This window comes from Mycobacterium sp. DL99 (assembly GCF_004762045.1).
Classification (GTDB): Bacteria; Actinomycetota; Actinomycetes; order Mycobacteriales; family Mycobacteriaceae; genus Mycobacterium.
Genome location: NZ_SJOM01000007.1, coordinates 6,121,442 through 6,235,633, shown reverse-complemented (window position 1 = coordinate 6,235,633; position 114,192 = coordinate 6,121,442). Strand labels below are relative to the sequence as shown.

General features: G+C 67.0%; 106 protein-coding genes and 4 tRNA genes (2 of these 110 only partly in view). 67 read left to right on the top strand and 43 right to left on the bottom strand.

Translation table 11 applies throughout. The features are described from left to right. The 3 genes in view from EYZ64_RS30280 to EYZ64_RS30270 are tightly spaced (at most 8 nt apart) and all read left to right on the top strand, a layout consistent with a single transcriptional unit that may run on beyond the window. Positions 1–467: the 3' portion of a lysophospholipid acyltransferase family protein gene (locus EYZ64_RS30280; protein ID WP_135459442.1), read on the top strand. The gene continues 313 nt to the left of window position 1, outside the view; the window shows 467 of its 780 coding nt (coding positions 314–780); its start codon lies off the left edge, out of view; it ends in the stop codon at positions 465–467. A gap of 8 nt (positions 468–475) precedes the next feature. Beyond that, positions 476–1,237 carry a lysophospholipid acyltransferase family protein gene (locus tag EYZ64_RS30275; RefSeq protein WP_135459441.1) on the top strand — a complete coding sequence of 254 codons (762 nt, stop codon included), beginning with the start codon at positions 476–478 and terminating at the stop codon, positions 1,235–1,237. Next, complete coding sequence (locus EYZ64_RS30270; protein ID WP_135459440.1) at positions 1,234–2,061, top strand: HAD family hydrolase; 828 nt, start codon at positions 1,234–1,236, stop codon at positions 2,059–2,061. Before EYZ64_RS30275 ends, EYZ64_RS30270 begins: the two co-directional genes overlap by 4 nt. A 12-nt stretch (positions 2,062–2,073) precedes the next feature. Here the strand turns inward: EYZ64_RS30270 and EYZ64_RS30265 are convergent, their stop codons facing one another. Then, positions 2,074–3,681 (bottom strand): N-acetylmuramoyl-L-alanine amidase, encoded by a 1,608-nt coding sequence (locus tag EYZ64_RS30265; RefSeq protein ID WP_135459439.1) that lies wholly within the window; start codon positions 3,679–3,681, stop codon positions 2,074–2,076. A gap of 125 nt (positions 3,682–3,806) precedes the next feature. Then, entirely contained in the window at positions 3,807–4,760 is a 954-nt protein-coding gene (locus EYZ64_RS30260) for a hypothetical protein (protein WP_135459438.1), read from the bottom strand. Between the two features lie 239 nt (positions 4,761–4,999). Between EYZ64_RS30260 and glf the strand changes: the two genes are divergently transcribed. The 13 genes from glf to EYZ64_RS30195 all read left to right on the top strand — a co-directional run bounded on the left by glf (position 5,000) and on the right by EYZ64_RS30195 (position 25,782). Next, positions 5,000–6,238 (top strand): UDP-galactopyranose mutase, encoded by a 1,239-nt coding sequence (gene glf, locus EYZ64_RS30255; protein WP_135459437.1) that lies wholly within the window; start codon positions 5,000–5,002, stop codon positions 6,236–6,238. Then, on the top strand, positions 6,235–8,190 hold the full coding sequence (locus EYZ64_RS30250; RefSeq protein ID WP_135459436.1) for a glycosyltransferase: 1,956 nt from the start codon (positions 6,235–6,237) through the stop codon (positions 8,188–8,190). Before glf ends, EYZ64_RS30250 begins: the two co-directional genes overlap by 4 nt. A gap of 1 nt (position 8,191) precedes the next feature. Then, positions 8,192–8,725: a phosphatase PAP2 family protein gene (locus tag EYZ64_RS30245; protein WP_135459435.1), complete on the top strand. Its 534-nt coding sequence runs from the start codon at positions 8,192–8,194 to the stop codon at positions 8,723–8,725. Then, on the top strand, positions 8,722–9,663 hold the full coding sequence (locus EYZ64_RS30240; protein WP_135459434.1) for a decaprenyl-phosphate phosphoribosyltransferase: 942 nt from the start codon (positions 8,722–8,724) through the stop codon (positions 9,661–9,663). The genes EYZ64_RS30245 and EYZ64_RS30240 overlap by 4 nt, the downstream gene beginning before the upstream one ends. Then, positions 9,641–11,686: a terminal beta-(1->2)-arabinofuranosyltransferase gene (gene aftB, locus EYZ64_RS30235; RefSeq protein ID WP_502702996.1), complete on the top strand. Its 2,046-nt coding sequence runs from the start codon at positions 9,641–9,643 to the stop codon at positions 11,684–11,686. Before EYZ64_RS30240 ends, aftB begins: the two co-directional genes overlap by 23 nt. Before the next feature lie 104 nt (positions 11,687–11,790). Next, positions 11,791–12,849 carry an esterase family protein gene (locus EYZ64_RS30230; protein ID WP_135459433.1) on the top strand — a complete coding sequence of 353 codons (1,059 nt, stop codon included), beginning with the start codon at positions 11,791–11,793 and terminating at the stop codon, positions 12,847–12,849. Between the two features lie 137 nt (positions 12,850–12,986). Continuing rightward, a complete protein-coding gene (locus EYZ64_RS30225) occupies positions 12,987–13,982 on the top strand; it encodes an esterase family protein (RefSeq protein WP_135459432.1) in 996 nt (331 codons plus the stop codon). Positions 13,983–14,138: 156 nt separating this feature from the next. Beyond that, entirely contained in the window at positions 14,139–15,050 is a 912-nt protein-coding gene (locus EYZ64_RS30220) for an alpha/beta hydrolase-fold protein (RefSeq protein WP_135459431.1), read from the top strand. Between the two features lie 64 nt (positions 15,051–15,114). Next, positions 15,115–15,564 carry a hypothetical protein gene (locus EYZ64_RS30215; protein ID WP_135459430.1) on the top strand — a complete coding sequence of 150 codons (450 nt, stop codon included), beginning with the start codon at positions 15,115–15,117 and terminating at the stop codon, positions 15,562–15,564. A 42-nt stretch (positions 15,565–15,606) separates the two neighbouring features. Then, positions 15,607–16,620 (top strand): carboxylesterase Culp6, encoded by a 1,014-nt coding sequence (gene culp6 / locus EYZ64_RS30210; protein WP_135459429.1) that lies wholly within the window; start codon positions 15,607–15,609, stop codon positions 16,618–16,620. Positions 16,621–16,874: 254 nt separating this feature from the next. Then, positions 16,875–18,764 (top strand): long-chain-fatty-acid--AMP ligase FadD32, encoded by a 1,890-nt coding sequence (gene fadD32, locus EYZ64_RS30205; protein WP_135459428.1) that lies wholly within the window; start codon positions 16,875–16,877, stop codon positions 18,762–18,764. 62 nt (positions 18,765–18,826) lie between these two features. After that, a complete protein-coding gene (gene pks13 / locus EYZ64_RS30200) occupies positions 18,827–24,232 on the top strand; it encodes a polyketide synthase Pks13 (protein WP_167858035.1) in 5,406 nt (1,801 codons plus the stop codon). Then, positions 24,229–25,782: an acyl-CoA carboxylase subunit beta gene (locus EYZ64_RS30195; RefSeq protein ID WP_135459427.1), complete on the top strand. Its 1,554-nt coding sequence runs from the start codon at positions 24,229–24,231 to the stop codon at positions 25,780–25,782. Before pks13 ends, EYZ64_RS30195 begins: the two co-directional genes overlap by 4 nt. Positions 25,783–25,795: 13 nt before the next feature. On the opposite strand, the gene EYZ64_RS30190 is transcribed toward EYZ64_RS30195, so the two are convergent. Next, the gene (locus EYZ64_RS30190) at positions 25,796–27,061 is read right to left on the bottom strand and encodes a PucR family transcriptional regulator (RefSeq protein ID WP_135459426.1); all 1,266 of its coding nucleotides are present in this window, start codon (positions 27,059–27,061) and stop codon (positions 25,796–25,798) included. 106 nt (positions 27,062–27,167) lie between these two features. On the opposite strand from EYZ64_RS30190, the gene EYZ64_RS30185 reads away from it, so the two are divergent. From EYZ64_RS30185 to EYZ64_RS30170, 4 genes are all read left to right on the top strand, one after another. Further along, positions 27,168–28,631, top strand: coding sequence for a class I adenylate-forming enzyme family protein (locus EYZ64_RS30185; RefSeq protein ID WP_135459425.1), 1,464 nt, complete (start codon positions 27,168–27,170; stop codon positions 28,629–28,631). A 24-nt stretch (positions 28,632–28,655) separates the two neighbouring features. Continuing rightward, positions 28,656–30,422 carry a DUF3556 domain-containing protein gene (locus EYZ64_RS30180; RefSeq protein WP_135459424.1) on the top strand — a complete coding sequence of 589 codons (1,767 nt, stop codon included), beginning with the start codon at positions 28,656–28,658 and terminating at the stop codon, positions 30,420–30,422. Next, complete coding sequence (locus EYZ64_RS30175) at positions 30,419–31,849, top strand: phytoene desaturase family protein (protein ID WP_135459423.1); 1,431 nt, start codon at positions 30,419–30,421, stop codon at positions 31,847–31,849. Before EYZ64_RS30180 ends, EYZ64_RS30175 begins: the two co-directional genes overlap by 4 nt. Positions 31,850–32,113: 264 nt before the next feature. Continuing rightward, positions 32,114–33,115: a DUF4331 family protein gene (locus EYZ64_RS30170; RefSeq protein ID WP_135459422.1), complete on the top strand. Its 1,002-nt coding sequence runs from the start codon at positions 32,114–32,116 to the stop codon at positions 33,113–33,115. A gap of 25 nt (positions 33,116–33,140) precedes the next feature. Here the strand turns inward: EYZ64_RS30170 and EYZ64_RS30165 are convergent, their stop codons facing one another. Next, complete coding sequence (locus EYZ64_RS30165) at positions 33,141–33,749, bottom strand: TetR/AcrR family transcriptional regulator (protein WP_135459421.1); 609 nt, start codon at positions 33,747–33,749, stop codon at positions 33,141–33,143. 40 nt (positions 33,750–33,789) lie between these two features. Here EYZ64_RS30165 and EYZ64_RS30160 point away from each other — a divergent pair, with 40 nt between their 5' ends. Next, positions 33,790–34,239 (top strand): SRPBCC family protein, encoded by a 450-nt coding sequence (locus EYZ64_RS30160; protein WP_135459420.1) that lies wholly within the window; start codon positions 33,790–33,792, stop codon positions 34,237–34,239. Positions 34,240–34,319: 80 nt separating this feature from the next. On the opposite strand, the gene EYZ64_RS30155 is transcribed toward EYZ64_RS30160, so the two are convergent. The 5 genes from EYZ64_RS30155 to dprE2 all read right to left on the bottom strand — a co-directional run bounded on the left by EYZ64_RS30155 (position 34,320) and on the right by dprE2 (position 46,819). Further along, positions 34,320–37,532: an arabinosyltransferase domain-containing protein gene (locus EYZ64_RS30155; RefSeq protein WP_135459419.1), complete on the bottom strand. Its 3,213-nt coding sequence runs from the start codon at positions 37,530–37,532 to the stop codon at positions 34,320–34,322. Further along, positions 37,529–40,795: an arabinosyltransferase domain-containing protein gene (locus tag EYZ64_RS30150; protein ID WP_286175197.1), complete on the bottom strand. Its 3,267-nt coding sequence runs from the start codon at positions 40,793–40,795 to the stop codon at positions 37,529–37,531. Before EYZ64_RS30150 ends, EYZ64_RS30155 begins: the two co-directional genes overlap by 4 nt. Positions 40,796–40,915: 120 nt before the next feature. Then, on the bottom strand, positions 40,916–44,182 hold the full coding sequence (locus EYZ64_RS30145) for an arabinosyltransferase domain-containing protein (protein ID WP_167858034.1): 3,267 nt from the start codon (positions 44,180–44,182) through the stop codon (positions 40,916–40,918). Next, entirely contained in the window at positions 44,172–46,055 is a 1,884-nt protein-coding gene (locus EYZ64_RS30140) for a galactan 5-O-arabinofuranosyltransferase (RefSeq protein ID WP_135459417.1), read from the bottom strand. Before EYZ64_RS30140 ends, EYZ64_RS30145 begins: the two co-directional genes overlap by 11 nt. Then, entirely contained in the window at positions 46,055–46,819 is a 765-nt protein-coding gene (gene dprE2 / locus EYZ64_RS30135; RefSeq protein ID WP_135459416.1) for a decaprenylphospho-beta-D-erythro-pentofuranosid-2-ulose 2-reductase, read from the bottom strand. Before dprE2 ends, EYZ64_RS30140 begins: the two co-directional genes overlap by 1 nt. 148 nt (positions 46,820–46,967) lie before the next feature. Here dprE2 and EYZ64_RS30130 point away from each other — a divergent pair, with 148 nt between their 5' ends. From EYZ64_RS30130 to EYZ64_RS30120, 3 genes are read left to right on the top strand one after another with little or no spacing between them, the layout of a single operon-like run. Further along, positions 46,968–48,038, top strand: a complete 1,071-nt coding sequence (locus tag EYZ64_RS30130; protein WP_135459415.1) for an oxygenase MpaB family protein — start codon at positions 46,968–46,970, stop codon at positions 48,036–48,038. A 3-nt stretch (positions 48,039–48,041) separates the two neighbouring features. Continuing rightward, the gene (locus EYZ64_RS30125) at positions 48,042–48,257 is read left to right on the top strand and encodes a hypothetical protein (protein WP_167858033.1); all 216 of its coding nucleotides are present in this window, start codon (positions 48,042–48,044) and stop codon (positions 48,255–48,257) included. Positions 48,258–48,267: 10 nt separating this feature from the next. Continuing rightward, complete coding sequence (locus EYZ64_RS30120; protein WP_135459414.1) at positions 48,268–48,888, top strand: TetR/AcrR family transcriptional regulator; 621 nt, start codon at positions 48,268–48,270, stop codon at positions 48,886–48,888. A gap of 56 nt (positions 48,889–48,944) precedes the next feature. Here the strand turns inward: EYZ64_RS30120 and katG are convergent, their stop codons facing one another. From katG to EYZ64_RS30100, 4 genes are all read right to left on the bottom strand, one after another. Further along, positions 48,945–51,137: a catalase/peroxidase HPI gene (gene katG, locus EYZ64_RS30115; RefSeq protein ID WP_135459413.1), complete on the bottom strand. Its 2,193-nt coding sequence runs from the start codon at positions 51,135–51,137 to the stop codon at positions 48,945–48,947. Positions 51,138–51,171: 34 nt separating this feature from the next. After that, positions 51,172–51,576, bottom strand: coding sequence for a Fur family transcriptional regulator (locus EYZ64_RS30110; RefSeq protein ID WP_167858212.1), 405 nt, complete (start codon positions 51,574–51,576; stop codon positions 51,172–51,174). Between the two features lie 208 nt (positions 51,577–51,784). Beyond that, positions 51,785–53,167, bottom strand: coding sequence for a decaprenylphosphoryl-beta-D-ribose oxidase (dprE1, locus tag EYZ64_RS30105; RefSeq protein WP_167858032.1), 1,383 nt, complete (start codon positions 53,165–53,167; stop codon positions 51,785–51,787). A 176-nt stretch (positions 53,168–53,343) separates the two neighbouring features. Further along, positions 53,344–53,739, bottom strand: coding sequence for a GtrA family protein (locus tag EYZ64_RS30100; RefSeq protein WP_167858211.1), 396 nt, complete (start codon positions 53,737–53,739; stop codon positions 53,344–53,346). Between the two features lie 48 nt (positions 53,740–53,787). On the opposite strand from EYZ64_RS30100, the gene EYZ64_RS30095 reads away from it, so the two are divergent. Then, the gene (locus tag EYZ64_RS30095) at positions 53,788–54,414 is read left to right on the top strand and encodes a trimeric intracellular cation channel family protein (protein WP_135459409.1); all 627 of its coding nucleotides are present in this window, start codon (positions 53,788–53,790) and stop codon (positions 54,412–54,414) included. Here EYZ64_RS30095 and pdxR (EYZ64_RS30090) read toward each other — a convergent pair. Beyond that, complete coding sequence (pdxR, locus tag EYZ64_RS30090; protein ID WP_135459408.1) at positions 54,411–55,823, bottom strand: MocR-like pyridoxine biosynthesis transcription factor PdxR; 1,413 nt, start codon at positions 55,821–55,823, stop codon at positions 54,411–54,413. The two genes, EYZ64_RS30095 and pdxR (EYZ64_RS30090), sit on opposite strands and share 4 nt — an antisense overlap. A 49-nt stretch (positions 55,824–55,872) precedes the next feature. Here pdxR (EYZ64_RS30090) and EYZ64_RS30085 point away from each other — a divergent pair, with 49 nt between their 5' ends. From EYZ64_RS30085 to EYZ64_RS30070, 3 genes are all read left to right on the top strand, one after another. After that, complete coding sequence (locus EYZ64_RS30085; RefSeq protein ID WP_135459407.1) at positions 55,873–56,343, top strand: carboxymuconolactone decarboxylase family protein; 471 nt, start codon at positions 55,873–55,875, stop codon at positions 56,341–56,343. A 602-nt stretch (positions 56,344–56,945) separates the two neighbouring features. Then, a complete protein-coding gene (gene mspA / locus EYZ64_RS30075; protein WP_135459406.1) occupies positions 56,946–57,593 on the top strand; it encodes a porin MspA in 648 nt (215 codons plus the stop codon). 83 nt (positions 57,594–57,676) lie between these two features. Further along, the gene (locus EYZ64_RS30070; protein WP_135459405.1) at positions 57,677–58,096 is read left to right on the top strand and encodes a pyridoxamine 5'-phosphate oxidase family protein; all 420 of its coding nucleotides are present in this window, start codon (positions 57,677–57,679) and stop codon (positions 58,094–58,096) included. Between the two features lie 4 nt (positions 58,097–58,100). On the opposite strand, the gene wzm is transcribed toward EYZ64_RS30070, so the two are convergent. From wzm to EYZ64_RS30045, 5 genes are read right to left on the bottom strand one after another with little or no spacing between them, the layout of a single operon-like run. Beyond that, a complete protein-coding gene (wzm, locus tag EYZ64_RS30065; protein WP_135459404.1) occupies positions 58,101–58,931 on the bottom strand; it encodes a galactan export ABC transporter permease subunit Wzm/RfbD in 831 nt (276 codons plus the stop codon). Beyond that, a complete protein-coding gene (gene glfT1 / locus EYZ64_RS30060) occupies positions 58,928–59,824 on the bottom strand; it encodes a galactofuranosyltransferase GlfT1 (RefSeq protein WP_502702995.1) in 897 nt (298 codons plus the stop codon). The genes wzm and glfT1 overlap by 4 nt, the downstream gene beginning before the upstream one ends. Further along, positions 59,814–60,611 carry a galactan export ABC transporter ATP-binding subunit Wzt/RfbE gene (gene wzt, locus EYZ64_RS30055; protein WP_135459402.1) on the bottom strand — a complete coding sequence of 266 codons (798 nt, stop codon included), beginning with the start codon at positions 60,609–60,611 and terminating at the stop codon, positions 59,814–59,816. The genes glfT1 and wzt overlap by 11 nt, the downstream gene beginning before the upstream one ends. Positions 60,612–60,617: 6 nt before the next feature. Continuing rightward, positions 60,618–61,133, bottom strand: a complete 516-nt coding sequence (locus tag EYZ64_RS30050) for a bacterial proteasome activator family protein (RefSeq protein ID WP_135459401.1) — start codon at positions 61,131–61,133, stop codon at positions 60,618–60,620. Between the two features lie 35 nt (positions 61,134–61,168). Beyond that, positions 61,169–63,130 (bottom strand): DUF6541 family protein, encoded by a 1,962-nt coding sequence (locus tag EYZ64_RS30045; protein ID WP_135459400.1) that lies wholly within the window; start codon positions 63,128–63,130, stop codon positions 61,169–61,171. A 124-nt stretch (positions 63,131–63,254) separates the two neighbouring features. Here EYZ64_RS30045 and EYZ64_RS30040 point away from each other — a divergent pair, with 124 nt between their 5' ends. Then, complete coding sequence (locus tag EYZ64_RS30040) at positions 63,255–64,451, top strand: cysteine desulfurase-like protein (RefSeq protein ID WP_135459399.1); 1,197 nt, start codon at positions 63,255–63,257, stop codon at positions 64,449–64,451. Here the strand turns inward: EYZ64_RS30040 and EYZ64_RS30035 are convergent. Beyond that, positions 64,448–65,425 carry an NAD(P)H-quinone oxidoreductase gene (locus tag EYZ64_RS30035; RefSeq protein ID WP_135459398.1) on the bottom strand — a complete coding sequence of 326 codons (978 nt, stop codon included), beginning with the start codon at positions 65,423–65,425 and terminating at the stop codon, positions 64,448–64,450. The genes EYZ64_RS30040 and EYZ64_RS30035 overlap by 4 nt on opposite strands. A 67-nt stretch (positions 65,426–65,492) precedes the next feature. Here EYZ64_RS30035 and EYZ64_RS30030 point away from each other — a divergent pair, with 67 nt between their 5' ends. Both EYZ64_RS30030 and EYZ64_RS30025 read left to right on the top strand, forming a co-directional pair. Further along, positions 65,493–66,005, top strand: coding sequence for a MarR family winged helix-turn-helix transcriptional regulator (locus EYZ64_RS30030; RefSeq protein WP_135459397.1), 513 nt, complete (start codon positions 65,493–65,495; stop codon positions 66,003–66,005). 19 nt (positions 66,006–66,024) lie between these two features. Beyond that, positions 66,025–66,114 (top strand) — tRNA-Ser (locus EYZ64_RS30025). 96 nt (positions 66,115–66,210) lie between these two features. On the opposite strand, the gene EYZ64_RS30020 is transcribed toward EYZ64_RS30025, so the two are convergent. Further along, positions 66,211–66,732: a DUF1990 domain-containing protein gene (locus EYZ64_RS30020; protein ID WP_135459396.1), complete on the bottom strand. Its 522-nt coding sequence runs from the start codon at positions 66,730–66,732 to the stop codon at positions 66,211–66,213. Positions 66,733–66,828: 96 nt separating this feature from the next. Further along, positions 66,829–67,632, bottom strand: a complete 804-nt coding sequence (locus EYZ64_RS32555; RefSeq protein WP_286175193.1) for a hypothetical protein — start codon at positions 67,630–67,632, stop codon at positions 66,829–66,831. Positions 67,633–67,881: 249 nt separating this feature from the next. Between EYZ64_RS32555 and EYZ64_RS30010 the strand changes: the two genes are divergently transcribed. The 3 genes from EYZ64_RS30010 (at position 67,882) to EYZ64_RS30000 (ending at position 71,010) form a co-directional block, all read left to right on the top strand. Continuing rightward, the gene (locus tag EYZ64_RS30010; protein WP_135459395.1) at positions 67,882–69,144 is read left to right on the top strand and encodes an SPFH domain-containing protein; all 1,263 of its coding nucleotides are present in this window, start codon (positions 67,882–67,884) and stop codon (positions 69,142–69,144) included. Between the two features lie 231 nt (positions 69,145–69,375). After that, entirely contained in the window at positions 69,376–70,701 is a 1,326-nt protein-coding gene (locus EYZ64_RS30005) for a TFIIB-type zinc ribbon-containing protein (RefSeq protein ID WP_286175192.1), read from the top strand. A gap of 21 nt (positions 70,702–70,722) precedes the next feature. After that, on the top strand, positions 70,723–71,010 hold the full coding sequence (locus EYZ64_RS30000) for a growth/differentiation factor (protein WP_286175191.1): 288 nt from the start codon (positions 70,723–70,725) through the stop codon (positions 71,008–71,010). A gap of 24 nt (positions 71,011–71,034) precedes the next feature. On the opposite strand, the gene EYZ64_RS29995 is transcribed toward EYZ64_RS30000, so the two are convergent. Then, the gene (locus EYZ64_RS29995; RefSeq protein ID WP_135459393.1) at positions 71,035–71,343 is read right to left on the bottom strand and encodes a hypothetical protein; all 309 of its coding nucleotides are present in this window, start codon (positions 71,341–71,343) and stop codon (positions 71,035–71,037) included. Here EYZ64_RS29995 and EYZ64_RS32150 point away from each other — a divergent pair. The 6 genes from EYZ64_RS32150 (at position 71,342) to EYZ64_RS29975 (ending at position 75,522) form a co-directional block, all read left to right on the top strand. Further along, positions 71,342–71,503, top strand: coding sequence for a hypothetical protein (locus EYZ64_RS32150; RefSeq protein WP_167858030.1), 162 nt, complete (start codon positions 71,342–71,344; stop codon positions 71,501–71,503). The genes EYZ64_RS29995 and EYZ64_RS32150 overlap by 2 nt on opposite strands. A gap of 271 nt (positions 71,504–71,774) precedes the next feature. Then, positions 71,775–72,800: a linear amide C-N hydrolase gene (locus tag EYZ64_RS29990; protein WP_135459392.1), complete on the top strand. Its 1,026-nt coding sequence runs from the start codon at positions 71,775–71,777 to the stop codon at positions 72,798–72,800. Positions 72,801–72,918: 118 nt separating this feature from the next. Next, positions 72,919–73,836 carry an acyl-ACP desaturase gene (locus tag EYZ64_RS29985; protein ID WP_135459391.1) on the top strand — a complete coding sequence of 306 codons (918 nt, stop codon included), beginning with the start codon at positions 72,919–72,921 and terminating at the stop codon, positions 73,834–73,836. A gap of 137 nt (positions 73,837–73,973) precedes the next feature. Next, positions 73,974–74,699: a cutinase family protein gene (locus EYZ64_RS29980; RefSeq protein ID WP_135459390.1), complete on the top strand. Its 726-nt coding sequence runs from the start codon at positions 73,974–73,976 to the stop codon at positions 74,697–74,699. 60 nt (positions 74,700–74,759) lie between these two features. After that, positions 74,760–74,909: a hypothetical protein gene (locus EYZ64_RS32145; protein WP_167858029.1), complete on the top strand. Its 150-nt coding sequence runs from the start codon at positions 74,760–74,762 to the stop codon at positions 74,907–74,909. A 124-nt stretch (positions 74,910–75,033) separates the two neighbouring features. Continuing rightward, complete coding sequence (locus EYZ64_RS29975; protein ID WP_135459389.1) at positions 75,034–75,522, top strand: DUF1877 family protein; 489 nt, start codon at positions 75,034–75,036, stop codon at positions 75,520–75,522. A 39-nt stretch (positions 75,523–75,561) separates the two neighbouring features. Here the strand turns inward: EYZ64_RS29975 and pdxR (EYZ64_RS29970) are convergent, their stop codons facing one another. Beyond that, positions 75,562–76,944: a MocR-like pyridoxine biosynthesis transcription factor PdxR gene (pdxR, locus tag EYZ64_RS29970; protein WP_135459388.1), complete on the bottom strand. Its 1,383-nt coding sequence runs from the start codon at positions 76,942–76,944 to the stop codon at positions 75,562–75,564. A 46-nt stretch (positions 76,945–76,990) separates the two neighbouring features. On the opposite strand from pdxR (EYZ64_RS29970), the gene EYZ64_RS29965 reads away from it, so the two are divergent. Beyond that, entirely contained in the window at positions 76,991–77,413 is a 423-nt protein-coding gene (locus EYZ64_RS29965) for a hypothetical protein (RefSeq protein WP_135459387.1), read from the top strand. Then, entirely contained in the window at positions 77,414–78,322 is a 909-nt protein-coding gene (locus EYZ64_RS29960) for an NAD-dependent epimerase/dehydratase family protein (RefSeq protein ID WP_135459386.1), read from the top strand. On the opposite strand, the gene EYZ64_RS29955 is transcribed toward EYZ64_RS29960, so the two are convergent. Beyond that, entirely contained in the window at positions 78,309–79,124 is an 816-nt protein-coding gene (locus tag EYZ64_RS29955) for a crotonase/enoyl-CoA hydratase family protein (protein ID WP_135459385.1), read from the bottom strand. The two genes, EYZ64_RS29960 and EYZ64_RS29955, sit on opposite strands and share 14 nt — an antisense overlap. A gap of 19 nt (positions 79,125–79,143) precedes the next feature. On the opposite strand from EYZ64_RS29955, the gene EYZ64_RS29950 reads away from it, so the two are divergent. Beyond that, positions 79,144–79,689, top strand: coding sequence for a TIGR03086 family metal-binding protein (locus tag EYZ64_RS29950; RefSeq protein WP_135459384.1), 546 nt, complete (start codon positions 79,144–79,146; stop codon positions 79,687–79,689). On the opposite strand, the gene EYZ64_RS29945 is transcribed toward EYZ64_RS29950, so the two are convergent. Both EYZ64_RS29945 and hisC read right to left on the bottom strand, forming a co-directional pair. Beyond that, positions 79,686–80,147 carry a DUF4334 domain-containing protein gene (locus EYZ64_RS29945; protein ID WP_135459383.1) on the bottom strand — a complete coding sequence of 154 codons (462 nt, stop codon included), beginning with the start codon at positions 80,145–80,147 and terminating at the stop codon, positions 79,686–79,688. The two genes, EYZ64_RS29950 and EYZ64_RS29945, sit on opposite strands and share 4 nt — an antisense overlap. Further along, entirely contained in the window at positions 80,144–81,229 is a 1,086-nt protein-coding gene (gene hisC, locus EYZ64_RS29940; RefSeq protein ID WP_135459382.1) for a histidinol-phosphate transaminase, read from the bottom strand. The genes EYZ64_RS29945 and hisC overlap by 4 nt, the downstream gene beginning before the upstream one ends. An 88-nt stretch (positions 81,230–81,317) precedes the next feature. Between hisC and EYZ64_RS29935 the strand changes: the two genes are divergently transcribed. Next, positions 81,318–81,409: transfer RNA gene (locus EYZ64_RS29935), tRNA-Ser, on the top strand. 37 nt (positions 81,410–81,446) lie between these two features. Beyond that, a tRNA-Arg gene (locus EYZ64_RS29930) sits at positions 81,447–81,519 on the top strand. Between the two features lie 128 nt (positions 81,520–81,647). Here the strand turns inward: EYZ64_RS29930 and EYZ64_RS29925 are convergent. Both EYZ64_RS29925 and EYZ64_RS29920 read right to left on the bottom strand, forming a co-directional pair. Then, on the bottom strand, positions 81,648–82,061 hold the full coding sequence (locus tag EYZ64_RS29925; protein ID WP_135459381.1) for a hypothetical protein: 414 nt from the start codon (positions 82,059–82,061) through the stop codon (positions 81,648–81,650). 101 nt (positions 82,062–82,162) lie between these two features. Continuing rightward, on the bottom strand, positions 82,163–82,519 hold the full coding sequence (locus EYZ64_RS29920; RefSeq protein ID WP_135459380.1) for a Fe-S protein: 357 nt from the start codon (positions 82,517–82,519) through the stop codon (positions 82,163–82,165). 93 nt (positions 82,520–82,612) lie between these two features. Between EYZ64_RS29920 and EYZ64_RS29915 the strand changes: the two genes are divergently transcribed. Continuing rightward, complete coding sequence (locus EYZ64_RS29915) at positions 82,613–83,113, top strand: metallophosphoesterase family protein (RefSeq protein WP_135459379.1); 501 nt, start codon at positions 82,613–82,615, stop codon at positions 83,111–83,113. 13 nt (positions 83,114–83,126) lie between these two features. Here EYZ64_RS29915 and EYZ64_RS29910 read toward each other — a convergent pair whose 3' ends face one another. Beyond that, positions 83,127–83,465: a winged helix-turn-helix transcriptional regulator gene (locus EYZ64_RS29910; protein WP_167858027.1), complete on the bottom strand. Its 339-nt coding sequence runs from the start codon at positions 83,463–83,465 to the stop codon at positions 83,127–83,129. A gap of 103 nt (positions 83,466–83,568) precedes the next feature. On the opposite strand from EYZ64_RS29910, the gene EYZ64_RS29905 reads away from it, so the two are divergent. The 6 genes from EYZ64_RS29905 (at position 83,569) to EYZ64_RS29880 (ending at position 90,668) form a co-directional block, all read left to right on the top strand. After that, complete coding sequence (locus EYZ64_RS29905; RefSeq protein ID WP_135459378.1) at positions 83,569–84,444, top strand: NAD(P)-dependent oxidoreductase; 876 nt, start codon at positions 83,569–83,571, stop codon at positions 84,442–84,444. Continuing rightward, positions 84,441–85,313 carry an NAD(P)-dependent oxidoreductase gene (locus tag EYZ64_RS29900; protein ID WP_135459377.1) on the top strand — a complete coding sequence of 291 codons (873 nt, stop codon included), beginning with the start codon at positions 84,441–84,443 and terminating at the stop codon, positions 85,311–85,313. The genes EYZ64_RS29905 and EYZ64_RS29900 overlap by 4 nt, the downstream gene beginning before the upstream one ends. A gap of 18 nt (positions 85,314–85,331) precedes the next feature. Then, entirely contained in the window at positions 85,332–87,209 is a 1,878-nt protein-coding gene (locus EYZ64_RS29895) for an alkyl/aryl-sulfatase (protein ID WP_135459376.1), read from the top strand. Positions 87,210–87,297: 88 nt separating this feature from the next. Beyond that, positions 87,298–88,434, top strand: a complete 1,137-nt coding sequence (locus EYZ64_RS29890; protein WP_135459375.1) for a TIGR03364 family FAD-dependent oxidoreductase — start codon at positions 87,298–87,300, stop codon at positions 88,432–88,434. 25 nt (positions 88,435–88,459) lie between these two features. Then, the gene (locus tag EYZ64_RS29885) at positions 88,460–89,158 is read left to right on the top strand and encodes a phosphonatase-like hydrolase (RefSeq protein WP_135459374.1); all 699 of its coding nucleotides are present in this window, start codon (positions 88,460–88,462) and stop codon (positions 89,156–89,158) included. A 184-nt stretch (positions 89,159–89,342) separates the two neighbouring features. Beyond that, a complete protein-coding gene (locus EYZ64_RS29880; protein WP_135459373.1) occupies positions 89,343–90,668 on the top strand; it encodes an MFS transporter in 1,326 nt (441 codons plus the stop codon). A gap of 57 nt (positions 90,669–90,725) precedes the next feature. Here the strand turns inward: EYZ64_RS29880 and EYZ64_RS29875 are convergent, their stop codons facing one another. Both EYZ64_RS29875 and EYZ64_RS29870 read right to left on the bottom strand, forming a co-directional pair. After that, on the bottom strand, positions 90,726–91,460 hold the full coding sequence (locus EYZ64_RS29875; protein ID WP_135459372.1) for a GntR family transcriptional regulator: 735 nt from the start codon (positions 91,458–91,460) through the stop codon (positions 90,726–90,728). 66 nt (positions 91,461–91,526) lie between these two features. Further along, the gene (locus EYZ64_RS29870) at positions 91,527–92,282 is read right to left on the bottom strand and encodes an SDR family NAD(P)-dependent oxidoreductase (RefSeq protein ID WP_135460323.1); all 756 of its coding nucleotides are present in this window, start codon (positions 92,280–92,282) and stop codon (positions 91,527–91,529) included. A 48-nt stretch (positions 92,283–92,330) separates the two neighbouring features. Between EYZ64_RS29870 and EYZ64_RS29865 the strand changes: the two genes are divergently transcribed. Together EYZ64_RS29865 and EYZ64_RS29860 are read left to right on the top strand one after the other, a co-directional pair. Beyond that, on the top strand, positions 92,331–92,939 hold the full coding sequence (locus EYZ64_RS29865; RefSeq protein WP_135459371.1) for a histidine phosphatase family protein: 609 nt from the start codon (positions 92,331–92,333) through the stop codon (positions 92,937–92,939). 9 nt (positions 92,940–92,948) lie between these two features. Beyond that, positions 92,949–93,971: a phosphotransferase family protein gene (locus EYZ64_RS29860; protein ID WP_135459370.1), complete on the top strand. Its 1,023-nt coding sequence runs from the start codon at positions 92,949–92,951 to the stop codon at positions 93,969–93,971. A gap of 3 nt (positions 93,972–93,974) precedes the next feature. On the opposite strand, the gene EYZ64_RS29855 is transcribed toward EYZ64_RS29860, so the two are convergent. Then, complete coding sequence (locus EYZ64_RS29855; RefSeq protein ID WP_135459369.1) at positions 93,975–94,379, bottom strand: LapA family protein; 405 nt, start codon at positions 94,377–94,379, stop codon at positions 93,975–93,977. A 155-nt stretch (positions 94,380–94,534) separates the two neighbouring features. Between EYZ64_RS29855 and EYZ64_RS29850 the strand changes: the two genes are divergently transcribed. From EYZ64_RS29850 to EYZ64_RS29830, 5 genes are read left to right on the top strand one after another with little or no spacing between them, the layout of a single operon-like run. Then, positions 94,535–95,449: an ABC transporter substrate-binding protein gene (locus tag EYZ64_RS29850; protein WP_135460322.1), complete on the top strand. Its 915-nt coding sequence runs from the start codon at positions 94,535–94,537 to the stop codon at positions 95,447–95,449. Next, entirely contained in the window at positions 95,446–96,552 is a 1,107-nt protein-coding gene (locus tag EYZ64_RS29845) for an ABC transporter ATP-binding protein (RefSeq protein ID WP_135459368.1), read from the top strand. The genes EYZ64_RS29850 and EYZ64_RS29845 overlap by 4 nt, the downstream gene beginning before the upstream one ends. A gap of 3 nt (positions 96,553–96,555) precedes the next feature. Further along, on the top strand, positions 96,556–97,221 hold the full coding sequence (locus tag EYZ64_RS29840) for an ABC transporter permease (RefSeq protein ID WP_135459367.1): 666 nt from the start codon (positions 96,556–96,558) through the stop codon (positions 97,219–97,221). Continuing rightward, on the top strand, positions 97,218–98,012 hold the full coding sequence (locus EYZ64_RS29835) for an ABC transporter permease (RefSeq protein ID WP_135459366.1): 795 nt from the start codon (positions 97,218–97,220) through the stop codon (positions 98,010–98,012). The genes EYZ64_RS29840 and EYZ64_RS29835 overlap by 4 nt, the downstream gene beginning before the upstream one ends. Next, a complete protein-coding gene (locus tag EYZ64_RS29830) occupies positions 98,009–98,596 on the top strand; it encodes a putative glycolipid-binding domain-containing protein (protein ID WP_135459365.1) in 588 nt (195 codons plus the stop codon). The genes EYZ64_RS29835 and EYZ64_RS29830 overlap by 4 nt, the downstream gene beginning before the upstream one ends. Here the strand turns inward: EYZ64_RS29830 and EYZ64_RS29825 are convergent. Then, positions 98,559–99,503, bottom strand: coding sequence for a prephenate dehydrogenase (locus EYZ64_RS29825; protein ID WP_135460321.1), 945 nt, complete (start codon positions 99,501–99,503; stop codon positions 98,559–98,561). The genes EYZ64_RS29830 and EYZ64_RS29825 overlap by 38 nt on opposite strands. Positions 99,504–99,601: 98 nt before the next feature. Between EYZ64_RS29825 and EYZ64_RS29820 the strand changes: the two genes are divergently transcribed. The 3 genes from EYZ64_RS29820 to EYZ64_RS29810 all read left to right on the top strand — a co-directional run bounded on the left by EYZ64_RS29820 (position 99,602) and on the right by EYZ64_RS29810 (position 100,801). After that, a complete protein-coding gene (locus tag EYZ64_RS29820; RefSeq protein ID WP_135459364.1) occupies positions 99,602–100,108 on the top strand; it encodes a tRNA adenosine deaminase-associated protein in 507 nt (168 codons plus the stop codon). Further along, positions 100,105–100,560, top strand: a complete 456-nt coding sequence (locus tag EYZ64_RS29815; RefSeq protein ID WP_135459363.1) for a nucleoside deaminase — start codon at positions 100,105–100,107, stop codon at positions 100,558–100,560. Before EYZ64_RS29820 ends, EYZ64_RS29815 begins: the two co-directional genes overlap by 4 nt. A 150-nt stretch (positions 100,561–100,710) precedes the next feature. Next, positions 100,711–100,801 (top strand) — tRNA-Ser (locus EYZ64_RS29810). A gap of 57 nt (positions 100,802–100,858) precedes the next feature. Here EYZ64_RS29810 and EYZ64_RS29805 read toward each other — a convergent pair. The 4 genes from EYZ64_RS29805 to EYZ64_RS29790 are packed head-to-tail and all read right to left on the bottom strand — an operon-like array spanning position 100,859 to position 103,942. Then, positions 100,859–101,176, bottom strand: a complete 318-nt coding sequence (locus EYZ64_RS29805) for a hypothetical protein (RefSeq protein ID WP_135459362.1) — start codon at positions 101,174–101,176, stop codon at positions 100,859–100,861. Positions 101,177–101,220: 44 nt separating this feature from the next. Further along, on the bottom strand, positions 101,221–101,763 hold the full coding sequence (locus EYZ64_RS29800; protein WP_135459361.1) for a nitroreductase/quinone reductase family protein: 543 nt from the start codon (positions 101,761–101,763) through the stop codon (positions 101,221–101,223). A gap of 9 nt (positions 101,764–101,772) precedes the next feature. Beyond that, the gene (locus tag EYZ64_RS29795) at positions 101,773–103,572 is read right to left on the bottom strand and encodes a peroxidase family protein (RefSeq protein WP_135459360.1); all 1,800 of its coding nucleotides are present in this window, start codon (positions 103,570–103,572) and stop codon (positions 101,773–101,775) included. Next, a complete protein-coding gene (locus tag EYZ64_RS29790) occupies positions 103,508–103,942 on the bottom strand; it encodes a hypothetical protein (protein WP_286175187.1) in 435 nt (144 codons plus the stop codon). Before EYZ64_RS29790 ends, EYZ64_RS29795 begins: the two co-directional genes overlap by 65 nt. A gap of 168 nt (positions 103,943–104,110) precedes the next feature. Between EYZ64_RS29790 and EYZ64_RS29785 the strand changes: the two genes are divergently transcribed. From EYZ64_RS29785 to EYZ64_RS29775, 3 genes are read left to right on the top strand one after another with little or no spacing between them, the layout of a single operon-like run. Beyond that, the gene (locus EYZ64_RS29785; RefSeq protein ID WP_135460320.1) at positions 104,111–106,330 is read left to right on the top strand and encodes a propanediol/glycerol family dehydratase large subunit; all 2,220 of its coding nucleotides are present in this window, start codon (positions 104,111–104,113) and stop codon (positions 106,328–106,330) included. After that, positions 106,327–106,671 carry a diol dehydratase small subunit gene (locus EYZ64_RS29780; protein WP_135459359.1) on the top strand — a complete coding sequence of 115 codons (345 nt, stop codon included), beginning with the start codon at positions 106,327–106,329 and terminating at the stop codon, positions 106,669–106,671. The genes EYZ64_RS29785 and EYZ64_RS29780 overlap by 4 nt, the downstream gene beginning before the upstream one ends. Further along, on the top strand, positions 106,668–108,398 hold the full coding sequence (locus EYZ64_RS29775) for a diol dehydratase reactivase ATPase-like domain-containing protein (protein ID WP_135459358.1): 1,731 nt from the start codon (positions 106,668–106,670) through the stop codon (positions 108,396–108,398). The genes EYZ64_RS29780 and EYZ64_RS29775 overlap by 4 nt, the downstream gene beginning before the upstream one ends. Before the next feature lie 10 nt (positions 108,399–108,408). On the opposite strand, the gene EYZ64_RS29770 is transcribed toward EYZ64_RS29775, so the two are convergent. From EYZ64_RS29770 to EYZ64_RS29755, 4 genes are all read right to left on the bottom strand, one after another. Continuing rightward, the gene (locus EYZ64_RS29770; RefSeq protein ID WP_135459357.1) at positions 108,409–108,657 is read right to left on the bottom strand and encodes a hypothetical protein; all 249 of its coding nucleotides are present in this window, start codon (positions 108,655–108,657) and stop codon (positions 108,409–108,411) included. A gap of 101 nt (positions 108,658–108,758) precedes the next feature. Continuing rightward, complete coding sequence (locus EYZ64_RS29765) at positions 108,759–110,525, bottom strand: penicillin-binding transpeptidase domain-containing protein (RefSeq protein ID WP_135459356.1); 1,767 nt, start codon at positions 110,523–110,525, stop codon at positions 108,759–108,761. A 23-nt stretch (positions 110,526–110,548) separates the two neighbouring features. After that, positions 110,549–111,877 (bottom strand): PE-PPE domain-containing protein, encoded by a 1,329-nt coding sequence (locus EYZ64_RS29760; RefSeq protein ID WP_135459355.1) that lies wholly within the window; start codon positions 111,875–111,877, stop codon positions 110,549–110,551. A 106-nt stretch (positions 111,878–111,983) separates the two neighbouring features. Next, positions 111,984–112,478, bottom strand: coding sequence for a lipoprotein LpqH (locus tag EYZ64_RS29755; RefSeq protein WP_135459354.1), 495 nt, complete (start codon positions 112,476–112,478; stop codon positions 111,984–111,986). 137 nt (positions 112,479–112,615) lie between these two features. Here EYZ64_RS29755 and EYZ64_RS29750 point away from each other — a divergent pair, with 137 nt between their 5' ends. Further along, on the top strand, positions 112,616–113,539 hold the full coding sequence (locus tag EYZ64_RS29750) for a haloalkane dehalogenase (protein ID WP_135459353.1): 924 nt from the start codon (positions 112,616–112,618) through the stop codon (positions 113,537–113,539). Here EYZ64_RS29750 and EYZ64_RS29745 read toward each other — a convergent pair. Next, positions 113,526–113,975 carry a lipoprotein LpqH gene (locus EYZ64_RS29745; protein WP_135459352.1) on the bottom strand — a complete coding sequence of 150 codons (450 nt, stop codon included), beginning with the start codon at positions 113,973–113,975 and terminating at the stop codon, positions 113,526–113,528. The two genes, EYZ64_RS29750 and EYZ64_RS29745, sit on opposite strands and share 14 nt — an antisense overlap. A gap of 66 nt (positions 113,976–114,041) precedes the next feature. Here EYZ64_RS29745 and tgt point away from each other — a divergent pair, with 66 nt between their 5' ends. Beyond that, positions 114,042–114,192 carry the 5' portion of a tRNA guanosine(34) transglycosylase Tgt gene (tgt, locus tag EYZ64_RS29740; protein WP_135459351.1) on the top strand. The gene runs 1,118 nt beyond the window's last position, so only the first 151 of its 1,269 coding nucleotides appear in the window; it begins with the start codon at positions 114,042–114,044; its stop codon lies off the right edge, out of view.

Below are 114,192 nucleotides of genomic sequence, written 5' to 3'. Positions count from 1 at the left end.
ACTACCTCAAGGCCGGTGAGCTGGTCGGGGTGTATCCGGAAGCGACGATCAGCCGCAGCTTCGAGATCAAGGACTTCAAGTCCGGCGCGGCGCGGATGGCGATCGAGGCCGGGGTGCCGATCGTGCCGCACATCGTGTGGGGTGCACAGCGCATCTGGACCAAGGGCCGCCCGAAGAATCTGTACCGGCCCAAGGTGCCGATCTCCATTGCGGTGGGTGAGCCGATCCAGCCGACGCTGCCCGCCGCCGAACTCACCGCTCTGCTGCATTCACGCATGCAGCACCTGCTGGCCGAGGTGCAGGACGCCTACGGGCCGTATCCGCCCGGCGAGTTCTGGGTGCCGCACCGGCTCGGCGGCTCGGCGCCGACGCTGGCCGAGGCCAACCGGATGGATGCCGACGAGGCGGCCGCGAAGGCGGCCAGGAGAGCCGAGGCCGGACCCGAACCCACCGGGGCCCCGGGGTAAGCCCGCGTATGGAACCGGTTTTCCGAAGCTTGGAGATCGCCGCCGGGCTCGCAGTGCGGGCCACCGGAACCCGGATCACCTTTCGCGGGGTGGGCAATCTGCCCGCCACCGGCGGTGCTGTCATCGCCATCAACCACACCAGCTACGTGGACTTCCTGCCTGCCGCCCTGGCCGCGACCGAACGCGGCCGCCGGATGCGGTTCATGATCAAGGCCGAGATGGAACAGGTGCAGCCTGTGGGCTACCTGATCAAACACACCGGCACGATCCCGGTGGACCGCAGAGCAGGCGCGGGCGCCTACGCGGCGGCGGTGGACGCGTTGCGCCGCGGCGAGCTGGTCGGGGTGTATCCGGAGGCCACGATCAGTCGCGCCTTCGAGCTCAAGGACTTCAAGACCGGTGCGGCGCGCATGGCCCTGGAGGCCGGTGTGCCGATCATTCCGCTGATCGTCTGGGGCGCGCAGCGCATCTGGACCAAGGACCGCCCGAAGTCGCTGGGGCGCAAGAAAATTCCGGTGAGTGTGGTGGTGGGCGAGCCGATCACGGCGACGGGTCCGGTGGCCCAGATCGATGACACCCTGCGGGCCGGGATGTCGGCACTCCTGGACCTGGCTCAGCGGGACTATCCCGCGCCGGCGGGGGCATACTGGGTTCCCCACCGACTCGGTGGCAGTGCGCCGACACTGGCTGAGGCCAAGCGGCTGGACGAGGCCGAGTTGGCCGAACGCGCGCGCAAGCGTGCCGAGCGTGAAGCGACGGGAAAAAAGTGACAGGTGCCGAGCGGGCGCCGGGGCTGATCGCCACCGACGTGGACGGAACGCTGCTCGACGAGGACGAGAAGGTCACGCCGCGCACCCGTGCGGCGGTCCAGGCGGCGGTCGAGGCGGGCGCGACGTTCGTCCTGGCCACCGGACGGCCGCCCCGGTGGGTGGCGCCGGTGGTCGACGGACTGGGCCTGGCCCCGATGGCGGTGTGCGCCAACGGTGCCGTGATCTACGACCCGGCCACGGACCGCATCGTGTCGGCGCGCACGCTCTCGTCCGACGTGCTCGGTGAGCTCGCCGAGATCGCCACCCGGGTGATTCCGGGAGCGGGTCTGGCGGTGGAGCGGGTGGGCGCCTCCGCGCATGACGCGGCGACTCCGCAGTTCGTCAGCTCACCGGGGTACGAGCACGCCTGGCTCAATCCCGACAACACCGAGGTGTCGGTCGACGATCTGCTCAGTGCTCCCGCGGTCAAGCTGCTGATCCGAAAGGCCGGCGCGCGGAGTGCTGACATGGCTGCCGAGCTGCTCAAACACGTTGGTTTGCAAGGTGATATCACCTATTCGACCAACAACGGTCTGATCGAGGTGCTGCCGCTGGGGATCAGCAAGGCCACCGGTGTCGAGGAGTTGGCCGCTCCGCTGGGGCTCACCGCCGCCGATGTCGTGACCTTCGGCGACATGCCCAATGACATACCGATGCTGCGCTGGGCCGGGCGCGGTGTGGCGATGGGCAATGCCCACCCTGAGGCGGTGGACGCGGCCGACGAGGTCACCGTCACCAACGCCGAGGACGGGGTGGCCCGGGTGCTGGAACGCTGGTGGTCCTGACGCGCCGAGCGCTCAGGTGATCGGGGTGAAGCGCTCCAGCTGCACCGGCTGCTGATCGGGTGACGGCGGCGGCAGTTCCACCGGGACACCGTCGACCACACGGGTGACCGTGCCCTTCTCGCGGTCGAAGTTCAGCGTGCCGTGCTGGAAGTTCTGCACGATCCACTGGGGTTCGGGGATCTCGGAACTGGTCGGCAGGCCCAGCGCGCCGCGCTCGAAGCCGAGCGAGCCCCATGCCTCGTAGATGGCGCCGGTCACCGGTTCGGCGCCGCTCTCCGGTGACCAGTACACGGCGCCGTGCTCGAAGGTCGCGTAGCGGGCGGCACCGGCACCGGCGGACTCCGGCGAGGTCGGGTTGCCCAGCAGTCCGTTCGCACCGCCTTCGGCCTGCCACCGGGCGTAGATCGCGCCGCCACGCATCTGTTCGGCCAGGTCCGCGGGGCCGGGTGGCTGGTTGAACCGGGCGGCGATGTCGCGGATGTGGTCCATCTGGGCGTAGGCGGCATTGCCGGGGCAGTCGGTGATACCGACGTCGCGGTGGGTGAAGATCGTCGGCAGGGTGGGGGTCGCTCCGCGCGGGAAGTGGGTGAAAGATCCGCCCGCGGAGGTGAGTACGACGGTGCCGCGCGGGTCGATGTGATCGAGGCCGAGTCGCCAGCCCAACAGCCGGCCGGTGTTGCGCACCTGGATCTCGGTGGGTGGCACGACGTCGAAATCGCCCAGCATCGCCACACCCCAGGTGTCGATGTTGAAGCCGCCGGTATGCGAACCCTCGACCGGCTTGTCCATGCCGCCGGCGCGGCCTTCGAACACCTGCCCGTACTTGTCGACCATGGCGTTGTAGGCGATGTCGCACCAGCCGAGCTCGCGGGTGTGGTACTCGTAGATCGACCGGATGATGCCTGCTGAATCCTCGGGGGCGTAGTCGTTGCTGCCCGCCGTGTGGTGCACGATGCCGGCCCGGATGCCCTTGTCGTACACCGTGTTTCCGCATCGCATCGACTCATCGGCACCCCACTGGGCCCGGCTGATGATGGTCGGCGGTTGGCCGGGGTTGATGGCGGCGATCGGTAGTGGTCCGACGTCGACGGGGGACTGGGGCGGGCTGATCAGCACCGCGGTGACGTTCTGGCCGATGGGCGCTTCGACGTTGGCGGGCACATAGCCGAGGGCCGGCTTGGCCGGCCGGGGCTTTCCGGGCGGCGGGGTGGGGGCCTGCGGTGCGCGGGTGACGGAGATCTGCACGGTGTTGGTGCGCCCGACGAACACCGGTTCGGTGCCCCGTGGGCCCGGGGTGTCGGCGCCGACGCCGTCGAGGTTCTCGGCCTGGTACCAGGGGCCCCAGGTGCCGTCGTCCTTGCGGGCCCGGACCCGGGCGGAGGTTCCGCGCAGGTCCGGTGAGGTGAGCGCGACCATCGAGAACGGGGTGTCCTGATGGATCTCGCGGACACTCTCGCCGACCGCGAGATTGTCGAGCGGTTGCTGTGTGAGTTGTGGTGCCGCGTCAGATGGATTGGGCTGTTTGCCATGTTCGGATCCGGCGATCGCCCAGGGCGCGATCACGACCGTCGCCGCAAGTGCGGTGAAGAGAATCGGCGGCGCGGAACGGCGGGACTGCACGGACTGATGTTACGTATGAGTCAGATGTTGCGAATGTTTCGACACGGTCCCCGCGTGTCTTTCACAGGCAACGGCACCGCAGAGCCGATGGCTTCTGCGGTGCCGTTCTTCCAGTAGGGCCTTTGTTACGGGACCGGCGCCGGGGCCGGGGCCGGCGGCGGCACCGCGGCGGCCGGGGCCTTCATCGCCGAGGTGATCGCCGGCATGACCATGCCCTTGAGCAGGTCGATGGCCTGGCCGGCGCCGAGCTGGTTGGCAGCGCTGGACAGGTCGCCGAACAGCCCGCCACCGCCGCCGCCCGTGGCGGGCATCGCGGCCAGCGACGGATCGGCGCCCAGCAGCGGGTAGGTCCCCGCACTGGGATCCAGCCCGATCGGAGCCGAGATCGGCACCTCGCCCGGGGCGCCCAGGCCGCCGAGGCCGCCGGAGAGCGACGGGTCGAGGCCCGTCGGCGAGGTCAGGCCCCCACCGCCCAGTCCAGCGGGGGTGGTGGTCAGCCCGCCCGGCACGGCGCCCGCCGGCGTCAGTGCCGGATTGGTCAGCGAGCCGGTCGGCGCGGTGAGCGCCGGGTTGGTCAGCCCACCCGGTGCGGCCGGAAGGCCGGCCGTCGGCGAGGTCAAGCTCGGCGACAGACCGTTGGGGCTGATCAGCGAGGCGTCAGGCGAGGTCAGGCCGGGGGAGGTCAGTCCCGGTGACGTGAGCCCCGGTGACGTGAGTCCGGGCGAAGTGAGCCCGGGGTCGGTCAGGCCCGGTGCGGTGAGCCCCGGCGACGTCAGGCCCGGGGACGCCAGACCGGGTGACGTCAGCGTCGGCGAGCCGAGGGTCGGCGTCGGCGACGAGCCGGTCAGCAGGCTGTTCGGCATCGGCGGCAGGTTGATGCCGAACTGGGACAGGCCCTGCGACAGTGCGGACATCAGTTCACCGGGAAGGTCGGTGACCAGTGCGGCCTGGGTGAACTCGCGCTCCTGTGGCGCGGGGGAAAGCTGCGACATGGCAACTAGGGCGACTGGACTTGCGACTGCCACTGCGGCGACTGCGCTCATGGCTGTCGAGAGCTTGCGTCGACGGCGGTTCGGCACGGAAGTCTCCTCAATTTGTTGCTGCTCGGACGTGCACTTCACATAACTGGGTGGTGCATTCCTCTTGCTCCGTCGGCATTCCGGACCAGATGGTGTGAAGCCCATGAGTGCCAACGAGATCGATGTTAGGGCTGTGACTCATGGGTCTAAAGTGACGATATTGAATCGTGAGCGAATTGCGACCTGGGCCCTTCGTTGAATTCGGGGCACAGGGGCGTGGTCGGATACCCTGGCTGCCGATGACGTCCTTATCTCCCCGGGTCGCTACAGACCAGTCCAGCGGACATTTCGACTTATTCGTCGTCGGCTCCGGTTTCTTCGGTCTGACGATCGCTGAGCGCGTGGCGACGCAACTGGGCAAGCGTGTCCTTGTTATCGAACGCCGTCCGCATATCGGTGGTAACGCCTACTCGGAAGCCGAACCGCAGACCGGTATCGAGGTCCACAAGTACGGGGCCCACCTGTTCCACACGTCCAACCAACGGGTGTGGGACTACGTGCGGCAGTTCACCGACTTCACCGGCTATCAGCACCGCGTCTTCGCGATGCACGCCGGCCAGGCCTACCAGTTCCCGATGGGACTCGGCCTGGTCTCCCAGTTCTTCGGGCGCTACTTCACCCCGGACGAGGCCCGGGCGCTGATCAAGGAGCAGGCGAGCGAGATCGCCGGGCACGAGGCGGCCAACTTCGAGGAGAAGGCCATCTCGCTGATCGGCCGCCCGCTCTACGAAGCGTTCATGAAGCACTACACCGCCAAGCAGTGGCAGACCGACCCACGCGAGCTGCCGGCGGCCAACATCACCCGCCTGCCGGTGCGCTACACGTTCGACAACCGGTACTTCAACGACACGTACGAAGGTCTGCCGGTCGACGGGTACACCGCGTGGCTGCAGAACATGGCCGCCGACGACCGCATCGAGGTGCGGTTGGACACCGACTGGTTCGACGTGCGCGACGAACTCCGTGCGGCCAACCCTGACGCCCCGGTCGTCTACACCGGGCCCCTGGACCGCTACTTCGACTACTCGGAGGGCCGGCTCGGCTGGCGCACACTGGATTTCGAGCTCGAAGTGCTCGAGACCGGGGATTTTCAGGGCACCCCGGTGATGAACTACAACGACGCCGACGTGGACTACACCCGCATCCACGAGTTCCGCCATTTCCACCCCGAGCGGGACTACCCGTCCGACAAGACGGTGATCATGCGGGAATTCTCGCGATTCGCCGAAGTGGAAGACGAGCCGTACTACCCGATCAACACCGAGGCCGACCGTGCACTGCTGGGCGCCTACCGGGCCCGCGCCAAGGACGAGACCGCCTCGGCGAAGGTGCTCTTCGGCGGCCGGCTGGGCACCTACCAGTACCTCGACATGCACATGGCCATCGCCAGTGCGCTGAACATGTACGACAACACCCTGGCACCGCACCTGTCCGAGGGTGCACCGCTGGCTACCGAAGTGGAAAGCAGCAAAGCATGAGTGACATCCCATCCGGCGCGCTCGACGCCGGAGAATCGCGGGCCGTCAGTCTGCTGGCCCGCGTCATCCTGCCGCGACCGGGCGAGCCGCTGGACGTCCGTCAGCTCTACATCAAGGAATCCGACACCAATGCTCGTAGGGCACATGCGCCGACCCGCACCGCCCTGGAGATCGGCACCGAATCCGAGGTCTCGTTCGCCACGTACTTCAACGCCTTCCCGGCCAGCTACTGGCGGCGCTGGTCCAGCCTGAAATCGGTGGTGCTGCGCGTCGAGCTGACCGGCAGCGCCCGCGTCGACGTCTACCGGTCCAAGGCCACCGGCGCGCGGATCACCGTCGGCGGCGCTCCGGTGTCCAGCGAAGGAAACCCGGCTGGATCCGATGGTGGCGCCCGCGCCACGGTCGAATTCGAGATCGACCTGGCCCCCTTCGAGGACGGCGGCTGGATCTGGTTCGACATCACCACCAACTCCGCGGTGCGGGTGCACAGCGCCGGTTGGTACGCGCCCTCACCCGCGCCGGGCCGGGCCAACATCGCCGTCGGCATCCCCACCTTCAACCGGCCCTCGGACTGCGTCAATGCTCTGGCCGCCCTGACCTCGGATCCGTTGGTGGACGAGGTGGTCGGTGCGGTCATCGTGTCCGATCAGGGCACCAGCAAGGCCAAGGACCACCCCGGTTTCGAGCCCGCCGCGGCCGCGCTGGGCAACCGGCTCACGATCCACAACCAGCCCAACCTCGGCGGGTCCGGCGGCTACAGCCGGGTGATGTACGAGGCGCTGAAGAACACCGACTGTGAGCAGATCCTGTTCATGGACGACGACATCCGTATCGAACCCGATTCGATATTGCGTGCCCTGGCCATGAACCGGTTCGCCAAAGAGCCGATCCTGGTCGGCGGTCAGATGCTCAACCTGCAGGAGCCCTCGCACCTGCACATCATGGGCGAGATGGTGGACCGGGCGAACTTCATGTGGTCGGCGGCGCCGAACGCCGAGTACGACCACGATTTCGCCAAGCATGCGCTCGACGACGTCGAGTCCGACCGCAGCAAGCTGCTGCACCGCCGCGTCGACGTCGACTTCAACGGCTGGTGGATGTGCATGATCCCGCGGCAGGTCGCGGAGGAGCTCGGCCAGCCGGTGCCGTTGTTCATCAAGTGGGACGACGTCGAGTACGGCCTGCGCGCCGCCGAGCACGGCTACCGCACCGTCACCCTGCCGGGTGCGGCGATCTGGCACATGGCCTGGAGCGACAAGGACGACGCGATCGACTGGCAGGCCTACTTCCACCTGCGCAACCGGCTCGTGGTGTCGGCCATGCACTGGGACGGCGACGTCCGCGGGCTGATGGCCAGCCATCTCAAGGCGACGTTCAAACACCTTCTGTGCCTTGAATATTCGACTGTCGCCATTCAGAACCAGGCGATGGAGGATTTCCTGGCCGGCCCGGAGCACATCTTCTCCATCCTGGAGTCGGCCCTGCCCGACATCCGCGCGATGCGCCAGCAGTTCCCCGATGCCGTCGTGCTGGCCGGGGCCACCGAACTGCCGCCGGCCTCGGATCTCAAGCGCAGGAAGATCAGCATCCCGGTGTCCAAGCCGGCGATCCTGGTGAACCTGGCTCGCGGCGCGGTCCACCAACTGCGTAAGCACGATCCCGGGACCCACGTCCGGCCGCAGATCAACGTGGCCACCCAGGACGCCCGCTGGTTCTCGCTGTGCCGGGCCGACGGGGTCACCGTGACCACGGCCGATGGCCGCGGTGTGGTGTACCGGCAGCGCGATCGGGCCAAGATGTTCGCACTGCTGCGTGCCTCGCTGCGCCAGCAGTTGCGCGTGGTCCGTCAATTCGACCGGATGCGCAAGGTCTATCGTGAGGCGCTGCCGGTGCTGACCAGCACCCAGAAGTGGGAGACGGTGTTGCTGAGCGAGTCGGCGGAGAAAAACTGACATGACCGATGCCCCGCGCGGCGAGGACGCCGTGTTGGTCGCCGTGCAGTCCGCCCTGGCCACGCGGCCAGGCGTGCTGGCCGGCGCCCGTGCGCTGTCGCATTTCGGTGAGCACAGCCTGGGTTGGCTCGGGCTCGCGGCCGTCGGTGCCCTGGCCCAGCCCACCAAGCGCAAGTCATGGATCGCCGTGGGCGTCGGCGCCTTTGCCGCCCATGCCGCCGCGGTCCTGATCAAGCGGGTGGTGCGCCGGGAGCGGCCGCACCACCCCGACATCGCTGTGAACGTCGGGACACCGAGCCGGTTGAGTTTCCCGTCGGCACATGCCACCTCGACCGCCGCGGCGGCCGTTCTGCTGGCCCGGACCACGGGACTGCCGGTGCGGGCGCTGCTGGTCGTGCCGATGGCGCTGTCGCGCCTGGTGTTGGGCGTGCACTATCCCACCGACGTACTGACCGGCGTGGCCGTCGGGACGGTCGTGGGTTCTGTGGTCGGAAAAACTGCCGGTGTCGGGCAGAAGGAGACTGTGGCCAAATGAGTGAGGAAGCGCAGCCGGAGGCCGGGCCGCCGAAGAATCTGGCCGTCGGGCTGATCAAGGCGCTGCGGCCACGGCAGTGGATCAAGAACCTGCTGGTGCTCGCGGCGCCGTTGGCCGCCGTCGGCAGCGGAATCGAGTACAACTACGCCGACCTCGCCTTCAAGGCGTCGATCGCGTTCGTGGTGTTCTGCCTGGCCGCGTCGTCGATCTACCTGATCAACGACGCGCGTGACGTCGAGGCCGACCGTGCCCATCCCACGAAACGGTTCCGGCCGATCGCCGCGGGTGTGGTGCCGGAGTGGCTGGCCTACACGCTGGCGATCGTGCTCGGGCTGGCCTCGCTGGGTATCTCGTGGCTGCTGACACCGGATCTGGCACTGGTGATGGCGGTGTACATCGCGATCCAGTTGGCGTACTGCTTCGGGCTCAAGCACCAGGCGGTGCTCGACATCTGCATCGTGTCCTCGGGGTTCCTGCTCCGCGCGATCGCCGGTGGTGTGGCCGCCGATATCCCGCTGTCGCAGTGGTTCCTGTTGGTCATGGCCTTCGGCTCGCTGTTCATGGCGGCCGGAAAGCGTTATGCCGAGCTGCAACTGGCCGAGCGCACCGGTGCCAAGATCCGCAAGTCGCTGGAGAGTTACACCAGTAGCTACCTGCGCTTCGTCTGGACGTTGTCGGCCACCGCGATGGTGGTCTGCTACGGCCTGTGGGCGTTCGGGCGCGACAGTGCGAATGATGCGCTGGGGCTCGATGGCCAGGACGCTTCGTGGTACGCGATCACGATGGTTCCGTTCACGATCGCGATCCTGCGTTATGCGGTTGACATTGATGGTGGCATCGCCGGTGAGCCAGAGGAGATCGCGCTGAAAGACCGAGTGCTGCAGGTCCTGTTCCTGGCGTGGATCGGAACCATCGGTGCTGCCATCTACTTCAGCTGACCGAATTACTCTGCGCCGCCTGGCGGGCGGCGTGGGTGCCCGGTTGGCGCGCTGGCCGGTGTTTCCGTACGACGTCACGGTGCGGATCAGCTTGTGGGTGAGTGTGGTCGTGGTCGCCGGCCTGTTCGGCTGGGGTGCGTGGCAGCGCCGCTGGATCGCCGACGACGGCCTGATCGTGCTGCGCACGGTGCGAAATCTGTTGGCGGGCAACGGCCCGGTCTTCAACGCGGGTGAGCGGATCGAGGCCAACACCTCCACGGTGTGGACCTACCTGGTGACGCTGGGCGCATGGCTCGGCGGCCCGGTCCGGATGGAGTACGTGGCCCTGGCGTTCGCGCTGACGCTGAGCGTGCTCGGCGTCGTGCTGGCGATGCTCGGAACCGGCCGGTTGTATGCCCCGAGCCTGCAGGGCCGCCGCGCACTGCTGCTGCCCGCTGGTGCACTGGTCTACATCGCGGTCCCGCCCGCCCGCGACTTCGCCACCTCGGGGCTCGAAAATGGTTTGGTGCTGGCCTATTTGGGTCTGCTGTGGTGGATGATGGTGTGCTGGTCGCAGGCTCTGCGCGCGGCTCCCAAAACGGTCGGTCGTGGCAGCCCGAAGGCCGCGCCCAATCCGGTCTCGAGCCGGTACTTCGAGGGGGCGCTGGCCACCGTCGCCGGGCTGAGCGTGCTGATCCGCCCCGAGCTGGCGCTGATCGGCGGTGGCGCGCTGGTCATGATGCTGATCGCGGCGCGCGGTTGGCGTCGCCGGGTCCTGATCGTGGTGGCCGGCGGACTGCTGCCGGTCGCCTACCAGATCTTCCGGATGGGTTACTACGGGCTGATGGTGCCGGGCACCGCGGTCGCCAAGGACGCGTCGGGATCCAAGTGGTCCCAGGGCCTGACCTATCTGACCAATTTCAACCAGCCGTACCTCCTGTGGGTACCGGTGATGCTGCTGGCCGCGCTCAGCGCCGTCCTGCTGACCACCAGGACCCGGCCGTGGTGGGTGCGCCATCAGGTGCCCCGCGGCTACGGCTGGCTGGCCCGGACCGTTCAAAGTCCGGCTGCCGTGGTGCTTTTCATGTTCCTCAGCGGGCTGCTGCAGGCGATCTACTGGGTGCGCCAGGGCGGCGACTTCATGCACGGCCGGGTGTTGCTGACGCCGCTGTTCTGCATGCTGATGCCCGTCGCGGTGATCCCCGTCGTGCTGCCCGACGGCACCAAGTTCACCAGGGAGACGGGTTACCTGCTCGCCGCGGCCACGAGCGTGCTGTGGGCCGCGGTGGTGGGCTGGTCGATCTGGGCGGCCAACTCGTCCGGCCTGGGCGCCGACGGTACGCGGGTCACCTACACCGGCATCGTCGACGAGCGCCGGTTCTACTCGCAGGCCACCGGTCATGCCCACCCGTTGACCGCTGCCGATTACCTGGACTACCCGCGCATGCGTGCGGTGCTGACGGCCATCAACAACACCCCCGACGGGGCACTGTTGTTGCCGTCGGGCAATTACGACGTGTGGGACGTCGTCCCGGCCTATCCGCCCCCGCCCGATCTCTCCCCGGCGGAACGGCGGGCGTTGGCCACCCCGCACACCGTGTTCTTCACCAACATGGGCATGCTGGGCATGAACGTCGGGCTCGACGTGCGGGTCATCGACCAGATCGGCCTGACGAACCCGCTGGCGATGCACACCCAACGGTTGACCGACGGCCGTATCGGCCACGACAAGAACCTGTTCCCGGACTGGGCGGTGGCCGAGGGGCCGTTCCTCAAGACCAGGCCCTACATCCCGGCTTATCTGGACGAGGAATGGATCGCCCAGGCCGAGGCGGCGCTGGCCTGCCCGGCCACCGAGTCGATGCTCAGCTCGGTGCGCGGCGAGATGACCCCGCGGCGGTTCCTGTCCAACCTCGCGCACGCTTACGAGTTCACGAAGTACCGGATCGACCGGGTGCCGCTCTATGACCTGAAGCGCTGCGGTCTACCGGTTCCCGAGCCCAAGAAGCCGCCGTACACGGGGATGCCGGCCACGGGGCCGTAAGGCTGTCTGAACTGAATCTGTGTGGTTGGTAACGCTGGGCGTGCTAGCGCCGATACCCAGACGAGCCTGTGCACAGATCTTGAATGGACGGTACGAAAAAACCGATGCTGACCTCTGGTGTCTCCGTCACGCGTCGATGGGGCCGGCGCCTTCTGACGGCTACCGCCGCGATCGCGATGCTGCCCGCTGTCGGGGCGCTCGCCGCTGCGCCGCCTGCCGGGGCGTTCTCCCGCGAGGGGCTGCCCGTCGAGTACCTCGACGTGTATTCGCCGTCGATGGGGCGCAGCATCCGCGTGCAGTTCCAGGGTCCGGCATCGGCGCCCGCCCCGGCGAGCACCACAGAAGGGGCGCAGGCCCAGCCCGCCCCGGCGACTTCGCCCAGCGGGCCGAGCAAGGCGGTCTACCTGCTGGACGGCATGCGCGCGCAGGATGACCTCAGCGGCTGGGACATCAACACCCCCGCGTTCGAGTGGTTCTACGGTTCCGGCCTCTCGACGGTGATGCCCGTCGGCGGGCAGTCCAGCTTCTACAGCGACTGGTATTCGCCGTCGACTCTGAACAAGCAGACCTATACCTATAAATGGGAGACGTTCCTCACACAGGAGCTACCGGCCTATCTGGCCGCCAACAAGCAGGTGTCCGCGACGGGCAACGCCGTGGTCGGGTTGTCCATGTCGGGCAGTGCCGCGTTGATCCTGTCGGCCTATCACCCAGGTCAGTTCAGTTACGCCGCGTCGCTGTCGGGATTCCTCAACCCGTCGTCACTGCTCATGCAGCAGGCGATCCGTGTGGCCATGCTCGACGCGGGTCGCTACAACGTCGACAACATGTGGGGTCTGCCCTGGGACGGCGCCTGGAAGCGCAACGACCCCGTCAAGCAGGTGGCCAAGATCGTGGCCAACGGCACGCGGCTGTGGGTGTACTGCGCACCCGGCGGCGCCACCGGGCTCGACGAGGGCTCCGACCCGAACCTCGCGATGAGCGCCAGCAGTCTGGAGACGCTGGCGATCAAGAGCAACAAGGACTTTCAGGAGGCCTACACCAAGGCGGGCGGCGGCAACGCGAGCTTCCATTTCCCGTCGGCGGGTAACCATGCCTGGCCGTACTGGGCGGCTCAGTTGCAGGCCCTGAAACCAGACCTGATCGCGACCATCAACGGCTGAGGGGCGACCAGGGACGACAACTGCTGAAGAGAAGCATCACGCATTCGTGTGGTTGACTACACGGGCACGTGAGCCGCTTACGTCGGTCCTGACATCGATGTGCGGAATACGAAGAAGAGATTCAGATAGGGAGCGGTATGAAGTTCGTTGGGAAGATGCGCGGCTTGTCGCGCCGGCTGACGGTCGCGGCAGCGGCAGCGGCCGTGCTGCCTGGCCTGGTTGGCGTCGTGGGCGGCTCGGCGACCGCCGGAGCCTGGTCTCGACCTGGCCTACCGGTCGAGTACCTCGAAGTTCCGTCGGCAGCGATGGGGCGTGACATCAAGGTCGAGTTCCAGAGCGGTGGAGCGGGTGCACCTGCGCTGTACCTGCTCGACGGTATGCGCGCTCGCGAAGACCAGAACGGGTGGGACATCGAACTCCCGACGTTCGAGTGGTTCCTGAACTCGGGCATCTCGGTTGTCATGCCGGTCGGTGGCCAGTCCAGCTTCTACACCGACTGGTACAAGCCGGCGTGTGGCAGCAAGGACGGCGGCTGCAAGACCTACAAGTGGGAGACCTTCCTGACCCAGGAGCTCCCGGCGTACCTGGCGGCCAACAAGGACGTGAAGTCGACCGGTAGTGCTGTGGTCGGTCTGTCGATGGCCGGTTCGTCGGCGCTCATGCTGTCGGCTCGCCACCCGGATCAGTTCATCTACGCGTCCTCGCTGTCGGGCACGTTGAACCCGTCTGAGGGCTGGTGGCCGATGCTGATCGGTGTCTCGATGGGTGACGCCGGTGGCTACAAGGCCGATGACATGTGGGGTTCGACGGGCGACCCGAACAACGCCTGGAAGGCCAACGACCCGACGGAGAACGTCGCGACCCTGGCCAACAACGGCACCCGTCTCTGGGTGTACTGCGGTAACGGCAAGCCGGGCGAGCTGGGCGGCGCCGACATGCCCGCGAAGTTCCTCGAGGGCTTCGTCTGCCGGACGAACTCCACCTTCCAGGAGAAGTACATCGCGGCCGGTGGCAAGAACGCCGTGTTCAACTTCCCGCAGAGCGGTACGCACAACTGGGCCTACTGGGGCCAGCAGCTGCAGGCCATGAAGCCTGACCTGCAGCGCGTCCTGGGTGCCACCCCGACCGCCTGAGCGGCCGGATAGATATACGGACGACGGCGGCGATCCTCACGGATCGCCGCCGTCAGCCGTTTCTGGGCCCCTGCTGTGGTTGCGATGTGGTTCACTACAACGCGGGTTACGTGTGCGGGGGCACTTTCGAACGACCGGCAGCATGAGAGGTTGATGATGAGACGTGCGTTGAGTCTGATGCGGGCGATGCTGCTGGCCCTGTTGGCCCCAGTGCTCGGTACTGCCCTCTGGGCCGTGTCGGCGACGACGAGCGGCCCGGCCCGGGCTGACGGTGTCGAATACCTGATGGTCCCGTCGGCCGCGATGGGCCGCGACATCCCGGTGGCATTCCAGGGTGGCGGGCCGCACGCGGTGTTCCTGCTCGACGCGTTCAACGCGGCCCCTGACGTGAGCAACTGGGTCAACGCCGGCCATGCGATGTCGACTCTGGCCGGCCGCGGCATCTCGGTGGCGGCCCCGGCCGGCGGAGCCTGGAGCCTCTACACCAACTGGGAGCAGGACGGCAGCAAGCAGTGGGAGACCTTCCTGTCCGCCGAGCTGCCCGACTGGCTGGCCGCCAACAAGGGTCTGGCCCCGAACGGGCACGGGATCGTCGGCGCCTCGCAGGGCGGTACCGCGGCGGTGACGCTGGCCGCATTCCATCCCGACCGGTTCCGCTTCGCCGGATCGCTCTCGGGTTTCCTGACCCCCTCGGCCACCACCGTCAACGGTGCGATCACCGACGGGATGGCGAAGTTCGGCGGCGTGGACAGCTACGGGATGTGGGGAGCCCCACAGCTCGGCCGCTGGAAGTGGCATGACCCCGACGTTCACGTGCAATTGCTGGCCGACGCCAACACCCGGTTGTGGGTGTACAGCCCGGCCGCGCTGACATGCAGCGACCCGGCCGCGATGATCGGCGTGTGCGATCTGGCGCAGGGCAGCAACCGGTCGTTCTACCAGCATTACCGTTCCGTCGGCGGCAGCAACGGGCACTTCGACATGCCCGCCGGCGGCCAGCACGACTGGGGCAGCTGGGCCCCGCAGCTGGCGCAGATGTCAGGCGAACTGGTCGCGACCATCAAGTAGAAGGTCGCTGGAACTGCGAATCAGCTGCGCCGGGACACTTTTCACCAGCCGGTACGGTGGAAGCGTGCAGCACTCGGTACGGTCGGCCACCCTGGTGGTAGCGGTGTCCGCTGCGTCGTTGCTCACGGCGTGCGATGCGGGCGGTGACATCATGGCGCCGCTGGCTCTGCCCACCTCACAGATCAACGGCGCGCAGCCGCAGGCGGTGTCTGCGCAGCCTCTCCCACACCGCAGCGGTGATCTGGCCGTCACGTCGCAGCAGCGCACCTACCTCGACGAGCTCAAGGCCGCCGGGATCACCCCGTCCAGTGAGCTGCTGGCGTTGTCGATCGGGTCGTACGTGTGCCAGGGCCGCGCCGCCAAGCAGGATGACCAAGCAGTGCGAGAATTCGTCCTGCCGCTGGTGCGCAGCGATGTCCGGGCGGCCCATTCCGGTCAGGAAAGCCCGACACCTGGCGAGATCGACACCGCCGCCACCGACTACATCCGAACCGCCACCGAACATCTCTGCTGAGAAGCAGATCACCGCACCGCACGCGAGGAGCCCCAGTAACCCATGGCCAAAAATGCCAGCCGCCGGAAGCGTCACCGCATCCTGGCCCTGATCGCTGCCGCGGTGATGGCTCTCGTCGTGGTGCTCGTGGTGACGATGGTCGTGATCTACATGCGTCGTCCCGAAACCCCGTCGGTGCCGCCGTCAGCCCAGCCCCCGGCCGGGGTGCCGGGTCCGTCGGCGACGCGTAAGCCGCGCCCGGAGTTCCAGTCCGCCGACTGCCCCGACGTGATGCTGGTCTCGATTCCAGGCACCTGGGAGTCCTCGCCGCAGGACGACCCGTTCAACCCGACGCAGTTCCCGCTGTCGCTCATGAGCAACGTGAGCCGGCCGATGGCCGAGCAGTTCGGGACGGACCGCCTCGAGGTCTACACGGTTCCCTACACCGCGCAGTTCCATAACCCGTTCTCCGCCGACAAGCAGATGTCGTACAACGACAGCCGGGCTGAGGGAAAGCGCACCGCGGTCAAGGCGATGACGGATATGAACGACCGCTGCCCGCTGACCAGCTACGTGATCGCCGGCTTTTCGCAGGGCGCGGTGATCGGCGGTGACCTGGCCAGCGACATCGGCAACGGCCGCGGCCCGGTCGACGAGGACCTCGTGCTGGGTGTGACGCTGATCGCCGACGGCCGCCGTGAACTCGGCGTCGGGCAGGACGTCGGCCCCAATCCGCCGGGGCAGGGTGCCGAGATCACGCTGCACGAACTGCCGGTGCTGTCCGAGATGGGCCTGACGATGACGGGCCCGCGGCAGGGCGGATTCGGTGCGCTGAACAACCGGACCAACCAGATCTGCGGCAAGGGCGATCTGATCTGCTCGGCGCCTGAGGAGGCGTTCTCGATCTTCAACCTGCCCAAGACCCTGGAGACACTGACCGGCAGTGCGGCCGGGCCGGTGCATGCCCTGTACAACACCCCGCAGTTCTGGGTGGAAAACGGGCAGACCGCCACGCAGTGGACGCTGAGCTGGGCCAAAGACATGGTGGACAACGCGCCGCATCCCAAGCACGGTTGACACCGAACACGCCCGGGTCACGACTCGCGCGGCGGATTTGGTCGGGACCATCACGGTCCCTTAACATTAAGAGAAAAATAAGAGCATCGCGCGTGAGTAGTGGGTTTGATAGAGCCGTCAGCTGATTCGTGGGCGCGGATCGGCAGCCCGGTACGATCGTCCGGGTTTGGGTACGTACCGGCCGCCGAGTGGCTGCGACGCACCGCCAGTGACGTGCGCCAACGCGACGAGTACCGCTCTGACAGGAGAGTTATATGCCGTTCATCAATCCGTTCATCAAGGACGGTCAGATCAAGTTCCCTGACGGCGCCAGCATCGTCGAGCACGTCGAGCGTTGGGCCAGGGTTCGTGCTGACAAGCTGGCATACCGCTTCCTGGACTTCTCGACCGAACGTGACGGCGTCGCCCGCGACCTGACCTGGGCCCAGTTCAGCGCCCGGAACAAGGCAGTGGCCGCCCGGCTTCAGCAGGTCACCCAGCCCGGTGACCGCGTCGCCATTCTGTGCCCGCAGAATCTCGACTACCTCGTCGCCTTCTTCGGCGCGCTCTACGCCGGCCGCGTCGCGGTGCCGCTGTTCGACCCGTCCGAGCCCGGACACGTCGGCCGCCTACATGCGGTGCTGGACGACTGCCACCCGTCGGCGATCCTGACCACCACCGATGCCGCCGAGGGCGTCCGCAAGTTCTTCCGCAGCCGGCCGGCCAACCAGCGTCCCCGGGTCATCGCCGTCGACGCCGTGCCCGATGACGTCGCCGCCACCTGGGTCCACTTCAAGGACGTCGACGAGAGCACCATCGCCTACCTCCAGTACACCTCCGGATCGACCCGGATCCCGACCGGCGTGCAGATCACCCATCTGAACATGGCCACCAACGTGGTGCAGATCGTCGAGGCGCTCGAAGGCGAGGAGGGCGATCGCGGCCTGTCCTGGCTGCCGTTCTTCCACGACATGGGTCTGGTCACCGGGCTGATCGCCCCGATGATCGGCCACTACTTCACCTTCATGACCCCGGCCGCCTTCGTGCGCCGGCCCGAGCGCTGGATCCGGGAGATGGCCCGCAAGGAAGGCGACACCGGCGGTGTCATCTCGGTGGCCCCGAACTTCGCGTTCGACCACGCCGCGGCCCGCGGTGTCCCCAAGGATGGCGCGCCGCTCGACCTGTCCAATGTGAAGGCTGTGCTCAACGGCAGCGAGCCGATCTCGGCGGCCACGGTGCGCCGGTTCAACGAGGCGTTCAGCCCGTTCGGCTTCCCGGCCAAGGCCATCAAACCGTCCTACGGTCTGGCCGAGGCAACGTTGATGGTGTCGACCACACCGGCCGCCGAAGAGCCGAAGATCATCTCCGTCGACCGCGACGAGCTCAACAGCGGCCGCATCGTCGAGGTGGACGGCGATTCGATCAAGGCGGTTGCCCAGGCATCGGCCGGCAGGGTCGGCGTCTCGGAGTGGGCCGTCATCGTGGACGCCGAGAGCGCGACGGAGCTGCCCGACGGACAGGTCGGCGAGATCTGGATGAGCGGCCAGAACATGGGCACCGGGTATTGGGGCAAGCCCGAAGAATCGATCGAGGTTTTCCAGAACACCCTCAAATCGCGGACCAGCCCGTCACACGCCGAGGGTGCTGAAGACGACGCCACCTGGGTCCGCACCGGCGATTTCGGTGCCTTCTACGACGGTGACCTCTACATCACCGGCCGCGTGAAGGATCTGGTGATCATCGACGGCCGCAACCACTACCCGCAGGACCTGGAGTACTCGGCGCAGGAGGCCAGCAAGGCGCTGCGCACCGGGTATGTCGCGGCCTTCTCGGTGCCGGCCAACCAGCTGCCCGACGAGGTGTTCGAGAACGCGCACGCGGGGCTGCACCGCGATGCCGACGACAGCTCCGAGCAGCTGGTCATCGTCGCCGAGCGGGCGCCCGGCTCTCACAAGCTCGAAGTCGGCCCGATCACCGACGACATCCGCGCGGCGATCGCCGTGCGCCACGGCGTCACCGTGCGCGACGTGCTGCTGACCGCGGCGGGCGCCATCCCGCGTACCTCCAGCGGCAAGATCGGCCGCCGGGCCTGCCGCTCCGCATATCTGGACGGCAGCCTGCGCACCGGGAAGATCGCGAACGCGTTCCCCGACGAGACGGACTAACCGAACCTCTAAGCCAACGACACGTGGCCGACCAGCCCGTTCTGATGCAAGGTGACCTGAATATGGATGAAACACAAAGCAATTCGAATCTTCCAGAGGGCACCGAGCCCGCCGGGGCACCGGCGTCGCGCCCCGACCTGACCGTCGCGGAGATGCGTGAGTGGCTGCGCAAGGCGGTGGCCACCGCCACGAGTCAGTCGGCCGACGCGATCGATGAGACCACGCCGCTGATCGAGCTGGGCCTGTCCTCGCGCGACGCGGTGGCCATGGCAAGCGACATCGAGGACCTCACCGGCGTCACCCTGACGGCCACGGTGCTCTTCCGGCACCCGACCATCGAGTCGCTGGCCACCGTGATCATCGAGGGCGAGCCCGAGCCCGAGAACACCGATGACGCGGACTGGTCGCGCGACGCCGATGTCGAGGACATCGCGATTGTCGGCGTCGCCACCCGCTTCCCGGGGGACATGAATTCCCCTGAGGAGATGTGGGAGGCGCTGCTGGAAGGCCGCGACGCCATCACGGACCTGCCCGAGGGCCGCTGGGAGGAATTCCTCGCCGAGCCGCGGATCGCCGAACGCGTCGGCAAGGCCAGCATTCGCGGCGGCTATCTCTCGGATATCAAGGGTTTCGACTCCGAGTTCTTCGCGCTGTCGAAGATGGAGGCCGACAACATCGATCCGCAGCAGCGGATGGCGCTCGAACTGACCTGGCAGGCCCTCGAGCATGCCCGCATCCCGGCGTCGAGCCTGCGCGGTACCAATGTGGCTGTGTACGTGGGTAGTTCCAACAACGACTACCAGTTCCTCGCCCTGATGGACCCCACGGCCGCGCACCCCTACGCGATCACCGGTACCGCGACCTCGATCATCGCCAACCGGGTGTCCTACTTCTACGATTTCCGCGGACCGTCGGTATCGGTCGACACCGCCTGCTCCAGCTCGCTGGTCGCCGCGCACCAGGGTGTGCAGGCGCTGCGCTCCGGCGAGGCCGACGTGGCCATCGTCGGCGGGGTCAACGCCATGATCACCCCGATCGTCACGATCGGTTTCGACGAGGTCGGCGGAGTGCTGGCCCCGGACGGCCGGATCAAGTCGTTCTCCTCCGACGCCAACGGATATGCCCGCTCCGAGGGCGGCGGCATGCTGGTGTTCAAGCGGGTTTCCGATGCCCGCCGCGACGGAGACACCATCCTCGCCGTGATCGCCGGCAGCGCGGTCAACCATGACGGCCGGTCCAACGGCATGCTCGCGCCGAACCCGGACGCGCAGGAAGACGTGCTGCGCAAGGCCTACAAGGACGCCGGGATCAACCCGCGCGACGTCGACTACATCGAGGCGCACGGCACCGGCACCATCCTGGGTGACCCGATCGAGGCCGACGCACTGGGCCGGGTGGTCGGCCGCGGTCGCGACGCCGACAAGCCCGCCCTGCTGGGTGCCGTGAAATCCAATGTGGGGCACCTGGAGTCGGCTGCCGGCGCGGCCAGCCTGGCGAAGATGACCCTCTCGCTGCAGCACGACAAGCTGCCCCCGTCGATCAACTACGCGGGCCCCAACCCGTACATCGACTTCGACAAGGAACACCTCAAGGTCAACGACACCGTCTCGGAGTGGCCGCGCTACAGCGGGCATGCCATCACCGGTGTCTCGGGCTTCGGCTTCGGTGGCGCCAACGCCCACCTGGTGCTGCGCGAGGTGCTGCCGTCGGATCTGGTCGAGCCGCAGCCGGAACCCGAAGCGGTCGAGGACAAGTCGGCTGCTGATGACGCCAACGCCGTGCACGTCGGTGGCGTGCGGATGGACGAGTACGGCGAGTTCATCCACGATGAGCCCGAGGTCGACGAATACCCGGCCTACGACGAGGTAGCCCATGAGCTGCCCGGCCTGACCGACGAGGCGCTGCGCCTGCTGGATGCGGCCCGTGCGGAGCTGGCGGCGGCGGAAGCTGCCGAGCCCACCAAGAAGGTTGTCCCGCTTGCTGTTTCGGCGTTCCTGAGCTCACGCAAGAAGGTTGCCGCGGCTGAGCTGGCGGACTGGATCGACAGCGAAGAAGGCCGCGCGTCGACGCTCGAGTCCATCGGACGCTCGCTGTCACGCCGCAGCCACGGCCGTTCCCGCGCCGTGGTGCTGGCCCATGACCACGACGAGGCGATCAAGGGCCTGCGGGCGATCGCCGAGGGCAAGCAGCATCCGACTGTGATCTCGGCCGACGGCCCGGTGACCAACGGGCCGGTGTGGGTGCTCGCCGGTTTCGGTGCGCAGCACCGCAAGATGGGCAAGAGCCTGTACCTGCGGGAGCCGGTCTTCGCCGAGTGGATCAACAAGGTCGACGCTCACATCCAGGATGAGCGCGGGTACTCGATCGTCGAGCTGATTCTCGATGATGCGATCGACTACACCAATGAGACCTGCGAATACCCCATCGAAGTGGTCCAGACGGTGATCTTCGCCCTCCAGATCGCGCTCGGTGAGTTCCTCAAGGCTCACGGAGCGAAACCCGGTGCGGTGGTGGGACAGTCGCTCGGTGAAGCGGCCGCCGCGTACTTCGCGGGCGGCCTGTCACTGGCCGACGCCACCCGGACCATCTGCTCGCGTGCGCACCTGATGGGTGAGGGCGAGGCGATGCTGTTCGGCGAGTACATCCGGCTGATGGCGCTCGTCGAGTACTCGGCTGACGAGATCAAGACCGTCTTCGCCGATTACCCGGGCCTGGAGGTGTGTGTCTACGCCGCCCCGACCCAGACCGTCATCGGCGGCCCGCCGGAGCAGATCGACGCGATCATCGCCCGGGCCGAATCGGAAGGCAAGTTCGCCCGCAAGCTCCAGACCAAGGGCGCCAGTCACACCCAGCAGATGGACCCGCTGCTCGGTGAACTTTCCGCCGAAATCCAAGGTATCGAACCGCATCCGCTGACCACGGGCTACTTCTCGACCGTGCACGAGGGCAAGTTCATCCGGGCCGGCGCCGAGCCGATCCACGACGTGGACTACTGGAAGAAGGGCCTGCGGCACAGCGTCTACTTCACCCACGGCATCCGCAACGCGGTGGACAACGGTCACACCACGTTCCTTGAGCTGGCGCCGAACCCGGTGGCCCTCATGCAGGTTGGGCTGACCACCGCATCGGCCGGCTTGCACGACGCGCAGTTGGTGGCGACCCTGGCCCGTAAGCAGGACGAGGTCGAGTCGATGGTCACCGCCATGGCCCACCTGTTCGTGCACGGCCATGAGCTGGACTTCCGGACCCTGTTCCCGCGCAAGTCCACCGGTTTGGCCGGTGCCCTGGACTTCGCCAACATCCCGCCCACCCGGTTCAAGCGCAAGCAGCACTGGCTGGACGCGCAGTTCACCGCGGACAGCTCGGCAGTGATGCCCGGCAACCACGTCGCGACACCCGACGGCAAGCACGTCTGGGAGTTCGTGTCGAAGGGCACCGCCGACCTCGCCGCACTGGTGAAAGCGGCTGCCGCGCAGGTGCTTCCGGACGCCAAGCTGACCGCTTCCGAGCAGCGTGCGGTGCCCGCCGAGGGCTCCCGCCTGGTCACCACGCTGACCCGGCACCCGGGCGGCGCCTCGGTGCAGGTGCACGCGCGCATCGACGAATCGTTCACGTTGGTCTACGACGCGATCGTGACCCGTGGCGGCGCCGCGGCAGCGCTGCCGACCGCCGTGGGCGCCGGTGTTGTCGCCGAGCAGGTTTCGGCTACCCCAGAAGCGGTGGCTGAGCCCGAGGTCGAGGACGATGCGGCGATTCTGTCCGACAACCTGACCAAGGGCGCCAATCTCGGTGCGGGCTTTGCCAAGTGGTCACCGGATTCGGGCGAGACCATCGCACAGCGACTCGGCACCATCGTCGGCGGTGCCATGGGCTACGAGCCCGAGGACCTGCCGTGGGAGGTGCCGCTGATCGAGCTGGGCCTGGATTCCCTGATGGCGGTGCGGATCAAGAACCGGGTCGAGTACGACTTCGACCTGCCGCCGATCCAGCTGACCGCGGTGCGCGACGCCAACCTGTACAACGTCGAGGAGCTCATCAAGTACGCGATCGAGCACCGCGACGAGGTCGATCAGATCGCCGAATCCCAGAAGGGCAAGACGGCCGACGAGATCGCCGCCGAGCAGTCCGAACTCCTGGGCGGTGCCTCCACGGTCGCCGAGCTCGAGGCCAAGCTGGCCGAGGCCGGACACCCGTTGGCGGAGACGGACTCCGACGACAGCGCTGAAGCTGCCGAAGCCGCACCCGCACTGGACATTCCGGCCCCGCCGAGTGACCCGTCGGGCCCGTCGATCCCGGCTCCGCCGTCGGATCCGTCCGGACCGAGCAAGGCCACCGCGGCCGCGGCCGCGGCCAAGGTGCTCACCCAGGAAGCGGTCACCGAGGCGCTGGGCGCCGACGTGCCGCCGCGTGACGCAGCTGAGCGCGTCACCTTCGCCACGTGGGCGATCGTCACCGGCAAGTCGCCGGTCGGCATCTTCAACGAGCTGCCCTTCGTCGATGTAGAGACCGCGACGAAGCTGTCCGAGCGGCTCTCGGAGCGTGCCGAGGGCACAGTGACGGTCGAGCAGGTGCGCTCGGCGAAGACCATCGAAGAGCTGTCGACGATCGTGCGTGATCAGCTCGAAGAAGGTGTTGTCGACGGATTCGTCCGCACTCTGCGACCGGGCAAAGAGGGCACCTCGCACGTGCCGCTGTTCGTGTTCCACCCGGCCGGCGGATCGACCGTCGTCTACGAGCCGCTGATGAAGCGGCTTCCGGCCGACACCCCGGTGTACGGCATCGAGCGCGTCGAGGGCGCGATCGAGGAGCGTGCCGCCGAGTACGTGCCCAAGCTGCTGGAGATGCACAAGGGGCCGTTCATCCTGGCCGGCTGGTCGCTGGGCGGGGCGCTGGCCTACGCGTGCGCGATCGGCCTGAAGCAGGCAGGTGCCGATGTCCGGTTCGTCGGGCTGATCGACCTCGCGCTTCCGGGCGAGCCGATCGACCAGAGCAAGGAGGGGATGCGGGCCCGTTGGGATCGCTACGCCCTGTTCGCCCAGCGCACGTTCAATGTCGAGATCCCGGCGATCCCGTACGAGGAGCTGGAGCAGCTCGACGACGAGGGCCAGGTGAAGTTCGTTCTGGACGCGATCAAGGACAGCGGTGTGCAGATCCCGGGCGGGATCATCGAGCATCAGCGCACGTCGTATTTGGATCAGCGTGCCCTGGCCACCATCGAGGTCCAGTCCTACGACGGCCACGTCACGCTGTACCTGGCCGACCGCTACCACGATGACGCCATCGTCTTCGAGCCCGCGTACGCGACCCGCAAGCCCGACGGCGGCTGGGGGGAGTACGTCAAGGATCTCGAGGTGGTGCCCATCGGGGGCGAGCACATCCAGGCCATCGACGAGCCGTACATTGCCAAAGTCGGTGCTCACATGAGCGAGGCGATCAACCGTATCGAAGCGGAGAGCGAGAGCAAGTGACCAACAAGACCACGGCTGAACTGCTTGCCGAGCTCCGCGAGAAGCTGCAACAGGCTGCCGATCCGGGCGACGAGAAGGCCAAGGCCCGCCGGGACAAGAAGGGAATTCCGTCCGCACGGGCCAGGATTCACGCCCTGGTCGATCCGGGCAGCTTCCTCGAGATCGGTGCGTTGGCGCGCACTCCGGGTGACCCCAACGCGCTCTACGGCGACGGCGTCGTCACCGGCCACGGGACCATCAACGGCCGCCCGGTCGGTGTGTTCAGCCACGACCAGACGGTGTTCCAGGGTTCGGTCGGTGAGATGTTCGGCCGCAAGGTGGCCAAGCTGATGGAGTGGGTGGCCATGGTCGGCTGCCCGATCATCGGTATCAACGACTCGGCCGGCGCCCGCATCCAGGACGCGGTGACCTCGCTGGCCTGGTACGCCGAGCTGGGCCGCAGACACGAAATGCTGCGCGGCCTGGTCCCGGAGATCTCGATCATCCTGGGTAAATGCGCCGGCGGCGCGGTGTACTCGCCGATCCAGACCGATCTGCTGGTGGCGGTGCGCGATCAGGGCTACATGTTCATCACCGGACCGGACGTGATCAAGGACGTCACCGGCGAGGACGTGACGTTCGACGAACTCGGCGGCGCCGACGTACAGGCCCAGCGCGGCAACATCCACAAGGTTGTCGAGGACGAGGCGGCGGCGTTCCAGTACGTCCGCGACTACCTTTCGTTCCTGCCCGCCAACCACTTCGACGACGCGCCGATCGTGAATCCGGGTCTGGAACCCGAGATCACCCCGCACGATCTGGAGTTGGACGCGATCGTCCCGGATGCCGACAACACGTCCTACGACATGCACGAGATCCTGCTGCGGATCTTCGACGACGGTGACATCTTCGAGATCGCTGAGCAGCGTGGCCCGGCCATGATCACCGCGTTCGCCCGGGTGGACGGCCGCCCGGTCGGTGTGATCGCCAATCAGCCCATGCACCTGTCCGGCGTGGTGGACACCGATGCCTCCGACAAGGCCGCCAGCTTCATCCGGTTCTGCGACTCCTTCAACCTGCCTTTGGTTTTCGTCGTGGACACCCCCGGCGCCATGCCGGGTTTCGCCGAGGAGGAGAAGGGGATCATCAAGCGCGGCGGCCGGTTCTTCAACGCGATCGTCGAGGCCGATGTGCCGAAGGTGACCATCATCGTCCGCAAGGCCTACGGCGGCGGGTATGCGGTGATGGGTTCCAAGCAGCTGTCGGCCGACCTGAACTTCGCCTGGCCGACTGCGCGTATCGCGGTGATCGGTGCCGAGGGTGCGGCGCAGCTGTTGGTGAAGCGGTTCCCGGATCCGACCGCGCCTGAGGTGCAGAAGATCCGCGCCGACTTCATCGAGGGCTACAACCTCAACCTGGCCACGCCGTGGATCGCGGCCGAGCGCGGTTACATCGACGGCGTGATCCAGCCGCACGAGACCCGGCTGCTCCTGCGTAAGTCCCTGCACCTGCTGCGGGACAAGCAGAACATGCCCAAGGTCCAGCGTAAGCACGGTCTGACCCCGATCTGATCGTCAGCTAGGGTCAGGGACCGGACAGCACCGCGGTGCCGTACCGCTCACACAGCAGCAGGGCCAGTTCGACGTCGAGCCGATCGTCGTCGACGGGCCTGCCGCGGCGCTCCTCGGCACGGCCGACGCGGTACTTGACCGAGTTGAAATGCAGGTTGAGTTTCTCGCCCGCCGATTTGTAGCTGGCGCCGCCGTGCAGGTACACCCGCAGGGTTTCCCGCAGCCGGGCGTCGTTGGCGGTGTCCGATGCCAGGGCGCCTAATGTCTGGGAAACGAATTCCTTTGCATCGTCCAGGTTTTCACCGATTAGCGCCGCAGCGGCAAGTCCTGGGTCACCGGCGGCGGTGACCCCGCCGGTGCCGGCGGCGAGCGCGACGCCACGGGCTTTCATGGCCTGACGATGTGATCTGCGGAAGCCGTCGACGCCGTACAACGGTGTGCCGAGCGCAGCTGCAGGGCCGGTGTGCCGTGCGCCCATGTGGGAGCGGACAACCTCGACCGCGGTCGTCGCTGCAGAGGCCGACAGCGGTATCCACCCCCAGCCGGTGTTGCGATCAGCGGCGATGAACAACGGACTACTTTGTGCCCCAACAGCTTCTGCCGAGTCCCGGAGTGCTGACTCCAGCCGGCCGAGCCCGTCGTCCAGTTCGGAGTCGGCCGGCCACCACATCACGACGGCAAGATGTGTCCGCTGCATCGGGTACCGCAGCGTCGCGGTGAGGGTATCGGGGTCGGACACCGAGACCGACAGTGGCGTCGCGAGCAGCTCACGCACCCGCAGCGCCCTGGCGCTGTTCCGGTTGGCCAGCCACCGGTCGCGTTCGGCTTCGTAGACCACCACCACCTGCTGGCTGATCCAGTCGATGTAGCGGAACGACACCGAGGTGATCCGCTCGAACACCGCCAACCCGATCCGGGCCTGAAGTCCGGCGGCGTTGACCTCCTCGGCCGCGGCGTCGATCACCAGGGCGTGCCCCAACCGATATGCGCGCACCAGCGCCTCCATCGGCACACCGCGCTGGGCCACGCGCCGGGCGTACTCCAGGGCGGCGGTCGGCGGTTCGATGTTGCCCAGCGATATGTCGTGGCGAAGCGCATGGAAGATGGTCTCGACATTGCCCGCGACACTGGATCCCAGTAGTTGCACCAACTCGGGATCGCCACGCAACTCCGTAATGTCGCTGGCCAGGGCCTGTTGTACGGAATGGCTCACCGCTACTTGACGTGCCATCAACCGATCCATCACCACGGCGGATGCGGCCGCGACATCGGTGTCCATGTGTTGACCCTAGATCGCAAATTTGTCTCCAAGCGACAAACCGCCGGGCCGACTTCATCGCCGCGAGATGATGTGAGGCGCATCACCGGCTACCTACCGTCGTGACATGTTCCTCGCGACCCTGCCAGATCGCCGCGCCGCCCTGGCCCCGCATGCTTCCGCCGTCGCCGACGACGCCCTCGACCTCGACAACACCGCATTCCTCGACACCGTGACCCGTGCCGCGGCCGCGCTTCGGTCGGTGGGCGTCGGGCCCGGCGATGTCGTCGCACTCAAGCTGCCCAACCGTGCCGAATTCGTCGTGACGCTCTTCGCGGCCTGGCGCTTGGGTGCCGTTGTCACCCCGATCAGCCCGACCCTGGTGGCGGCCGAGATGGCCTACCAGGTCGCCGATGCCAGGTCCAAGGTGCTCGTCGTAGACGACGATACGGCGGCTGAGGTGCCGGTCCTGACGCTCGATGATCTGGCCGCCGGATCGGCGGATCCGGTCGCACCCGTCGAGATCTCGGACGACGCGCTGGCCCTGCTGATCTACACGAGCGGCACCACGGGCAGGCCCAAGGGCGTCATGCTCGACCACGCCAATGTCAATGCCATGTGCGACATGGTCATCCAGGGGTTCGAGCTCACCGAGGCGGACCACAGCCTGCTGATTCTGCCGCTGTTCCACGTCAACGGCATCGTGGTCAGCACCCTGTCCCCGCTGATCGCCGGCGGCCGGACCACGATCGCCGGCCGGTTCAACCCGGCCACGTTCTTCGAGCACATCGAAACTACCCGCGCCACATACTTTTCCGCAGTACCCACCATCTACACGATGCTCGCCGGACTGCCCGCCGAGGTGCAGCCCGATGCCAGCTCGGTGCGGTTCGCGGTGTGTGGCGCCGCGCCGGCCAGCGTTGAACTTCTTGAGCGGTTCGAGCGTCGCTACGGCATCGGGCTCATCGAGGGTTACGGACTGTCCGAGGGTTCCTGCGCCAGCACGGGCAATCCGCTGCATGGCAAGCGCAAGCCGGGAACCGTCGGCATCCCGTTGCCGGGTCAGGAGATTCGCATCGTCGACGGCTCCGGTGCGACGCTCCCGCAAGGAGAGGTCGGCGAAGTCGTCATCAAAGGCCCCAACGTCATGCGCGGCTATCTCAACCGCCCGGAGGAGACCGCCGAGACCCTGGTCGACGGCTGGCTGCGCACCGGCGATGTGGGCCGGTTCGACGAGGACGGATACCTGGTGCTCGTGGACCGGGCCAAGGACATGATCATCCGCGGCGGGGAGAACATCTACCCCAAGGAGATCGAGACGGTTGTCCACCAGCTGCCCGAGATCGCCGAGGCCGCCGTCGTCGGGCGCGCGAATCCGGTCTACGGCGAGGAGCCGGTCCTGTTCGTGTCACTGAACCCGGGCGCCGAGCTCGGCGAGGACCGGATCCGCGAACATCTCACCGCATCGGTGTCGAAATACAAACTGCCCGTAGAGATCACAATTCTGCCCGGCCTGCCCGTGAACCCCGTCGGCAAGATCGACAAGCCGACGCTGCGTAAGACACTGACCACCGCGGTTGCGCGGTCCTAGCCCGGTACGACAAAGGAGCTCGCCATGGGATTCGTCAACCCAACCCTGCCAGAGGTCGACCTCGAGGAGTTTCTGCGCCTGCCACTGAGGGACCGCCTCCGGATCATGAGCCTCAAGTGGGTGGACCACGGCCTCGGCGCTCCCCGCATGATCCATGTGCTCTACATCGTCAAGCTGACGCTCTTCTACGCGCTCGGCGGGGTCGTCATCGCGACTGCGACGTCTCATCTGCCCGCCTTCTGGCATGTGGCCGACTGGTGGAATCAGCCGATCGTGTATCAGAAGCTGATCCTGTGGACCATCCTGCTGGAGCTCCTCGGGCTGGCCGGATCGTGGGGCCCACTTGCCGGCAAGACGAAGCCGATGACGGGCGGTTACCGATTCTGGGCCAAGGTCAACACGATTCGGCTGCGGCCGTGGAAGGCGGTGCCGTTAACCGACGGTGACCGTCGCACCCGGTTCGACGTGTTCGTGTACCTGGCGCTGATCGCCGCCGTGGTGGTGGCGCTGGTGGCACCCGGTGTGCACAGCGATTCGCTGAGCGCGGTGTTGCCACAGAACACCTCGGGCCTGGTGAACCCTGCGCTGCTGATCATGCCGATGGTGCTGCTGGTCGTGATCGGCTTGCGGGACAAGACGATCTTCCTGGCTGCCCGCGGCGAGCAGTACCTGCCCGCGCTGCTGTTCTTCACGACATTGCCGTTCGTCGACATGATCATCGCGGGCAAGCTCTTGATCGGCACGGTGTGGATCTGGGCCGGTGTCTCCAAGTTCGGTCTGCACTTCACCAACGTCATCCCGCCGATGGTGAGTAACAGCCCGACGCTTCCGTTCAAGTGGCTCAAGCGCGCGCACTACCGCAACTTCCCGCACGATCTTCGTCCCTCGCACCTGGCGACCTTCATGGCGCACGGGCCGGGCAGCTTTGTGGAGATCGTCGCACCGCTGGCGCTGCTGCTGTCACCGTGGCCCTGGCTCACGTTCGGCGCGGCCGCGGTGATGGTGTGCTTCCACCTGTTCATCATCTCGACGTTCCCGCTGGCGGTTCCGGTGGAATGGAACGTGCTGTTCGCCTACATCACCGTCTTCCTGTTTCTCGGCTTCCCGAACTGGGACGGCTACGCCATCGCGGACATGTCCTCGCCCTGGCTGACTGTGGTGCTGCTGATCGGGCTGTGCTTCTTCCCGGTGCTGGGTAACTTCCGGCCGGACCTGGTGTCGTTCCTGCCCGCCATGCGTCAGTACGCGGGCAACTGGGCTTCGGCGGTGTGGACCTTCACCCCGGGCGCCGAGCAGAAGCTGAACCGGGTCACCCGGTCCGCGCCGAACACGGTGGATCAGTACATCAACTTCGGCTGGGACCCGGTGGTGGCCGAGGTGTTCACCCAGCAGGTCACCGCGTGGCGCGCACTGCACAGCCAGGGCCGCGGACTCTATTCGGTTCTGTTGAAATCCCTCCCGGACATCGACAGCCGCACCGTGCGCGAGGGGGAGATGGCGTGCAACACGATCATCGGTTTCAATTTCGGTGACGGACACCTGCACAATGAAGATCTCATCGCCGCGATCCAGTCCGAGGCGCAGTTCGAACCGGGCGAGTTCGTGGTGGCATGGGTGGAATCGCAGCCGATCCATCGCAAGACCCAGGAGTACAAGGTGATTGACGCGGCCCTCGGGGTGATCGAGCGGGGCACCTGGAATGTGTCCGACCTGGTCGACGAGCAGCCCTGGCTGCCGAACGGGCCGATCCCGTTGAATGTGACGTGGCGGCGGGCCGGGATTCCGGCATGAGCACGGCAGTTGTGGTCGGTGCGGGGCCCAACGGGCTCGCGGCCGCGATCACGCTGGCCTCGGCTGGGGTGGACGTCACCGTGCTGGAGGCCGCCGACGAGATCGGCGGCGGGGTGCGCTCGTCGAGCGAGGGCCTCGCGGAGGGTTTCCCCGCGGGCCTCGTCCGCGACCACTGCGCAGCGATCCATCCGATGGCGGTCGGCTCGGCCTTCCTGAACGGTCTTGGGTTGGAGCGTCACGGTCTGCAGTGGAAATGGCCAGAGATCGATTGTGCGCATCCGCTCGACGGTGGTGATGCCGGCCTGCTGTACCGCAGCGTGGATACCACCGCGGCGGCGCTCGGCGGGGATGGAGGTCGGTGGCGGCGGGCTTTCGGCGGGCCGTCATCGAATTTCGACATGCTCTCGCAGGACATCATGGGGCCGCTGCTGCGGGTGCCGAAGCATCCGCTTGCGCTGGCTCGTTTCGGCGCGCCAACGGTGCTGCCCGCGGAGGCGTTCGCCCGGCTGTTCCGTACCGAACGCGCGCGGGCATTGTTCGGCGGTGTCGCCGCACACACCTTCCGGCCCTTACACTTTCCGCTGACCTCGGCCATCGGCCTTGGCATCATCACCGCCGGGCACCGGCACGGTTGGGCGGTGGCACAGGGCGGTTCGCAGGCCATCACCGATGCTCTGGCCGCGGTGCTCGCGGAGTTGGACGTCAAGGTGGAAACGGGTATCCGCGTCACGTCCGGTGCGCAGCTGCCGTCCGCCGACGTGACGATGTTCGATCTCGCACCGACAGCGGTGGTCGACATCATGGGGGACCGCCTGCCCAGGCGGGTGGCCCGTGGCTTGGGTGGATTCCGGTACGGTCCTGGAGCATTCAAGGTCGACTTCGCGGTCGAGGGTCCGGTGCCGTGGACGAATCCGGAGGTCGGCGGCGCGGGGACGGTGCACCTGGGCGGTGACTTCGCCGAGATCGCGGCGACCGAGCGGGAGATCCACGCCGGCCGGATGCCGCAGCGGCCGTTTGTGCTCGTCGGGCAGCAGTATGTGGCCGATCCGGGCCGCTCGGTCGGCGACATCAATCCGGTGTATTCGTATGCCCATGTGCCACACGGCTATACGGGTGACGCAACAGAGGCGATCATCGGCCAGTTCGAGCGGTTCGCCCCCGGGTTCCGCGACCGGATCGTCGGGATGGCGGTGCGGTCGACGACGGAGATGTCGGTCTACAACGCCAACTACGTCGGCGGTGACATCTGTACGGGGGCCAAGGACATCCGGCAGTTGGTGTTCGGCCCGCGGACTACGCTGCAGCCCTACCGAATTGGTGTTCCCGGCATGTACCTGTGCTCGGCGGCCACCCCGCCGGGGCCCGGGGCGCACGGCATGTGCGGCGCCAACGCGGCCGCGGTGGCCCTGGCTTCTCTCGCGCGGTGAGTGGCGGCGGGTTTGCGGTGGGCCGGCAATGCACATTCCTACTCACAAGCGTGTAATTCAAAAACATGCCCTGTGATCAGCGATGACATCGGGCTCGTCGAAAACCATCCACAAGTTATCCACAGGCCGCTCTGGTTGGCTGTGTGAGCCGTCGATGCGCGGCGAAGATCGTTGCAGGACATCGGGTTGGGCAGTCGCGTGGTCTGGGCGCGGGTGTAGCCCGTTTCCGGTGCGACCCGACCGTGTGCGCGCTTTGATGGGTACATGTCGAACCACTTCACCGGGCTGAGTCTCGGGCCACCGCTGGGCGACCAGCGACTCGATCTATGCGATCTATATGCCTTCCAGTCACCGGCCGATCCCACGCGGACCGTGCTGATCCTCAACGCCAATCCCAACGCGGACGCTCTGCATCCGGATGCCATCTACCGGCTGGCCATCGACAACGACGGTGACCTGCGCGACGACATCGCGTTCAGCTACGTGTTCTCCGAGCCGGTCGACGGCCGCCAGACCGTGGACGTGTATCTCGCCGCCGACGAGGACGCGGAATCGCCCGAGGCAGTCGGAGAACGGATCTTCACCGGCGTCGAGGTGTCGTTCGGGCGGGAGCCGGTGATCGCCCAGACCAACGCCTACACATTCTTCGCCGGTGCCCGCAGTGACGCTTTCTTCTTCGACTTCGACGGTGTCAAGAACCTGTTCGACACCTCCGGAGGCCGGAACTTCACCGCACTCCATCTCAGCGGTCAATATCCTTGGACCGGCGTGGATTCCAACACCCAGGCCAATGTGTGCTCGATGGTCATGGAGCTGCCGACTGTGCAGCTGGGCGCCGACCCCGACATCCGGATCTGGGGCCGGTGCAGCCTTCACCGCGACGGCGAGCTGTTGCACGTGGACCGGGCCGGGCATCCGTCGGTGAGCAGCTTCTTCAACACCGACGACACCAAGCTGGAGTACAACGCCGGCGTGCCGATCCATGACCGGGAGCGCTGGATGGGCCAGTTCATCCATCTGCTGGGGCACACCGGTGGCTACTCGCACGACGAGGCGATCGCTGCCATCGACGAAGAGGGGATCCTGCCCGACATGTTGACGTTCAACCCGTCGAAGCCGGCCAAGTACCCGAATGGCCGGGTGTTCGCCGACGACGTGATCGACTACCGGCTGGCGTCGCTGACCAAGGGTGACTGTCCGGCGTCGGGCCTGAGCCCGCACACCGACACCCTCGACGTGTTCCCGTACCTGGGCCCGCCACACTGAGGCCGCACTGCAGGACTTTCCTGACTTAGAGCCGCAGGCCCGCGATGAAGATCGCGAGCAGCCGGCTCACGGTCGACTCGAAGTCGGTCACCATCGAGGTACCCACCGCTGAATCCGGTGTGCTCCATGCCCAGGCCGTGCCGGTGAACGCGTGGACGGCTGCCGTCAGCGAGCGGAGCTGATCATGGGACAACGGCAGCGACGGCTGTAGCGCGGCGCCGAGCCGCTGTTGGGCATCCTGCGCCTGGGCCGCCAGGACGCGGAATTCGTCCGGGGCGAGGCGGCTGATGAGCATGGGCGAGGCCGCGATGAGATCGCACAGGACCGGTCGAGCGGCCAGCGTGTGGGCCAGTGCGGCTGCCGGAGTGGCGGTGCGGAGTTCGACCGTGAGCGCATCGATCCAACCCACGTGCTCGTCGTACATCACCCGCAGCAGCAGTGCCTCGCGGGAGCCGACGTACCGCAGGATGCCCGACTTCGCCAGGCCCGCAGCGGCGGCCACGTCGCCCAGCGTCAACGTGGCCGCGCGCGTCTGCGCCAGGCACTCCCGCGTCGCTGTCACCAGCCCCGACAACCGGTCCCGGCGCTGCGCCTCGCTGCGTGCGCGGGTGAAAGGTGGGGCGGATTCCGGCATTTCCACATAATAGAACATTGTTCTGTTAAAGTCGCGAGCCATGAACCGCCGCTATGAATGTGTTGTCCGCCGGCACACCACGGCACCGCCGCGGACCCTGTTCGCCATCGTGTCCGACGGATCTCGCTGGTCCGCTTGGGCCTCGCCCCTGATTCCCTACTCGGCCTGGGAATCCCGCGGCCCGGCCGGCGACGGTGGGGTCGGGGCGATCCGGGCCGTGGGCACCCGGAAGAAGCCGACCCGCGAGATGACCACGATCCACGAACCGGACCACCGGCACGGCTACACCATGCTCACCGACGGTCCGATCCGCGACTATCAGGCCGAAGTGACGTTCACCGAGGTCGCCGGCGGCACGCAGGTGACCTGGCGCGGTGGGTACGAGACCCGTTGGCGCGTGGTCGGGTTGGCCTACTGGCTTGTCCTCCGCGTGGTGCTCGGGACGTTGTCACACAAGCTCGTCACCGCCGCGGAAAAGGGCATCGTCTAACGCCGAGTGGCCAGTTATGACACGGTTTTTCGTTGTCCGCGTGTCACAACTGGCCACTCGACGCCCTACCCCGGTCCGGGCTACGGCTTGATGCGGATCCGGCCCGGCTTGTAGAGCCCGGAATGTGTCGCTGTCCCGAGCTCGACCTCCGCCGGAACCGCGTCGACGATGGTGTCGAACTTGCGCAGCGAACCCCAGTCGCGGCCCCAGTCCTTGTTCAGGTAGGTGGCCATCACGTGCTGGCGCAGCAGCAGGTCACTGATGCCCAGGAGACCGCCGTTGATGCCGTCCTCCCAGGTGTCGGTGTCCTTCATCTTGGCGTTGTAGTCCGGGGTGATCCGGAACTTCGGCACCTCGGTGACACCGTTGGCGTGCAGCATCGGCTGCTGGCACGGGAAGGCCAGGCCCACAGCCCAGTCCATCAGTACCGGCTGTTGTGAGCCGATGTACTCCTGCACGGTCTTGACCTCGGGAACCCGGGGCGGGGTGACCGCGATCCAGTCGCCGAGGCTCAGCGACTCGTCCTCGGCGATGACCCGGACGAACGTGGCGTCCGCCGGAATCTCGCTGCGGTCGAAACGCAGGTTGCGCCATGACGGGATCGGCCCGAGGTCGTAGGGCGCCACCCGGCCGGCCGGTACCGCGGCCCCGTCGGGGCCTGGCCGTCCGTACTCGAGCTCAACCGTCTGGCCCTCGGTGCGGCCGTTGAAAATGCTGTTGCCGGTGATGGTTCCGGCCGCGGTGACGACGACCAGTGGGTGGGCGGCGTCGGGTGCGGGCAGTTGGTACCAGGCCGAGGCCAGCTTGCTCACCTGCTGTGCCGGGCCCTCGGTGTAGCTGCCGGCCAGCGGAACCCGGGCCGGATCCAGCCCGTAGGGCAGCGGAACGGTCGACCCGTTGATGCCCGGGGTGGTCAGCTTGGCGTCGGCATTCCAGTCGGCGTCGATGCCCGGCATCGGCACTGTCAACCGAATCGCTTCGGCCACAATATGGTCCGGCACACCGTTCGGGGTGAACCCGGTCGGTGCGGTGCCGCCCAGCGGCCCCAGCGGGCCGTACTCGCCCGGCGCGGGGGTCAGGAACCCGTCGTTGGGGTCGGGTTCGACCAGTACGTCGTCGGCCAGGCCGCAGCCGCCGGCGAACGCGCGGAGGTTCGACGATGCGTTGGAGTAGGTGCCGTCCTGGCGGACGACCCCGTAGAGCATCGAACCGACGAAGACCACCACCATGAACCCGGCCGCGATCGGCACCGGGGCGGCGGTCAGTGCCCGCGCCACCCGGCCCTCGGCCGAGGGCCGCAGGTGAAGCCAGTACGCCCACAACGCAGTGATGGCGAACAGCGCGAAGAAGATGGCGCTCACGGTGATTCCGCCGATTGCGGGCTTGTCGTTGTTGAACGGCACGCCGTAGCTGGACACGTACCACCAGCCGTTGGTGGTGGCGAAGCACAGCGCCAGGACGAACAACACGGCCGATGTGAACGCCATCCGGTTGCGCGCCGAGCGGAGCACGACCGGCGACGCCAGCACCGTGACCACCGCCGCCATCGCCGCACCCACCGCGGCGAACAGGCCGAAGTGGTGCACCCACTTGGTGGGGGTGAACATCAGGCAGAACATGGTGGCGAAGATGATGCCCATCAGCCGCCATACCGGCCCGCGGGCCACACCGGGAACCCGCTTGCGCCGCAACATGATGAACAGTGAGGCGAACAGGCTCAGCGCGGTGATGATGAAGCCGAACCGGCGGGACAGCGAGCCGTCGACGGTCGGCAGGATCAGGTAGTAGTAGCGGAGGTTCTCGGTGTACCACTCCTGGCTCGGCCCGATTGCGGTACGAATCCTGGTCGCCTCCAACACTGTTGCCAGCGTCTGGTCGGCGAAGACCACGGTCAGGATCACCGTGCCGGCGGCCAGTAGCGGCAGCACCAGCGGCCAAATGCCGAGCGTGCGGCCACGACGCACGAGGATGCGCAGCAGCGGGCGGCCACCGGCGAGCAGCGCGGCGACGGCGATCAGGCCGGTCGGCTGGATGCCGAGGGTGAAGGCCGCGGAGATGATCGCCATGGCGGCCGGCGTGAGCCGTCCGGAGATGATGGCCCGCTCGATCAGCACGTAGGTGATCAGTGCGCCGGTGGCGATCTGGCCCTCGGGCCGCAGGCCGTTGTTGAACGGCATCCAGGCGGCCATCAGAACCAGGCCCGCGGCCCACAGTGCGGGCTTGGACGCGATCACCGCGGGCCCGAGGCGGGGCAGCACTTCACGCGACAGCAGCAGCCAGCAGACCAGCGCGCAGATCAGGTCGGGCAGTCGCATCCAGATGCTGGCGTCGCTGACATGGGTCATCAGGGCCAGCAGGTTGTAGAACCAGCCGAACGGATCCTCGGGGCTGCCGAACCAGCGGAAGTAGTTCGACATGTATCCGGCGTGGTCGGCCACCCGTGCCATCTGCAGGATGTAGCCGTCGTCCGACGAGTTCGCCCCGATCACGTGCCAGGTCAGGAATCCGCCGACCACCACCACGTCGACGGCGCTGAAGGTGCGCCAGCGCGACGGGATCAGGTGGTGCATCCGCCGTCCGTCGAGCCGGTCGAGCCGCCACAACGCCACCAGTGCCACTACGGTGGCGGCGATGCCCAGCAGCATCGCCACCAGCTTGAGTGCGGTGGGCTTGGAGGTGAACCGGGTGTCGATCGTGGCCGACAGGGAAAGTCCTTGCGGCGCAGGCCCGCTCAATTCGGTGAAGACGCCGACGATCTGGGGCCGCAGGTTCGGGTCGGGGAAGCCGGTGCGCAGCTCTTTACCGTCCGTGCCGGTGAGGCCGACGAACGTGGCGAAGGTGCCCGCTTCCGACGACGTGATCTCGATGCTGGAACATCCGGGCGCACCGCCGGCTCCGGCCACCTTGTCCCGAGTCACGCTCGCGATCACCACGTTGCGGTCGGTGATGTCGACGCGCTTGCTGTTGACGTTGACGAACAGCGCGTTGAGCGCGGCCTGCCTGCCCTCCTTGGGCGCGGTGCCCAGCACCATGCCGCCCTCGGGCGGCATGGACCGGATCACGTCACAGGGCACCGTCACCGACATGGTGACCGGCGTCTGGGTGATCAGCGGCGCGGTGACGCTGTTCATCTGACCCGCCTGGGGCCAGTTCAGCGTCGCGGTGGTCTGCACCACCGGCAGCAGCGGTGTGGCCACCGCGCACAGGAAGCCGATCAGGCCGGCGATCATCGCGACCCAGCGGGTCACCTGAACGCCCTTGTCGGCGCTGTGTTCACGCAGGGTCACGCTCATGGCAGGGCTCGGATCGGTCCGGGCCGGCTGAAGCCGAACACTCGCTGGGTTCCTTCATCGATGTGGGCGACGGGCGCCTGCCCGGCCGGTACCACCGGGTCGTATTTCTCGATCGAGCCCCAGTCCCGGTACCAGTCGTCACGCAGATACGTCGGAATGGTCGACGTGCGCAGCAGCGCCTGGATGAAGAGGAAGGGGCCACCCTTCTGGGCGGACTGCCACATGTTCGACGACACCACCACTTGCTTGACGTTGGGAAGGATGCGGTACTCCGGCAGCTCGGCCACACCGAGATGTTCGGAGAACGGCCGCTGGCAGGGGAAATTGGCGGCGGTCGCGATGTCCATCAGCACCGGGGTCTGCGCGCCGAGGAACTCACTTGCGGTCTGCAGGGTCGGCACCCGCGGCGGGGTGAAGCCGAACCATTGGTCTTCGGAGAGGTTCGGGTCGTCGGCCACGATCCGCGCCACATTGGCCTCCGGCGGCGCCCAGGCCAGCGGGAAACGCAGGTTGCGCCAGGCGTATTGGGCGAACACGTCGATCGGTTGCACGGCGTCGAGGGCCTGGAAGCTGCCGTCGGGACGGTGCACACCCCACTGCAGTTTCAGCGACTGCCCGTAGTGGAACTCGTGCTCTTCGTCGTAGTACCAGATGGCGCCTGCCGCGGCGACGGTCACCAGCGGCCGGTCCGCGGTGCGCGGTGGCAGTTGGTACCACGCCGAGGTGGCCTTGGCGGCGACGGTGTTCTCCTTGTAGCTGCCCATCACCGGGGTGCGGGCCGGGTCCAGGCCGAACGGCAGGTATACCCGGGAACCGTTGGCGCCGACGGGTCCGTAACCGCCGCCGGTGCCCGCCGCGTAGGCGATGCCGACGTTGGGCTTGTTGGGCGATCCGTCGGAGTTCACCGTGCCGGGGTTGGCGACGACGGGCTTCGGCGGTTCGAGGGTGTCGCTGATCCCGTTGGGGGTGAAGCCGACCGGGTTCTCGCCGCCCAGCGGGCCGTACTCGCCGTAGGTCTGGCCCGGAACCGGTTGCAGCATGCCGGCATTGGTGTCGGCTTCGACGAGAACGTCGTCGGCCATGGCACAACTGTCCGATGACAGACCCGAGGTGAGCGCCGAAACGTTGGCCTTGGCGGTGGTGTAGACGGGGTAGCGCTGGACGAAGCCCTTCGCCATCGACCCGACTTCGAGCACCACCATGATGGTCGCGACCACGAGCAGGGGCGTCGATGCCAGCGCCCGGTTGCGCCGGGTGTTGGCCACCTCGGTGTGCCCGGCGTAGTCGATCCGGAAGTGCAGCCAGCCGGCGAGCACCGCGGTGATGATGGCCAGGGCCAGGAACATTGTGGTGACCGGATGCCCGGCGATCACGGGCTGGCGGTCGAACCAGGGCACGCCGTAGTTGCCGACGTAGAACCAGGCGTTGTTCCCGGATGTGGCCCAGGCGAGTACGAACAGCAGCGCCGTCACGTAGAGGGCGAGGTTGCGTCGGCTGTGCAGGCCCACCAGGGCGAAGGCGAATGCCGTCACCGCGCCGAGCGCGGCGGCCAGCCCGGCGAACGCACCGAACTGCACGGCCCACTTAGTCGGGGTGAAGTGCAGCAGCAGCAGGCCGATCGCCGTGGTGCCGATCAGTCGCCAGACCGGCCCGCTGGCCAGCCCGGGCACCCGGCCCTTGCGCAGCAGGACGGCGATCATGCCGAACAGGCACAGCATCATGGCCAGCACCGCGAACCGGCGGGTCAGGGAGCTGTCGACAGAGTCTTCGACGGTCAGGAAGTAGTAGCGCAGGAATTCCTGGTACCAGGAGATGGTCGGGCCGACGGTGTATTTGATCCGGGCCGATTCGGCAACGCTGGCCAGGGTCTGGTCGCGGAACACGATGACGAACACCAGTGCGGCCGAGCCGGCGAGCGCGGCCAGGGCGGGCAGGGCGATGCGGCGGCTGCGAATGGTATTGACGACGCTGCGCGCGCCGACCAGCAGCGGGGCCACCGCGATGATTCCCTGCGGGGCCAGCGTCACGCTGAGCGCTGCGACGATGATCGCCAGGCAGGTGGGCCAGACGCGGCGGGTGGCGATGGAGTTTTCCACGAGCGCCCACACCGCGAGCACGCCGAAGGCGATCAGCGGTTCGGGCCGCAGGCCGTTGTTGAACGGCAGCCAGGCGGCCAGGAACACCGCTCCGCCGGTCCACATGGTGACCTGGTTGCGTGCGACGCGCCGTCCGAGGCGGGGCAGGACCCAGCGGCTGAGCAGCAGCCAGGTGCCGATCGCGGCCAGGGTGGCGGGTACCCGCATCCAGACACCGGCGGTGCTGATCGCTGCGAAGTGGGCGAGCACGGACTGGTACCAGTCGAACGGTGCCTCGGTGGCGCCGAAGTAGCGGAAGTAGTTGGCGGTGTACCCGGCGTCGGCCGATACCCGCGCGATGGTCAGGTTGTAGCCGTCGTCCGATGAGATGGCGCCGATGACGTGCCACAGCAGCAGGCCGCCGATGACGCCGATGTCGGCGATCCAGGTCGAGACCGGAACCTTCACGAAGCGCTGCCAGGCCCCGCCGACCCGATGGCCTCCACGGCGGTCAAGAACGGCCAGCGCCACGATCGAGGCCACCACACACAGCACGCCGAGCGTCATCACCAGCAGTTTCAGCGGGGTGGGGGAGGTGATGAACCGGGTGTCGATGTCGACGCGGGCGCTCAGCCCGGGCTGCGGTGCCATCTTCAGATCGGTGAACAGGCCGGCGACCTGAGGCTTCTTCTCCACGGCCCCGGTGCCGGTGGCGCCGGGGATGCCGACGAAGTCGGCGCCCACTCCGCCGACGTTCGCCCACAGGTGCATCGCGCTGCAGCCGCCGGCGTTGATCGCGGCGCGGGGGGCGACGGCCACCACCGAGTCACGGAACGCGACCACCACGGTTTCGGTGTTGGCCCGCACGAACAGCCCGTTGCGGCTGGCGTCGATGCCGGCCGAGGGGATGGTCGAGAACACCAGGCCGCCCTCGGCGGGCAGCGTGGCGATCGCCGAACACGGGATGGACACGTCGAGCGACTGCGGGGCGCCGGACACCAACGGGGCGGTCACCGAGGTGACGTCTCCCGCGGTATCGGTGCCCTGCGGCCACAGGACGGTCGCAGTGGTCTGTTTGACGGGCAGAAGTGGCACCAGCGCGCACAGCACCACACCCGCGATGCCCGCGACGATGGCGATCAGGCGTGCGATGCCCACAACACGGTCGGTTGGCTCATCGGAAGGCACGAGGCTCGATGTTATGCGACCCGTATGTGAGCCCCGGTTCCAACCGCCGAGTGGCCAGTTATGTCGCGGGATTGCCGCCGCTATGTGACATAACTGGCCACTGAAGGTGGGTAATGCGAACTAGCTGTGTCGCAGCGGCGCCGGGCTCCACAGTCCACTGCGGATCGCGGTGCCCAGGTCAAGACGGGCCGGTCCGGCGTCCGGGTACCACGGCGTGAGCCGTTGTAGCGAGCCCCAGTCCCGGAACCAGTCGTCCCGCAGATAGGTCGGCACGCTCGACGGCCGCAGCAGCAGTTCGGAGATGCCCAGCGGGCCGCCGCCCAGGTAATCCATCACCGGCGAGTTGGCCTCGGCGCCGAAGCGGTCCGGCAGGATCCGCCACTTGGGCACCTCGGTCACGCCGTACTGATGGCCGAAGGGCCGCTGGCACGGGAACGCCAGGCCTACCAGCCAGTCCAGCAGGACCGGGTCCTGCGACCCGACCACGTCCTGCAGGGTGCGCAGCTCCGGGATCCGCGGCGGGGTCACCGCGATCCAGTGCTGGGGGGCCAGGTCGTCGTCGGTGGCGACCAACCGGATCTGGGTGGCCTCGCGCGGGATGGCGGCCATCGGGGCACGCAGGTTGCGCCACGCCGGGGCGGCGCCCACGTCGGCGAATCCGACGCCGCCGCCGGGCTTGTTCTCGGCGGCCTGCGCGTCGGTGGCCCACTGCACCACGACCTCACCCGGATCGAAGCGGCCCGCGGCCGAGACGACCAGCAGCGGTCCGGCCTGATCGCGATCGGGCAGCCGGTACCAGGCCGAGCGCATGACCGCTGGCTGCTGGGTGCCGGCTCGCCAGCTGCCGAGCACCGGGGTGGTGGCCGGGTCGAGCCCGTAGGGCAGCCGGGCCCGGGAGCCGTTGATCCCGGCGGCCGCGGTGGTGCCACCCTCGGTACCCACCTCGCTGCCGGTCACGGTGCCCGAGTCGGTGTCGGCGAAGTTGCCTGCGCCGGGCTGCTCCATCACCGGGTCGGCCGAGACGTCCGACGGGATGCCGTTGGGGCCGAATCCCTGCGCGGTGACCGCGCCGAGCGCCTGCCCGGGCGGCTCACTGACCGGTGCCAGCAGGCCGGCGTTCGCGTTCTCCTCGACCATCACGTCGCTGGCCAAGCCGCAGGTCTTGCCGGTGAGCGCCTCCAGGTTGGAGCGTCCCACCGACCAGGCCGGGTACTGGGCGGTCATCGCCAGGGTCAGCGACACCACCTCGAACATCACCACCACCCAGGCGGCGATCGCCAGTGGCGATTGCACGATCCGCTGCCAGCGGTGCTGCGGGCCGTCCGGGGATTCGTCACGGTCGCTGAAATGGAACCAGGCCGCCAACAACAAGGTCAGCACCGACAAGCCCAGCAGCATCGTGGTGAACCCGAAGTGCCACTCGGGGAACGAGTTCGACCAGGGCACCCCGAAGTTGGATACGTACCACCAGCCGTTGACGGTCGCGAACGACAGCGCCGCCACGAACAGCACGAGTGCGGCGAACATCGATCGGTTACGCCGGGACTTCATCGCCACGGCCGTCACCGCGACCGCGGCCAGCGCGCCGAGAGATCCGGCCAGCCCGGCGAACACGCCGAAGTGGTGGGTCCACTTGGTCGGGGTGAACATCATCGCCAGGAACGAGATGATCGTGATGCCGATGATGCGCCGGCTCGGACCGGCGGCGGTGCCTGGGATGCGGCCCTTGCGCAGCGTCATCGCCACCGAAACAGCCAGTGCCACCAGCAGGGTCAGCACCGCGAAGCGTCGCGCCACCGAACCGTCCGGGCTGCTGGTGAACAGCCGCGAGTAGCGGATGTGCTCGTCGAACCAGGCCAGGCTGGGGCCGACGGCGGATTTGAAGGTGCTGGCCTGCAGCTCACCGGCCAGGGTCTGGTCACGGAAGATCAGGATGATCGTCACGGTGCAGGCGGCCAGGATCGGGGCCAGCAGCGGGAGGTGCCCGAAGCGTGAGGTATGCCGGGCCACAATGGTTTTCAGTGGTCCGACGGCGACCAGCAGGGCGCCGATTGCGGCGATGCCGGTGGGCCCGGAGAACAGGGTCAGCGCGCCGATGACGATCGCGACGGCCACCGGCAGCATCCGGTTGGTGGCCACGCCACGTTCCACCGAGCACCAGGTCAGCAGGATGCCGAGGGCGATGATCGGTTCGGGGCGCAGGCCGTTGTTGAGCGGCAGCCAGAACGCCAGGAACATGCCTGCGGCCGTCCAGGCGGCCGCGCGGTTGGTCTTGACGGCGCGACCGAGTCGAGGGAGTACCTCACGGCTGATCACCCACCAGCAGGCGAGCGCCATCACCAGGGTGGGCAATCGCATCCAGACGCTGTTGGTGGAGACGTGGGCCCACAGTGCGAGTAGGTCGTAGTACCAGCCGAACGGGGCCTCGGGGGTGCCGAACCAGCGGTAGTAGTTGGCCATGTAGCCGGCGTGTTCGGACACCCGCGCCATGGTCAGGATGTAGCCGTCGTCGGAGGTGTTGGCCCCGACGAAGTGCCACCACACCAGCACGGCGGTGACCAGTCCGTCCAACGGTGTCATCGACCACCAGCGGGGCGGCAGGAACCGCCGGTGCCGGACGCCGTCGGCGGTGTCGAGGCGGTGCAGCGCGGCCAGCGCGATCGCGGTCATCGCGACGCCGATGATCATCGCCAGCATCTTGAGCAGCGTCGGGGCGCTGCTGTAGCGGGAGTCGATGGTGGCCGAGAACTTCAGGCCCTCGGGTGCCGGGCCGGACAGGTCGGTGAATACGCCGACGATCTGCGGCCGGAAGTCGTAGCCGCCCCGCTCACCGCGCAGGGGCGCGGCGGGGTGGTCGGCGGTGGCGCTGGCATCACCCTGGGTGAGCCCGACGAATTCGCCGGTCACCTTGTCGGCGTGTGCGGTGAATGTCAGGGACTGGCAGGCCGGGCTGAGTACCGCGTCCAACGGGGCACTGACCACCGGAGTGTTGCGCACGATGACCAGCAGGTCGTTGTTCACCCGCTCGATCAGCAGACCGCGGTCGATGGCCTTGGGTGCCTGCTTGGGAACCGTGGAGAGCAGGACGGTGCGGCCCCGGTTCTCCGGCCCGGCCAGTCCCGCGGCGGCCTGGCACGGCACGGTGATGGTCAGATCGGTGGCGACGTACCCGATCAGCGGGGCGTTGATGCTCTGCCAGGTGCCGTTCTGCGGCCAGTTCAGCTGGGCCGTGGTCTGCTTGACTGGTAGCAGCGGTGTCGCCACCGCCATCAGTACGCCGAGCAGACCGGCGACGATCGCGATGAGCCGCGCCGTCCGGTGGTTGCTGCCGGCGGTTCCTTGCGGTCCCGTCACGGGCTCTGATGCTATCGGCGTATCAGTGGCCATCGGGAATGGGCTTTCTGATCGCCAGGACGAATGGGCCGATGTCAGTCACCTCGAAACGTGGATCTTTGAACAGTGCCGCGTCGAGCGCCACGTGGTAGCGGCGCACGTTCGGCTGGTTGGGGTAGACGTCGGAGGCCAGGCGCAGCGTGTAGGTGTCGTTCGCGCCGTGGCGCATCAGGAACACGGTCGGCGCCTTCCAGGGCATTTCGTCAAGAGCCTTCACGAACTGGTCGGGCTTGCTCAACGTGGCCCAGCCCTCGATGGCCTTGGCGCGTTTGTCGAACTCGGCCAGCGGGTTGGCGTAGTGCGACGTCAGCCCCTGGAACCCGTAGTAGGGGTAGAAGGACAGGAAGCTGTAGTCGGCGGTCAGCACGACGGTCTGGTTGCGGGGCACCCCGGTGATCTCGGTGATCTTGGCGTCGATCTCGCGGTAGTAGCGCTCGGCCCCGGGTGCCCGGCGGTCGGCCCGCTGGCCGCTGCCGTCGGTGTCTGTGTAGGCCACGTTGATGTCGGGGCGCAGTACGTCGGGGATGTCCTGACTGAACGTGATGCCGCCGATCGCGCCGACGGTGGCCGCCGCCGCGACGACGCGACGTGCGGTCTCCGGCTGGTAACGCCTGGCTGCGAGACGGGCCAAGCCCTGTGCCGATTCAACGAACCCGAATGCCCCGGCGGTGGTGAGCAGCACGGTCAGTGTGGGCTGCAACCGGAAGGACAGCAGCGTGGTGCCGGCGAGTGTGGTCAGCATCGACAGCAGCGACCAGGCGTAGACGGCGAGCACCGCGACGGCCAGTGCGCCGGCCCGCGTCGAGCTGCGCGCCCGGACCACCAACCACAGCGTGCCGAGCATGCAGAGCGCGCCGAGCAGCGTGAAGCTCAGCATCGGGAAGGTCAGCTGGGCGCCGGCGTCGGGCAGGTAGTGCTGGGCGGTGCCCTTTTCGGCGGGTGTTCCGCGCAGCGCGGCCAGCAGGTACGGGGCCCAGGTGAGCAGGGCGATCGCGCCGGCGATCACCGCGATGACGATGCCTCGCAGCAGCGGGTCGAAGCGTCGGCGCGCCACGGCCAGCACCAGTCCCATGATGGCGAGCGTGAATGCGCAGTAGAGGAAGAGCAGGGTGTAGAGCAGCGCGGTCATCCCGAGGAAGATCCCGACGCCGACGACGGCGGCCCAGCCTCCGTTACGGGTCTGGCCGCGCAGGCCCGACCAGGCCAGCACGAACACCGGCGGCAACAGCACGGTGATGATCGCGGCGTACGGTTCGGTGGAGGCGTAGGCCAGCATGGCCGCGGTGCTCGCGGTGGTCACGATCAGCGCGGACTCGAAGCGAATCATGGTCGCCCACAACACGAATGCGAGTGCAACCGCGATGGTGATCGAGACGATCGACCAGGGCTTGAACATCTCCCAGGCCGGGGTGTCGGTGGCCGCGGCGATGCGCCCGCCCATCCAGAACCAGCCGGCCGGGTAATACGGCGGAAGCCCGAAGTAGGTCATGTCGTGCAGGCCGGGGGCGTCGGCCAGCCGGGTCAGGTACTCGGTGCGGAACTGCTGGTCGACCGAGACCCCGAACAGATAGAGCTTGGTGGCGCCCAGCGGCATCGCCAGGGTGACCACCGAGAACGCGGACAGGAAGATCAGCGCGGCCAGCCGGGCCAGGGTGCGCCGGCCCCGGCGCCAGATCAGGCCCGCGGCGAAGATTCCGGCCAGGGCGCCGACCTGGCCCACCGTGGTGAGCGCATGCAGCTGGTTGGACGTGTTGTAGGCCGGCCACTGGACCTGGGCGATCGCGGCGATCGACACCCCGGCCACCGCCGAGGCGAGCATCAGGGCGACCACCATGTGTCCGATGACCCTGGCCGGACGCGCCTGCATCAGATGGGAAGCTTGCGGAAGATGGGCCGCGGGATGTGCCGCAGAACCATCATCACGTACCGGAACGCCCCCGGCGCCCAGACCAGCTCCTTGCCCTTGGCCGACGCGGTGACGGCCAGTTCGGCGACGTATTCCTTGTCGACGGTCAGCGGGGCTTCCTTGACGTGGGCGCTCATCCGCGTGCGCACCTGTCCGGGCCGGATCACCAGCACCCGCACGCCGAACTCGCGCAGTGCCTCGCCGAGGCCGAGGTAGAACCCGTCGAGTCCGGCCTTGGTGGAGCCGTAGACGAAGTTGGACCGGCGCACCCGCTCGCCGGCGGCCGAGCTCATCGCGATGATCCGGCCGTAGCCCTGTGCCCGCATCTTCTCGCCGACCAGGACGCCGACCGAAACGGCTGCGGTGTAATTGATTTCGGCGATCTGCACGGCCTTGCGCTGGTTCTGCCACAGCTCTTCGGCGTCACCGAGGAGGCCGAACGCGACGATCGCGACATCCACGTCGCCGGAGGCGAACGCCTTGTCGATCACGTCGGGGTGGCTGGCCGTGTCGATCGCATCGAAGTCGATGACTTCCACCGAACTAGCGCCGGCCTTGCGCAGCTGGGCCACGGCGTCGTCGCGGCCCGGATCGCCGGGCAGGGCGGCCAGCACGATGCGGGCAGAGGCGTCGCGCAGATAGCGCTCACAGATCGCCAGCCCGATCTCTGAAGTGCCGCCGAGCAGCAGAATCGTCTGGGGGTTACCTACGGCGTCGAACACCATCTAGCGCAGCTCCAAGCCTCGGGGGACATCGTGACGAGGGTACCGTGCGGTTTCCTTCGAAAATTCGAGCAATCCGGGCGCAGGGTCTTGACCGCATTTCCTACACGACGTAGCTTTTTTCTACATCGTGTAGGAAACGGGGGAGATCATGACGATCCGGGACTGGCTGACGTTGCCCGAGACGGAGCCGGGGGAGGACTACGGGTTCTTCGGCCCCGATTCGGTGACATGGAAGGTATGGAGTTACCCGACCTCGCTGTCGATCGGGTTCCAGCGGGCCGTCGTCATCGAAGAACTCGACCCCGCGCTCGTCGCGGCGGTCGATAAGACCCACGAGATCTACTCGCGGCCCCGTACCCGGTACGACCGGACGCTGCGCTACTTCGCCATGGTGGCGTTCGACGACAGTCGCTCCACCACGAAGGCCGCCGACGTCCTGGTCAAGATCCATTCCAAGGCCATCGGCACCGACCCGGTCACCGGAAAGACCTACGACGCCAACAATCCGGACTCGCAGCTGTGGATCCACCTGACCGCATGGCATTCCATCCTGGTGGCCTATGAGAAATACGGCCCGGGCCGGCTGTCACCCGAAGAGGAGCTGCAGTACTGGCGGGAATGCGCGATCGCCGCCGAACTTCAGACCTGCGATCCGTCCGACGTTCCCCTGACGCGCGAGGGCATCCGCGAGTATTTCGAAAAGATGCGGCCCCAACTCATCGGCTCGGACATCGCCCGCCAGGCCATGCATCACCTGCTGGGCGCCGAGGTGATGTTGCCCAAGATGCCACTGCTGCTGCGTCCGGGCACCAGGGTGATCACCGCGTTCCTGCGCCGCGGCACCCTGGCGACGATGCCGCGCTGGATGCGAGAGATGGCTGGGCTCAACACATCCCGGGTTCTCGACGCGCTGGTGGTGCCGCCTCTGAGTGCCGCATTCACGGTGATCGCCATGAGCGCACGGCTCGAGCTGATCCTGCTGCGCCTGCTTTCCCCGGCGACCCTGCCGATCGGCGCGCGGGTCCTGCTGTCCGTTCCGCCAAAGGACCCGGTCACCACGACACCGCGCGAGGCCCAGCGTCGTTACGGCTACGCCGCACCGAGCCAGGCGCACTTCGAGTTTCGGGAGAAGCAGGCGGTCCGCGTGTTCGGTGAGGGACTCGCACCGAGTGACGAGGGCATCCTGGAGTCCCAGCCGATTCTCGGTGGGATCGGTTGACCCGTGATCAAGAACCTTCTCGACTACCGATTGAGCATCCGGCAACTGGTCTACCTCGCGATCGTGGTGGGGGCCCCGTACCTCGTGATCGGCATGATCTGGGCCCTCACCCACAGCGATCACATCGCCGGGCTCACGGGTCTGGACAAGCTGTTCTCGCTGTTGGGCGAGATCGTCGCGTGGCCGGTGCTGATCATCGCTAATGTCACGCTGACATGAGTGAAGCGAAGTGAACGAAGCCGCGACCGCCAACCGGACCCGCGCTGAGCATCTGGGCCCGGACCGGCGCCGGCCGCAGGTCCTCGACACCGCGTTGGAGATCGCCGCGCAACAGGGCCTGGCCGATGTGACGATGGGAGCCATCGCAAGCCGTTTGGGGGTCACCCGGCCGGTGGTCTACGCCTGCTACCCCGGCCGCGGGGAAGTGCTTGCCGCACTGTTGGATCGGGAAACCAACCAGGTGCTGGCCAGCCTTTTCGAGCTGCTGCCCCCGCAGCGTACGGGTTCCATCGAGCAACTGTTCGTCGACGGGTTCCGCGCGCTGCACAGCACCGTGCGCGAGCGCCCCGCCTCATGGCGCATCATGTTCGGGGCGGATCCTGACCCGGTGCTGACCGCGGCCATCGTGCGTGGCCGGGACCGTCTCCGCGGCCAACTCGCGACCGTGATGCGCCCACTGCTGCAACGGTGGCAGGTCGCGGATCTCGACGCCGCACTGCCGATGCTGGTCGAGGTGTTCCTGGCGATCTGCGAGGCGGCGGTCCGCAAGATGCTCGCCGGCGACGACGAACCGCTGGTGGCAGAGACCTTCGGCAAGGCGGCCTATCGCGCCATGCGGGCAAAAGCCTAGCGAGACAACAACACCCCGCGAGCCGAGGCCCGCGGGGTGTTGCGTTACTTGTCAGATCAGACGTCGAACCGGTCGGCGTTCATCACCTTGTTCCAGGCGGCGACGAAGTCCTTGACGAACTTCTGCTTGGAATCGTCCTCGGCGTACACCTCGGCCAGGGCCCGCAGCTGCGAGTTCGAGCCGAACAGCAGGTCGACGCGGCTGGCGGTGTACTTCTGCGCACCGCTGGCCCGGTCGGAGCCGATGTAGGTGCCGTCGTCGGCCGGTGACGGTGCCCACTTGATGCCCATGTCGGTCAGGTTGACGAAGTAGTCGTTCGTCAGCTTGCCCTTGTTGGCAGTCAGCACACCGAGATCCGAGCCACCGTGGTTGGCGCCCAGCACGCGCAGGCCGCCGATCAGCACGGTCAGCTCCGGACCCGACAGGCCCAGCAGGTTGGCCTTGTCGATGATCCGGTACTCCGGGGGCAACGGGTCACCCTTGCCGACCTGGTTACGGAAGCCGTCGGACAGGGTTTCCAGCCAGGCGAACGACTCGACGTCGGTCTGGTCCTGGGTGGCGTCGCCGCGACCCGACAGGAACGGCACGGTGACATCGAATCCGGCGTCCTTGGCCGCCTTCTCGATGCCGACGGCCCCGCCGAGGACCACCAGGTCGGCGAACGACACACCCGTGTCCGACGCTGCCTGGATCTCCTCGAGCTTGCGGATCACCTGGGCCAGCTCGTCGGGCTCGTTGGCCTCCCAGCCCAGCTGCGGCTGCAGGCGGATCCGGCCGCCGTTGGCGCCACCGCGCATATCGCTGGAGCGGTACGACGACGCTGCCTTCCATGCCGTCGAAACCAGCTGCTGCACAGTCAGACCCGAGTCGGCGATGGCGGCCTTGAGCGTGTCGACATCGGCGCCGCTCAGGGTCTTACCGGCCGGAATGACGTCCTGCCACAGCCAGGTCTGCTTGGGTGCCAGCGGTCCGAGGTAGCGGGCCACCGGACCAAGGTCGCGGTGCAGCAACTTGAACCAGGCCTTGGCGTACTCCTCGGCCAGCTCCTCCGGGTGATCCAGCCAGCGGCGGGTGATCTCGCCGTAGATCGGGTCGAACCGCATCGACAGATCGGTGGTGAGCATCGACGGGTGGGTCTTGCCGGTGCCCTGCGCCATCGGCACAGAGTTGGCCCAGCCGTTGTCCTTGGGCTTCCACTGATTGGCGCCCGCCGGGCTCTTCGTCAGCTCCCACTCGTTGCTGTAGAGGATCTCCAGGAAGCTGTTGTCCCACTTGGTGGGGGTGTGCGTCCAGGTCACCTCGATGCCGCTGCTGACGGTCTCGTTGCCGAGGCCGGGGTTGGCCCAGCCCAGGCCCATCTGCTCGAGCGGTGCGGCTTCGGGCTCCGCGCCGTTCTCGATGTCGGTGGCGCCGTGGGTCTTGCCGAAGGTGTGGCCACCGACGATCAGCGCCGCGGTCTCGATGTCGTTCATCGCCATCCGGCCGAACGTCTCGCGGATGTCGATGGCTGCTGCCATGTAATCCGGATTGCCTTCGGGGCCTTCGGGGTTCACGTAGATCAGACCCATGTGGCTGGCGGCCAGCGGGTTCTCCAGCTTGGTGCGGTCGCCGCTGCCTGCGTAGCGGTCCTGTGAACCCAGCCACTCGTGCTCGGCGCCCCAGTAGATGTCCTCCTCGGGCTCCCAGAAGTCCGGGCGACCGAAGGCGAAGCCCGCGGTCTTGAAGCCCATGTGCTCCATTGCCCGGTTGCCTGCGTAGACGATCAGGTCGGACCACGAGATCTTCTTGCCGTACTTCTTCTTCAGCGGCCAGAGCAGACGACGGGCCTTGTCCAGGCTGACGTTGTCGGGCCAGCTGTTCAGCGGGGCGAAGCGCTGCATACCGCGCCCGCCGCCACCACGGCCGTCCTGCACCCGGTAGGTGCCAGCGGCGTGCCACGACATCCGGACGAACAGCGGGCCGTAGTGGCCGAAGTCGGCCGGCCACCACTCCTGCGAATCCGTCAGCAGGGCATCGAAATCGCGCTCGAAGGCCTCGAAATCGAGGGTCTTGACGGCCTCGCGGTAGTCATAGCCCTCGTCCGACGGATCGATGGCGGGCGGATTCTTCTGCAGGATCTTGAGATTCACCGCATTGGGCCACCAGTCGCGGTTGCTGCCGCCTTCGACAGGAGGCTTGATCCGCATGGGACAACCGCTTTCGGCGGGTTCGGTTTGAGCTTCGCCAATGGGGGGGTGTGTTTCTGCCATGACAAATCCTTTCCGGGGCTGGCGGGTTAAGGGGTTATCTACTTGGAGCAATCGAACATTCGGGGCAAGTGCCCCAATAGATGACCTCGGCTTCATCGATCTCGAAACCGTGGTCGTGTGACGCGGTCAGGCATGGGGCGGACCCGGCCGCGCAGTCCACGTCGGCGATTGCGCCACACGATCGGCACACGACGTGGTGGTGGTTGTCGCCGATACGTGATTCGTAGCGGGCGACTGAACCGGAGGGTTGGATGCGGCGCACCAGTGCCGCTGCGGTCAGGGCGTGCAGCGAGTCGTACACGGCCTGGTGTGAGACGTCGGGCAGGTCTTTGCGCACCGAACGGATGATCGTGTCGGTGTCTGCGTGCGGATGCGCATGGACCGCGTGCAGCACCGCCACTCGGGGGCGGGTCACACGCATGTCGGCGCTTCGCAGCATCTGCTGGAAGTCCGCAGTTGTCGCCACGGACCGAAGTCTTGTCCCTTTTCTGGAATTAGTCAAGAATAAAATTCTCGCGAATTCGAGACGAACGATGGTGGTGCCTGGAACGGGTCGGCGACCGTACCGAGACTGCATCCAGGGACAAATTCGACGGCGGTCTTGTCCCTGGATGCAGTCTCGGTGTCCGCTTGGCGGAGCCGGATCGCTAGACGAGCTCCAGCCGGCGCGCCATGTCCGAGACGAACAGGCCGTCGGGATCCACCTTGCGGCGTACCGCCAGCCACTCTTCGATCCGCGGGTACATGGCGTGGAACGTCTTCGCGGTGGTCCGCGAGTCCTTGGCGGTATAGAGTCGGCCGCCGAATTCCATTACGCGGCGGTCGAGTTCGGTGAGGAAGTCACTCAGGCCGGGCTTGATCTGGAAGTCGACACAGACGTTCCAGCCGGGGATGGGGAAGCTCAGTGGTGCCTGGTTGCCCGCGCCGAACAGCTTGAACACGTTGAGGAACGAGTAGTGCCCGGAGCGCTGGATGTCGACCATGATGCGCTTGAACTCGTCGACAGCCTCGGTGGGCACCACGAACTGGTACTGGGTGAACCCCACCGAGCCATAGGCCCGGTTCCATTCCCCGACCATGTCCAGCGGGTGATAGAACTGCGTCAGGTTCTGGGCCTTGCCTCGATAGGTCTTGCCCAACCGGTACCACACCTCGGTCATGGCGCCGAAGATCAACTTGTTGCCAAGACCGTTCGGGAAGATGTCCGGCGTGGTGAAGTACTGCGGCGCATCGAATTTGAGCGGATCACGCTGCAGGTTCGGGGGCAACTGGTCCAGTTTTGCCAGCGAGCCGCGGGAGATCACCGCGCGGCCCAGCTTGGGCGGGGCGCTCATCGCGTCGAACCAGGCCGACGAGTACGTGTAGTTGTCCTCGGTGCCGTCGCTGTGGAACTCGATGGTCTCGTCGAGGCCGTGGGTGACATCGCCGTCGGCGATGAAATACGCAGTCTCCGTGGGGGTCATCTCGATGGTGGCCCGCAGGACGATGCCGGTCAGGCCGTTACCGCCGACCGTCGCCCAGAACAACTCGGCTTCGGGGCCGTCCGGGGTGAGCTTGCGGATCTCGCCGTTGGCGGTCAGCAGATCGATCGAGCGCACGTGGTTGCCGAAACTGCCTGCGCTGTGGTGGTTCTTGCCGTGGATGTCACAGCCGATGGCGCCGCCGATGGTCACCTGGCGGGTGCCGGGCAGCACCGGGACCCACAACCCGTGGGGCAGTGCGGCCCGCATCAGCTGGTCGAGGTTCACCCCGCCGTCCACGTCGACCAGCTTGGTGCCCGCGTCGATCGAGTGGATCTGGTTCAGCGACGACATGTCGATGACCAGTCCGCCGCCGTTCTGCGCGTTGTCGCCGTACGAGCGCCCCAGACCGCGGGCGATCACACCCCGGCCCTTCTGCTCGGCGGCCCGGGTCACGGCCTTGACGATGACCTCGGGATCGCTGGTTGAGAGCACCTGTGCCACGGTCGGTGCGGTCCGGCCCCAGCCCGTCAGGCGCTTGGGAGTGGTCGGCAAGTCAGTAGTCGACATCGTCAAAGAGGGTACCGCGAGCACGGCCCGGGTCCCCTGCAGTTGTGTCCGAAATTGGTGTCCACTGCACAGCCGGCGACCGGAAATGATCGTCGAAACGGGAGGTCAGGCGCTGTTTTGTGGACCAAGCGATACCGAGAGTGACGCACGGGTCGTCGGAACCGCCTGCCTGATCCTCAGTGCAATTTGAAGATCACCGCACGCTGCACGATGAAGTTGATCACCGTGGCCGTGCCCTGGGCGATGACGTAGGCGACCGGCATCCGCCATGGCCCGTCCGCGAGCCAGAGCAGAAAGACGTGGTTGATCCCGACCTGGACCGCGAAAGTCACCGCGTAGAGAACACAGACCGCAATGAAACGGGCCTTGCTCGGCGGTGCCTGGAAGGTCCAGCGCCGATTGATCAGGTAGGCCGTGGTGGTTCCGGCGATGAAGCTGAGGGCTTTGGCGAGGTCTATCTGCACGCCGAGGGTGTGCAGGATGAAGTACAGCCCGTAGTCGACGATCGCCGACAGTCCGCCGGTCACGATGAACCGGAACGCCTGCGTTTTCAGGTCAAGGGTCGGCGACATTACGGGCTCAGCCACTCAGGCAGCTTAGCGAGGTCGTACGGTGCACTCGTGCTGCAGACGGTGCTCAACTACCTCGGAATCGCGGTGTTCGCGTCGTCTGGGGCCATGGTCGCGATACGTAAGGGCTTCGACCTGTTCGGCATTGCGGCGCTGGGGGTGCTGACCGGTGTGAGTGGCGGGGTGATCCGCGACCTCTTTCTCGGCATCCATCCGCCCACCTCTATCCAGCACTGGCCCAATATCACCGTTGCGGTGGCGGCGACCGCCGTGGCCACCCTCACCGCGAACCACCTCATCCGGTTCAACCGCATCGTGCTGTCGCTGGACGCGATCGGCATGGGCTTCTTCGCGACTTCCGGCGCGGCGTTCGCGGTCGACCACGGGGCCAGCTGGTTCGCGGCGGTGCTGATCGGCATGACCACCGCGATCGGCGGCGGCATCATCCGCGATGTGCTGGTGCGCGAGATTCCGATGTTGATGCGGCCGGCCGATCTGTATGCCGTCCCCGCCTTGATCGGTGCGATGGCGTACGCGGTCATCGACTACTTCGGCCCGCAGTGGATCGGCCTGGTGGTGGGCACGGTGCTGGCCACGACGCTGCGCCTGGCCGGGCTGGTTTTTCACTGGCGGTTACCCACGGGGCCGTCGGACCTGATCGTGGGTGAGAATTCCTAGCGGAACGTGGCCGACAGGACGCCGCACAGCGCGTCGACCGCCGGCCCGAAAGCGTGGTCTGCCGGCGCCCCGAAACCGATGATCACCCCGTCGGGGGCGGGGGTATCCGGTCCGGCGAGCGGGTGACGCATGATCGACAGCCCGTTCAACGCGATCCCGGCTTCACCGGCCCGGCGCAGCACCTCGGGTTCGGCGCCGTCGGGCAGGGTGAGCAGCATGTTGACGCCCGCGGCCAGGCCGCTGATGCCGAGGTCGAATCGGGCCAGCGCGGTGACCAGGGCGTCGCGTCGCCGCCGGTAGCGGTTGCGCATCCGCCGGACGTGCCGGTCGTAGCCGCCGCTGTGGATGAAGTCGGCCAGGGTCAGCGCGGTGAGGGCGTCGACGTGGTACTGCGCCCCGCCTGCCGCCGCGATGACCGGATCGATCAATGCGTCGGGCAGTGCCATCCAGCCCACCCGCATCACCTGGGCCATGCTCTTGCTGGCCGAACCCAGGTAGACGACCCGTTCGGGGTTCAGTGACTGCAGGGCGCCGACGGGTTGGCGGTCGTAGCGGAACTCGCCGTCGTAGTCGTCGTCCACCACGTATCCGCCGGTGCGCTGCGCCCACTCGATGACCGCGGTGCGCCGCGCCGGGTGCAGGGCCATCCCGAACGGGCTCTGGTGCGCGGGAGTAAGTAGTACCGCCGAGGGGTCCAACGGGTCGAGGTCGCTGATCACCGCGCCGTCCTCGTCGACGCCGATCGGTGCCGTCGGCACACCCAGCGCCGCGAGCGCGTCGCGGAAGATGAACAGCCCGTGGGCCTCCACGGCGATCGGTCGCCGGCTGCCGAGGACCCGGCCCAGTAGGTCGACGCCATCGCGCACCCCGGAGCAGATCACGATCGACTCGGGGGTGGTCCGCACGCCGCGCACGCGGCTCAGATATTCGGTGAGAGCCTCGCGCAGCGCCAGCGGTCCGCGCGGGTCGCCCATCCGCAGCGCGGACACCGGTGCGGTCGTGATCGCCCGGCGCGCCGACGCCAACCACGCCGTCCGCGGAAACTCCGACACATCGGGGGAGCCGGGCATCAGGTTGTGCCGCGGGACGGCAGGAACGCGGCGTGGGCGCGGCGCCGGCCGCGGGGCGGTGGTGCGCGCGACCCAGGTGCCCGCGCCCTGGCGGGAGGCCAGCCAGCCTTCGGCGACCAGCTCGGCGTACGCCTCGGCGACGGTGTTGCGGGCCAGTCCGAGGTCGGAGGCCAGCGTGCGCGACGGCGGCAGTCGAGTGCCGGTGCTCAACCTGCCGCTGCGAATCCCCTCCCGAAGTGCGGTGATCAGCTGCTCGCGGGCGGTGCGGCTGCCGGGTTCGATCACCGCGCGCAGGTCGAGATGGAGATCCCGGCCCCGCAAATTGGCCCGTGAAGTCACTGCAATATTGAACCATCTAGGCGGTATTTTGCCGTCTAGCGTTGGAGCCATGACACAGACACTCGAGCCCGCCGCGACCGTTGACCGCCTCAAGATCTACAAGGTCTCGCCCGAGCTCTACGACGCGATGATGACGCTGTCGAATGCCGCCGCCAAGGACGTCGACCCCACGATCGGCGAGCTCGTCAAGATCCGGGCCTCGCAGATCAACCACTGCGCGTTCTGCCTCGACATGCACACCCACGACGCCCGCAAGCAGGGCGAAACCGAGCAGCGGCTCGCGCTCATCGCAGCCTGGCAGGAGGCGGGCGACCTGTTCACCGAACGCGAGCGGGCCGCGCTGGCCCTGACCGAGGCCATCACCGAACTGGGCGACGGCCACGTCCCCGACGCCGTGTACGCGCGTGCCGCCGCGGCGTTCACCGAACGCGAGCTCGGTCAGGTGATCGCGATGGCCGTGACCATCAACGCGTGGAACCGGATCAACGTCACCGTGCGGATGCCCGCCCCGCGGCGCTGATCGCGCGCAGGATCGGAGATGTGGAACGCCACCGCTTTCAATGTGATGTCGGTCACAAATCGGAATATCGGCCGCGGGTTCGTGGAATCGATCTACGGCCGTTCAGTTAATCCGGGCGTTCGGCCCTGCGTAACGGAACGTTTACACAGCAAGCGCAAACCCGGGGTGGTCGGCGGGCTGGTCCGCGATATTTACGATGGTGACGGCAATCTTTCTACTCGGCGTGATTGTCGGGCCCGTGCTCTGCAGATCGGGCAAAACGCCAGTTCTTGCCGCGTGGTGGGGTCATTCCGCGGCGCTTCGACTCCGATGTGATCCGGACGTAGCGCTCAGCGCTCACAGGTTGTCGGCAGCGGCGGTGTGACGCAGGCAGGTGCTGATCTAGCAAACTTTGTACCGAGGACTGTCTGCTCGGGTGTTCGGAAACCGTTGCCGTTGCCGCCCGGGTGCCGCCCGGTTACGTTTCCTCCTGCCAATCATGAGCAAGGCATGAGAGCCGGATGTGACCTCCCTAATCGGGCGGTGGACCGCCGATGGATCTCTAGGGTGGGGACCCTGGTTGGTGAAGCACGAATCGGATCACCGACATAGCTAGGGAGAACATGAAGGCATTCAGTCGAGTGCTGGTCGCATTGGTGACCGCAATGGCCGGGGTCCTCGCGGGCCTTTTCATAGGCACGGGCACTTCACATGCGGGTCTGGACAATGAACTGAGCCTGGTTGATGGTCAGGACAGGACCCTGACCGTTCAGCAGTGGGACACCTTCCTCAACGGTGTGTTCCCGCTGGACCGCAACCGGCTGACCCGTGAGTGGTTCCATTCGGGTCGGGCCAAGTACACCGTGGCCGGCCCGGGTGCCGACGACTTCGCGGGCACCTTGGAGCTGGGTTACCAGATCGGCTTCCCCTGGTCGCTGGGTGTCGGGATCAACTTCTCCTACACCACCCCGAACATCCTGATCGACGATGGTGACATCACCGGCCCGCCCTTCGGCCTGAACTCGGTCATCACCCCGAACCTTTTCCCGGGTGTGTCGATCAGCGCTGATCTGGGCAACGGCCCGGGCATCCAGGAAGTGGCCACCTTCTCGGTGGACGTCAAGGGTCCGGCAGGCGGTGTGGCGGTGTCCAACGCGCACGGCACTGTGACCGGTGCGGCCGGTGGCGTGCTGCTGCGTCCGTTCGCCCGCCTGATCGCCTCCACCGGTGACAGCGTCACCACCTACGGCGAGCCTTGGAACATGAACTAGGCATACGACGCCGATCGGCGCGTCCCGCTCCTTCCGAGGAGCAGGGCGCGCCGATTGCCATTTCGGGCGGCTACGGTGGCCTCATGACGCCGCAGAGCCCGGTTTCGGTGCTCGGGGAGGACGAGTGCTGGCAGCTGCTGTCCAGCGTGACCCTGGGCCGTCTCGTATCGACCATCGGCACGAGGCTGGAGATCTTTCCCGTCAACTTCGTCGTCCAGCACCGCACGGTGCTGTTCCGGACCGCCGAGGGCACCAAGTTGATCAGCACCCTGTTCAACGACCGGGTGCTGTTCGAGGCCGACGATCACACGGTTGTCGGCGGGTGGAGTGTGATCGTGCGGGGCATACCGCAGCTTCTTGAGGCTCCCGAAGAGATCGCTGAGGCGGAGCGTGGGCAGCTGTTGTCGTGGATCGCCACCACGAAGCGTCGTTACGTGCGGATCCAGCCGAAGGAGATCTCCGGGCGCAGGTTCGTGTTCGGCTCCGTGCCCGACGACGTGTAGCCGCTCAGACCCAGTAGGGGACCCGTGCGCGGTACTGGCGCATGGCCAACGCCGCCAGCGTCCAGCCGATCGCCGTGAGAACCAGCACCACCAGCCAGTGCCGCAACTCCTGGTCGGCACCCAGTAGCGGCGCGCGCACGATGTCCAGGTAGTGCAGCAGCGGGTTGAGCTCGACGATCTTGGCCCACGAGCCGGCGCCCTGTTGCCGCAGCGTCGACTCGTTCCAGATGATCGGCGTCATGAAGAACAGCAACTGCACCACCGAGGCCAGCAGCGGGCCGATGTCGCGGTACCGGGTGGCCAGGATGCCGAAACAGATCGACACCCATATGCAGTTGAGCACGATCAGCCCGAGCGCCGGGATGACCGCCAGGTCAGTCCATTTCCACGGTTTCGGATAGATCATCGCGATGACCACGAAGATCACGATGTTGTGGCCGAACAAGATCATCTGCCGCCACACCAAGCGGTAGACGTGCACCGACAGCGGGGTCGGAAGTTGTTTGATCAGGCCCTCATTGGCGATGAACACTTCGGAGCCCTCGAGAATCGACGCGTTGATCAGATTCCAGATGATCAGGCCGAGTGTTACGTAGGGCAGGTGCTCCTCGAGCGGCAGCTTGAACAGCTTCGAGTACAGCAGGCCCATGGCCACCGCGGTGGTGCCGGTGGCAATGGTGATCCAGAACGGGCCCAGCACGCTGCGCCGGTAGCGCTGCTTGATGTCCTGCCAGCCGAGGTGCAGCCACAGTTCGCGTTTGCCGAAGCCCTCGCGGAGGTCGCGCACGGCCCGGGCCATGGTCTTGGAATCGGACGCCGCGTCAGTGAACGTCATCGTTGGAACCTTTCGCGTCTGCCCAACCGCCGCAGGCGAATCCACTCACGCAGACCCGCGGGGTCGCGGCGGGACACCAGAAAGTACCAGCCGAAGCGCACCCACTCCTGCGGCAGGAGTTTGCGCAACCCCGGCTGGGACAGCAGGTAGCCACGGTTGCGGTACGTGAAGAACCGCTTGGTCTCGTCGTCGGGGTACTGGGTGTGCATCCGGCCGCCGAGGATCGGTTTGAACTCGTCGGTGCCGCACGGGTGTAGATAGCTTGCGGTCAAACAGGTTCCGAACGGCAGGCCCGAGCGCACGAGCCGGCGGTGCAGTTCGACCTCGTCGCCGCGGACAAATAGGCGCAGATCCGGCACGCCGACCGATTCCACCGTGGCGGCCCGGAACAGGGCGCCGTTGAACAGTGACGCGATCCCGGGCAGGACGTCGCCCTCACCCTCGGTGCGCAATTCACTGGCCAGCCGCCGCCACACCAGCCCGCGGCGCAGCGGGAACGCCAACCGGTCGGGATCGTCGAGGTTGCACACCATGGGTGAGACCTCGGCCAGGGTGTACTGCTCGGCGCAGGCCAGCAGGGTGGACAGCACGGTGCTGTCGGCGGGGCGGCCGTCGTCGTCGGCCAGCCAGATCCAGTCGGCACCCTGGGCCAGCGCGTGCAGCATGCCAAGCGCGAAACCGCCTGCGCCGCCGAGGTTTCGGCGAGATCCTAGATAGGTCGCCGGCACCGGCTGGCCGAGGACCAGCTCGCGTACGGCGTCGTCGTCGTCGTTGTCGACCACGATCAGGTGGTCGGGCCTGCGGTCCTGTCCCGCCACCGCGGCGAGGGACTTGGCCAGCAGTTCAGGACGCCGGTGGGTCACGATGACCGCGATTACAGACTCAGGCGCCACGCGCGGTTTCCTCCAGGACCTCGCGCACATGCCGCGCGGCGTCTGGGCCCTCGTAGGCCCCGACGACCTCTTCGATGCCGCCGGTCATCTTGACGGTGCCGTGGTCGATCCACATCGCCGTCTTGCAGAGCCGGGCCAGGAACTCGTTGGAATGGCTTGCGAACACCAGGATTCCGGACCGCTCCACCAGACTCTGCAGCCGAGACTGCGCCTTCTTGAGGAACTCCGCGTCGACGGCGCCGATGCCTTCGTCGAGCAGCAGGATCTCGGGGTCGATGCTGGTGACCACGCCCATCGCCAGGCGCACCCGCATGCCGGTGGAATAGGTGCGAAGCGGCATCGACAGGTACTCGCCGAGTTCGGTGAACTCCGCGATCTCGTCGACCTTGGCCAGCATCTGCTTGCGGGTCTGCCCGAGGAACAGTCCGCGGATGAGGATGTTCTCGAAGCCCGAGATCTCCGGGTCCATCCCGACGCCGAGGTCGAACACCGGGGCCACCCGGCCACTGACCGTGGCCGAGCCCCGCGTCGGCTCGTAGATGCCCGAAAGTAGCCGCAGCAGTGTGGATTTGCCCGCGCCGTTGTGGCCGACCAACCCGACCCGGTCGCCCATTTTCAGCGACATCGTGATGTCGCGCAGCGCTTCGATGACGACGACGTTGGACTCGTTCCGCCCGATGGCGCCGCCGGCCTTACCGAGGAACGCCTTCTTCAGGGAGCGCGTCTTGGCGTCGAAGATGGGGAACTCCACCCAAGCTTCGTGCGTCGAAATATACGGATCAGACAATGCGGCCTACAGGTACTGGCCGGTGCCGGGGTGGGACGCGCCACCGCGCTGTCCGCCCGGGACCTGCAGGCCCGGCGGGAGGGCGCCCTGGCGCATCTGCTCGAGCTGGGCGCGGGCGGCCATCTGCTGGGCGAACAACGCCGTCTGGATGCCGTGGAACAGGCCTTCCAGCCAGCCGACCAACTGTGCCTGCGCGATGCGCAGTTCGGCATCGGACGGCACGCTGTCCTCGGTGAAGGGGAGCGTCAGCCGCTCCAGTTCTTCACGCAGTTCAGGGGCCAGACCGTCCTCGAGCTCGCGGATGCTGGTCCGGTGGATGTCGCGCAGCCGGTTGCGGCTGGCTTCGTCGAGCGGAGCCGCGCGCACCTCTTCGAGCAGCTGCTTGATCATGGTGCCGATGCGCATGACCTTCGCCGGTTGCTCGACGAGGTCTGTCAGCGCCTTGCCGTCAGCTTCGGCATCGGTCTCGTCGGCTGTGCTGGCCAGGATCTCGATGTTGTCATCGTCGGGGTTGATGGTCATGGCCTTCCCTTGGATCTTGTCAGTTCTGGGTCGTGTCAGTTCGTCGCCCTGGTGGCCGCGTTCTCTCCGTGCCAGCGGTAGATGCGGTCCTCACCGTTGTCGTAGATCTTCTCCCACGACCGTGAGTGCTCTAGCGACACTAGTCCGTCCGGCATGACGAACCCGCGGACCACCGGTGTGCTGGTGAGCACGTAGCGGATGTTGAGCGCTTCGACTGCCTCGGCAACGCGGGGATCGGTGTCCGCGTCGTCGGCGTAGGCCCAGAAGATGAACCGGTGATACCCCGGGCCCTGCTGCACCGGGTAGTCATAGTGCGTCCACAGCGGGTGCAGCCCCGAGACCGCGTACATCCAGGCGGTGCCGTCCGTGTTGGCGTCGCCGATGAGCGTGGTGCGGGCATCGGGCAGATTGGCCAGGTAGGCGAAGGCTTCGAGGTCCTTGGCGTCGATCATCACCGAGTCGTACTTGTCGCCCAACAGGAACTTATGGCGGGGGAAGTAGTGCCAGGCCAGGCCCACGGTGGTGGCGGCCAGTGCGACGGCGGCCGTCGCGCGGATCCAGGCCGGTGGGGCGCCGGTGCGACGCAGCAGCGCGGCGCCGAGCAGCACCAGCGTGCACAGGCCGATCGCGGCCATCGGCGCGTAGAGCATCGTGACCACCGCCGACAACCGGCGCGGATCGCTGTAGAACAGGTCGCTGAACTTGCCGGTGATGGCTCCGATCGGGCCGCCGAACGGTGCGCCGGAATGCACGATCGACGTGATCAAGATCAGCCAGATCGCCAGCGGCCACCAGATTTTCTTGACCAGCAGGACCAGTCCGCCGATGGCGGCCAGCGCGATGAGCGCGTACTGGATGGGGAAGTCGTTGAGGTGACGGGTGTGCTGGAAGACCGCTGAGAACAGTGAGTGCTTCTTGCCGAGGTGGTTGACGAAGGCGTGGCCCACGATGATGTCGGCCTGCTGAAGGACCCCGAGAAACTGGGGAAGCATGATCAGCAGGGTCGGCACCGCGACGGCGGCCAGCGCCAGGAAGTCGGACAGCCGGCCGCGGACCGGGTGCCACAGCGCATCTACCAGCCACCAGATGCCGACCAGCAGCACGGTCACCACACCGCCGGTGAGGTGTACCGAGAAGACGCCGACCGTCGCGAGCACGGCCAGGCCGATGCGGTCCCGATGTGCCGGTGTCGAGACGATCAGGGCGAATACCGGTACCGCGAGCCCGTAGGCGACCAGGTTGGGCATCGCCGCCACATCGAATTCGACGTAGGGCACCGCGGTGAACGATGCGGTGAGCGCTGCCGCGGTGGCCGCGACGACGGCGGTGCGCATCTCGCAGGCGTGCGGGCGGACCATCTTCCACGTCAGTACCGCGGCGCTGACCGGGAACAGCCACACCGCCGCGGTGACCGAACTCACGGTGTACGCGGTGGTCGCGGCGGCACCGGTGAGTTGGCAGTAGACGGCGGCCAGGGCGTGGAAGGCCGACGGGTAGTAGAGCGCCTCGTGGGTTTCGACGTTGCGCAACTCGCCCATGTGGGTGGGTGAGGCCTGGCCGGTGTCGAGGATCCACCGGATGGTGTTGGCGTGCCACACCGAATCCCAGGTGCTGGGGATGGATTGCCAGTGCGGCAGGCCGGCGATCGCCGCAGCAGCAATCAGCGCGGCGCCCAGCAGCACTCCCACCGCAACCACCACGGCGGCCCGCCGCGTCGCGCCTGAGGCCTCGGCATCGCGGTCACGGTAGCGGGCCAACACCCTCCGCAAGCCGGCCGCAATGGCGGCGACGATGACCACAGCAAACAGCGCAGTCCACACGTTCCACGGCACGCCGATGGCCCCGAGCGGAATGATTGCCAACGCGACAGTGCCGTAGGTCAAGGCTGGACCCACTGCAACTGCCGTCGACACGGTCAGCCCGCCGGCCCTGGCTATCAGCGCCCCGGGGATCACCAGCAACAACAGTGCGATTAGCACTCCGAACCCGAAGCCCACTGGACTAGTATGGCTGCCCAGGGCGACCCGGTCCGAGCATGGTCTCGGAAGTGCAAACGTGCGGTCGGGCGCTCACCAAATCGTGTCGGTTTGTGATATCTGCGGACCCTCTAAGGTGGCTGGCATGGCATACGACGTCGCCCGGGTGCGGGGCCTGCACCCGTCATTGGGCGATGGGTGGGTCCACTTCGATGCCCAGAACGGCATGTTGGTGCCCGATTCGGTCGCGACGACGGTTTCCACCGCCTTCCGCGGCTCGATGCCCACCGCTGTCGGACCGCACCCATCGGCACGCCGCAGCGCGGCCGTCCTCATCGCCGCCCGCCAAGCCGTGGCAGACCTGGTCAACGCCGATCCGCGGGGTGTGGTCCTGGGCGCGGACCGGGCCCAGTTGCTGACCGCATTGGCCGAGGCATCCTCCAGCCGGGTCGGCCTCGGCTATGAGGTGGTGGTCACCCGCCTGGATGACGAGGCGAACATCGCGCCGTGGTTGCGGGCCGCCAATCGCTATGGCGCCAAGGTCAAGTGGGCCGAGGTCGACATCGAGACCGGTGAGCTGCCGGCCTGGCAGTGGGAAGGGCTGATCGACAAGCCGACCCGCCTGGTGGCCATCTCGTCGGCCTCGTCGACCCTGGGAACCATCACCGACCTGGGTGAGGTGACGAAGCTCACCCACGAGGTCGGCGGCATGGTCGTCGTCGACCACTCGGCGGCGGCCCCGTACCGGCTGATCGACATCAACGAGATCGACGCCGATGTGGTCGCCCTCAACGCCGTGCCGTGGGGCGGCCCGCCGATCGGCGCCCTGGTGTTCCGCGACCCGTCGATGATCGATTCGTTGGCCTCGGTGTCGTTGGATCCGCACGCCACCGGTCCGGCCCGGCTGGAAGTGGGTGTACACCAGTACGGCCTGCTGGGTGGCGTGGTGGCCAGCATCGAGTACCTGTCGAACCTCGACGATTCAGCCAGCGGTTCGCGGCGCGAGCGGCTGGCGGTGTCGATGCAGTCGGCGGGCGCGTACCTGGACCGGTTGTTCGAGTACCTGGTGGCCTCGTTGCGCTCGTTGCCGTTGGTGATGGTGATCGGCAGGCCGGAGTCGCAGATTCCGGTGCTCAGCTTCGTGGTGCGCGACATCCCGGCCGAGCGGGTGGTGCAGCGGCTGGCCGACAACGGCATCCTGGCGATCTCGAATGCCAGCTCCCGCGTGCTCGACGTGATCGGCGTCAACGACATCGGCGGCGCGGTGACGGTAGGGCTGTCGCACTACTCGACCGGTGCCGAGGTCGATCAGCTGGTGCGGGCCCTGGCCTCGCTGGGCTAGACGGTAAGCACGATCTTCCCCGCGACCTCACCGGAGGCCAGCAATTCGTGGGCCCGCTGGGCTTCCTGGATGGGCAGTTCTGCACCGATGATCGGACGTACCCGTCCGTCGGCGATCATCGGCCAGACATTGTCGAGCACCGCGCGCACCACCTCGCCCTTGCCGCCGGGCCCGTGCACCGGCCGGGGACGCAGTGAGGTGGCGATGACCCCGGCCCGCTTGCCGAGCAGCTTGGCGATGTTCAGTTCGGCCTTGATGCCGCCCTGCATACCGATGATGACCAGCCGGCCGCCGGTGGCCAGGGCGTCGACGTTGCGGTCCAGGTAGGCCGCGCCCATGATGTCGAGGATCACGTCGGCCCCTTCGCCGCCGGTTTCGCTCCGGATCCGCTCCACGAAGTCCTCGTCGCGGTAGTTGATGGTGATGTCGGCCCCCAGTTCGCGGCACAGCGCCAGCTTGTCCGCCGAGCCGGCCGTCACCGCGACCCGGGCGCCGAGGGCGCGGGCCACCTGAATGGCGTGGGTGCCGATTCCGCTGGCTCCGCCGTGCAACAGCACGACCTGACCGGCCGTCAATCCGGCGGTCATCACGAGGTTGGACCACACCGTGCACGACACCTCGGGCAATCCTGCGGATTCCCTGAGAGCAACGCCATCGGGCAATGGCAACACCTGTGCGGCCGGTACGGCGACGTACTCGGCGTATCCGCCACCGGCGAGCAATGCACACACGGGTTGCCCAACTGACCAGTCGGTAACATCTGCGCCGAGGGCGGCGACGTTGCCTGACACCTCCAATCCGATGACCTCACTGGCGCCTGGCGGGGGCGGATACTTGCCCGCGGCCTGAAGCAAGTCGGCGCGATTGACACCCGCGGCGTGAACTCGGATCAGAATTTCTTCGTTTGCTGGTTCGATATCAGCGACGTTTTCCCAGGTCAGATGGCCGCTAACGGACGCGACAATTGCATACATTATTTCAACGCTACAAGCATGCTGTTTCCCAAGCGCAGCAATACTGACGTCCCTTACGATTGCGCCCATGGCGGGGATGATTGCGGGGCGCACGGCGGGTGACATGCCGGGCCTGGACATCGCCGAGCAGAGGTCATGGCAGAACTACCTCGACTCGGCTTTGCGAATGTATGCGACCTTGAACCGGTCGCTGGTGGACGCACATCACCTGACCCTCAACGATGTGCGCCTGCTCGACATCTTGGACAAGTCATCGACCGGGTCGGCCCGGATGGGTGATTTGGCCGAACGGCTGATGTCACTGCCCAGCCGGGTGACCCGGCAGATCCGGCGGCTGGAAGTCCAGAACCTGGTGACCAGGTGTGCCAGTCCGGACGACGGGCGCGGGGTGGTCGCCACGATCACCGAAGAGGGCAGGGCTGCTGTTCGTGAGGCGATGGTGACGTACGGACAGGGCGTCCGGTCACACTTTCTCGGCAGGCTCTCGCGTCCGCAGATCGCGGCGATGGGGGAGAACTGTCGCCGCATCAGCGTCGCGCTGAAGAACGGAGCGCCGCCCGCCCACATCGGCCGGGTGTGAAACCCGTACTCTTGTCGGCGGTGGCGTGGCAGAGCGGCCTAATGCACTCGCCTTGAAAGCGAGAGACGGCTAACACCGTCCGGGGGTTCAAATCCCTCCGCCACCGCCATCAGGCCTATGAACCCGCTGGTCGTCAGGCGAGGAGTCCGGCGCCGTCGGTTTCGGCTCGATGTTGACGTTGTCGGCATCGGCCGAGGTCAATGGTTCACACAGCAAGTGCCCGCAGATAGCGGCGGCGGAAGTAGCGCTGCGCGATCAGCAGTGCGGGAAACAGCGGTCGCCAGGGTCCCTCGGGTGCGGGCCGCGTCAGGGACCGCAGTGTCAGAAACACTGTGCCGACGGCATTTCGGTGCACGATGAACGCTTCTTCACCACAGACGGGGTGTCCGAGTCGCGTGCCGTACGCGAACCCGCAACGATCGTCGTCGTTGACGACAGCGACGACTCGTACCGGCTCGCGCACGACGACAGGTCCCCACCTTGCCGTGATGCAAAAGTCGGCACCTTCATCGGCAACACCGTCCGGTGTGACATCGAAGCCGCTGCGCTGCTTGATGCCCCACTTCATCACCTCGGCCGCCGCGAAGATCCACACAGCATTCCCGTGGCCGACGACGATCGTGTGCTCGAAACGGCGGAAGGTCGGTGGGTTGGCCGTCCAGACATCGCGGGCCGGTTCGGTGAGGCTTGCACCGGCATAGGTCAGTTCCGCCGGAAATGTCGGCATGGGAACAAGGGTACGGCTGGAGGATGGCATCCACTTGCTTCAATGAGCTTGGGGTGTAGTCAAGTTCGATGCCGGATACGTTGGGGACGGTCGCCCTCAGTCCGCCGTCAGCACATCGAGCATCCCCGGCCGCAGCTGATCTGCGATCTGGTCCCACGGCACCGTCACGACCACGTAGTCACCCATCACATGGGCCACTGACACGTAGACCTCGAGCCCGCTCGACGTGGGCAGCCAGTTGGCGTCGATGTCCTCGCCCGAGACCGCGCCATCATTGAGCCGCCCGCTGGTGTCCAGCTGCGGCAGCAGCGTCCGTAGCCGAGCCTGCGCTGCAGCGCGATCCTGGTACAGAGCAGCGACGGTGACCGGCGTCGCGGTGGCGGTCGCGATCACCACGGTGCCCAGACTCTGGTTGGGGTGTGCGGCGCCACTGCCGTACCAGAGCAGGACGATGCGTCCGGCGACGACGCCGGAGCCGATCCTGGTCACGCCGCTACCAAAACCGCCGGGCAGCTCTCCGTCGTCCACGCTCATGTCGGCGGACTGTGCGGGCATCCCGGCCCGCGAGGCCTGCATGGCTGCGTTGAAGCGCGCAGTGACGGCCGGGTCGCCGCCGGACAGCTGAGGGACGGTCACCGACTTGTTCGGTTGCGAGCCGGGCTCGGTGATCGACGTGATCGACGTGATCGTGTAGCCGTGCGCATCGGTGGCCAGTGGTGGGGCCGAGGTGTCAACGGCGGACGGTTCGTGCGTCGAGCTCGACGGCGTCGTACTGGTCGGTGCCGTAGTGGTTGTCGCACTTGTCGGCACGGCTGGTGGCGGCGGTGCGGTGGTCGGCCCGCAACCTGCGAGGGTGACAGCGGCTACTGCGGCAGCCCCGATCAGTCTTGCCGGCAACATTAAGGTGAATGCTATCGGCCGGCTGCGGCCAGCCACGGCGCATTTCGGCGGGTGTCTCCCGATGAAGGTGCCGGCCCTGATCGCAGCGGGCGGCCAGCAACTTAGCGTCGTTTCGCAAATTGGTGGCATTCAGACGGATTCAGCGCGGGTACGCTGTGGCTGCTAACTGGGGGGCGATTGTCCAGTCCCGCTGAGGCGATTCGTGGCACGCCCACCGTCGGATCGCTGCTAGGTCTAAGGAGCAGGCTCGTGGGATTCATTCAGGCATTCGCCGGCGCGCTCGGGGGGACGCTGGCCGACCAGTGGAAGGACTTCGTCGTCCCACCGCAGGTCGCCCCGACTTCAGCGATCTTTCCGGGAGTTCCGGTCGGTCAGAACGCCGGTCGCGGTTCCAATACCCGTGGGTCGCAGAACATCATCAGCAACGGCTCGAAGATTCTCGTCCCTGAGGGCACCGGGCTGCTGACGTTCCAGGACGGCAGGATCACCGGCTTCATCGCGCAGCCCGGCGGCTACGTGTGGCAATCCGATGACCCGAACTCACAGTCGATCTTCGCCGGCGACGGAATTGTGAGCCCGCTGATCACGCAGTCGTTCGAGCGGTTCAAATTCGGCGGCCAGCCCGGCAGTCAACAGCTGGTCTTCTACGTGAACCTTCGCGAGCTTCCGAACAACCGTTTCGGCACGCAGTCGGAGATCTATTGGGACGACGCTTATCTCGGCGCTCAGGTAGGTGCGATCACGCGTGGCACCTACACGATGCGGATCATCGACCCAATTCTCTTCGCCACTCAGTTCGTGCCGTTGACGTACCTGCAGGCCGGTGGTGAAGTGTTCGACTTCACCGACTTCGACAACGATGCCGCCACGCAACTCTTCAACGAGGTGGTGGCGTCGCTCGCGCCGGCGTTCTCGCACTATACGAACGACCCGGCCAAGGGCAATCGGATGGCGCGCATCCAGGGCGACTCGATCGGCTTCGCGCAGTCCCTCTCAGCCGCGGTCGACAGTGCCTACCACTGGACGAGCGGGCGGGGACTGACGATCGTCAATGTTGCGATCGCGTCGATCGAGTACGACGAGGACACCCGCCGCCTGCTCTCGGACGTCAAGAAGGCCGATGCCCTGAGCGGCACGCGGGGCAACTCCTTCCTTCAGCAGTCTGTCGCGCGCGGCATGCAGGCCGCGGGTGAGAACGGTGGGGGCGCTGCGGGAATCGCGATGATGGGCATGGGGATGAACGCCGCAGGCGGTGCGATGGGTGGCCTCCAGCAACCTCAGGGGCCGGCACCGTATCAGCAGGTACCCCCACCGCCCCAGGGCCACCCGCAGCAGCCGGGCTATCCGCAGCAGGGCTATCCGCAAGGTCCGCCGCCACAGGGCCCACCGCAGCAGGCAGCTGCTGCCGATGACCCGGTGGCCAAGCTCGCGCAGTTCAAGAGCATGCTCGATCAGGGCCTCATCACGCAGGCTGACTACGACGCTGCCAAGGCGAAGGCGCTCGGACTCTAGGACATGGCACACCCGAACAACGGGGGCAATCGGTCTGGCGGATACCCGCCGGTAAGTGGCGAAAGCCAGCCGCCGCCCCCGCCGTATCCGCAGGCGCCGCAATATTATTCGCCCGGTGGCCCGCCACCCGGCCAATCCTGGCCGTCGTATCCGTCGGCCTATCCGGGGCAGCCTCAGCAGTTCACCCACGGGCCTCCGCCGCAAGCGCATGCATACGCTCAACCGGCCGGCGTGATCCCGCGGGACCGGGCCGTCGAGGTGACGCCTCCGGGCGAGTTCAACAACGCCACATGGGACGGCGTGACACGCGCGCGGGAGGCCGAGCGCAACGCGGGGTACGGGCCCGGCGAGGCGCCCGCCGTGACCTACGACAACCACGACGGACCGCAGGTCATCCAGACCACGTCCAACCGTGAGGACGGGCTCAACAAGTGCCCGCGGTGCGGTTCCACCGACATCGCCCTGGATATCAAGAGCGGCAACCTGGTATGTCGGTACTGCCGATACGGGTGGCGAGAGCAGAACGCGGCTGACCTGTTCGATCTGAACTCGCCCATCAGCGAGTTGCGCGGACGTCGGGTCGGCTCGGGGTCGGGCAACGTCGTGCCCGGGGTGAACGAGGTCGTGAGCTTCAAATGCAGCGCATGCGGTGCCGAGGTGTCGATCGACACCAATCATGCGGTGCAGGCGCGCTGTCACTGGTGCCGGAACAAGCTGTCTGTCAACGAGCAGATCCAGAACGGCGCCGTACCCGACGTGGTGTTGCCGTTCTCGCTCCCCAAGGCTGAAGCTGTCGCGCGCATTTCGGAGTTCGTCGCGGTGCGAAAGTTCTTCGCGAACAGGCGGTTCACGGCGGAGTTCGCACCCGAGAACGTCATGGGTGTCTACCTGCCGTACCTGATCATCGATTTCAACAGCTCGGTCGAGTTCGTGGGGTACGGAGAGCACACCACCCGCAGTTACACCGTGCGCATCGACGACGACCGTTCCGAGACCCGTTACGACTACGACACGTATCAGGTGGCCCGCAAGTTCGATCTCTACATCGACGACCTCACGATCGAATCGGCCGCCGACAAGCGCGACGTCCACACCGACCGCAACACCAACAACATCATCAATTCGATCATGCCGTTCGACACCAAGAATGCGGTGCGCTATGACCCCAACTATCTCTCGGGATTCACTTCGCAGCGCCGCGATCTCGACGTCGATACCATGTTCGACCCGGCTCGGCTGCAGGCCCAGGACGTCGGCAGGTATCGCGCCGCCGAGACCTTGGACTTCTACGATCGCGGCGTGCGCTGGGACCAGCAGCACATCGAAGTGCACGGTGAGCGGTGGGTGTCGGCGTACCTGCCGGTGTGGCTCTATAGCTACTACGAGCGAAAGAGCAGCGGGAAAGAGCTGCTGCACTACATCGCGGTGAACGGGCGTACGGGAGAGACGATGGGTTCGGTGCCGATCAACACCGCGCGCCTCTGGATTGCGTCCGGGGTAGCCGAATTATTCGGTATCGCAGCGACAATCGCGTCGGCCCTGGTGTTCTGGCGGTAGGGGACGAAGATGATCACGCCGATGTTGTCGACCGCTGTCGACGTTGTTCTCGCGACAAGTCATCACGCGTCCTCGTCGTCATCGTCAGGTGTTGCCGAGCTGATCCCGCTGCTGTTTCTCCTTACCGGGCCGGCGTTCTTCATGTACCAGTACACGCGCTACCGGAACAGGAACAAACGGCACCACCACGAAACTGAGACCCTGGCGGACATCGCGAACATGCAGACGATGGACCAGTACGTGAAGAGTGTCGGCGGCTCGCGGAAATCGAGCATGTCGGGCGCGAACGAACACGAGGTGCGTGGGTAGGTCTGCGCGGCCCGCCAGGGCTGATCAGAACGCGAGTTGCAGCGTAACGAGCGACAGAAGCACCAACGGTGCAGAGGCGATGAGTACCAACACTATTGGGACGACCATGCGACCCGCGACAACTGCGACCCATGCGCACCCTGCGGCCACGGCGCCACCCACGGCGGCGATGCGGTTACCCAACACATCGGTCCCCGGTGGTGCGATGCCATTCTCGAATTTGGACGCCATGTCGGTGTCGGAGAGCACCGTGAACACCAGTAGATACGCGACAACCATCGCAGCGATGCCGACGAACGACAGCGGCCCGCGGCGACTCGGTTCGTGATTCATGACGACATCGTGGGTCACGGAGTGGACGACCGGATCAGTAGAACTACGCGATCAACTCGTTGAAGCTCAACCGAATACCGGCAATCCGTTCGGTCCGATCTGTGGCGGCGGCATGAAGCACGGCGGGATGCCCGGCGCGTACGGCGGCACGCACGGCTGAGGGAAGCACGGTTGTCCATTCCAGTAGGACGGTTGGTTCGGCGGGCACACGGTCATCGGATCGGCCGTGGCGCTCGCGGCGCACGACAGTGCCGTCGCGGCAGTGAGCACCGTTGCCGCGAGGACCGTACAAAGCGTTGCCGGGAGCGAGGAAGGCAACTTGAACAACGTCGTTGACGCCATGCCTTGAAACGATAGCGGTTAACTGCTCGATGAGATGTGTTCCGCGGGTTCGCCGTACACCTACGTGTGCCGACACTAGGCTCGTTCGCATGTGCACAAGAGTTATGTGGCCCGAAGCAGGCGATGCGGTTCTCGTCGGCAGGAACATGGACTTCCACAAGGACCTGATGACCAACCTGTGGAAGCAGCCGCGCGGGGTCGAACGCGACGACGCGGTTTCGGGCAAGCTCACCTGGACCTCGAAGTACGGCAGCGTGATCGCCACGGCTTTCGACATCACCTCCGTCGACGGCATGAACGAGGCGGGCCTGGCCGGACATATCCTGTGGCTGGCGGAGTCGACCTACGGCGAGCCGGATGGCTCGCGCACTCAGCTCGGCCAGGGCATCTGGCTGCAGTATTTCCTGGACAACTTCGCGACGGTGGCGGAGGCGACCGCGTGGATCGCGGAGACCGATGTCCAGGTCGTACAGATGGACGATCCGACCGGCGGGGTCCGCCCCGGATTGCACCTGGCGCTCGACGATGCGACCGGGGATTCGGCGATCATCGAGTACGTCGACGGCAAGGCCCGGGTGTACCACTCAAAGGACTACAAGGTGATGACCAATTCGCCGACCTTCGATCAGCAGCTGGAGCTGGTGAAGTCGTTCACCGGTCTGGGTGGCGATCAGCCGATCCCGGGTTCCACCCTGGCCAGCGACCGCTTCGCCCGGGCCAGTTACTACGCCGGCCGATTGCCCAAACCGGCCGGCCAGGTGGAGGCCATCGCTGGCATGTTCTCGGTGATCCGTAACGCCGCGCAGCCGTTCCGCATCCCAGACCCGGGCAAGCCCGATGCCTCACAGACCATCTGGCAGGTGGTCCTGGATCTCACCAACAAGCGGTACGTCTACGAGTCCACTACTCGCCCGAACATCGTGTGGGTGGATCTGGCGGATCTCGACTTCTCGGAGGGCAGTCAGCAGCTCAAACTCGACCTGATCGGTGAGCTCGCCGTGCAAGGCGGCATCGCCGGCAACGTGGCCCACAAATTCGAGGACAAGGGTGCCATGACCTTCCTGTCACTGGGGTTGCTCCGCAAGCTGGAGGAGGGCGCGGCCGGGGCGAAGTGAGCCGCCTCCGACCCGTTCATTCACCCGAAAGTAACCTACGGTCCCGTAACCTACGCTACCGTAGGTTACGAACGGCACGCTGACGTCGACGCCTGCCGAAGATGTTGGGAGGACGCCCATGGACGCCCAAAACGGAGTGCTCCACGAACTCGAACCGGTTGTCGAGAGCAATCTCGACCGTCATCTGTCGATGGCGCGGGAATGGTTTCCGCACGACTACGTCCCGTGGAGCAGAGGTCGCGACTTCGCTTTCCTGGACGGGGAAGACTGGCAGCCCGAGGATTCACCGTTGGACCAGGTCGCCAAGGTGGCCATGACGGTCAACTTGCTGACCGAGGACAATCTGCCGTCCTACCACCGCGAGATCGCCACGCGGTTCTCCCGCGACGGTGCGTGGGGCACCTGGGTGGGGCAGTGGACGGCAGAAGAAGGCCGCCACAGCATCGCGTTGCGCGACTACCTCGTCGTCACCCGCGGAGTGGATCCCGTTGCGCTAGAACGTCTTCGCATGGCGCATACCGTCGCCGGGTACGACTCCGGTGACAAGACGCCGCTGGCGGCGATGGCCTATGTGTCGTTCCAGGAGCTGGCTACCCGGGTATCTCATCGCAACACCGGGCGCGCGTCCGGTTGCCCCATCGCCGACCAGTTGCTCGCGCGGATAGCCGCCGACGAGAACCTGCACATGGTGTTCTATCGCAACCTCATGGCCGCGGCACTGGACATCGCGCCCGACGCCTCGATGAAGGCCATCCGCGACGAGGTGGTGAATTTCGCGATGCCGGGTCAGGGGATGGCCGATTTCGCGCAGAACGCGATCACCATCGCCAAAGCCGGTATCTATGACCTGCGCGTCCATCACGACGACGTGGTGCAGCCGGTGCTGCGATTCTGGCGGATCTTCGACCGAACCGATTTCGGGCCCGAGGGTGAAAATGCTCGCGAGGAGCTCGCCCAGTTCCTGGACGCGGTCGATGAACGGGCCCGGTTCTACGAGGAGAAGCGCGAGCGCCAGCGCGTCGGGGTGGCCTCGTAGCAACTCGCAGGCCCCGCTTCGCCCGCTGAACGTGTCGCAGATCACACACTCCCCAGAGTTCGCACCGCGTTGATCTTGGGTATCGAGGAGTAGTTGGCACGGAACGTTGTGGTGGGTCGAAACGAGTGGGGTCGAGAATGAACCGGATCGGTCGTTGGTTGAGTGCGGTGGGGTCGGCGGTGTTCGTAGCGGGTGGTTGCATAGCCGCTGCCGGTCAGGCATCTGCGGATTCCTGCGCGGATGTGCAGGTCGTGTTCGCGCGGGGCACGTTCGAGCCGCCGGGCGTGGGTGGCGTCGGGGAGGCGTTCACGGATGCGTTGCGGGCCAAGGCCGGTGGCAAGTCCGTCGACGTCTACGCGGTGAACTACCCGGCATCACTTGACTTCGCGACTGCCGCCGACGGCGTCGCCGACGCGAGTAACAAGGTCCAGGCCACGGTCGCGGCCTGCCCCGACAGCAAAATCGTGCTGGGCGGCTTCTCGCAGGGGGCGGCGGTGGCCGCCTATCTCACCGAGGACTCCGTGCCACAGGGCTTCGCGTTGCCGCCGAGCATCACCGGGCCGCTTCCTGCGGGGGTGGCCGATCATGTCGCCGCGGTGGCGTTGTTCGGTAAACCGTCGAGCGGGTTCCTGCAGATGATCTACACCGGCGCACCGCCGATCACGGTCGGTGGCCGATACGCCGCCAAGACCGATGACCTGTGTATCCCGGAGGATCCGGTGTGCTCGCCGACCGGCAGCGACAACAACGCGCACAACCTGTACGCGGTCAACGGGCTGACGGATCAGGCGGCCGATTACGTGGTCTCCCGCTTGGGCGGTCAGCGGGCGGACCGGAGTGTCGACCAGGCCTCCGGGCGGTAGGAATCCTCTAGGCGGCGCGCGCTATTGTTCGAGCACGTTTTCTCGGACAGGGGAGGGTCAGTGACGGATCAAGAGCAGCAGCTGACGTTTGGGCAGAAGGCCAAGCTGTACGTTCAGGCCGCAGGCGCGTTCGCGCGCAATCCCAAGGCGCTGGTCGCTCTTGTGAAGTACAAGCTGGCGGAGCGGAAGTCGGCCAAACAAGCAGGCTGACGCGGCCTCGGGGTCACCGAACTGCCGTTGTCGGCAAGGCTTTTGGCGGTTCTGATCCGCTCGCTCAGGTGTGCGCCCGGTAGATTGGCGAGCACGCGCGCCGTGCGCGAACGATCGGGGGACCATGGAGCTCGGAGTTCACTTCCGTCTACGCGACGCCGAGGCCGAGCGCGTGCTCGGCGTTGCCGGCGACGATGAACGCCTGCATGAAGTGATCGGTGCCCTCGAAGCCGACGACGAGGTCTGGGCGCAGGCATGCGAGACCGACAAGGCCTGGGACCCGATCGCGTGCGCGCTGGCGCCGGCGGGCGACGACGGCGAGTGGCCGGCCCGCGGTGTGATCGGCGGCGCTCGTGCGTTGCAGCAGGACGACGAGGAGTGCTGGGTCACCCATCTCAACCCGGCCGAGGCCGCCGAGGTCGCCGCGTATCTTGCGACGCTCGACGACGAGGCGTTCGTCGGCGCCTACGGGCTCATGCCACCCGAGTTGCGCAATCCCGAGTACGGCGACGACGAACAGGTCTACGCCCTCGCGATGCTCGCGGACCTACGCGAGTTCTTCGCATCGGCTGCAGCCGAGCGGCAGCACGTCGTGTTCACGGTGTGGGGGTAGGGCACGCGCCTCAGCCCATGCTCTCCGGTGGTCGGAGGCTCAGTGCGCAGCCTTGCCGAGTAGTTCCACGCCGGTGGCGATCTGGGACTCGGTGAGGTTGGCGTAGCCGAGGATCAGCCCGGGTGGCGCGGTGTCGGGGTCGGCGTAACAGGGGGCCAGAGGCTCCAGTCGGATGCGTGACTCGGCGGCCCGGCGGGTGAACTCCTCGATGGGGAAGCCGGCCGGGAACCGCACGGTCAGGTGCACGCCGGCGGCCGCGCCCAGAACCTCGGCCTGCGGTAGGTGGCGCGACAGTGCGGTCAGCAGCGCGGTGCGACGGGCCGGGTAGCGGCGGCGCATCTGCCGCAGGTGGCGGTCGTAGCCGCCGGAGGTCAGGAACTGGCTGAATGCGATCTGGTCCATCACCGAACTGCCGGTGTCGGCAAGGCTTTTGGCGGTTCTGACCCGCTCGATCAGATGGGCGGGCACCACCATCCATCCGATCCGCAGTCCCGGCGCGAGGGTCTTGCTGGTCGAGCCGAGGTACACCACCCGGTCGGGTGCCACCCCCTGCAGTGCGCCCACGGGGGCCCGGTCGTACCGGTACTCGGCGTCGTAGTCGTCTTCGATGATCAACCGCCCGGGTTGGGCCCATTCGAGTAGTTCGGTGCGCCGGGTGGCCGAGAGCACCACCCCGGTCGGCGACTGGTGGGCCGGGGTGGTCAGCACCGTGGCCGCGCCACTGGCGGTCAGAGCCGCGACGTCGATTCCGTTGCCGTCCACCGGGATGGGCAGCGGTTCGATACCGTTGTGCCGCAGAACCATTCGATGGAGCCAGAATCCCGGATCCTCCGTCGCCACCGGCCCGCCCAGGCATCGGGCCAGCAGCGCGACGGCTTGCGTTGCGCCCGAGCACAACACCACCAGCCGTGGGTCGGCGACCACACCGCGGGTGCGCCGCAGGTAGTCGGCCACGGCGGTGCGGGCGGCCGGCAAGCCGTGTGGGGCCACGTACCCGAATGCGCTGGACTCGATCTCGGCCAGGCCCTGACGCATGGCCCGCAGCCAGGCCTGACGCGGGAAGCTCGCGAGATCCGGTGAGCCGGGGGCGAAGTCGATGTCGAAGCGGGGACGGTCACGGTCGGATTGAATGCGGCTTGACGGGACGACGTCGACGGCGGCGACGCGGGTGCAGCCGCCCTGGCTGCTGTGCAGAAACCCTTCGGCGGTCAACTGGCCGTAGGCCTCGACCACCAGCCGGCGCGACACCCCGAGGTCAGCGGACAGCACGCGGGTGGACGGCATGCGGGAGCCGGGGGTCAATCGGCCGGACCGGACCGCGTCGCGCAGCCCGTCGGCGAGTTGGCGATGCAATGGCCGCCTGCTGTCCCGGTCCAGTTCGACCAGCAGTTCCGGACCGGAACTGGTACCCGAATTTGCCATGAAATTGGAGCCTACTCGGAGACCACTGCGGCGTTAGCGTGATGGCATGGCCAATGCTGCGCCCCCGGCGAGGCAAACCCGGCGCTACCCGGAAGTGGTCCTCGCCGTGTTCGGCGTCTACTCGGTGAGCCTCGGTCTGTTCATGCTGCTGGCACCGGGCACGTTCTACGACACGATCGGCGCCTTCGGCACCCGCAACGATCACTACATCCTCGACAACGCGTCCTTCGAGCTGCCGCTCGGATTGATGATGTTGGCCGCTCTGAAGTGGCCGCGGTGGCGGGTGCCCGCGCTGGCCTTCGCCACCGCACACTGGGCCCTGCATTCCATGAGCCACCTGATCGACACGAACCATGCCGCCGGCACCTGGGTCGGTTGGCTGGAAGCCGCGGGCCTGGTGATGACCACTGTCCTGCTGGCAATTGCATTGCGTATCAGCATGTCCGACGACAAGGCAGGGGAACCGTAGATGCGCGTCCTGGTGGCCGGTGCGACCAGTGTCCCCGGAATCCCGCTGTTGCGTGAACTCAACAGGCGCGGCCACGAGGTCATCGGGGTGACGCGTTCACCGGGCAAGACCGCCCAGATCTCGGCGGCCGGGGCCAAGCCGGTGGTGGCAGACGTCCTCGATGCGGGCCAGATCGACTCCGTGCTGGGCGAATTCGTCCCCGAGGCGGTGGTGAGCCTGCTGACCACGCTGCCGAAACTGGGGCCCAAACGGATCAAGGACTTCGAGCCGGCGATCGAGCTGTGGAGCCGTGGTGCGGGCAATCTGGTGGCCGCCGCCCAACGGGCCGGGGTGCGCCGCGTCGTCGCCGAATCGGTGATCTTCGGCTACGGATACGCGTCGACGGGGCCGGATCTGATCGAGGAGACCGAGCCCGACTTGGGTCCGCCTCCGCCCGGTGGCGGACGGATGCTGGCCGCGCTGCGGGCGATGGAACGTAACGTGCTGACGTCGGGGGAGCGCAGCAAGACCGAGGGAATCGTGTTGCGCTACGGGATTTTCTACGGTCCCGGCGTCACCCACGACGATCTGTTCCGCCGGCTGGCCAAGTGGTGGGCACTGCCTGCGATGACCGGCACCGGGGTGCTGTCGTGGGTGCACATCGATGACGTCGCCCGGGCCACGGCCGACGCACTCGACAAGGGGCGGGGCGGGCAGATCTACAACATCGTCGACGACCGGCCGCAGTCCTTCGGCGACTACGTTCGGGAACTGAACGCGAAGCTGGGCCGGCCGCGGCCCTGGCCGATCTCGCATCGGCTCGTCGGTCTCGTGGCCCCGTACCCGGCCACCGCATTCGGCTCGGCCTGGCTTCCGCTGTCGAACGCGAAAGCCAAAGCCGAACTCGCCTGGACGCCTATTCCCCGGTGAACTGGGGCGGGCGCTTCTGGAACATCGCGGTGACCGCCTCGGCCAGATCCTTCGACGGCAGGAAGGCCGAATTCCACGCGGCCACGTAACGCAGGCTCTCGGCCACTCTGGCGGTGCGCTGTTGGTCGAGCACGTCCTTCACCCCGGCGACGGTCAGCGGCGGGTTGGCGGCGATCTCAGCGGCGGTGGCGTGTGCGGCCGCCAGCGATGCGTCGGCGTCGGCGTGCACGTCGTTGACCAAACCGATCTTCTCGGCGCGCGCGGCGTCGATGTCCTTGCCGGTGAGGACCAGCTCACGCAGATGTCCATCGGACAGGATCAGCGGCAGCCGGGCCAGGCTGCCCACGTCGGCGACGATGGCCAGCTTGGTCTCACGCACCGAGAACTTGGCGTCGGCGCTGGCGTAGCGGATGTCCACGGCGCTGATCAGGTCGACGCCGCCGCCGATGCACCAGCCGTGGATCGAGGCGATGGTGGGGGTGCGGCAGTCGGCGACGGCGGTGATGGCGCCCTGCATCTTCTGCAGCCGCTTGTGGAACGCCGCGCGGTCACCGGCTCCGGCGTCGAGGCCGGGCATCTCGGCGCCCATCGCGGGCAGGTCGAGGCCGTAGCTGAAGTTCTTGCCCGAGCCGGTCAGCACGATCGCGCGAACGTCCGGGTCGGCGTCGAGGGTGCCGAAGACGTCCGGCATCTCGGCCCAGAACGCCGGACCCATCGCGTTGCCCTTGCCGGGACCGAGCAGCGTCACCTGGGCGACGTGGTCCTTGATCTCGACGGAAACGGACTCGTACGTGTCAGACATGGAGTGGACACTACCGAGTATGGATGAACTCGAAGGCGCCGAGGCCACGCTCGACGTGCTGCAACGCGTGCTGCACGGTGTCACCGCGGATGATCTGTCCCGTCCGACCCCTTGTCGCGAGTTCGACGTGGCGGGGCTGACGGACCACCTCCTGAACTCGATCACCCTGATCGGCTCGGCGGCCGGTGCGCAGATTCCCGAACGCGATCCCGCCGCCTCGGTGGAGGGTCAGGTGCTCAGTGCGGCGCGGCCTGCCGTGGCGGCTTGGCGCCGACGCGGGGTCGACGGCACGGTGCCGTTCGGGCAGGGCGAGGCGCCGGCACAGATGATGGCCCGGATCCTGTCGCTGGAATTCCTGGTGCACGCCTGGGATTACGCCGCGGCCACGGGGCAGACGGTCGACGTGCCGGATGAGCAACCGGAGTGCGTCCTGGGGTGGGCGCGGGAGATCATCACGCCCGACGGACGTGTGCGCGCTGGTTTCGACGACCCGGTCGAGATCGGCGCAGGCGCACAGTCGCTGGACCGGTTGCTGGCATTCGCCGGCCGCCGGCCGGCGGGCTAGACGCGCTGCAGGTAGAAGTACAGGTAACGGCCGTCAACCACGGCGGCCTTGCCGTTCATGATGCCGACCACGGTGTTGTCGTCGACCACCTTGAAGTGGTCGTGCACGGGGCGGCCGTCGTAGACCATGGTCGCGGTCACCTCGCCGCGGAACTCCTCCAGCCACAGGCTGGCCTCGCCGTTCATGGCCTCGGTGTTGGAGAACTTGTTGCCGTCGGCGTCCAGGCACACCAGCGGCTGGGCCTCGGCCGCCGAGTGGAACGTCTTGCCGAACCAGTTGAGCTTGTTCATGAATCCGTTGGCCTTGTGCCCGGTCTGGAACTCGCCGCCCTTCCACTCGCCGAGCATGAAGTCGATGCTGGCGGGCCGCAGCAGCGCCCAGAAGGCGTCTAGTTCGGCGTCGGGGATCTGCCCCTCGCGGCTGACGAATCCGTCGAACGTGCCGCGTGCACCGTTCACTTCGTCTCCCCTGTCCGGGTCCCGGTGCCGCCGGGCGCATTCCAGCGCGTGGCGAATTCCAGGAAGGCGTCGTTTTCGTGCGGGGCCCCGATGGTGACCCGCACGCCGTCCTCACCGTACGGGCGCACGATGATGCGGTTGTCGGCGGCCCTGGCGACGAAGTCGAGAGTGCGTTCGGCCAGCGGCAGCCAGACGAAGTTCGCCTGCGTGGGCGGGAGCTCGTATCCGGCCTCGCGCAGCGCCGCGCTGACGCGGATGCGCTCGGCGACGACGGCGTCGGTGCGGGCCAGCAGTTCGTCGGCGGCCTCCAGGCTGGCGATGGCCGCCGCCTGGGACACGCTCGTCGCGCTGAAGGGCACGTAGACCTTGCCCAGTGCGGTGATGACCTCCGGGTCGGCCACGGCGTACCCGACGCGCAGGCCGGCCAGCCCGTAGGCCTTCGAGAAGGTGCGCAGCACAACGACGTTGCGGTGGGCCCGGACCAGCCCGAGGCTGTCGGGCACCAACCCGTCGCGGATGTACTCCACGTAGGCCTCGTCGAGCACGATCAGGATGTCCGAGGGCACCGCCGCCACGAACCGGGCGAGTGCCTCGGGCTCGACCACGGTGGAAGTCGGGTTGTTCGGGTTGCAGACGAAGATCAACCGGGTGCGGTCGGTGATCGCGGCGAGCATGGCGTCGAGATCGTGAGTCTCGTCACGTAACGGGACCGGCACGCCCGTCGCGCCGGCGGTGCGGATCTGCAGCGGATAGATCTCGAAACTGCGCCATCCGAAGACGACTTCGTCGCCGACGGCGGATGTGATTTGTATCAACTGCTGGCACAGGCTCACCGAACCGCAGCCGACGGCGATATTCTCCGGCGCGAAGTTGACGTGCTTCGCCAGGTGTTCGCGCAGGTCAAGATACCCGTTGTCGGGGTAGCGGTTGATGTTCTCGCTGGCTTGCAGGATCGCCTCACGCACGCTGGGAAGCGGCGGGAACACGGTTTCATTGCTCGCGATCTTGATTGCGCCCGGAACTGTTTTCCCTGGTGCGTACGCGGGAAGGTCAGCCATTTCGGGGCGCAAACGGATACTCATTTGGCCAGGATAGGGGAGTGTGTGTACTGTCTGCCCTCGGCGGTTTCGGGCGACAGGACGGAGTCCGGTACCCTCACAGAAGTTCAAAGGAGGCGTGCCAGAGCGGCCGAATGGGACTCACTGCTAATGAGTTGTCCCCCTTACAGGGGACCGGAGGTTCAAATCCTCTCGCCTCCGCCAAGGTTGACTCGTCAACCGCACAACTGAATAACGCTAGGCGCCCGTAGCTCAACGGATAGAGCATCTGACTACGGATCAGAAGGTTAGGGGTTCGAATCCCTTCGGGCGCACTCTAGAAAAATCGAGGCTCGGTCAGCAGACCGCGCCTCGATTTTTTTCGGTTGGGGTTGATGCATCGAGATCGACACCAGGGCTGTGATTCGTGCGAAACAACGACCCAGGCGTCGATCTCGACGCGTTAGTCGGAAGCGACGGCTGTCGCGATGTCGATGGCCATCTCGCGCAGTACGTCGTCGGTCACGAACTGACGCGCGGTCTGGCGGTCCAGCCGCAGCACGGAGACCAGGAGCTCGATATGGCCGGCCACCTGGACCCGGGCCATGTCGGGCGAGAGGTGCAGCCCGTGCAGATCGGCCAGGAACCCGCGCAGCGCGGTGACGCGATCGTTCATCCACGGTGACCGGTCGGCCACCGTGGATGTCGAGGTCTTCAGCTGTCCGATGTAGCGGCGTTGCCGCGGCTGCTCGAACACGCCGTGGTGGGTTTGACGCGCGGAAGCCGCAGGGCGCGTCCTCGCCCGTACGTGCATGTCACCGTGCGGTGAATCGCATCCGGTGAATGCCGCCGTGCGCATGACCTTGGCGGTTGCCATCGCGTGTCTGTGACTCATCGTTCCCGTACCTGCCGACAAAAGTTGTTTGCCAGTTAACTTTACGGGAACGTCTCAGGTTCAGCTCAGATTCGGCCTGGGCCTCAGGTCCACAGCACCGCGATTGCCGACGCGAGCAGGGGCAGCACGCCCGCGGCGATGAACAGGCCCATGACCGGTTGGCCGCCTGTGCGGCGCTGGCGCGCGGTGCCGATGCCCAGCACCGCTCCGAGCGCCACCAGGATGACCAGCTTGGTGCCGATCTTGGGGTAGTTCAGCACGATGCCGGCCGGCCAGGGCGCGGCCAGGGCCACGCCGGTGATGAGTGACAGCGTCATGCCGTAGGTCATCACGGGGGTGATCAGAAAGCGTCGGGCCGCGGCCTCGGCGACCCAGGCGCCGACCATGACTGCGAAACCGATGAGATGCGCATAAACAACTACGTTGCGTAGTAGATCCATGGTCGGAGTGTAGGCGGCGCGACAGCGCCGGACGCCCGAACCCGCCGAAGTGCTTCCAGGGGCCGTCGGCATCCGTCACGTAGGCTCGGCTGGATGCGGCTGCTGCTTATCGCCGATACCCACGTACCCAAGCGTGCCAAGGACCTCCCGGCACAGGTGTGGGACGAGGTGGACCAGGCCGATGTCGTTGTCCACGCCGGTGATTGGGTCGATCCCGCACTGCTCGACGCGCTCAGTTCACGCGCGGCGCATCTCGTCGGCTGTTGGGGCAACAACGATGGCGCCGAATTGCGCCGGAGGTTGCCCGAGCGCGCCGACGTGACACTGGACGGCCTGCGGTTCACTGTCGTCCACGAGACCGGTGCGGCCACCGGGCGGGAGGCCCGGATGGCCCGGGACTACCCGGGAACCGACGTTCTGGTCTTCGGGCACAGCCACATCCCGTGGGATACCACCGCGAAAACCGGTCTGCGCCTGCTGAATCCGGGGTCGCCGACCGACCGCCGACGTCAGCCGTACTGCACGTACATGACGGCGCGCATCGCCGCGGGGGTGCTGTCCGACGTCAGCCTGCACACGCTGGACAGGCCATGAACGCCCTCGACGGCTAGCCTGCTTCACCCTCGCATATCAGACCGATGTGCTTGGTAGCCCAATCGCCGAGCGGTTCAAGGGATTCGAGCAACTCCTTACCCGCGGGGGTCATGGAGTACTCCACGCGCGGCGGTACCTCGTGATAGCTCTCCCGGTGCACCACGCCATGACGCTGGAGCTCCTTGAGGTGCTGGGTCAGCATCTTCTGGGACACCCCGGGCAGGCTGCGGTGCAGGGCGTTGAACCGCTTCGGTCCGCCTTGAAGCTCCCAGAGGATGAGCGGTTTCCACTTTCCGTCCACCACGGCGAACGCCGCATCGAGTCCGCAGGTGTACTTGCCCAGCTGACTCATGGCAGTATCCTCGCAGTTCAGGGCCAATAGTTTCAAAAAGGTAAGTATCCCACTTTTTAGTGGGTACTTGTCCTGCAGTCAGTGTCTCTCCAACGATGGTGGCATGACAACCACACGCCACTCGGTCAGTGTTCTCGGTCTGGGCGAGATGGGTTCGGAGCTGGCCCGCACAGCCCTCAGAGCGGGGCACCCGACCATCGTCTGGAACCGCACCGCCGTGCGGGCCGCAGCGCTCGTCGACGAGGGCGCCACCGCAGCGGCCGATCCGGCCGAGGCTCTCGACGCGGACCTCATCGTGGTCTGCTTGTTCGACCAGGCGTCGGTGCACGAGGTCCTCGACCCGGTGGCACACCTGCTGGCCGGACGCCGGCTGGTGAACCTGACCACGACGTCACCGGAGGGGGCCCGCGAGCTGGCCCGGTGGGCTGCCGGACACAGGGCCGACTATCTCGACGGTGGCATCATGGCGACGCCGGAGATGATCGCGACGCCGCAGTCGGCGATCCTCTACAGCGGCTCGGCAACGTTGTTCGAGGACCATCGGACGTTGTTCGAAATCTGGGGCAGCGCTGAGTACTTCGGCGACGATGCCGGCATGGCGTCGCTGTACGACCTGGCGCTCCTGTCGGCCATGTACGTGATGTTCGCCGGCTTCTTCCACGGCGCCGCGATGGTCGGCGCGGCCGGAGTGCCCGCGAAGGAGTTCGCTGCCCGCGCCGCCGCGTGGCTGCCGGCGCTGATGCCCGCGATCGCTGAGTACGCGACGGTCATCGACGGAGGGGACTACTCCGTCCCCGGCCAGCAGAGCCTGTTCTTCTCCGACATCAGTGACATCGTCAACGCCAGCCGGGACCAGGGCATCAGCACCGAAGTCGTCGACGTGGTGCAGCGGCTGATCCACCGGCAGATCGATGCGGGCCACGGCGACGACGGCTTCGCGCGGGTCATCGAGGGCATCAAGAACGGAGAAGCCGCGTGAGCACGACCGTGAGCGTGCTCGGCCTGGGACCGATGGGACAGGCCCTGGCCGGGGCATTGGTGGCGGCGAAACTTCCTACCACCGTGTGGAATCGGACACCTGCCAAGGCCGACCCGCTGCGCGCCCGCGGTGCGGTGTGGGCCGGTTCGCCCGCGGAGGCGGTGGCGGCCGGCGAACTCATCCTGGTCAACGTCGTCGATCAGACGGCCGCGGACGCAGTGTTGGACGCCGCGGGCGATGCGATCGCCGGTCGGGTGGTCGTGGGGTTGTCCTCGGACATTCCCGATTCGGCGCGCCGTACGGAGGAGCTGGTTACCGCGCGTGGCGGACGGTACCTCGACGGGGCCATCATGACTCCGACCGACACCATCGGAACCCCTGGCGCCAGCATTCTTTTCGCCGGCCCGAAGGGTCTGTTCGACGAACACCGGGCCGTGTTCGATGTGCTCGCGACGGTCAGCTGGGTCGGCGAGGACATCGGCCGCGCCGCGGCCTTCGACATGGCATTGCTCGATGTGTTCTGGACCTCGGTGAGTGGTTTCGTGCACGCACTCGCGATGGCCGGTGCCCACGGCATCGCTGCGACCGAGCTGTTGCCGCATGCGAGCAACATCGCCGCGATCCTGCCGCCGATCTTCGGCGAGATCGCCGAACGTACCGAAGCCGACCGTCACGGCGACCCCAGTGCCTCGGTGTCCTCGGTGGCCGCCTCCGTCCGGCATCTGATTGCGGCCTCGGGTTCGGTGGGTCTGGACGCGGGCGCCCTGGAAGCATTCCGGGGTTATGTGGACGCCGCGGTCGCCGCCGGGCACGGTGCCGACGAGATCAGCCGGATCACCCCGGCAAGCGTGACCCTGCCGTCACCCTGAGGTGGCAGGCTCTTCGGTATGGAGCAGAAGCCACCTACCGCAGTCATCGAGGCAGCCAACCGCGCGCATCTGAATAACCTGCCGTTCGAGGACGCCAGGGATTTCGAGGACGCTGACCGGGGCTTCATCGCCGCGCTCGAACCGTGTGTGGTGAAGGCCGCCGATGGCAGGGTGGTGTGGGACAACGATGCCTATGACTTCCTGAGAGGTGATGCGCCGACGTCGGTGCATCCCAGCCTGTGGCGCCAGTCGCAACTGTGCGCCAAGCAAGGTCTCTACGAGGTGGTCGAGGGCATCTATCAGGTGCGTGGCCTGGACCTGTCGAACATCAGCTTCATCGAGGGCGATACCGGCGTCATCGTCATCGATCCGCTGATCTCCACCGAGACCGCGGCCGCCGCGCTGGCGCTGTACCGGGCGCACCGGGGGGATCGTGCGGTCAGCGCAGTCATTTATACCCACAGCCACGCCGACCATTTCGGCGGCGTGCTGGGGGTGACCAACCAGGCCGACGTCGACGCGGGCAAGGTCGTCATCATCGCGCCGGAACACTTCACCGAGCACGCCGTGCAGGAGAACGTCTATGCCGGCACCGCGATGGCGCGCCGGGCCGGTTACATGTACGGCGCGGCGCTGGACCGTAGCCCGCAGGGCCAGGTCGGCTGTGGGCTGGGGCAGGTCGGCTCGACGGGCGAGGTGGCGCTGATCGTGCCGACCCTCGACATTCGCAAAACCGGGGAGACCCACACCATCGACGGTGTCGAGATCGAGTTTCAGATGGCGCCGGGTACCGAGGCGCCCGCCGAGATGCACTTCTACTTCCCGAAACTCCGGGCGCTGTGCATGGCCGAGAACGCCACCCACAATCTGCACAACCTGCTGACCCTGCGTGGTGCGTTGGTACGTGATCCGCACGGTTGGGCGGGTTATCTGACCGAGGCGATCGACACCTTCTCCGACCGCGCCGACGTGGTGTTCGCCTCGCACCACTGGCCCACCTGGGGTCGCGAACGGATTGTCGAATTCCTTTCGCTGCAGCGGGATCTGTACGCCTACCTGCACGATCAGACGTTGCGTCAGCTCAACCAGGGTTACACCGGGGTCGAGATCGCCGAGGCCTTCCAGCTGCCGCCGGCCCTGGAGAAGGCCTGGCATGCCCACGGCTACTACGGTTCGGTGAGCCACAACGTCAAGGCGGTCTACCAGCGCTACATGGGCTGGTTCGACGGCAACCCGGCCCGGTTGTGGCCGCACCCGCCCGAGGCGCTCGGCCCCCGCTATGTCGAGGCCATGGGCGGTGCCGACCGCGTGGTCGAGCTGGCTCAGAAGGCCTTCGAGGACGGCGATTTCCGCTGGGCGGCAACGCTTCTCGACCACGTGATCTTCACCGATGAAAACCACGCGCGAGCCCGCGCACTCTACGCCGACGTGCTCGAGCAGCTGGCCTACGGCGCGGAGAACGCCACGTGGCGCAATTTCTTCCTGAGCGGTGCCACCGAACTGCGGGAGGGAAACTTCGGAACCCCGACCACCTCGGCGTCGCCCTCGCTGCTCGGGCAGCTCACCCCTGAGCAGATCTTCGACACCTTCGCGATCAACGTGAACGGTCCGCGGGCCTGGGATCTCGACCTGGCCATCGATGTGACGTTCCTCGATGTGGCGGTCAACTACCGGCTCACCGTGCGCAACGGGGTGCTGGTCTACCGCGAGGCCGATGCCGACGAGGCGAGTGCGCAGGCCACCGTGAAGCTGGCGAACAAGCTGCGGCTGCTGGCCTTCGCCGCGGGCGATACGACCTCACCCGGCTTGGAGGTCGCCGGTGACGCCGAGGCCCTGCCGTCGCTGTTGGCGGCGTTGGACCGGCCTGATCCGAACTTCGACATCGTGACGCCCTAGGAAACCGGAGGCGACACTTATATAGATAGGTCAGAAATAATCTGAACTTGTATTGACAAGTTGTGGTGATGCGGACCACAGTGTCCGCATGGGAAATCACAACTACGACGTCGTGGTGGTCGGCGCAGGCATCGTCGGCCTCGCGCACGCCTATCACGCGCATCAGCGGGGACTGAGCGTCGCCGTCATCGACCATGCCGACGGAGTCGTCGGTGCATCCGTCCAGAACTTCGGTCATGCCTGCATCACCGCCCAGTCCGGCCAGGCACTCGAGTACGGTCGCGCCGGACGTCGGCACTGGCTGGACCTGTCCCGCAAAGCGGGGTTCTGGTCGGCCGAGGCGGGCACCTACTGCGTCGCGCGTCACGACGACGAGCTAGAGGTGATGCGCCAGTTCGCCTCCGTCCGGCCGGCCGATGAGGTGCGCCTGCTGAACGCCGAGCAGGTACTCGACCGCATCCCGGTCATGGAGGCTGGGGTCACCGGCGGCATGTACCTGCCGAACGATCTGCAGGTCGACCCCCGCACAGCCGCGCCGTCGATCGCCCGCTGGCTGGAATCTGAGGGCGTCGACTTCCATTGGCGGACCGCGGCTTCCGGATTCGAGCCCGGAATCGTGCACACCTCGCGGGGGCCGCTGCGGGCGGCGACGACGTTCGTCACGGTGAACTACGACATCGACCGGCTGTTCCCCGAGCTGGCCGAACGGGACAAGTTGCAGCGCTGCCGGTTGCATATGTTGCGCGCCAAACTGCCACTGAAGTTTGCCCTGCCCGCGCCGTTGTTCACCGGTTGGTCGCTGGTGCGCTACGCCGGCTTCGCGAGCCTGCCCGCAACGGCTGCGGTCGCCGAGCGGTTGCGGACGGAGTATCCCGATTACGTCGCGTTCGACCTGCATCAGATGTACACCCCGCAGCCCGATGGCTCACTGCTGATCGGCGACACCCACTATCGCGACATCTCCGCGGCCCCGTTCCAGCCCGAGGAGGGATTTGAGGCTCTGATTGAGGAGGCGCGGAAACTGTTCGGAGTCAACGAGATCGAGATCAGCGAGCGTTGGCAGGGTGTGTATTGCTCAGGGCAGGGACCGGAGTTCCTGATCGAGCAGCCGGTCGAAGGAACGCACATCGTGGCTGTCACCACCGGAATCGGGATGACCACCAGCATGGGCCTGGCCTACGACAGCGTCGAGAACGCGCTGGCCCGAGTCGCAGCACCCGCCTGAACAACCTGAACGAAGGGATAAACCAATGAGCATCAGGACAACCGATCCGATCAGCCTCGTCGTGTTCGACATGGCCGGAACCACCGTCGAGGACAGTGGGCTGGTTCAGCAGTCCTTCCTGGCCGCCGACAGCCACGCGGGTCTGTCGAAGACCGACGCCGACCGCGAGGAGATGCTGCGCTACGTCTCCGACACCATGGGACAGTCCAAGATCGTGGTCTTCCGCCACCTGGCGAAGGGCAATGAGGAGCAGGCGCAGGCCGCGAACAAAGAGTTCGAGCGCTGCTACGCCCAGCTGGTCTCCGAGGGCAACTGCAGTCCCATCCCGGGCGCTGAAGATGTCATTACATCTCTGCGCTCCAGCGGCATCAAGACCGCGCTGACCACCGGATTCGCCCGGGAGACCCAGACGGCCATCATCGATGCCCTGGGTTGGCACGATCTCGCCGACGTGGTGTTGTGCCCGTCGCCGGGTGTGCGGGGCCGGCCCTATCCGGACATGCCGCTGACCGCGCTGATGCAGACCGAAACCGATTCGGTGCGTTCGATGCTCGTCCTGGGTGACTCGTCCTCGGATGTCATCAGTGGGCTGCGCGCCGGAGCGCGGGCGTCGATCGGCGTGCTGACCGGAGCCCACAACCGGGCCCAGCTGTCCGAGGCGGGCGCCACCCACATCCTCGACAGCGTCGCCGATCTCCCCGCTCTGGTGGCAGCCCTCCGATAGTCCGCTGGCCACTACCGCCCCGCGGCGGTCGGTCGTAGGCCTCGCCTCCCGACCGCCGCACCTCCTCTGCACCGTTCTCGTAAGAGAAACCTGCCTTTGACGTTCGGCCACACTCGCTCGGCAATCTGCCCCGGCCCGTCAGCACACCGCCTGCCTGCAGCACGCCCACCAGAGGTGCATTCTCATGACCCAAACAGCTGTCCCCACCACTCCATCCACAGTTCCGCGGTACAAGCAGTGGCGCATCCAGATCTTCGCGATCACCTGGATCGCCTACGCCGGTTTCTATTTCACCCGCCAGGCCTTCTCTGTCGCCAAGTTGGGCATTCTGGAAGACCCCATCCTCAGCATCAGCCTGACCAAGAGCACCTTGGCCAACCTCGACGCTGCCTATCTCACGGCGTATGCGGCCGGGCAGTTTGTCTGGGGCCAGGTTTCCGATCGCTTCGGACCCCGCGTGGTGATCCTCGGCGGTCTGGCGATATCGGCGATCGCCACGGTCTTCATGGGATTGCTGCCCGCATTGGTGTTCCTGTTGCCGCTGATGATCGTTCAGGGCCTCGCACAGTCAACCGGCTGGTCCGGAACGCTGAGCAACATGGCCCAGTTCTTCTCCATCGGAGAGCGCGGTCGCGTCCTCGGATTGTGGAGCACCAATTACGCATTCGGTGGTCTGGTCGCCGCACCGATTCTCGGCTGGGCCGCCTACGACGTGTTCGGCACGTGGCGGGCGGCGTTCTTCTCCGGTGCTGCCGTCGTGGCCGTGGTGTTCGTGCTCGTGCTGTTGTTCCAGCGCAACCGGCCGCAGGACGTCGGGTTACCGCCGATCGAGGAGTACCACGCGAAAGAGGACATGGCACAACTCGACCACTCGCCCGAGGACGAGGCGGTCGCCGAACCGGCCCCGTCGTGGCGGGAATCGCTGAAGGTGGTGCTCAGCGACCGCATGGTGAGAACCCTTGGTGCGTCGTACTTCCTGCTCAAGCCGGCCCGCTACGCGATCCTGCTGTGGGGCCCGGTGATCGTCGCCGAGCGCCTGGTGGACGGTGACAAGTTCCAGGCCGTGACCATCCCGGTGGCGTTCGGGATCGCAGGGGTCGTCGCCCCGATCCTGCTCGGCCGGATCTCCGATCGGGTGTTCAGTGCGCGACGGGTGCCCGCTTGCGTGATCAGTCTCGGAATCCTGGTGGCTGTGCTGGCGCTGTTCGGCCCGCTCACCGCGACGGGCAGTCCGTGGGTCATGGTGGCGGTGCTCGGCCTGATCGGCGTGAGTATCTACGGCGCCGACGCGATGATCTCGTGCGTCGCCGCGGTGGACTTCGGCACCTCCAAGCACGCCGGCACCGCCGCCGGCTTCATCAACTGCTGCGGTTCGGTCGGCGCGATTCTCGGCGGACTGCTGCCCGGGTACCTGAACACATCGACGCTGTTCTACGGATTCGCCGTGGCCGCGTTCCTCGCCATGCTGCTGCTCATCCCGCACTGGAACCGGATGCCTGCCGCGGACTAACCAGCGCGAGCAGACGCAAAGCTGCCCCTTTTCACGCGAAAAGGGGCAGCTTCATGTCTATTCGGCGGAGGAGAACTTGGTGCGCGCGTTGACGATGCTGAACGTGACCACGTCGGGCCGGTAGCGGTCATCGGCGCTCTCGAATACGACGCCGCGCTGGTCGCGCGTAACGCGGCGCTCCCGCAACAGCGGACTTCCCGGCGCGATCCCGAGATTCGCGGCGTCGTCGGGTCCGGCCGCCACCGCGTCGAGCACGTGCTCCATCGAGTCGAAGAACACGCCGTGGCCGGCGAGGTAGTCGGTGATCGATCCGGAATCGGTGTCGAACTCGAACAGCAGCGAACCCACGGATTCGATGAACGTGCTGCGCTCGATCATCGCCGGTTCGCCGTCGAGCAGGCGCACGCGCAGCACCTCGACCACGAAGTCGTCGGCCGTCAAACCCAATGCCTCGATGGCGGTTTCGGAGGCGCGGCGGCGCGCCACCTCGATCGTGCGGTTGCCTGCGGTGCGTCCGACGCGCTCGGCCCACTGGGTAAACGGGGTGAATGTGTCCAGCGTCTGCGTGGCGTCATGGCTGCGGACCACCGCGGGCTTGCCACGCGAGACCCGGATCAGGCCTTCGTTCTTCAGGGTGGCCAGGGCCTGGCGGACCGGGCCGCGGGACACGTCGAACTCCGTGCACAGTGCGCTCTCTGTGGGCAGCGGTGCTCCGATGGCGTAGTCACCACGGGTGATGCGCTGACGCAGTTCGGTGGCGACGTGCTCGTGGCGCGAACGGGCCTCCGCCATTCGCATCACCTTCCGGTCAGGTTGTCATGACAAGTTTGCTACCTGGGCCACATTACCGTGCTGCGCTCAGGGCAGGCCGCCGTCCACCCGCAGGATGGAGCCAGTGGTGAAGCTCGATGCGTCCGACATCAGAAACAGTGCGGCGCCGACGATCTCGGGCGGATTGCCGGCCCGCCCAAGGGCCAGGTGGCTGAAGGGCTCACCGGCCATGTCCCAGGCCTTGCTGATGTCGGTGAGAAACGGCCCGGCCATCAGGGTGTTGACCCGCACGGTCGGACCGAACGCCTTGGCCAGCCCTTCGGTCATGGCGTTCAGCCCGGCCTTGGCCGCGGCGTAGGGAAGCATGTACTGGTCGGGGCGCAGCGACCCGGACGAGCTGACGTTGACGATGGCGCCTCCGCCGTCGGCCGCCATACGTTCCCCGAGCAGCGCCGAGAGTCGGAACGGCCCTTTGAGATTCAGGTTGAACACCGAGTCGAAGAGTTTCTCGGTGACCGAACCCAGCGACTCGTACAGCGGTGACATGCCGGCGTTGTTGACCAGCACGTCGACCATGCCGAACCGCTCGTAGGCGGCCTCAACCAGACCGTCGAGTTGATCCCACCGGCCCACGTGCACCTGATAGGGCAGGACGGCGCGACCGGTGGCCGCGGTGATCTCCTCGGCCGCGGCCACACAGGAATCCATGTTGCGGCTGGCGATCACCACGTCGGCCCCGCAGCGCGCGGCTCCCATCGCGATCTCCCGGCCCAGCCCGCGGCTGCCGCCGGTGACCAGCACCACCCGATCGGTGAGGTCGAACAGTTCGTCGGCATAGCCCATGTCGCAGCCCTCTCCGGCCGTCCTGCACCGCGGCCCTATGGTGGCACGGTGCAACTGCTTCTCGTCCGTCATGCTCTACCGCTCCGCAGTGAGCCCGGTCAAGGGTCCGATCCCGATCTGTCCGAGGAAGGCATCGCGCAGGCGGAGCGCCTGCCCGCCGCCTTGTCCCGGTTCCCCGTCAGCCGGCTCGTCAGCAGCCCGCAGCGGCGCGCGATCCAGACCGCGGGACCGCTCGCCGCCGAGCTGGGGCTGCAGGTCGAGGTCGACGAACGGCTCGCCGAGTACGACCGCGACATGTCGCACTACGTGCCGATCGAGGAGATCGCGAAGGAGAACCCCGAGGAGCTGGCCCGCCTGGTGAGCGGGCACCTGCCCAGCAGCGTGGACGAGAACGCCTTCATGGCGCGCATCAATGCGGCCGTCGAGGACCTGGTGGCCGCCGGTGACCATGACGGCACCGTCGCGGTGTTCAGCCACGGCGGCGTAATCAACGTGCTGCTCCACGAGATCCTGGGCACCGAGCGGCTGCTGTCCTTCCACGTCGACTACGCCTCGGTCACCCGGCTGCTGTCGTCCCGCTCGGGCAAGCTGGCCGTCGCCTCGGTGAACGGCACCGAGCACGTATGGGACCTGCTGCCGCGAAACGTGCGGTGGTAAACAGTGACCGTGACGAATCTGGAGGGCCTCGACCTCGCCGCGCTGGACCGGCACCTGCGTTCCGAGGGCATCGCCCGCAGCGGTGAGCTCCGCGCCGAACTCATCGCCGGTGGCCGCTCCAACCTCACCTTCCGGGTGTCCGACGACGCCTCGGCGTGGGTGCTGCGGCGTCCGCCGCTGCACGGTCTGACCCCGTCCGCGCACGACATGGCCCGCGAGTACAAGGTGGTGGCGGCCCTGGCCGGCACCCCGGTCCCGGTCGCCCGCGCGGTGACGATGAGCAACGACGACTCGGTGCTCGGCGCGCCGTTCCAGATGGTCGAGAACGTCGACGGCCAGGTGGTCCGCAGCGCCGACGAGCTTGCCGCCCTGGGCGACGAGCAGGTGATCAGCAGCAGCGTCGACGCCCTGATCCGGGTGCTGGCCGACCTGCACGCGGTCGACCCCGACGCCGTCGGTCTGGGCGACTTCGGCAAGCCCGCCGGCTATCTGGAACGCCAGGTGCGCCGCTGGGGTTCGCAGTGGGACCTGGTCCGTCTGCCCGACGATCCCCGCGACGACGACGTCAAGCGCCTTCATCAGGCCCTGGCGGATTCGGTTCCGGCGCAGAGCCGCAACTCGATCGTGCACGGCGATTACCGCATCGACAACACCATTCTGGACGCGCAGGACCCGACGAAGGTCCTCGCAGTGCTGGACTGGGAGCTCTCCACCCTGGGCGACCCGCTGAGCGACGCCGCGCTGATGTGCGTGTACCGCGACCCGATGTTCAACCTGATCCTGAGCATGGAAGCGGCGTGGAGTTCACCGCAGATGCCGTCGGCCGACGATCTGGCCAACCGCTATTCGGTGCAGTCCGGCCAGGAGCTGGCGCACTGGGACTTCTACATGGCGCTGGCCTATTTCAAGGCGGCGATCATCGCCGCCGGTATCGACTTCCGCGCCCGCCAGGGTTCCGAAGCGCCGGGGAGTTCAAGCGTCGGCGCGGCGGTGGCCCCGGCGATCGCTTCGGGACTGCGCGCCCTGGGTTGAGCGTCAGCTGCGCTGGGCGGCCTTGAAGTTCTTCTTGGCAGCGCGGCGCAACTGGAAGATCCGTGCCGACCCGGCGGCGACGGTCAGCAGACCACCGGCCACCGCGGCACCCAGGATGGCCACGCCCGTCGGCAACGACCAATGCCAGCTCAGGAAGGTGAGCGGCACCGCGGCTGTGTTCTGCGCGATGAAGATCAGCAGCACGATCAGCACCAGGAAACCCAGGATCAGTGCTGACCACAGCGCCCCGGCGCGGGTCAGTTTGGGCTCGGTGGCCTTACCCGACTTGCCTGTCTTGGCGGCGGGCTTGCCGGCATCGGGGACTTTGCCTGGGTCGGGAGACGGTGGCACCGGCACATTCGGCGTCGGCTCAGGCAAATCGGGCGATGCAGACGGATCGCTGGTCATACTGACATCTTTGCCCGTCAGAGCCTCAATGCAAACCACCATGAGGTAAAGCGCGGCGGCATGTCGGGTGTGCCGTTAGGGTCGTCAGAGGCTGATCGTCCAGCCGCCGTCGCCGAAAGGATGCGCCTGTGCAGCGCAAAACCCTGGCAATCGCGATGACCCTGCTCGCCCTGATCGTGCCGCTGGCGGTGGCGTGCGGAAGCTCCAATCCGCTGGGCGGCGGACCTATCTCGGGTGATCTGAAATCGATCACGGTCGGATCCGCTGACTTCCCGGAGTCCAAGATCATCGCCGAGATCTATGCCCAGGCTCTGGAGGCCAATGACTTTCAGATCCGCAGGCAGTTCGGAATCGGCAGCCGCGAGACGTATGTGCCTGCGGTGCAGGATCACTCGATCGACCTGATTCCCGAGTACACCGGAAATCTCCTGCAGTACTTCGATGCTGAAGCGACAGCCACGACCTCCGACCAGGTGTTGATCGCGCTGCTGAAGGCCGTGCCCGGTGACCTGTCGATCCTGTATCCCTCCCCGGCCGAGGACAAGGACACCCTCGCCGTCACCGCCGAGACCGCCCAGCGCTGGAACCTGAAGACCGTCGCGGACCTGGCCGCGCATTCGGCCGAGGTGAAAGTCGGTGCACCATCGGAGTTTCAGACCCGCCAGACCGGGCTGGTCGGCCTGAAGTCCCGCTACGGGCTGGACATCGCGCCGGTCAACTTCGTCGCGATCAGTGACGGTGGCGGGCCGGCCACCGTGCAGGCGCTGAACAGTGGCGCCGTCACGGCCGCGAACATCTTCAGCACCTCACCGGCGATCGAGCAGTACCACCTGGTGCCGCTGGAGGATCCCGAGAATGTATTCCTGGCCGCCAATGTCGTTCCGTTGGTGGCCTCGCAGAAGATGTCCGATGAACTCAAGACCGTGCTCGACGCGGTATCGGCCAAGCTCACCACCGAAGCCCTGATCGAGTTGAACACCGCGGTGGAGGGCAATGCCGGTGTTGATCCCGACGAGGCGGCCGAAAAGTGGATCAAGGAAAACGGATTCGACAAGCCGGTGACCAAATGATCACCTTCGAGAACGTCACCAAGCAGTACCCCGACGGCACGGTCGCCGTCGACAACCTCAATCTGAAAGTGCCGCAAGGCACGCTGACGGTGTTCGTCGGCCCGTCGGGCTGCGGCAAGACCACGTCGATGCGGATGATCAACCGAATGATCGACCCCACCTCGGGCACCCTCACGGTCAACGGGGAAGACATCAGCACGGTCGACCCGGTCAAGCTGCGGCTCGGCATCGGCTACGTCATTCAGAGTGCCGGGCTGATGCCGCATCTGCGGGTGGTCGACAACGTCGCGACGGTGCCGGTGCTGCGGGGTGAATCCCGGCGCAGCGCCCGCAAGGCCGCGATCGGCGTGATGGAACGGGTCGGGCTCGACCCGAAACTGGCCGACCGCTACCCGGCGCAGCTGTCCGGCGGACAGCAGCAGCGCGTCGGGGTGGCCCGTGCACTGGCCGCGGACCCGCCGATCCTGTTGATGGACGAGCCGTTCAGTGCGGTCGACCCGGTGGTCCGCGAGGATCTGCAGGCCGAAATCCTGCGATTGCAAAGCGAATTGCGCAAGACCATCGTCTTCGTCACGCACGACATCGACGAGGCGGTCAAGCTCGGGGACAAGGTTGCGGTGTTCGGCCGCGGCGGAGCCCTACTGCAATACGCCGATCCCGCGTTCGTCCTGTCGAATCCGGCCAACGAACTCGTATCGGGATTCGTCGGTGCCGACCGCGGTTACCGCGGGCTGCAGTTCTTCCACGCCAGCGGGCTGCCACTGCACGAGATCGAGCACGTCGACGAGGACGGCATCGATGCGCTGAACCTGAGCCCGGGAGAGTGGCGGCTGGTCATCAAATGCGGCACACCGTTCGCGTGGATCAACGCCGAGGGTGTCGAGGTGCACCGCAAGGGCAATGAGCTCTACGACTCCACCATCGGTGGTGGGTCCTTCTTCCCGCCCGACGGCAATCTGCGGCAGGCGCTGGACTCCGCACTGTCCTCACCGAGCGGGCTCGGTGTGGCGGTCGACGAGGACGGCAAGCTCGTCGGGGGTGTGCGCGCCGACGACGTGCTCGAGGCACTCAAGGAGCAGCGCCGAGTCCCGGAGCTGGGGTAGCCCATGCGATACCTGCTCAACCATCTCGACGACCTGTGGGTGCTGACCGTCGTGCACCTGCGGTTGTCGTTGGTGCCGATCGTGCTGGGCCTGCTGATCGCCGTCCCGCTGGGAGCGGCGGTTCAGCGCACCACTGCACTGCGGCGGATGACCACGCTGACCGCGAGCGTCATCTTCACCATCCCGTCGCTGGCGCTGTTCGTGGTGCTACCGCTGATCATCCCGACCCGCATCCTGGATGAGGCCAATGTCATTGTGGCGCTGACGCTTTACACCACCGCACTGTTGGTGCGGGCGGTGCCCGAAGCGCTCGACGCGGTGCCCGAGCAGGTGCGTGACGCGGCGACGGCGATCGGGTACCGGCCGCTGGTACGGATGCTCAAGGTGGAACTTCCGCTCGCCATCCCGGTGTTGATCGCGGGGCTGCGGGTCGTCGCCGTCACCAATATCTCGATGGTGTCGGTGGGCTCGGTGATCGGTATCGGCGGCTTGGGTACCTGGTTCACCGAGGGCTACCAGTCGAACAAGAGTGACCAGATCATCGCCGGGATCATCGCGATCTTCGTGCTGGCCGTCGTCATCGACAGCCTGATCATGCTGATGGGCAAGGTCATCACGCCGTGGACTCGGGTATCCCGCAAGCCCCGGCGCATCAAGGCGGCCGCATGAACTTCCTGCAGCAGGCACTGGACTTCATCTTCACCGCCGCCAACTGGGGCGGGCCCGCCGGCCTGGCCGCCCGCATCGTCGAACACCTGCAGTACACCGTGGTCGCGGTGCTGGCCTCGGCGGTGATCGCGATCCCGATCGGCCTGCTCATCGGGCACACCGGGCGCGGAACCTTCCTCGTCGTCACCGGCGTCAACGCCCTGCGCGCCCTGCCCACGCTCGGCGTGCTGCTGCTCGGGGTGCTGTTGTGGGGGCTGGGTCTGGTGCCGCCGACGGTCGCGCTGATGCTGTTGGGCATCCCGCCGCTGCTGGCCGGGACCTATGCCGGCATCGCGAACGTGGATCCCGCCGTAGTGGATGCGGCGCGGTCGATGGGCATGACCGAGCGCCGGGTGCTGTTCGGGGTCGAGGTGCCCAACGCGCTGCCGTTGATCGTGGGCGGCCTGCGCACCGCGACGCTTCAGATCGTGGCAACGGCGACGGTCGCCGCGTACGCGAGCCTCGGGGGCCTGGGCCGGTATCTGATCGACGGCATCAAGGTGCGGCAGTTCCACATCGCGCTGGTGGGTGCGCTCATGGTCACGGCGCTGGCCTTGATTCTCGATGCCGCGTTGGCCTTCGCGGTGTGGTTGTCGGTGCCCGGTAGTGGCCGGTTGGGGCTCGGCAATATCGGTGGGCGACGCCTACCCCAGCCGTTGCTCGGTGACGAGATCGCACTCGAGTCGCGTCCGGCCGGGAGTTCCGGACTCGGCTACAAAGGGCGCGTGTCGTCGCATACGGTAGACGGGTGAGTGACCAGAAGGACCGTGCCTGGCCAGCAGTGTTGACGTGGCGGGCGCACGATGTATCCCGGATGGAGTCCGTTCGGGTTCAGCTGTCGGGCAAGCGAATCAAGGCCTACGGCCGGATTGTGGCCGCCGCCACCGCGTCGCACCCGGCTTTCTCGGCCTCCTATGACCTGGTCACCGACGAGACCGGGGCCACCAAGCGGTTGTCGCTCAGCGTCACGCTGGCCGAGCGGGAACGCCAGCTCTCCATCGCGCGCGACGAGGAGAACATGTGGCTGGTGCAGGACCACACCCAGACCAAGCGCTCGGACTTCGGCGGCGCGCTCGATGTCGACGTCGTCTTCAGCCCGTTCTTCAACGCGCTGCCGATCCGGCGGACCGGCCTGCATGAGCGGGCTGAGTCGATGACCCTGCCGGTGGTCTACGTGCGGTTGCCGGACTTCTCGGTGGAGACCGCCAGCATCAGCTACAGCAGCTCCGGTCCCGGAGCCCCGGTGAAGCTGCACTCGCCGGTCGCCGACACCACCATCACGGTGGATCCCGACGGCTTCATCCTTGATTACCCAGGACTGGCAGAGCGGATCTGATCACCCCGCCGGCTCGCCCGGCGGCCGCGAGCTCGGCCCGCCAGTTGTCCGTGCCCACCACGGTCGTCATGATCTCGGGGCGGCTGAAGCTGTCGTAGCGCATCCGAGCGGCATGGCCGGTCTCGACCAGGTCGGCCACCGAACCCGTGGCTGCCAGCGTTTCCTTGGCGCGGGTCAGCAGTTCGATACCGTGCTCGAGGGCGGGTAACAGCTGGTCTGCGTTGGCCTCACACATGGCCCGCACCAGGTCCGGTGCGGTGGCCGCTACCCGGGTGCCGTCCCGGAACGACCCGGCCGCCAGGGCGAAGGCCAACGGGATCTCGCCGGCGGTCAGGGCCAGGGTTTCGGCGAACAGGTGTGGCAGGTGGGAGATGGCGGCCGCGGCGGCGTCGTGCTCATCGGAGCGGGCCGGTACCACGACGGCGTGGCAGTCCAGTGCCAGCTGGGTGACCAGGGACCAGACCCGAGCGTCGACGTGATCGTCCACGCTGACCACCCACGGGGCCCCGGTGAACAGTGCGGCGTCCCCGGCCGACCAGCCCGAGTGGGCGGTGCCTGCCATCGGATGACCGCCGACGAAGTTCGGCAGCAAGCCGGCCCGCCGCACTTCGTCGAGCACCGCGCCCTTCACGCTGGTCACGTCGGTCAGCGGGCACAGCGGCGCGGTCTGCCGGATGTGGTCGAGCATCTGCGGCATGGCCGGCATCGGTACCGCAAGCACGATCAGCGCGTTGCGGTCGGCGGCCCGGCCCAGTGCCTCGTCGAGGTTCTCGGTGGCGTCGAACCCGTCGAACTTTGCCGCGGCAACGGCCTCCATCGACCGGTTGTAGCCGAAGACCTCGCGGCCGGACCCGGCGGCGGCACGCATCAGTGATCCACCGATCAGGCCGAGGCCCACCACGCACACCGGTGTGTTCGTCACGCATCAAGATTGGCATACGGGCTGTGCCGGGGCCGAAGGTGATCCCTGTCAAAATTGCTGGTCGGCGACTACCGTAGGCGGGCATGGGAGCACAGCGTGCGCCGGCAGACCTGCCCGATGGCTTCGGAGTGGCCGTTGTCCGGGAGGACGGCAAGTGGCGGTGCGCCCCTATGCGTTCGTCCTCGTTGAAGAGCCTGACCGCGGCCGAGACCGAGCTGTGTGAGCTGCGCAGTGCCGGGGCGGTCTTCGGGCTGCTCGACGTGGATGACGAATTCTTCGTGATCGTGCGGCCGGCACCTGCGGGAACGCGGTTGCTGTTGTCGGATGCGACGGCTGCGCTGGACTACGACATCGCCGCCGAGGCGCTGGAAAGCCTGGACGCGGACCTCGAACAAGAGGATCTCGAGGACTCGGATCCGTTCGAGGAGGGCGACCTGTCGGTGCTGTCCGACATCGGTCTGCACGAGGACGTGCTCGGCGTGATCCTGTCCGAGACCGACCTGTACGCCGACGAGCAGATCGGCCGGATCGCCCGCGAGATGGGTTTCGCCGATGAGCTGTCGGCGGTGCTCGACCGGCTCGGTCGGTGAGTGCTTCTGACGACGCCCTGATCCGCGCGGCGCTGGAGGCTGCCCGGACGGCCGGTCCTCGCGATGTGCCGATCGGCGCGGTGGTGTTCGCCGCCGACGGCACCGAGCTGGCCCGCGCCGCCAATGTCCGTGAGGCCACCGGGGACCCTGCCGGGCATGCCGAGATCGTGGCGATGCGCGAGGCCGCCCGTGTGCTCGGCGATGGCTGGCGGCTGGAAGGCGCGACGCTGGCGGTGACCGTCGAGCCATGCACGATGTGCGCCGGCGCGCTGGTGCTGGCCCGGGTGGCGCGGGTGGTGTTCGGCGCGTGGGAACCCAAGACCGGGGCGGTCGGCTCGCTGTGGGACGTGGTGCGCGACCGCAGGCTCAACCACCGTCCCGAGGTGGTCGGCGGAGTCCTGGCCGACGAGTGCGCGGCCCTGCTGGAGGAGTTCTTCGCGGCCCAGCGGTGAGTGGGCGTCGGTGGCGCCGAGTGTGAACTGGTGGCGACTTTCCGGCCGGGTTTTCGCCCAGGGTTCACACTCGCGGGTTGAGCGTGAGCGTCAGCGCCCCCTGCCGACCACGATTAGGGCTTGAAGCGCTCGCCCGGTAAGCTGCCACACGGTGGCGTGTCCGAGCGGCCTAAGGAGCACGCCTCGAAAGCGTGTGACGGGTAACCCCCGTCCGAGGGTTCAAATCCCTCCGCCACCGCCAACAGAAACACCCTCGCGCCTGCATAGGTGAGAGGGTGTTTCTTGGTTTCGCGCAGACCTATTCCGCTTCGTCGTCTCCGTAATCGACGGTCCACGTGGCCAGGAAGTCCGGATCGACGACGGTCTCGCCGGTGGACCGCAGGCGGTACTCGCCGGGCGGTGCCGGACTGAATGCTTCCGGTGCGGGAGGCAGGGTGAAGACCTCCCCGTCGGGGCACTCGATTTCGATCACCTCCTCGTCGCACCGGATGACGACGCCGTGGCGCTGCGTCTGAACACTCCGCTCAGCCTCGAAGTACGTGATACCGACGAGGACGCGCGCACCGATGAGCTGGTGCGCATCCGTGGCTGGGCGGCCTGTCTCGTCGTCGATCACGCCGGCGAGGCTAGCCCAGAAGCCACGCTCAGGTCATGTCGTTTTCAGGCCCGCCCATCGGGAGACAACCGCAGCACCGGGATGGTCCGGATTCCGTCGGTGCGCCTTTTGTACACGCCCCAGCCTTTGTTGAGCCGGTCGGTGGCCAGGGTGTAGAGCCGGTCGCGGCCTGAACCGCTGACCGCGCGGGCGACGAACCGCCCACCGCGCGGCCCGATGTGCAGCTCGCATTCCGGATGGGCGAGCAGGTTGTGATACCAGCCGGGGTGGCGGTCACGCCCGTAGTTGGAGGCGATCAACACCACGTCATCGCCATCGGTGAAGTAGGCCAGTGGGGTTTCGAACTTCTTGCCGCTGCGTGCGCCGGTCGAGGTCAGTACGAGCACGGGGACGCCCTGGCTCAACCGCATCCGCCCACGGCTCGCGTTCAGCACCGGGGCCTCCAGCGGGACGACGAACCGCCGCCACACTGCCGCGGCCCGCTCGGTGGTGAACAGCTTGCCCCCGATTAACCAGAAGAACTCCCGCTTCCACAGCGGTCGGATCTCCAGGTTGACCCGGGGGATTCCGTTGAGCGAGCCGGACATGGTGCAGCCCTACTCGATCCGCGTCCACGGCGCGAAGGCGTTGCGTTGCCCCCGCAGCGAGGGCTCGAGCTCGGGATAGTGACGCAGCAGCACCGAGGTCATGTCGTTGCGGTCGATCCAGTCCATACCTTCGGGGGTGTAGACGCGCGGCGTGAAGTCCACGGTGAAGAAGCGGTCGCTCTTCAGGCGTCGGGTCGCCATCAATACGAAGATGCGGAATGCGGTGTCGCTGAATCCGAATCCCTCGGGCAGCTTCTCGCCGAACATGCCGACCGTGGTGTCGACCTTCTCGATGTCGCCCCCGTAGATCTCGGCCATCGTGGCGGCCGTTTCGGCGTCGCCGCCGCTTATCTGATCGAAACTCGTCACCGGATTCAGCCGTAGTGCGCGGCGGAAGTCGTTGTAGCGCGGGACCCCACGTTCGCGGGAACGCAGGATGTCGGTGGCGATCATGTCGAGCGTGTGCTCGTCGGTGCGTTGGAAGTCCCGCATGAAGGTCGGGCTGTTATGCAGGGTGACCGCGCCGGGATGAGCGACGCCCAGGGAGTACAGGCTTTCGGCCACACCCATGCTCTTGAGTACCCCGCGGGAGTTCGCGCCGCCGTGGATCTCGCTGAAGGTGAGCGTTCGCGGCTCGACTCCGGTTGCGAGGCTGAGGAATTCGTAGTCGTCGGGCACCAGTGGGTGCATCCGGTAGACGGTGACGAAGTCCTCGGTGATCGAGTACGGCGCGGTGTGGTGGTCGGTCGTCGAGCCCGGGATGCCGCTGAGCACATCGCTGGAGCCCAGCCGTCCGAACAGCTCCTTGACCCGTTCACCGGCGAGCCCGAACCAGTTGGCCCGCATCCCGATCTTCAGGGTCGGATGGCCCAGGATCGCCGGGGTCCATTCGATGGTGTGGATCTTGGCGATCAGTGCGGCATTGATCAGCCGCGCCTTGTTGAACAGCTGATCGTCGGACCAGTGCGAGTACGACGCCTTCAGCCGGTCGCAGATCGCGTTGTGCTCGCGCATGAAGATCGTGCCCATGAGCTCCATGCCCAGCCACCACCCGTCAGCGCCGCCGGAAGCGCCGATCAGGGCCGGGTCGATGTCGATGAACCCGTCGGCGTCGATGCGCACCTTGCCGTCCCGATGGGTGCGGACGGCGTCCTGGAACTGTTGGTTGCTGCCGTAGATCTGCGAGGCATCCCACCAGTGGGTCTCGGTATTGACGAAGGTCGAACCGCCGGGTGCTGCCGTGGGGTCGGCGGTCGTGGCGGGGATCTTGATGGTGTCCTCGGGCCAGTCGTCACCGTCGGGTCGGGGAATCTCCAGCATCCGATTGGCGTCGGTGCCGTGGCTGAACCAGTCCCGGGTCTCGAACTGCAGCCAGGCCGCGGCCAGCACGTTGAGCGTGGTGGCCGGCCGGAATTCACGGCGTTGCAACAGCTTTGTGCTGATCAGTCGGGGATTGGGATCCATCAGCTGCGGTAGCGTCTCGGCGCGACCGTCGGCCGGCGGCACATTGCGTCCGAATCGGGTGTTGGCCATGCCCATCGACGGGGCGGCAATGTCGTTGTAGGAGCCGTTGGCCGTCCGGACGGTCAGGTATTCGGTCGGGACCAGCGCCGGTGCCTCCGGTGGCCGGCCTTGATAGGTGTCGTACAGGTTGTGTTCGCGCAACGCGTCTCGGATCCCGACCAAAACCGAGATCCCCAGTATCGGCGGCAGCTTGTCCCAGCCGATCCGGCGGTCGATCAGCTCAGTGGCCTTGAGGAACAGCCTGGTGGGCAGTGACGGCTTCGGGGGTGGCGTCCAAGGTGACATCGGGGCGTCCTTTCCATACGACGATGGCGAGAGCGGTGTTGATTGCGGAGATGGCGGTGGCCGTCACGCCGTGGCGGCGCGGCAGATCGCCGCGGGCTGTGGTGACGGCGGCCGACAGTGTGTCGGTGGCATGGATCAGGACGGCGAGGTTCTCGGCCCGACGCAGTTCGCTGCCTCGCAGTAGGAGCAGATCCAGCCCGATCAGCACGGTCCTGATGCCGAACATCCGGAACGGATAGCTCGCCGAATGGTCGTGGGTGGTGTCGACTCCCAGTCGGGTGAGCAGTCTTTCGGGCGCCACAAGGGCGGTCGCGCCATTGATGATCCGGATCACCGCGAGTGCGGTGCGTGCTGCTGTCGGGCTCAGCATGTCTAGATCTTGGGTGTTGGCGGGGGCCGGTGCATGAGTAGTCGGCTACTTGTTTTGCGGTGTCTTCGTCGAGGGTCTGACACCAAAAGGCGTAATGGGTAGACCAAATAGCGTTCGTCACGCAAAATGGTCGGCGTGGCGGATGACGGCGGTGCCTACCTCGGCAGGATGCGGATTCTCGATGCGAAACCGGTGAACCTCGACGGGTTCAGCGTGACCAACCCGGAGCTGGGCCTGGTCGCGATGCGCAGTCCGCATGATCCGGAACCGTCGCTGGTGCTGCGTGACGGCGAGGTCATCGAGATGGACGGCAAAGCTGCCGCGGACTTCGACGTGATCGACGAGTTCATCGCCCGTTACGGCATCGACCTCGACGCCGCGCCCGAGGCCATGGCCATGTCCGACGCCGAACTGGCCCGCAATACCGTCGACCTCAACGTGCCGCGCGCCGAGGTGGTCCGGCTGATCGGCGGCACCACGCCGGCCAAACTCGCGAGGGTCATCGCCGTACTGACACCGGTCGAGATCCAGATGGCGATGGCCAAGATGCGGGCCCGGCGCACCCCGAGCAATCAGGCCCACGTCACCAACCAGCTCGACGATCCGATGCTGATCGCCGCCGACGCGGCCAGCGCGGTGGCCTACGGGTTCCGCGAGGTGGAGACCACGGTGCCGGTGCTCGGGGATGCGTCCTCGAATGCCGTTGCGCTGCTGATCGGTTCACAGGTCGGGACTCCGGGCGCGATGGCGCAGTGTGCGATCGAGGAGGCGCTGGAACTGCGCCTCGGTATGCGCGGGCTGACCAGCTACGCCGAGACCATTTCCATCTACGGCACCGAGCAGGTGTTCGTCGACGGCGATGACACGCCGTTCTCGAAGGCGATCCTGACGAGTGCCTACGCGTCGCGCGGGCTCAAGATGAGGGTCACCAGCGGCGGCGGTGCCGAGGTGCTGATGGGTGCGGCCGAGAAATGCTCGATCCTGTACCTGGAATCGCGGTGCGTGTCGCTGGCCCGGGCGCTGGGTTCCCAGGGTGTGCAGAACGGCGGCATCGACGGGGTCGGTGTGGTGGCCTCGGTGCCCGAGGGCATGAAGGAGCTGCTCGCCGAGAACCTGATGGTGATGATGCGGGATCTGGAGTCGTGCGCGGGCAATGACAACCTGATCTCCGAGTCCGACATCCGCCGCAGCGCCCATACCCTGCCGGTGCTGCTGGCCGGTGCGGACTTCATCTTCTCCGGTTTCGGCTCGATCCCGCGCTACGACAACGCATTCGCGCTATCCAACTTCAACTCCGACGACATGGACGATTTCCTGGTCTTGCAACGGGATTGGGGTGCCGACGGCGGCCTGCGCACGGTATCGCCCGAGCACCTGGCCGCGGTCCGTCGAAGGGCGGCGACGGCCGTGCAGGCGGTGTACCGCGATCTGGGTCTGGCGGATTTCGACGACAGCCACATCGAGGAGGTGGTGGTCGCCAACGGGTCACGCGATCTGCCGCCCGGCGATCCGAAGGCCGTCGCGGAAGCGGCCAACGCCATCGAGGCCAGGCAGCTCACGGTGTTCGACGTGGTCGCCTCCCTGAAACGCACCGGTTACGACGAGGAGGCCGAGGCCGTCATGCGGCTCACGTCCGAACGTCTACGTGGTGACCAGTTGCAGACCTCGGCGATCTTCGACGAGCAGTTCCGGGTGCTGTCCAAGATCACCGACCCGAACGACTACACCGGTCCCGGAACGGGTTACACGCCGACCGATGAGCGCCGGGCCGAGATCGACAACATCCGTCAGCAGCGCAACGGCGCCGAGCTCACCGCCGACCAGGCCGCGCATGCCGGCCACATCACCGTCACCGACCTCGAACCGGCCCGGCAGGGCAGCGATCCCCGCGAGGTGGTCATCGGGTTGTCCCCGGCGTTGGGCCGCAGTGTGTGGCTGAGTCTGTGCGGCCTGCCGATCGGCGAGGTGATCCGCCAACTCTCCGCCGGGCTGGAGGAGGAGGGCTGTGTGCCGCGGTTCGTCCGGGTGCGTTCCACCATCGACGTCGGCCTGATCGGCCTGACCGCGGCCAAGCTGTCCGGGTCGGGCATTGGAATCGGATTGCAGGGCAAGGGCACTGCGCTCATTCATCGGCGGGATCTGGCGCCGTTGGCCAACCTGGAGCTGTTCAGCGTGGCCCCGCTGTTGACCGCGCGGAACTATCGCGAGCTGGGCCGCAACGCCGCCCGGCACGCCAAGGGCATGGCGCCGGTGCCGATCCTGACCGGCGGCACCGACGAGTCGATATCGGCGCGCTACCACGCCCGCGCGGTGGCCCTGGTGGCATTGGAACGTGAGGCCAGTGAACCGGGCCAGGCGCCCGTTACGGTGGAGGTGACGCGGGCATGAGTGAGGAGTCCGCCCAGAAGTTTTCAGTCGCAGCAGCCGTCGACGGCAAGCTGGACCTGTCGGATCTGCGGATGGACCCGGCCACGCTCGCGCACCAGGCTGTCGTCGCCGAGGAGAACGGCAACCCGCAGCTCGCCGAGAACTTCCTGCGTGCAGCCGAATTGGCCACCATCGACGATGAAGAGGTGATGGGCCTGTACGAGGCGCTGCGCCCGCACCGCTCCACAGCCGCCGAACTCGACGCGTTGCAGGCGTCACTGGAGACCCGCGGCGCGGCGCGCTGTGCCGAGCTGGTGCGGCAGGCTGCCGTGGTGTACGCCAGGCGGGGTCTGTTGCGGTGACGTCGGTTCCCCGCATCGTGGCCGGCATCGACGTCGGCAACCACACCACCGAGATCGTCCTGGCCCGCGTGGACAACGGTGCTGCCGACGGCTCCGTCCGCCCCATAGCCCACGGCCAGGCGCCGACCCGGGGCCGCAAGGGATCTCGGGACTCCTTGGAGGGAGCGGCGGCGCTGCTGCACCGCATCGAGGTCGACGCTTCGGTGCGGGCCGATGAGTTGGCGCTCTCGGCGATCCGGCCGGTCGACACCGAAACCGCCCCGCTCGCCCCGGCGCCGTCGCCGCGCTCACCGGTGCGCAGCTTGCGCAAGCCCGATGCCAGCACCCCAGCCGGTACGGGGTACGCCGTCGGCCGGCACGTGCCGCTGCGGGAACTGGTTTATGAACCGCAGGCCGGTCCGGTGATCGTCTCGGTTGACGGCGACACCGATTTCGAGGTCGCCGCGGCTGCGATCACCGCCGCGGTGTCCCGGGGCTGGACCATCGAGGGCGTACTGGCCGCCCAGGACGATGCGGTGTTGATCCGCAACCGGATTCCGCTCGACCTTCCGGTGGTCGACGAGGTGATGCTCGACGGGTTGGCCTCCGGTGTGCTCGTCGCGGTGGAGGTGGTGGCCGAGGGGCGCGCCTACCGGGCCCTGGCAGATCCGATCGCGCTGTGTGCGGCTTTGGAACTCGGCCACGAGCAGATCCACGACGTCGCCGAATTCACCAGGGAACTTTCGGATTCCCCGGCCATCGCCGTGACGGCGCGCACCGAGGCGCCGGAACCGCCTGCGGTGGACGACGATTACGTCGAGTTTCGGATCGATGGGCGAGTTGTGCGCTATTCGCCTGCGCAGGCCCACGCAATCCTGCGTCGCGAACTGCCCGGCAGTGTGGTGCGGATCCGGTTGCGCTCCATCCCGACCGCCGACCATGAGATCGCCCTCGACGACGCCTTTTTCACCGACCTCGCCGCCCTCGACAGCGGAACGTGGCTGCGCCGTGGCGTGGCGGATGCCCGCGGCACGGTGGTGGCACTGCTGGCGGCCGATCATGTCGAGGATGCCGCGACGACGCTTGCCGAGCTGACCGGGCGTCCGGCCCGCACGATCGCAGGAGAGCCGGAGGCCGCCGCGCGGGGGGCGCGCACCACACCGGGGCTTCCGCCGGATTCGGTGGTGTGCGATATCGGCGGCGGCACCATCGATCTGATCGGCCCGGATCGCACGGTCACGGCGGCGGGTGCGGGGGAGACCATCACCGTCGCGGTGGCGCGCATGCTGAACATCCCGCGGGCACTGGCCGAGCGGGTCAAGCGCACCCCGGCGATCCGGGTCGAGGGCCCGCACGTCGCGCACGAGGAGGACGGGCGACGCCTGTTCCTCGACGCACCCGCTCCGGCCGACGCGATCGGCAGACTGTGCACCCGCGGCACCGTCGGGTTGGTGCCGTTCTCCACCAAACTGGCTGCCGAGGAATGGCGCAGCTTACGGCTGGCGATCAAGCAGGAGACCGTGGCGGCCAACATCGCCCGCTGCCTGGCCGCGTTCGAGAAACCCCCGACCGCGTTGGTGCTGGCCGGCGGTGGAGCACTCGACGACGAACTGCTGCGCACGGTCGGCGAATCCCTGCGCAGCCTGGGAGTTGTGGTGGGGCGGGCCAATATCGATGGTGTGCACGGTCCGCGGTTTGCGGTGGCGTCAGGGCTGGTGCATCTGTGCGCCACCGCTTCGCGGAGCTGAAGGCGGGGCCTCAGAACGGAAGTTCGACACTGCCATTCGTGGTGTAGACCTCGTCATGATTGGAATCGACGTAGCCCTGGGGGTAGGGGAGATAGGGATTGGTGCCATAGGGGACCAGAGGGTCGGTACCCGTCATCGGGCTGTTGGCGGTGGTCGTGTGCGAACCGCTGTCAGCGGCGACGATCGGGGCCATGGCGACTGCCCCGCCGATCGCGGCGGCGGCCAGTGCGGTGGCGACGAACTTCATCGGGTTCTTCACGGTGGTCTCCTGGGTGCCGGTCGCCCTTGCTGGCGATGAATGAATCCTGTCGCTCCGGCACTTCGGTGTCGTCGCTGCTGACACCCATCTCACAGGTAGGGCTAGCCGGTAGCCCGCAGGAAGTCTCCGGAGATCTTCACCGCGGGCGCCGACGAGTCACCGCCCACCACCAGGGTGGCGAACGCGATGTCACCGGCGATACCGGCGAACCATCCGTGCGAGTGCGTGTTGTCGCCGAACTCGGCGGTGCCGGTCTTGCCACCGAGATCGGGGACGTCGCTCAATTGGCTTGCGGTGCCCTCGGTCACGGTCTTGCGCATCATGTCCCGCAGTGCCCCGGTGACGGCGGCCGGCAGCGACTCCGAGGGGGTATCGGCGGTCACCTTGTCGCCGTCGACCAGGGTGGGCAGGATGGTCGAGCCGTGCGCCAGGCTGGCCTCGGCGACCGCGAGGCCGAACGGGCTGACCGTCACGGTTCCCTGGCCGATACCGTTCTCGACCCGCTGGGCGGCGGTGTCCGCGTTGGGAACCCGGCCGGTCACCGTGGTGAGCCCCGGGATGGTGAAGTCCACCCCGATGCCGAAGGCTCGGGCGGTCTTGGTCAGTGCGTCAGGGGGCAGCTTGTCCGACAGGGCGGCCATGCTGGTGTTGCACGAATGCGAGAACGCCGACGCCAACGGCACCGTCCCCAGGTCGAAGTCGTCGTCGTTGGGGATGGTGCGGTTCTCGATCGTCAACCGGCCGGGGCAGGCCACCGGGGTGTCCGGGGTCGCCAGGTTGGCTTCCAGAGCGGCAGCGGTGGTGATGGTCTTGAACGTCGAGCCCGGCGGATATAGACCCGAAAAGGCAATGGCGCCTTGCGGATCTGCGGCGGTGTTCTGCGCGGCGGCCAGGATGCCGCCCGTCGAGCCGGAGATCGCGACCACCACGGCGGGCCGGGCCTCCTGGGCGACGGCCTGTTGAGCAAGCAGTTGAAGCCGCAGGTCCAGCGTGGTGCGCATCGGGTCGGTCGGCGCCGGTGGTTGCGCGGTCAGCCGCTGAGCGGCTGCGCCCTTCCCGTCGACCAGATAGACCGACCACCCGGCGGCTTTGGTGATCCGGTCGTGCCACAGCTGCGCCAGACCGCTGATGGCGGGTGAGGACAACTGGCGGTCGGCTGTCAGCAGCTCACCCTGCTCGGCCACCGTCACACCCGGAACCTGGGTCAGTTGGTCGCGCACCGCTGAGAGGTCATCTTCGCGCAACTTCATCACCGTCACCCGGTCATCGGAGTTCGACGCGAACTGTGCGCCGATGGATTCCGCGGTGGTGGTGGCATCGAAGGGGGCCAGCAGCGCGGCCAGTGGGGCGGCCGAATCCAGGTGGGCGCGGTCCAGGGAGATCACACCCACGGTCTGCCACGTCATCAATGGCTGACCGGTCCGGTCGAGCACCGGGGTCTGCAGGTCGCTGTCGGTGCTGTATTGAAACCTCAAGCCGTCCCGCAGATCTCGGTGCAGCAGCGTCGGCGTCCAGGAGATGCGCCAGTCGTCACCGGTCTTGGTGGCGGTACCCGTGGTGTCATAGGCAAAATCGTGGCCTTCGCCCCAAGACCACTGATACTTAAGTGTCGCGCCGGACTCGTTGCGGTCCTCGGGTTCGGCGCTGACCTTGACCGCGGCGGCGTCGCCCATGCCGTCGAACATCGACTTGATTGCCGGCTCGGCGGATGCGGGGTCGGTGGTCTGTGCGGCTGCTCCGCTGGCGTCTTTGCGCTGCAGGGCATCGGCGAAGGCGGCGAAGCGGTCAGCCGGGTCGGGAGAGGAGGAACATCCCACGATCGGGAGAAACAGGCACAGCAGCAAGAGCAAGGCGCGCCGTTGAGTCATGCTCCCAGCATGACATCAGCGAGTCAGGCGGCCTTGTCGGTGCCTGACTCGTGGTCCGACCCGGCCTTGGGCTTGGCCTCGTGTTTCGGCTTTGGCTTGAACGAATCCCTGACGTTCGTCGTCACGTCCGACACCGCGTTGCGCACGTCGTCGCGCCGCTGTACGGGGGTGCGTTTGACCGGCTTCCTGGGGACATAGGCCCCGTCCTTGGTCTCGACTTTCGGCTCAACGACCTTGGGGATGTCCTTCTTCTCCGCGTTGCGTTCGGTGGTTCCCGACGTCGTCGAAGGCGATGTGGTAGAAGGCAATCCGTTCCTGAAGTTGTCCGCGCCCTGCTGCAAGGCGTCGGGCAGCTGGTTGATGGTCTCGGCAATCCGCTTGGGTGGGGTGATCAACGAGAAGCGGGTCGGCTTGTCGGCATTCTGGTAGTGACGGTCGGTGTAGCCCATATCGACGCCGAGCTTGAGTGTCGGCTCGATCGCGCCGAGCACCGGCTCGGTGAATGCTGTGGTGTTCAGCGCGGTGGATACGTCCCGGATGGGCTGCAGCAAGGGCAGATGCTCGGTCTTGACCAGGATGTAGGTGTCGGTGGCCCCGCCGGGCTTCTGGACGGTCTTGACCAACAGCCCGTCCGCGTCGTTCAGATCGGTGGCATCCGGGGTCGGATCACCGTGCAGATAGAAGAACCCCGCGGCGGCATTGGCCAGTGACAGCGGGTTGGCATAGGCCGGGAAGTCACCGATCGGGTCGTACTCGATGGTGACGAAGGTTTGGCTGTAGGGGGTGGACGCTGCCGCGCCGGTGCTGGTGAACCCGAGGAGTCCGAGCGGCCCCAGATCCGGGAAGCGGGCATAGATTCCGCCGTTGGGAACCGTCGGTGCCGCGATGTAGACGAATTCAATGTTCCCGCCGGGATCCACCGTTCCGGCATTCAGTTCGCGCTTGTAATTCTCGGCGACGAGGGACCCCTCGGAGTAGCCGACGATGTAGACCGTCCCGTTGGGGCCGACCTGGGTGCGGGCAACGCCCACTTGCTGGATCAGCGGCGCGCGCCCGTCAGCCACACCCGAATCGATCGGCAGCGAGGCCGAATATTCGACGGCCTTGTATTGGTCGTCATCGACGCTGACGAACTTGTTGTTGTACGGAACGTACTCGCCGAGAAACTTGTCCTGGATCCGCGCACTCTTGGTGTCGCTTGCCCCGCCCACCCCTACGACAGCGTTGTTGCCCGGCAGGGTGGCCGCGAGCGCGTCGGCGACCTGTCCGAACGTGAGGACTGCCGCCAAGCCGGCGGTGGCACCGGCCACCACGGCAGCGGATGAACGCGCGCGCTTACGGTGAGTGGCCACGGTGCTCCTCAGATCGTGCGGGTGGAAACGACTGAGAACGGAGCGTGGGCCCGGGGTCAGTCCGGGCCCACACTATGCCAGATGTTTGCTAGTTGTGACGAAACTGCTAGGGGCAGGCCACTTCGAGCTCAAAAGGCTTGGTAACCATGCCCGTTCCACCGGCGCCGGTCGCTTCGCCCTTGATCGTGTAGGTGTTGCCATCCTTGGTGGCTTCTGCGCTGCCGCCGGGAACGCCGGGGGTGTAGCCGAGGCTGACGCCGTCGATATTGCCCAACGCCACGGCGGTCACCGATGGCTTGTCGCCCTCGCTGAGCGTGGCGGTGACTCCGGACATGCCTTGTCCGACGGACAGGCTGACATTGCCTGCGACCGTGGCACACACGACTGTGCCCTCCAGCTTCTGCTCTTTGCCGTCGATGGAGACGCGGGCGGTGCCCGTGCCCGTTGTCGCCGTGGCACCGCCGGCCTCGACCGACGCGGTCGCCGACGCGGTCGCCTTCGTGTCGCTGGAAGTGTCTTTCTTGTCGCTCGACGAACAGCCAGACAGGCCTGCGACGACGATCGCGGCGCCGCCTACAGCCACCAGGAACTCACGCTTCACCACTGCTCTCCTCACGGTTGCGCAGCCCGTCATGAGTGGCGGGCTGTCAGGCAGAAGTATGGAGTTTGTGCAGGTCGTGGGCGTGGGTTTGAGCGAATTGTTCGCCATGGGGACGGGACGGTCGTAAGTTCAGCGTCATGCAGACGTTGCGCACACCGGAAGACCGTTTCTGCGATCTGCCTGAATTTGCTTACCTGCCAGAGTATTCCGATGTCGATGACGCGGATGGCGGTCATCTGCGGGTGGCCTGGGTCCAGGACGGCCCACCCGATGCCGATCCGGTCCTGTTGTTGCATGGGGAACCATCGTGGTCGTTTCTCTACCGTCGGATGATTCCGGTACTGGCCGGGGCGGGGCATCGGGTCGTCTGCCCAGACCTGGTCGGCTTCGGCCGCTCGGACAAACCCACCCGCATCGAGGACCACAGTTACGCGCGCCATGTCGAGTGGATGCGGGCGCTGGTCTTCGACGTGCTGGACCTGCGGCGGGTGACCCTGGTCTGTCAGGACTGGGGTGGCCTGATCGGGCTGCGGTTGGCTGCTGAACACCCCGACCGGTTCTCCAACATCGTTGTCGCCAACACCGGGCTGCCCACCGGCGACATCCCGATGCCCGAAATCTGGTGGCAGTTCCGCACCGCGATCCAGAACTTGCCCACGATCGACGTCGGGCGGTTCGTGGCGGCAGGTTGTCGGCGCCCGGTCAGCGATGAGGTCCGTGCGGCCTACGACGCGCCGTTCCCCGACGACTCCTACTGCGCGGGCCCGCGGGCGATGCCCGGCCTGGTGCCCACCTCGCCCGACGATCCGGCCTCGGCCGCCAACCGGTCGGCATGGAAGGTGTTGTCGGCCAGCCAGACTCCGATGCTGGTGGCGTTCAGTGATGGTGATCCGATCACCGGCGGCATGGCGCCCATCTTCAAGCGGGAGATGCGCGGCGCGCAGGGGATCGACCATCCGGTGATCCGCGATGCCGGTCATTTCCTGCAGGAGGATGCCGGCGAGGAACTCGCTGAGGCGACCGTCGAGTTCCTGGCCGGCCGTTCACCTACGGGCAGGTGACCGCGATGTCGAACGGCATGTCCACCGGCGAGCTCGGTTCGTTGGGATCGATGCCCATGCCGGTGCCTGTGATGGTGTAGCCCTTGCCGTCGCGCGCCGCCACCACCGGGGCACCCGACAGGCCGGAGAGATAGGTCAGCGACGAACCCTCGCCGTTCACGTCACCGATGTTCACCGACTGCACCACCGGGGCCTCACCGTCGGTCAGCGCGATGGAGGCCGGCATCTTGCCCTCGATGCTGATCGTGGTCAGGCCGTCCTTGGTCTCGCAGCTGACACTGGTGACCGGGCCTGCGTCGTTGGGACCGAAGGTGACCCGGCCCTGGCCGGACTTACCTGAAGAACCCGACTCCTGCGACGAACATCCGGCGACGGCAGCCAGACACACAGCAAATCCGGTGGCAATGACAATGGGGCGGCGCATGACCAAATTCACGTCCGCAGTATGGTCGCGTCCGCCCCCGTGACGGAAATCGGACGAGCATCCGGTTGAATACCTGGTGTGGACCAGCCGTATTTCACCGTGGAGGCCGAGTTGCCCGGCCGACTCGGTCGGGTCGGGACCATTCACACTCCGCACGGCGATATCCAGACTCCGGCGTTCATCGCGGTCGGCACTGCGGCCACCGTGAAATCGGTTCTTCCCGAGACCA

Coding starts and splice junctions, on each gene's coding strand:
- EYZ64_RS29835 (WP_135459366.1), top strand. CDS start 97,218: ATGAACTTCCTGCAGCAGGCACTGGACTTCATCTTCACCGCCGCCAAC.
- katG (WP_135459413.1), bottom strand. CDS start 51,137: ATGGCAGAAACACACCCCCCCATTGGCGAAGCTCAAACCGAACCCGCC.
- EYZ64_RS32555 (WP_286175193.1), bottom strand. CDS start 67,632: ATGTTGCCGGCAAGACTGATCGGGGCTGCCGCAGTAGCCGCTGTCACC.
- EYZ64_RS29980 (WP_135459390.1), top strand. CDS start 73,974: ATGAACCGGATCGGTCGTTGGTTGAGTGCGGTGGGGTCGGCGGTGTTC.
- EYZ64_RS29870 (WP_135460323.1), bottom strand. CDS start 92,282: ATGGGCTATGCCGACGAACTGTTCGACCTCACCGATCGGGTGGTGCTG.
- EYZ64_RS30155 (WP_135459419.1), bottom strand. CDS start 37,532: ATGAGCGTGACCCTGCGTGAACACAGCGCCGACAAGGGCGTTCAGGTG.
- EYZ64_RS29925 (WP_135459381.1), bottom strand. CDS start 82,061: ATGGCAACCGCCAAGGTCATGCGCACGGCGGCATTCACCGGATGCGAT.
- dprE1 (WP_167858032.1), bottom strand. CDS start 53,167: ATGTCGACTACTGACTTGCCGACCACTCCCAAGCGCCTGACGGGCTGG.
- EYZ64_RS32150 (WP_167858030.1), top strand. CDS start 71,342: ATGACGACATCGTGGGTCACGGAGTGGACGACCGGATCAGTAGAACTA.
- EYZ64_RS29895 (WP_135459376.1), top strand. CDS start 85,332: ATGGAGCAGAAGCCACCTACCGCAGTCATCGAGGCAGCCAACCGCGCG.
- EYZ64_RS29765 (WP_135459356.1), bottom strand. CDS start 110,525: ATGACTCAACGGCGCGCCTTGCTCTTGCTGCTGTGCCTGTTTCTCCCG.
- EYZ64_RS29960 (WP_135459386.1), top strand. CDS start 77,414: ATGCGCGTCCTGGTGGCCGGTGCGACCAGTGTCCCCGGAATCCCGCTG.
- pks13 (WP_167858035.1), top strand. CDS start 18,827: ATGGATGAAACACAAAGCAATTCGAATCTTCCAGAGGGCACCGAGCCC.
- EYZ64_RS30130 (WP_135459415.1), top strand. CDS start 46,968: ATGACGATCCGGGACTGGCTGACGTTGCCCGAGACGGAGCCGGGGGAG.
- EYZ64_RS30275 (WP_135459441.1), top strand. CDS start 476: ATGGAACCGGTTTTCCGAAGCTTGGAGATCGCCGCCGGGCTCGCAGTG.
- EYZ64_RS30240 (WP_135459434.1), top strand. CDS start 8,722: ATGAGTGAGGAAGCGCAGCCGGAGGCCGGGCCGCCGAAGAATCTGGCC.
- EYZ64_RS30190 (WP_135459426.1), bottom strand. CDS start 27,061: ATGGACACCGATGTCGCGGCCGCATCCGCCGTGGTGATGGATCGGTTG.
- EYZ64_RS30000 (WP_286175191.1), top strand. CDS start 70,723: ATGTTGTCGACCGCTGTCGACGTTGTTCTCGCGACAAGTCATCACGCG.
- EYZ64_RS29990 (WP_135459392.1), top strand. CDS start 71,775: ATGTGCACAAGAGTTATGTGGCCCGAAGCAGGCGATGCGGTTCTCGTC.
- wzm (WP_135459404.1), bottom strand. CDS start 58,931: ATGACGTTCACTGACGCGGCGTCCGATTCCAAGACCATGGCCCGGGCC.
- EYZ64_RS30165 (WP_135459421.1), bottom strand. CDS start 33,749: ATGCCGGAATCCGCCCCACCTTTCACCCGCGCACGCAGCGAGGCGCAG.
- EYZ64_RS30245 (WP_135459435.1), top strand. CDS start 8,192: ATGACCGATGCCCCGCGCGGCGAGGACGCCGTGTTGGTCGCCGTGCAG.
- EYZ64_RS30070 (WP_135459405.1), top strand. CDS start 57,677: ATGACGCCGCAGAGCCCGGTTTCGGTGCTCGGGGAGGACGAGTGCTGG.
- EYZ64_RS30050 (WP_135459401.1), bottom strand. CDS start 61,133: ATGACCATCAACCCCGACGATGACAACATCGAGATCCTGGCCAGCACA.
- EYZ64_RS30040 (WP_135459399.1), top strand. CDS start 63,255: ATGGCATACGACGTCGCCCGGGTGCGGGGCCTGCACCCGTCATTGGGC.
- EYZ64_RS30225 (WP_135459432.1), top strand. CDS start 12,987: ATGAAGTTCGTTGGGAAGATGCGCGGCTTGTCGCGCCGGCTGACGGTC.
- EYZ64_RS29790 (WP_286175187.1), bottom strand. CDS start 103,942: ATGCTGAGCCCGACAGCAGCACGCACCGCACTCGCGGTGATCCGGATC.
- hisC (WP_135459382.1), bottom strand. CDS start 81,229: ATGAGTATCCGTTTGCGCCCCGAAATGGCTGACCTTCCCGCGTACGCA.
- EYZ64_RS29915 (WP_135459379.1), top strand. CDS start 82,613: ATGCGGCTGCTGCTTATCGCCGATACCCACGTACCCAAGCGTGCCAAG.
- EYZ64_RS29780 (WP_135459359.1), top strand. CDS start 106,327: ATGAGTGAGGAGTCCGCCCAGAAGTTTTCAGTCGCAGCAGCCGTCGAC.
- EYZ64_RS29965 (WP_135459387.1), top strand. CDS start 76,991: ATGGCCAATGCTGCGCCCCCGGCGAGGCAAACCCGGCGCTACCCGGAA.
- glf (WP_135459437.1), top strand. CDS start 5,000: ATGACGTCCTTATCTCCCCGGGTCGCTACAGACCAGTCCAGCGGACAT.
- pdxR (WP_135459388.1), bottom strand. CDS start 76,944: ATGGCAAATTCGGGTACCAGTTCCGGTCCGGAACTGCTGGTCGAACTG.
- EYZ64_RS29955 (WP_135459385.1), bottom strand. CDS start 79,124: ATGTCTGACACGTACGAGTCCGTTTCCGTCGAGATCAAGGACCACGTC.
- EYZ64_RS29820 (WP_135459364.1), top strand. CDS start 99,602: ATGGGAGCACAGCGTGCGCCGGCAGACCTGCCCGATGGCTTCGGAGTG.
- EYZ64_RS29920 (WP_135459380.1), bottom strand. CDS start 82,519: ATGGATCTACTACGCAACGTAGTTGTTTATGCGCATCTCATCGGTTTC.
- EYZ64_RS29785 (WP_135460320.1), top strand. CDS start 104,111: ATGCGGATTCTCGATGCGAAACCGGTGAACCTCGACGGGTTCAGCGTG.
- mspA (WP_135459406.1), top strand. CDS start 56,946: ATGAAGGCATTCAGTCGAGTGCTGGTCGCATTGGTGACCGCAATGGCC.
- EYZ64_RS29910 (WP_167858027.1), bottom strand. CDS start 83,465: ATGAGTCAGCTGGGCAAGTACACCTGCGGACTCGATGCGGCGTTCGCC.
- EYZ64_RS30110 (WP_167858212.1), bottom strand. CDS start 51,576: ATGCTGCGAAGCGCCGACATGCGTGTGACCCGCCCCCGAGTGGCGGTG.
- EYZ64_RS30085 (WP_135459407.1), top strand. CDS start 55,873: ATGACACAGACACTCGAGCCCGCCGCGACCGTTGACCGCCTCAAGATC.
- EYZ64_RS30170 (WP_135459422.1), top strand. CDS start 32,114: ATGTCGAACCACTTCACCGGGCTGAGTCTCGGGCCACCGCTGGGCGAC.
- EYZ64_RS29985 (WP_135459391.1), top strand. CDS start 72,919: ATGGACGCCCAAAACGGAGTGCTCCACGAACTCGAACCGGTTGTCGAG.
- EYZ64_RS29750 (WP_135459353.1), top strand. CDS start 112,616: ATGCAGACGTTGCGCACACCGGAAGACCGTTTCTGCGATCTGCCTGAA.
- fadD32 (WP_135459428.1), top strand. CDS start 16,875: ATGCCGTTCATCAATCCGTTCATCAAGGACGGTCAGATCAAGTTCCCT.
- dprE2 (WP_135459416.1), bottom strand. CDS start 46,819: ATGGTGTTCGACGCCGTAGGTAACCCCCAGACGATTCTGCTGCTCGGC.
- EYZ64_RS29850 (WP_135460322.1), top strand. CDS start 94,535: ATGACCCTGCTCGCCCTGATCGTGCCGCTGGCGGTGGCGTGCGGAAGC.
- EYZ64_RS30230 (WP_135459433.1), top strand. CDS start 11,791: ATGCTGACCTCTGGTGTCTCCGTCACGCGTCGATGGGGCCGGCGCCTT.
- EYZ64_RS29885 (WP_135459374.1), top strand. CDS start 88,460: ATGAGCATCAGGACAACCGATCCGATCAGCCTCGTCGTGTTCGACATG.
- culp6 (WP_135459429.1), top strand. CDS start 15,607: ATGGCCAAAAATGCCAGCCGCCGGAAGCGTCACCGCATCCTGGCCCTG.
- EYZ64_RS30250 (WP_135459436.1), top strand. CDS start 6,235: ATGAGTGACATCCCATCCGGCGCGCTCGACGCCGGAGAATCGCGGGCC.
- EYZ64_RS30160 (WP_135459420.1), top strand. CDS start 33,790: ATGAACCGCCGCTATGAATGTGTTGTCCGCCGGCACACCACGGCACCG.
- EYZ64_RS29855 (WP_135459369.1), bottom strand. CDS start 94,379: ATGACCAGCGATCCGTCTGCATCGCCCGATTTGCCTGAGCCGACGCCG.
- EYZ64_RS30145 (WP_167858034.1), bottom strand. CDS start 44,182: ATGGCCACTGATACGCCGATAGCATCAGAGCCCGTGACGGGACCGCAA.
- EYZ64_RS29905 (WP_135459378.1), top strand. CDS start 83,569: ATGACAACCACACGCCACTCGGTCAGTGTTCTCGGTCTGGGCGAGATG.
- EYZ64_RS29845 (WP_135459368.1), top strand. CDS start 95,446: ATGATCACCTTCGAGAACGTCACCAAGCAGTACCCCGACGGCACGGTC.
- EYZ64_RS29880 (WP_135459373.1), top strand. CDS start 89,343: ATGACCCAAACAGCTGTCCCCACCACTCCATCCACAGTTCCGCGGTAC.
- EYZ64_RS29840 (WP_135459367.1), top strand. CDS start 96,556: ATGCGATACCTGCTCAACCATCTCGACGACCTGTGGGTGCTGACCGTC.
- EYZ64_RS30175 (WP_135459423.1), top strand. CDS start 30,419: ATGAGCACGGCAGTTGTGGTCGGTGCGGGGCCCAACGGGCTCGCGGCC.
- EYZ64_RS30100 (WP_167858211.1), bottom strand. CDS start 53,739: ATGTCGCCGACCCTTGACCTGAAAACGCAGGCGTTCCGGTTCATCGTG.
- EYZ64_RS29890 (WP_135459375.1), top strand. CDS start 87,298: ATGGGAAATCACAACTACGACGTCGTGGTGGTCGGCGCAGGCATCGTC.
- EYZ64_RS30020 (WP_135459396.1), bottom strand. CDS start 66,732: ATGCCGACATTTCCGGCGGAACTGACCTATGCCGGTGCAAGCCTCACC.
- EYZ64_RS29995 (WP_135459393.1), bottom strand. CDS start 71,343: ATGAATCACGAACCGAGTCGCCGCGGGCCGCTGTCGTTCGTCGGCATC.
- EYZ64_RS29800 (WP_135459361.1), bottom strand. CDS start 101,763: ATGTCCGGCTCGCTCAACGGAATCCCCCGGGTCAACCTGGAGATCCGA.
- EYZ64_RS30140 (WP_135459417.1), bottom strand. CDS start 46,055: ATGCAGGCGCGTCCGGCCAGGGTCATCGGACACATGGTGGTCGCCCTG.
- EYZ64_RS30185 (WP_135459425.1), top strand. CDS start 27,168: ATGTTCCTCGCGACCCTGCCAGATCGCCGCGCCGCCCTGGCCCCGCAT.
- EYZ64_RS29795 (WP_135459360.1), bottom strand. CDS start 103,572: ATGTCACCTTGGACGCCACCCCCGAAGCCGTCACTGCCCACCAGGCTG.
- EYZ64_RS30180 (WP_135459424.1), top strand. CDS start 28,656: ATGGGATTCGTCAACCCAACCCTGCCAGAGGTCGACCTCGAGGAGTTT.
- EYZ64_RS29950 (WP_135459384.1), top strand. CDS start 79,144: ATGGATGAACTCGAAGGCGCCGAGGCCACGCTCGACGTGCTGCAACGC.
- EYZ64_RS29975 (WP_135459389.1), top strand. CDS start 75,034: ATGGAGCTCGGAGTTCACTTCCGTCTACGCGACGCCGAGGCCGAGCGC.
- EYZ64_RS30220 (WP_135459431.1), top strand. CDS start 14,139: ATGAGACGTGCGTTGAGTCTGATGCGGGCGATGCTGCTGGCCCTGTTG.
- EYZ64_RS29875 (WP_135459372.1), bottom strand. CDS start 91,460: ATGGCGGAGGCCCGTTCGCGCCACGAGCACGTCGCCACCGAACTGCGT.
- EYZ64_RS30035 (WP_135459398.1), bottom strand. CDS start 65,425: ATGTATGCAATTGTCGCGTCCGTTAGCGGCCATCTGACCTGGGAAAAC.
- EYZ64_RS30030 (WP_135459397.1), top strand. CDS start 65,493: ATGGCGGGGATGATTGCGGGGCGCACGGCGGGTGACATGCCGGGCCTG.